This is a genomic window from Gemmata sp. SH-PL17 (assembly GCF_001610855.1).
Taxonomy (GTDB): domain Bacteria; phylum Planctomycetota; class Planctomycetia; order Gemmatales; family Gemmataceae; genus Gemmata; species Gemmata massiliana.
This window is the reverse complement of record NZ_CP011271.1, coordinates 7,994,305-8,109,647: the sequence shown is the minus strand read 5'-3', so window position 1 is coordinate 8,109,647 and position 115,343 is coordinate 7,994,305. Positions and strand designations below refer to the sequence as shown.

99 protein-coding genes and 1 tRNA gene (2 of these 100 only partly in view) are annotated in these 115,343 nt (G+C 64.0%); 50 read left to right on the top strand and 50 right to left on the bottom strand.

From position 1 onward, the window contains the following. The 11 genes from VT84_RS33785 to VT84_RS33735 all read right to left on the bottom strand — a co-directional run. Window positions 1-182: the 5' portion of a BatD family protein gene (locus VT84_RS33785; RefSeq protein WP_052550860.1), read on the bottom strand. The gene continues 1,105 nt to the left of window position 1, outside the view; the window shows 182 of its 1,287 coding nt (coding positions 1-182); the start codon lies at window positions 180-182; its stop codon lies beyond the left edge, outside the window. Beyond that, window positions 179-808 carry a tetratricopeptide repeat protein gene (locus VT84_RS33780; RefSeq protein ID WP_239465550.1) on the bottom strand — a complete coding sequence of 210 codons (630 nt, stop codon included), beginning with the start codon at window positions 806-808 and terminating at the stop codon, window positions 179-181. The genes VT84_RS33785 and VT84_RS33780 overlap by 4 nt, the downstream gene beginning before the upstream one ends. Then, window positions 805-1,731: a VWA domain-containing protein gene (locus tag VT84_RS33775; RefSeq protein ID WP_082842636.1), complete on the bottom strand. Its 927-nt coding sequence runs from the start codon at window positions 1,729-1,731 to the stop codon at window positions 805-807. The genes VT84_RS33780 and VT84_RS33775 overlap by 4 nt, the downstream gene beginning before the upstream one ends. After that, entirely contained in the window at window positions 1,731-2,747 is a 1,017-nt protein-coding gene (locus tag VT84_RS33770; protein ID WP_052550864.1) for a vWA domain-containing protein, read from the bottom strand. The genes VT84_RS33775 and VT84_RS33770 overlap by 1 nt, the downstream gene beginning before the upstream one ends. Further along, window positions 2,741-3,220 carry a DUF4381 domain-containing protein gene (locus VT84_RS33765; RefSeq protein WP_082842635.1) on the bottom strand — a complete coding sequence of 160 codons (480 nt, stop codon included), beginning with the start codon at window positions 3,218-3,220 and terminating at the stop codon, window positions 2,741-2,743. The genes VT84_RS33770 and VT84_RS33765 overlap by 7 nt, the downstream gene beginning before the upstream one ends. After that, the gene (locus VT84_RS33760; protein ID WP_239465549.1) at window positions 3,213-4,160 is read right to left on the bottom strand and encodes a DUF58 domain-containing protein; all 948 of its coding nucleotides are present in this window, start codon (window positions 4,158-4,160) and stop codon (window positions 3,213-3,215) included. Before VT84_RS33760 ends, VT84_RS33765 begins: the two co-directional genes overlap by 8 nt. After that, window positions 4,157-5,122 carry an AAA family ATPase gene (locus VT84_RS33755; RefSeq protein ID WP_082842633.1) on the bottom strand — a complete coding sequence of 322 codons (966 nt, stop codon included), beginning with the start codon at window positions 5,120-5,122 and terminating at the stop codon, window positions 4,157-4,159. The genes VT84_RS33760 and VT84_RS33755 overlap by 4 nt, the downstream gene beginning before the upstream one ends. Window positions 5,123-5,351: 229 nt before the next feature. Further along, window positions 5,352-6,380, bottom strand: a complete 1,029-nt coding sequence (locus tag VT84_RS33750; protein WP_082842632.1) for a DUF1254 domain-containing protein — start codon at window positions 6,378-6,380, stop codon at window positions 5,352-5,354. A gap of 69 nt (window positions 6,381-6,449) precedes the next feature. After that, on the bottom strand, window positions 6,450-8,156 hold the full coding sequence (locus VT84_RS33745) for an arylsulfatase (protein WP_157470144.1): 1,707 nt from the start codon (window positions 8,154-8,156) through the stop codon (window positions 6,450-6,452). A gap of 70 nt (window positions 8,157-8,226) precedes the next feature. Beyond that, a complete protein-coding gene (locus VT84_RS33740) occupies window positions 8,227-9,951 on the bottom strand; it encodes an arylsulfatase (protein ID WP_204249679.1) in 1,725 nt (574 codons plus the stop codon). A 90-nt stretch (window positions 9,952-10,041) separates the two neighbouring features. Beyond that, entirely contained in the window at window positions 10,042-11,049 is a 1,008-nt protein-coding gene (locus tag VT84_RS33735) for an HAD family hydrolase (protein ID WP_082842631.1), read from the bottom strand. A 436-nt stretch (window positions 11,050-11,485) separates the two neighbouring features. Between VT84_RS33735 and VT84_RS33730 the strand changes: the two genes are divergently transcribed. The 3 genes from VT84_RS33730 to VT84_RS33720 all read left to right on the top strand — a co-directional run bounded on the left by VT84_RS33730 (window position 11,486) and on the right by VT84_RS33720 (window position 14,602). Beyond that, window positions 11,486-12,736 carry a hypothetical protein gene (locus tag VT84_RS33730; protein WP_082842630.1) on the top strand — a complete coding sequence of 417 codons (1,251 nt, stop codon included), beginning with the start codon at window positions 11,486-11,488 and terminating at the stop codon, window positions 12,734-12,736. A gap of 370 nt (window positions 12,737-13,106) precedes the next feature. Next, window positions 13,107-14,063, top strand: coding sequence for a DUF1559 domain-containing protein (locus VT84_RS33725; protein ID WP_082842629.1), 957 nt, complete (start codon window positions 13,107-13,109; stop codon window positions 14,061-14,063). Between the two features lie 107 nt (window positions 14,064-14,170). Next, complete coding sequence (locus VT84_RS33720; RefSeq protein WP_052550879.1) at window positions 14,171-14,602, top strand: hypothetical protein; 432 nt, start codon at window positions 14,171-14,173, stop codon at window positions 14,600-14,602. A 148-nt stretch (window positions 14,603-14,750) separates the two neighbouring features. Here VT84_RS33720 and VT84_RS33715 read toward each other — a convergent pair whose 3' ends face one another. Next, window positions 14,751-18,170, bottom strand: a complete 3,420-nt coding sequence (locus VT84_RS33715; RefSeq protein ID WP_082842628.1) for a sigma-70 family RNA polymerase sigma factor — start codon at window positions 18,168-18,170, stop codon at window positions 14,751-14,753. A gap of 174 nt (window positions 18,171-18,344) precedes the next feature. Between VT84_RS33715 and VT84_RS33710 the strand changes: the two genes are divergently transcribed. Further along, window positions 18,345-18,995, top strand: a complete 651-nt coding sequence (locus VT84_RS33710; protein ID WP_157470142.1) for a hypothetical protein — start codon at window positions 18,345-18,347, stop codon at window positions 18,993-18,995. Window positions 18,996-19,495: 500 nt separating this feature from the next. Here VT84_RS33710 and VT84_RS33705 read toward each other — a convergent pair whose 3' ends face one another. After that, window positions 19,496-20,899 carry an RNA polymerase sigma factor gene (locus tag VT84_RS33705; protein ID WP_052550884.1) on the bottom strand — a complete coding sequence of 468 codons (1,404 nt, stop codon included), beginning with the start codon at window positions 20,897-20,899 and terminating at the stop codon, window positions 19,496-19,498. Between the two features lie 180 nt (window positions 20,900-21,079). On the opposite strand from VT84_RS33705, the gene trpA reads away from it, so the two are divergent. Continuing rightward, the gene (gene trpA / locus VT84_RS33700) at window positions 21,080-21,883 is read left to right on the top strand and encodes a tryptophan synthase subunit alpha (protein WP_052550885.1); all 804 of its coding nucleotides are present in this window, start codon (window positions 21,080-21,082) and stop codon (window positions 21,881-21,883) included. A 68-nt stretch (window positions 21,884-21,951) separates the two neighbouring features. Here the strand turns inward: trpA and VT84_RS33695 are convergent, their stop codons facing one another. Further along, window positions 21,952-22,830, bottom strand: coding sequence for a hypothetical protein (locus VT84_RS33695; protein ID WP_082842626.1), 879 nt, complete (start codon window positions 22,828-22,830; stop codon window positions 21,952-21,954). Between the two features lie 16 nt (window positions 22,831-22,846). Next, window positions 22,847-23,278 (bottom strand): universal stress protein, encoded by a 432-nt coding sequence (locus VT84_RS33690; RefSeq protein WP_052550888.1) that lies wholly within the window; start codon window positions 23,276-23,278, stop codon window positions 22,847-22,849. Window positions 23,279-23,875: 597 nt separating this feature from the next. On the opposite strand from VT84_RS33690, the gene VT84_RS33685 reads away from it, so the two are divergent. The 11 genes from VT84_RS33685 (at window position 23,876) to VT84_RS33640 (ending at window position 34,977) form a co-directional block, all read left to right on the top strand. Further along, on the top strand, window positions 23,876-25,024 hold the full coding sequence (locus tag VT84_RS33685) for a BBP7 family outer membrane beta-barrel protein (RefSeq protein WP_162271941.1): 1,149 nt from the start codon (window positions 23,876-23,878) through the stop codon (window positions 25,022-25,024). 131 nt (window positions 25,025-25,155) lie between these two features. Continuing rightward, window positions 25,156-25,677 carry a DUF1579 domain-containing protein gene (locus tag VT84_RS33680; RefSeq protein WP_082842624.1) on the top strand — a complete coding sequence of 174 codons (522 nt, stop codon included), beginning with the start codon at window positions 25,156-25,158 and terminating at the stop codon, window positions 25,675-25,677. A 114-nt stretch (window positions 25,678-25,791) separates the two neighbouring features. Then, on the top strand, window positions 25,792-26,088 hold the full coding sequence (locus VT84_RS33675) for a hypothetical protein (protein WP_082842623.1): 297 nt from the start codon (window positions 25,792-25,794) through the stop codon (window positions 26,086-26,088). Window positions 26,089-26,131: 43 nt separating this feature from the next. After that, entirely contained in the window at window positions 26,132-26,875 is a 744-nt protein-coding gene (locus VT84_RS41480; protein ID WP_239465546.1) for a hypothetical protein, read from the top strand. Window positions 26,876-27,028: 153 nt separating this feature from the next. After that, entirely contained in the window at window positions 27,029-27,301 is a 273-nt protein-coding gene (locus tag VT84_RS33665; RefSeq protein ID WP_157470140.1) for a hypothetical protein, read from the top strand. An 86-nt stretch (window positions 27,302-27,387) separates the two neighbouring features. Next, entirely contained in the window at window positions 27,388-27,534 is a 147-nt protein-coding gene (locus VT84_RS39225) for a DUF3168 domain-containing protein (RefSeq protein WP_157470138.1), read from the top strand. Between the two features lie 385 nt (window positions 27,535-27,919). Next, window positions 27,920-29,023, top strand: coding sequence for a sigma-54 interaction domain-containing protein (locus tag VT84_RS33660; RefSeq protein WP_052550893.1), 1,104 nt, complete (start codon window positions 27,920-27,922; stop codon window positions 29,021-29,023). A 3-nt stretch (window positions 29,024-29,026) separates the two neighbouring features. Then, window positions 29,027-29,626, top strand: a complete 600-nt coding sequence (locus tag VT84_RS33655; protein WP_082842621.1) for a bifunctional precorrin-2 dehydrogenase/sirohydrochlorin ferrochelatase — start codon at window positions 29,027-29,029, stop codon at window positions 29,624-29,626. Between the two features lie 431 nt (window positions 29,627-30,057). After that, window positions 30,058-32,136, top strand: a complete 2,079-nt coding sequence (locus VT84_RS33650; RefSeq protein ID WP_082842620.1) for a YfaP family protein — start codon at window positions 30,058-30,060, stop codon at window positions 32,134-32,136. A 77-nt stretch (window positions 32,137-32,213) separates the two neighbouring features. Further along, window positions 32,214-33,110 (top strand): vWA domain-containing protein, encoded by an 897-nt coding sequence (locus VT84_RS33645; RefSeq protein ID WP_052550898.1) that lies wholly within the window; start codon window positions 32,214-32,216, stop codon window positions 33,108-33,110. Between the two features lie 106 nt (window positions 33,111-33,216). Then, window positions 33,217-34,977: a hypothetical protein gene (locus tag VT84_RS33640; protein ID WP_082842619.1), complete on the top strand. Its 1,761-nt coding sequence runs from the start codon at window positions 33,217-33,219 to the stop codon at window positions 34,975-34,977. A gap of 43 nt (window positions 34,978-35,020) precedes the next feature. Here the strand turns inward: VT84_RS33640 and VT84_RS33635 are convergent, their stop codons facing one another. Continuing rightward, entirely contained in the window at window positions 35,021-36,280 is a 1,260-nt protein-coding gene (locus VT84_RS33635; RefSeq protein WP_239465544.1) for a Gfo/Idh/MocA family protein, read from the bottom strand. An 87-nt stretch (window positions 36,281-36,367) separates the two neighbouring features. Between VT84_RS33635 and VT84_RS33630 the strand changes: the two genes are divergently transcribed. From VT84_RS33630 to VT84_RS41855, 5 genes are read left to right on the top strand one after another with little or no spacing between them, the layout of a single operon-like run. Next, entirely contained in the window at window positions 36,368-38,380 is a 2,013-nt protein-coding gene (locus tag VT84_RS33630; protein WP_162271940.1) for a glycoside hydrolase family 32 protein, read from the top strand. Continuing rightward, window positions 38,332-38,505, top strand: a complete 174-nt coding sequence (locus tag VT84_RS41475; protein WP_315850291.1) for a GH32 C-terminal domain-containing protein — start codon at window positions 38,332-38,334, stop codon at window positions 38,503-38,505. Before VT84_RS33630 ends, VT84_RS41475 begins: the two co-directional genes overlap by 49 nt. Before the next feature lie 23 nt (window positions 38,506-38,528). Then, on the top strand, window positions 38,529-38,789 hold the full coding sequence (locus VT84_RS39815) for a hypothetical protein (protein ID WP_204249678.1): 261 nt from the start codon (window positions 38,529-38,531) through the stop codon (window positions 38,787-38,789). After that, entirely contained in the window at window positions 38,722-39,330 is a 609-nt protein-coding gene (locus VT84_RS33625) for a hypothetical protein (RefSeq protein WP_162271938.1), read from the top strand. Before VT84_RS39815 ends, VT84_RS33625 begins: the two co-directional genes overlap by 68 nt. Then, window positions 39,315-39,449: a hypothetical protein gene (locus tag VT84_RS41855; RefSeq protein WP_255359521.1), complete on the top strand. Its 135-nt coding sequence runs from the start codon at window positions 39,315-39,317 to the stop codon at window positions 39,447-39,449. The genes VT84_RS33625 and VT84_RS41855 overlap by 16 nt, the downstream gene beginning before the upstream one ends. A gap of 10 nt (window positions 39,450-39,459) precedes the next feature. Here the strand turns inward: VT84_RS41855 and VT84_RS33620 are convergent, their stop codons facing one another. From VT84_RS33620 to VT84_RS33610, 3 genes are all read right to left on the bottom strand, one after another. Further along, entirely contained in the window at window positions 39,460-40,425 is a 966-nt protein-coding gene (locus tag VT84_RS33620; protein WP_082842615.1) for a plasmid pRiA4b ORF-3 family protein, read from the bottom strand. Window positions 40,426-40,444: 19 nt separating this feature from the next. Continuing rightward, on the bottom strand, window positions 40,445-41,539 hold the full coding sequence (locus VT84_RS33615) for a sialidase family protein (RefSeq protein WP_082842614.1): 1,095 nt from the start codon (window positions 41,537-41,539) through the stop codon (window positions 40,445-40,447). 74 nt (window positions 41,540-41,613) lie between these two features. Beyond that, window positions 41,614-43,221, bottom strand: coding sequence for a sulfatase (locus VT84_RS33610; RefSeq protein WP_082842613.1), 1,608 nt, complete (start codon window positions 43,219-43,221; stop codon window positions 41,614-41,616). Between the two features lie 113 nt (window positions 43,222-43,334). On the opposite strand from VT84_RS33610, the gene VT84_RS33605 reads away from it, so the two are divergent. Then, on the top strand, window positions 43,335-44,717 hold the full coding sequence (locus VT84_RS33605) for a PQQ-binding-like beta-propeller repeat protein (RefSeq protein ID WP_052550910.1): 1,383 nt from the start codon (window positions 43,335-43,337) through the stop codon (window positions 44,715-44,717). Between the two features lie 81 nt (window positions 44,718-44,798). Here the strand turns inward: VT84_RS33605 and VT84_RS33600 are convergent, their stop codons facing one another. Continuing rightward, window positions 44,799-45,182, bottom strand: coding sequence for a hypothetical protein (locus VT84_RS33600; protein ID WP_082842612.1), 384 nt, complete (start codon window positions 45,180-45,182; stop codon window positions 44,799-44,801). Window positions 45,183-45,315: 133 nt separating this feature from the next. Between VT84_RS33600 and VT84_RS33595 the strand changes: the two genes are divergently transcribed. Next, on the top strand, window positions 45,316-46,230 hold the full coding sequence (locus VT84_RS33595; protein WP_082842611.1) for a dihydroorotate dehydrogenase: 915 nt from the start codon (window positions 45,316-45,318) through the stop codon (window positions 46,228-46,230). 95 nt (window positions 46,231-46,325) lie between these two features. On the opposite strand, the gene VT84_RS33590 is transcribed toward VT84_RS33595, so the two are convergent. Beyond that, entirely contained in the window at window positions 46,326-47,648 is a 1,323-nt protein-coding gene (locus tag VT84_RS33590) for a hypothetical protein (protein ID WP_082842610.1), read from the bottom strand. A 199-nt stretch (window positions 47,649-47,847) separates the two neighbouring features. Further along, window positions 47,848-48,177, bottom strand: a complete 330-nt coding sequence (locus VT84_RS33585; RefSeq protein ID WP_052550918.1) for a thioredoxin family protein — start codon at window positions 48,175-48,177, stop codon at window positions 47,848-47,850. 268 nt (window positions 48,178-48,445) lie between these two features. On the opposite strand from VT84_RS33585, the gene VT84_RS33580 reads away from it, so the two are divergent. From VT84_RS33580 to VT84_RS33570, 3 genes are all read left to right on the top strand, one after another. Beyond that, window positions 48,446-48,518 (top strand) — tRNA-Glu (locus VT84_RS33580). Between the two features lie 104 nt (window positions 48,519-48,622). After that, on the top strand, window positions 48,623-49,264 hold the full coding sequence (locus VT84_RS33575) for a hypothetical protein (RefSeq protein WP_052550920.1): 642 nt from the start codon (window positions 48,623-48,625) through the stop codon (window positions 49,262-49,264). Continuing rightward, window positions 49,261-49,707: a hypothetical protein gene (locus VT84_RS33570; RefSeq protein ID WP_052550922.1), complete on the top strand. Its 447-nt coding sequence runs from the start codon at window positions 49,261-49,263 to the stop codon at window positions 49,705-49,707. The genes VT84_RS33575 and VT84_RS33570 overlap by 4 nt, the downstream gene beginning before the upstream one ends. Before the next feature lie 99 nt (window positions 49,708-49,806). Here the strand turns inward: VT84_RS33570 and VT84_RS33565 are convergent, their stop codons facing one another. The 3 genes from VT84_RS33565 to VT84_RS33555 all read right to left on the bottom strand — a co-directional run bounded on the left by VT84_RS33565 (window position 49,807) and on the right by VT84_RS33555 (window position 55,352). Beyond that, on the bottom strand, window positions 49,807-50,790 hold the full coding sequence (locus VT84_RS33565; RefSeq protein WP_052550924.1) for a hypothetical protein: 984 nt from the start codon (window positions 50,788-50,790) through the stop codon (window positions 49,807-49,809). Window positions 50,791-50,961: 171 nt separating this feature from the next. Continuing rightward, complete coding sequence (gene glnE, locus VT84_RS33560; protein ID WP_082842609.1) at window positions 50,962-54,228, bottom strand: bifunctional [glutamate--ammonia ligase]-adenylyl-L-tyrosine phosphorylase/[glutamate--ammonia-ligase] adenylyltransferase; 3,267 nt, start codon at window positions 54,226-54,228, stop codon at window positions 50,962-50,964. A gap of 125 nt (window positions 54,229-54,353) precedes the next feature. Next, window positions 54,354-55,352, bottom strand: a complete 999-nt coding sequence (locus tag VT84_RS33555) for a hypothetical protein (RefSeq protein WP_082842608.1) — start codon at window positions 55,350-55,352, stop codon at window positions 54,354-54,356. Between the two features lie 590 nt (window positions 55,353-55,942). Here VT84_RS33555 and VT84_RS33550 point away from each other — a divergent pair. Continuing rightward, a complete protein-coding gene (locus tag VT84_RS33550) occupies window positions 55,943-57,028 on the top strand; it encodes a hypothetical protein (RefSeq protein WP_082842607.1) in 1,086 nt (361 codons plus the stop codon). Between the two features lie 37 nt (window positions 57,029-57,065). Here the strand turns inward: VT84_RS33550 and VT84_RS33545 are convergent, their stop codons facing one another. From VT84_RS33545 to VT84_RS33535, 3 genes are all read right to left on the bottom strand, one after another. Further along, entirely contained in the window at window positions 57,066-58,622 is a 1,557-nt protein-coding gene (locus VT84_RS33545; protein WP_082842606.1) for a VWA domain-containing protein, read from the bottom strand. A gap of 14 nt (window positions 58,623-58,636) precedes the next feature. After that, window positions 58,637-59,875 carry a hypothetical protein gene (locus VT84_RS33540; protein ID WP_082842605.1) on the bottom strand — a complete coding sequence of 413 codons (1,239 nt, stop codon included), beginning with the start codon at window positions 59,873-59,875 and terminating at the stop codon, window positions 58,637-58,639. Window positions 59,876-59,940: 65 nt separating this feature from the next. Continuing rightward, window positions 59,941-60,738: a MotA/TolQ/ExbB proton channel family protein gene (locus VT84_RS33535; protein WP_052550938.1), complete on the bottom strand. Its 798-nt coding sequence runs from the start codon at window positions 60,736-60,738 to the stop codon at window positions 59,941-59,943. Window positions 60,739-60,898: 160 nt separating this feature from the next. On the opposite strand from VT84_RS33535, the gene VT84_RS33530 reads away from it, so the two are divergent. After that, window positions 60,899-62,158: an FG-GAP repeat domain-containing protein gene (locus VT84_RS33530; protein WP_082842604.1), complete on the top strand. Its 1,260-nt coding sequence runs from the start codon at window positions 60,899-60,901 to the stop codon at window positions 62,156-62,158. A gap of 48 nt (window positions 62,159-62,206) precedes the next feature. On the opposite strand, the gene VT84_RS33525 is transcribed toward VT84_RS33530, so the two are convergent. After that, window positions 62,207-62,608, bottom strand: coding sequence for a ribosome-binding factor A (locus tag VT84_RS33525; protein ID WP_052550942.1), 402 nt, complete (start codon window positions 62,606-62,608; stop codon window positions 62,207-62,209). A gap of 282 nt (window positions 62,609-62,890) precedes the next feature. Continuing rightward, window positions 62,891-63,829, bottom strand: a complete 939-nt coding sequence (locus tag VT84_RS33520) for a DUF1559 domain-containing protein (RefSeq protein ID WP_052550943.1) — start codon at window positions 63,827-63,829, stop codon at window positions 62,891-62,893. A gap of 754 nt (window positions 63,830-64,583) precedes the next feature. On the opposite strand from VT84_RS33520, the gene VT84_RS33515 reads away from it, so the two are divergent. From VT84_RS33515 to VT84_RS40355, 5 genes are all read left to right on the top strand, one after another. Beyond that, complete coding sequence (locus tag VT84_RS33515; RefSeq protein WP_052550945.1) at window positions 64,584-65,720, top strand: pyridoxal-phosphate-dependent aminotransferase family protein; 1,137 nt, start codon at window positions 64,584-64,586, stop codon at window positions 65,718-65,720. 61 nt (window positions 65,721-65,781) lie between these two features. Further along, window positions 65,782-66,033 (top strand): hypothetical protein, encoded by a 252-nt coding sequence (locus tag VT84_RS33510; protein WP_052550947.1) that lies wholly within the window; start codon window positions 65,782-65,784, stop codon window positions 66,031-66,033. A 53-nt stretch (window positions 66,034-66,086) separates the two neighbouring features. Next, a complete protein-coding gene (locus tag VT84_RS33505; RefSeq protein ID WP_157470132.1) occupies window positions 66,087-66,308 on the top strand; it encodes a hypothetical protein in 222 nt (73 codons plus the stop codon). Window positions 66,309-66,340: 32 nt separating this feature from the next. Continuing rightward, entirely contained in the window at window positions 66,341-67,000 is a 660-nt protein-coding gene (locus tag VT84_RS33500) for a DUF4291 domain-containing protein (protein ID WP_082842602.1), read from the top strand. Between the two features lie 349 nt (window positions 67,001-67,349). Then, complete coding sequence (locus tag VT84_RS40355; RefSeq protein WP_197909454.1) at window positions 67,350-67,556, top strand: hypothetical protein; 207 nt, start codon at window positions 67,350-67,352, stop codon at window positions 67,554-67,556. A 49-nt stretch (window positions 67,557-67,605) separates the two neighbouring features. Here the strand turns inward: VT84_RS40355 and VT84_RS33490 are convergent, their stop codons facing one another. Both VT84_RS33490 and VT84_RS33485 read right to left on the bottom strand, forming a co-directional pair. Then, window positions 67,606-68,289 (bottom strand): PepSY-associated TM helix domain-containing protein, encoded by a 684-nt coding sequence (locus VT84_RS33490; RefSeq protein ID WP_082842600.1) that lies wholly within the window; start codon window positions 68,287-68,289, stop codon window positions 67,606-67,608. Continuing rightward, the gene (locus VT84_RS33485) at window positions 68,289-69,821 is read right to left on the bottom strand and encodes a DUF2271 domain-containing protein (protein ID WP_082842599.1); all 1,533 of its coding nucleotides are present in this window, start codon (window positions 69,819-69,821) and stop codon (window positions 68,289-68,291) included. The genes VT84_RS33490 and VT84_RS33485 overlap by 1 nt, the downstream gene beginning before the upstream one ends. 372 nt (window positions 69,822-70,193) lie before the next feature. Here VT84_RS33485 and VT84_RS33480 point away from each other — a divergent pair, with 372 nt between their 5' ends. From VT84_RS33480 to VT84_RS33445, 10 genes are all read left to right on the top strand, one after another. After that, window positions 70,194-71,255: a hypothetical protein gene (locus VT84_RS33480; protein WP_052550961.1), complete on the top strand. Its 1,062-nt coding sequence runs from the start codon at window positions 70,194-70,196 to the stop codon at window positions 71,253-71,255. Window positions 71,256-71,508: 253 nt separating this feature from the next. Beyond that, window positions 71,509-73,758 (top strand): DUF4139 domain-containing protein, encoded by a 2,250-nt coding sequence (locus VT84_RS33475; RefSeq protein ID WP_082843483.1) that lies wholly within the window; start codon window positions 71,509-71,511, stop codon window positions 73,756-73,758. A 242-nt stretch (window positions 73,759-74,000) separates the two neighbouring features. Further along, window positions 74,001-74,222, top strand: a complete 222-nt coding sequence (locus tag VT84_RS39215) for a hypothetical protein (protein WP_157470130.1) — start codon at window positions 74,001-74,003, stop codon at window positions 74,220-74,222. Between the two features lie 177 nt (window positions 74,223-74,399). Continuing rightward, window positions 74,400-75,920, top strand: a complete 1,521-nt coding sequence (gene miaB / locus VT84_RS33465; protein ID WP_410000410.1) for a tRNA (N6-isopentenyl adenosine(37)-C2)-methylthiotransferase MiaB — start codon at window positions 74,400-74,402, stop codon at window positions 75,918-75,920. Between the two features lie 604 nt (window positions 75,921-76,524). Further along, the gene (locus VT84_RS33460; protein ID WP_162271937.1) at window positions 76,525-77,424 is read left to right on the top strand and encodes a DUF1559 domain-containing protein; all 900 of its coding nucleotides are present in this window, start codon (window positions 76,525-76,527) and stop codon (window positions 77,422-77,424) included. 96 nt (window positions 77,425-77,520) lie between these two features. Next, the gene (locus VT84_RS39210) at window positions 77,521-77,685 is read left to right on the top strand and encodes a hypothetical protein (RefSeq protein WP_157470128.1); all 165 of its coding nucleotides are present in this window, start codon (window positions 77,521-77,523) and stop codon (window positions 77,683-77,685) included. 28 nt (window positions 77,686-77,713) lie between these two features. Beyond that, window positions 77,714-77,866 carry a hypothetical protein gene (locus VT84_RS39205; RefSeq protein WP_157470126.1) on the top strand — a complete coding sequence of 51 codons (153 nt, stop codon included), beginning with the start codon at window positions 77,714-77,716 and terminating at the stop codon, window positions 77,864-77,866. Window positions 77,867-77,999: 133 nt separating this feature from the next. Beyond that, a complete protein-coding gene (pgsA, locus tag VT84_RS33455; RefSeq protein ID WP_082842596.1) occupies window positions 78,000-78,584 on the top strand; it encodes a CDP-diacylglycerol--glycerol-3-phosphate 3-phosphatidyltransferase in 585 nt (194 codons plus the stop codon). 137 nt (window positions 78,585-78,721) lie between these two features. Continuing rightward, window positions 78,722-79,603 (top strand): hypothetical protein, encoded by an 882-nt coding sequence (locus tag VT84_RS33450; RefSeq protein WP_082842595.1) that lies wholly within the window; start codon window positions 78,722-78,724, stop codon window positions 79,601-79,603. 252 nt (window positions 79,604-79,855) lie between these two features. Continuing rightward, window positions 79,856-80,542: an FHA domain-containing protein gene (locus VT84_RS33445; RefSeq protein ID WP_082842594.1), complete on the top strand. Its 687-nt coding sequence runs from the start codon at window positions 79,856-79,858 to the stop codon at window positions 80,540-80,542. Window positions 80,543-80,803: 261 nt separating this feature from the next. Here VT84_RS33445 and dnaE read toward each other — a convergent pair whose 3' ends face one another. From dnaE to VT84_RS33405, 8 genes are all read right to left on the bottom strand, one after another. Then, complete coding sequence (gene dnaE / locus VT84_RS33440; RefSeq protein ID WP_082842593.1) at window positions 80,804-85,651, bottom strand: DNA polymerase III subunit alpha; 4,848 nt, start codon at window positions 85,649-85,651, stop codon at window positions 80,804-80,806. A 167-nt stretch (window positions 85,652-85,818) separates the two neighbouring features. Further along, entirely contained in the window at window positions 85,819-86,403 is a 585-nt protein-coding gene (thpR, locus tag VT84_RS33435; protein WP_157470124.1) for an RNA 2',3'-cyclic phosphodiesterase, read from the bottom strand. Between the two features lie 23 nt (window positions 86,404-86,426). After that, window positions 86,427-87,413 carry an adenosine kinase gene (locus VT84_RS33430; protein ID WP_082842591.1) on the bottom strand — a complete coding sequence of 329 codons (987 nt, stop codon included), beginning with the start codon at window positions 87,411-87,413 and terminating at the stop codon, window positions 86,427-86,429. After that, the gene (locus VT84_RS33425) at window positions 87,410-87,814 is read right to left on the bottom strand and encodes a type II toxin-antitoxin system PemK/MazF family toxin (RefSeq protein WP_052550980.1); all 405 of its coding nucleotides are present in this window, start codon (window positions 87,812-87,814) and stop codon (window positions 87,410-87,412) included. The genes VT84_RS33430 and VT84_RS33425 overlap by 4 nt, the downstream gene beginning before the upstream one ends. A 6-nt stretch (window positions 87,815-87,820) precedes the next feature. After that, window positions 87,821-88,297 carry a hypothetical protein gene (locus VT84_RS33420; RefSeq protein WP_052550983.1) on the bottom strand — a complete coding sequence of 159 codons (477 nt, stop codon included), beginning with the start codon at window positions 88,295-88,297 and terminating at the stop codon, window positions 87,821-87,823. Between the two features lie 29 nt (window positions 88,298-88,326). Next, window positions 88,327-89,892, bottom strand: coding sequence for a glutamate--tRNA ligase (locus VT84_RS33415; protein WP_082842590.1), 1,566 nt, complete (start codon window positions 89,890-89,892; stop codon window positions 88,327-88,329). Between the two features lie 119 nt (window positions 89,893-90,011). After that, complete coding sequence (locus VT84_RS33410) at window positions 90,012-90,527, bottom strand: MaoC/PaaZ C-terminal domain-containing protein (protein WP_082842589.1); 516 nt, start codon at window positions 90,525-90,527, stop codon at window positions 90,012-90,014. Between the two features lie 133 nt (window positions 90,528-90,660). Continuing rightward, window positions 90,661-91,068, bottom strand: coding sequence for an acyl-CoA thioesterase (locus VT84_RS33405; RefSeq protein WP_082842588.1), 408 nt, complete (start codon window positions 91,066-91,068; stop codon window positions 90,661-90,663). A 71-nt stretch (window positions 91,069-91,139) separates the two neighbouring features. Here VT84_RS33405 and VT84_RS33400 point away from each other — a divergent pair, with 71 nt between their 5' ends. Further along, window positions 91,140-91,526, top strand: coding sequence for an immunity protein YezG family protein (locus VT84_RS33400; RefSeq protein ID WP_082842587.1), 387 nt, complete (start codon window positions 91,140-91,142; stop codon window positions 91,524-91,526). Between the two features lie 60 nt (window positions 91,527-91,586). Beyond that, window positions 91,587-92,036, top strand: a complete 450-nt coding sequence (locus VT84_RS33395; protein WP_082842586.1) for a hypothetical protein — start codon at window positions 91,587-91,589, stop codon at window positions 92,034-92,036. Between the two features lie 8 nt (window positions 92,037-92,044). Here VT84_RS33395 and VT84_RS33390 read toward each other — a convergent pair whose 3' ends face one another. From VT84_RS33390 to VT84_RS33365, 6 genes are all read right to left on the bottom strand, one after another. Further along, a complete protein-coding gene (locus VT84_RS33390; RefSeq protein WP_082842585.1) occupies window positions 92,045-94,441 on the bottom strand; it encodes a PAS domain-containing sensor histidine kinase in 2,397 nt (798 codons plus the stop codon). Window positions 94,442-94,645: 204 nt separating this feature from the next. Beyond that, a complete protein-coding gene (locus VT84_RS33385; RefSeq protein WP_082842584.1) occupies window positions 94,646-95,377 on the bottom strand; it encodes a DUF1080 domain-containing protein in 732 nt (243 codons plus the stop codon). Between the two features lie 115 nt (window positions 95,378-95,492). Further along, window positions 95,493-95,747: a hypothetical protein gene (locus tag VT84_RS33380; RefSeq protein WP_082842583.1), complete on the bottom strand. Its 255-nt coding sequence runs from the start codon at window positions 95,745-95,747 to the stop codon at window positions 95,493-95,495. A gap of 24 nt (window positions 95,748-95,771) precedes the next feature. Then, window positions 95,772-97,721, bottom strand: coding sequence for a PAS domain-containing sensor histidine kinase (locus tag VT84_RS33375; RefSeq protein WP_162271936.1), 1,950 nt, complete (start codon window positions 97,719-97,721; stop codon window positions 95,772-95,774). Window positions 97,722-97,888: 167 nt separating this feature from the next. After that, the gene (locus VT84_RS33370; protein WP_082842581.1) at window positions 97,889-99,370 is read right to left on the bottom strand and encodes an alpha/beta hydrolase-fold protein; all 1,482 of its coding nucleotides are present in this window, start codon (window positions 99,368-99,370) and stop codon (window positions 97,889-97,891) included. Window positions 99,371-99,491: 121 nt separating this feature from the next. After that, complete coding sequence (locus VT84_RS33365; protein ID WP_239465541.1) at window positions 99,492-101,957, bottom strand: DUF1549 and DUF1553 domain-containing protein; 2,466 nt, start codon at window positions 101,955-101,957, stop codon at window positions 99,492-99,494. A gap of 569 nt (window positions 101,958-102,526) precedes the next feature. Here VT84_RS33365 and VT84_RS33360 point away from each other — a divergent pair. After that, the gene (locus VT84_RS33360; protein WP_082842579.1) at window positions 102,527-103,888 is read left to right on the top strand and encodes a serine/threonine-protein kinase; all 1,362 of its coding nucleotides are present in this window, start codon (window positions 102,527-102,529) and stop codon (window positions 103,886-103,888) included. On the opposite strand, the gene VT84_RS33355 is transcribed toward VT84_RS33360, so the two are convergent. Next, on the bottom strand, window positions 103,869-105,236 hold the full coding sequence (locus tag VT84_RS33355; RefSeq protein WP_082842578.1) for an MFS transporter: 1,368 nt from the start codon (window positions 105,234-105,236) through the stop codon (window positions 103,869-103,871). The genes VT84_RS33360 and VT84_RS33355 overlap by 20 nt on opposite strands. Window positions 105,237-105,441: 205 nt before the next feature. Here VT84_RS33355 and VT84_RS33350 point away from each other — a divergent pair, with 205 nt between their 5' ends. Continuing rightward, window positions 105,442-105,918 (top strand): DinB family protein, encoded by a 477-nt coding sequence (locus VT84_RS33350; RefSeq protein WP_082842577.1) that lies wholly within the window; start codon window positions 105,442-105,444, stop codon window positions 105,916-105,918. Window positions 105,919-106,122: 204 nt separating this feature from the next. Here VT84_RS33350 and VT84_RS33345 read toward each other — a convergent pair whose 3' ends face one another. Together VT84_RS33345 and VT84_RS33340 are read right to left on the bottom strand one after the other, a co-directional pair. Continuing rightward, window positions 106,123-109,281 (bottom strand): YCF48-related protein, encoded by a 3,159-nt coding sequence (locus VT84_RS33345; protein WP_082842576.1) that lies wholly within the window; start codon window positions 109,279-109,281, stop codon window positions 106,123-106,125. 233 nt (window positions 109,282-109,514) lie between these two features. Then, a complete protein-coding gene (locus VT84_RS33340; RefSeq protein WP_082842575.1) occupies window positions 109,515-110,408 on the bottom strand; it encodes a glycosyltransferase family 2 protein in 894 nt (297 codons plus the stop codon). Window positions 110,409-110,539: 131 nt separating this feature from the next. Between VT84_RS33340 and VT84_RS33335 the strand changes: the two genes are divergently transcribed. Both VT84_RS33335 and VT84_RS33330 read left to right on the top strand, forming a co-directional pair. After that, the gene (locus tag VT84_RS33335; RefSeq protein WP_052551015.1) at window positions 110,540-111,715 is read left to right on the top strand and encodes a DegT/DnrJ/EryC1/StrS family aminotransferase; all 1,176 of its coding nucleotides are present in this window, start codon (window positions 110,540-110,542) and stop codon (window positions 111,713-111,715) included. Window positions 111,716-111,991: 276 nt separating this feature from the next. Beyond that, window positions 111,992-113,413, top strand: coding sequence for a CpaF family protein (locus VT84_RS33330; protein ID WP_082842574.1), 1,422 nt, complete (start codon window positions 111,992-111,994; stop codon window positions 113,411-113,413). Window positions 113,414-113,517: 104 nt separating this feature from the next. Here the strand turns inward: VT84_RS33330 and VT84_RS33325 are convergent, their stop codons facing one another. After that, window positions 113,518-114,702 carry a CpaE family protein gene (locus VT84_RS33325; RefSeq protein WP_157470122.1) on the bottom strand — a complete coding sequence of 395 codons (1,185 nt, stop codon included), beginning with the start codon at window positions 114,700-114,702 and terminating at the stop codon, window positions 113,518-113,520. A gap of 185 nt (window positions 114,703-114,887) precedes the next feature. Here VT84_RS33325 and VT84_RS33320 point away from each other — a divergent pair, with 185 nt between their 5' ends. Further along, on the top strand, window positions 114,888-115,343 hold the beginning of the coding sequence (locus tag VT84_RS33320) for a DNA repair helicase XPB (protein ID WP_162666341.1). Its footprint extends 1,311 nt past the window's final position; the window shows 456 of its 1,767 coding nt (coding positions 1-456); it begins with the start codon at window positions 114,888-114,890; its stop codon lies beyond the right edge, outside the window.

Here is a 115,343-nt window from a genome sequence, read left to right as displayed (position 1 = left end):
GGCGGCATATCGAACGAAGGTACGCCGGCAAACAGATCGGGGGTGTAGAGCGTGATCGCCAGCGTGACTCGCTGACCGACCCATACGCCGTCCTTTGGTGCCAGTTCTACCTTTGCGCGCGGAGGCGGATCGGCGGCCGTTACGGGCGCGGCGAAGAACAGGAGCGGGACGATGAACCTCACGGCGCCTTCTCCCCCGATTGCGCCTGGAACGCGAACTTCGCGCGCAAGAAGTCCGCCGGTTTTGTCTGCACGCGCCGTAACCACAGCCCGCGCAATTGCTCATCGTTCAGAGGCTCATCGCCCGCGACCTCGGTTTTCTGTCCGCGGTTCGCGTTCTTCCCCTTCTCAAAAACGATTTTGTCGGCCTTCACCTGCCCCCCGGTCTCGTCCCCGCCGGTGAGCTTCAACCGATCGCGCCGTACCACCGCAACCGCACGGTTTTTCAGGCACTCGGGCCAGTTGGCGCGCAGATTCAGCGCGCGATCGTAACTCGCAATCGCGGCATCGTACTTACCGAGCATCACGAGGCTGTTTCCGCGATCGAACGCGGCTTCCGGTGTGCTCACCGTGGCGAACGCGGACGCGGCGTCCTTGAAATTGCCCGCGCGATAGAGCGCGACACCGCGCCGGTACGGGTCGACGTAAACTTGCGCTGCGCCTTCAAACTGTCCCGCTCGAAACAGGCGATCGGCGCGCTGATCCGGTGAGGACCAGAGGTCCGGGTTGCGCTCGGATGCCAGTGCGAGTGCGGCCCCCGCGATCACCAGGGCACCCGCAAATAACATGAACGGTCGGCGCGTGCTCATGCTTCGCCCCCCGTGGATCGCACCATCCACCCGCGCCGAAACGACAACAGCGCCACGAGCGCGAGCGGGAAAACGAGCCAGTAGCCGAAGTCCTTCCAGCGCGCCCCGCCGGCTTGCTCCGAAACGGCCGAGAACCGCGTGTTGCGGCCGAGGCGCTGCACGTCCGCGTCGTCCGGCGACACGCGCACCACTGGCGCGTCGAGTACGGAAGCCGCTTGTCTGAGCGATTCCAGTTCCGGCCCTTCGCCGGCCACCGCCAGCACGCTCACCGGCGCGCGCCCCTCGGTGCTGTACTTCTCCAGCGCCTTTTGTTCGTCCGGAGAAGCACCATCCGCGATCCACAGCACCCACCCGGCCCGACCGGACTTCTTCACTGTTTCGTCGGCCGCGGTCAGGGCGGCGCCGGCGCTGGCCCCTTCAACGGGCATCACATCTGGTGACAGTTCCGCGGCGAATGCGGTAACGATTCCTGCATCAGACGTGAGCGGCATGACGCGGTGTGCGCTGCCGGCATAAGCGAAGAGCGCGGTCTGCGTGCCTGGACGCAGTTTGAGCAGGTCGCGCATTTTCTCTGTCGCGCGGGCGAGCCGGTTCGGTTGCACGTCCTCAGACTTCATCGAGGGCGTGACCTTCACGACGATCACGAGCACCGCGGTGTCCTCCGCGAACGGCGCAGGTTCGCGTTCCCACGTTGGCCCGGCCAGAGCGACTGTCCCGAGCAACCACCCGATGAGGAGCGCGGTTACCGGTCGGAACCAGCCGCGCTCTTCGTGCCCGGTAAGCAGGTGCGGGAGCAGGTGTGGTGCGACGATTTTCCGCCACGCGCGACCTGCGTCCTCAGTCGCCCACAATCGCCATGCCAGCACACCGGCCGGAACGACCGCGAGCAGCCACCACGGACGGAGGAAATGGAACTCCGTCATCACACCCTCGCGACTTGGGCAGGTGAGCGCGCCCTCGATGGCGTCCGTAAACGGTTCGCCAGTACCCCAACGACCGCTGGTACGAAGCTCAGCACGAATCCCGCCGCGAGCGGCCAGTGAAACAGGTCGCGCCGCGGGCGGTGTGAGATCGTTTGGGCCTCGCGTGTGGGCAGTTCGTCGAGCCGCTTGTAGATCGCGTCCAGTTCGGCCCGGTTACCGGCGTGCGAATACGTTCCGCCGGTGGTGCCCGCGACCCGCTTGAGTGCCTCTTCGTCGAGCTTGTCCTCGCCCGCTGATTTGGGATCACCGACCGCGACCGTGTAAATGACGATCCCCTTATCCTTCGCGACCGCGGCGGCCTTTTCGGGCGGCACCTGGCTACCGGTGTCGTTGCCGTCGGTCAGAACGATCAGCACCTTTTCGGGCACGTCGCTCCGGTCGAAGACCGTGATCGCCAGCCCGATCGCGTCGCCGAGTGCCGTTTTTGGCCCGGCCATGCCGACGCGCGTTTCGGCGAGCAGTTCGTGGCACACGTCGAGGTCTTGCGTGAACGGCGCCTGAACGAACGGCGCGTTCCCGAACACGATCAGCCCCACGCGGTCGCCCTTGCGCCGCGTCAAAAAATCATCGAGCACCTGCTTCACCGCGGTGAGCCGGTCCGTGGTCTTTCCGGCCGAATCGGTGAAGTCGCGCGTCTCCATCGAGCCGGACAGATCCACCGCGAGCATCATGTCGCGGACCGGTACGGTTCGACTGATCGGCGGTTCGAGCCACTGTGGGCGCACGAGCGCAGACACAATGCACAGCCAGCCGCCGATGAGCACGAACCCGCGCACCCACCCGCCGCGCAGCACGACAGCGCCGGTCGTCGGCTCCTGACCGGTGAGGCGCGCGAGGCGCGGGAGGAACGGTACCCGGAGCGCTTCGCGGTGCTCGCGGTATGCAGGTGCCGCCCACCGCACCAAGAGGGGTAGCGGTAGCACAGCGAGCAGCCAGGGATAGGCGAGTGTCAGCATCGGTGGTGCGTGATCCAGTGCCGAACGACGGCCACGAGCTTCGGAACATCGGGCGCTGTGCCCGGTTCCGCGCGCTGGTAAATCGCGTCTCCCAAGAGTCGCCCGTCGCCGCTCGTGAAAGCGCCTGTTCCACCGGTCGCGTCGAGGAACCCGAGCCACGCCGCGCCCGTGAGTGACGCGACGCGCTCGCGCGGGAACGCCGCGAGCGCCGTCCGCTTCAACAGTTCCGCCATCTCAATCACGGCCGTGGACACTTGTGCGCGGTGCTCGATCAGGTCGAGTTCCCGCAGTGCGTCGCGCCGGTATCGGTTGCGGCGCCAGCGATCCACCGCGGCCCACACACTGACGCCGAGCAATACCAGCGCAACCCCCGCGATCACGTACCACCCCGGTGCGAGGGGCCACCACGACACCGGAGGGGGAACGGCGATGTCGTGTAGTCGATCGAGACTACCTGGATCGGTGTCAGCCACGGCGCCCCCCCGGTCGGGCGCCGAGCGCGCGCAGAACCTGGTCGGTCACGTCCGCGTCTGTGCGAACCGGCAGTACGGGAACCTCGCGCGTCAGCAGGAACTTCTTCGCCGCTGCGAACCGCTCATCGAACTCCCGGCGGAACCCGCTTTGCACGGAGGCGCTGCCGGTATCGACTTCCATTTGCCGCGTGCCGTCTGAAACGACCAGATTCCCCGCGGCGGGCAGATCCGTTTCAAGTGGGTCGAACACGAACGCGATCAGGACGTCGTTGTGCCGCGCGATCGTCGTGAGCAATTGTCGCGTATCCGGGTTCGCCCCGGCCGCGTCGGAGATCAGCACCACGAGGAAATCGTGTGTCGCCACTCGCACCGCGCGCCGTAGGGCCTCGTTCAGCATCTCGGGACCGGGCTTGGCGGGCGAGTTCGCCCGAAGCTCGTGGTTCCGCTGTGCGATCGTGCCCAACAGGTGCATCACGGTGGACCGCGTGCGCTGCGGGCGGATCTCCGTGATTTCGGAATCGTTAAACACAATTGCGCCGACGCGGTCCTTCACCGCAACCGTGCGCCACGCGGCGAGCGCGGCGAGTTCGGCCGCCGCGACCGACTTCATCGCCTTCACGCTACCGAAGAACATCCCGATCCGCTGATCGACCAAGAGCAGCACCGGGCGCTCACGCTCTTCGGTGAACACGCGGCTGTGCGGTGATCGCATGCGCGCGGTCACCTTCCAGTCGATCGTGCGGGGGTCGTCCCCGGGCAGGTACTTGCGGATCTCCTCGAAATCCAGTCCGCGCCCGCGCAGTTTTGAAGTGTGCCCGCCCGCGAGTAGACTCGTCACCGGCTGGCGCGGCAGGAGGCTGAACCCCCGCGCCTTGTGCCGGAGGGCCGCGAGTTGCTCCAGGGTGACGTACACCCCGGCACTGGCATCGGGAGGGTTCACGGTACGGCCACCTTCTTGATAACTTCGGCCACCACCTGATCGGGCGTGGTGCCGTCCGCGGCGGCCTCGTAACTCAGGATGAGCCGGTGCCGCAGGCATTCCGGTGCGATCGCCCGCACGTCGTCCGGGGTCACGTGGTCGCGCCCCTGGAGCCAGGCGTAGGCTCGTGAACAGCGGTCGAGCGCGAGCGTCCCGCGCGGGCTGGCCCCGACCTGAATCCACTTCTTGAGATCGGCCGAGAAGTCTCCTGGCCGCCGCGTCGCAGCGATCACGCTGACGATGTACTTTTCCAGCGCCTCAGACACGAACACTTTGTGAACTTCCGCCCGTGCATCGGTCACTACCTGTTGGGGTAGTTTCGCGGTCTCGGGCGGCTTGGACGAGCCCTCTTCGCCGCGCACGAGTCGGAGGATCTGGCGCTCCTCGTCGTCCGTGCCGTACCCGAGGATGACTTTCATCAGGAAGCGATCCGTTTGCGCTTCGGGCAGCGGGTACGTCCCCTCCTGCTCGATGGGGTTCTGCGTCGCCATGACGAGGAACAGCGGCGGCAGTGCGTGCGTCGTACCGGCGACGGTCACCTGCCGCTCCTCCATCGCTTCGAGGAGCGCGGCCTGGGCCTTAGCAGGTGCGCGGTTGATCTCGTCGGCGAGGACGAGGTTGCCGAAGATCGGTCCCGGTTGGAACTTGAACGTCCCCTTCCCGCCCTCGTCGTAGTACACCTCCGAGCCGGTCACGTCGGCCGGGAGCAGGTCCGGGGTGAACTGAATGCGGCGGAACTCGCTTTCGAGGTTCTTGGCCAGCGTTTTGATGGTGCGCGTCTTCGCCAGCCCGGGCAACCCCTCCATCAACACGTGCCCGTCGGCCAGGAGCGCGACGAGCAGTCGATCGATCGCGGCCTGCTGACCGATGATCGACGTGCCGATGCGCTTTTTCAGTTCCAGGATCGAGTCGCGTGCGGACATTCAGATCCCCGTAATGTAGTTCAGGTAGCCTTCCATCCGGATGGTTGTGATTGAGCGCGAATAACGGGCGGAGCAAGCCGGTCGCTCCGGTCGGTTCTCCCTCCACAGTGCTCGTGATCGAATCTCTGGGGCGCGGGCGGTTCGGAAGCGCCGACCGGGTGCCCTAGAACCGCCCGCCCAACTGCACCGAAAAATCGAGCACGAATTGCGCGCCGCGACTCGCCCGGACTCACTTCACGTGCTGGGCGTCGGGAACCTTCCAGGTGCCGTCCAGGATCTCTTTGCGCGGGCGGTACATGCGGAACACGTAGTTCCACCCCGGTGTAACGGGCAGGCAGTTCGGCGTGCCCTCGTCGCCGCCGAACTGGATCGTTACCGAGCCGTCCGCGTCCCGCTTCGCGGTGACGTTGTTCAGCGTGTAAGCGTTCTTCTCGTTCTTCTCGAAGAAGCCGTCTTTGTTGTAAACGCTGACGGACCAGAACCCGTCCACCGGGACGTCCTTGACCGTGAGCCGGTACACCGTTTTCCCGTCGTTGAACTTCGGTACGGCACCCGCGTAGAGCGCGGCGGTGCGCGGGTTCCCGCCCCAGCCCGCGGCCGTGCCGATCAGGTGCTGAACCGGATCGACCTCACTTTTGCGCCCGAACATGCGAGACGAGTCCAGCCCGCCGTTAGCTGCAGCGAGTGCGAGCAGCGCGTCGCGAACCTTCTTGAGTGACGGCTGGTCCCAGTTCGGCACCTTGAACTTGCCTGGCGCCTTTTGCTCCGCCTTGATCGCGTCCTGTAAGGCGTGGACCGCTTTGACATCCTCCGCGGAGTCCGGGATCACAAAGGTCCGGACCGCCAGACACACGTAGCGCGTGCCGACTTGTTCCTGCGTGAAAGTGTGCGCGCCCGGCTTGTAGATCACGTCGAGCGCGTAATGGTCCTCGTTGATGACCTGCACCGCCAGGTACCGTTTCCCGGCGTCCGGGAGCGTGATCGTGACCGGCCCGGCCTCCAAGTCGAACACGCCGAACGAGTACAGCGTGTCCCGGTTCAGGCGAATCACCGTCTGTTTGTCGATGGGGGCCAGTTCGCGCTCGTGGTGGAACTTGCCGAACCCGCCCTCTGTCACGAACCGGGTGAAGTACGTATCGCTCTCGGCGCGGACGAAGTTGTCCACCGTCACCCGCACGGGCGGGGAATCGTTCGCGGATGCGGTGGTCAACCAACCGGCCGCAACGAGCGCGGCCGAGATCAGGAATCGCGAGTGCATGGGTCGCTCTGGTTCTGAGTGGCAGTCGGCGCGGGCCGGGACAGATTCCCGGCCCGTACCGTATCGATGTTACTTGCCCTTGAGACCGGATTCGAGCTTCTCGATGACCTGATCGATCGAGAAACTGGCCGGTCGCTGGCGCGTCGGGAAATCCTTGTACGTCTTGAGGTACGCGCCGACCTTCTCGACCGAAGGGAGCAGCAGGTAGGCGTGGTCGATCAGCCAGCCGTGGTAGTAGGCCGAGGCGTCGATGGAGTACTCGTAAGGGTCGCTCTTCAGATCGATGACCTGCGGCGTCCGCAGTACCGTGAAGGGTTGGACCCAGACCTCCACGCCCTTCGCGTTCTGTGTCTGGTACGTGTACTTGAAGCGGTCGTCGCGGTAGGCCACGAGGGCGCCGTCGTCGCTGAAGTAGAAGAACTCGTGCCGGGCGCCCTTGTCGGTTTTGCCGGTGAGGTAGTCGAGCTGGTTGTAGCCGTCCAAGTGGACCTTGAACTTTTTGTCGCCGGCCTGGACGCCCTTGGTCGCGCTCTCGCGCAGGTTCGGGTCGCCGCCGGCCGCGGCGACGAGCGTCACCAGCCAGTCTTCGGCCGAGAACAGTTCCGTGAAGTTCGAGCCGGGTTTGATGTGGCCCGGCCAGCGGACCAGTGCCGGCACGCGGAACGCGCCGTCCCAGTTCGTGTCCTTCTCGGACCGGAACGGGGACGCCCCGCCGTCCGGCCACATGCTCTTCATCGCGCCGTTGTCGGTGGTGTAGACCACGATCGTGTTGTCCGCGATCTTCAGGTCGTCGAGCTGCTTCAGCAGTTCGCCCACCATCCCGTCGTGTTCGGTCATACCGTCCGCTTGAGTCCCGAGCCCGGTTTTGCCCTTCGACGCGGGCTTGAGGTGCGTGAAGATGTGCATGCGGGTGCTGTTGAACCAGCAGAAGAACGGCTTGTCGGCCTTGTGGCTGCGGTCGATGAAGTCCTTCGCCGCGGCCAGGAACTCCTCGTCCACCGTCTCCATCCGCTTCTTCGTGAGTGGTCCCGTATCCGTGATTTTCCCGTCGGAGGTACACTTCAGCACCCCGCGCGGGCCGAACTTCTTCTTGAATTCTGGGTCTTTGGGATAGTCCTCGTTCTCCGGTTCCTGTTCGGCGTTGAGGTGGTACAAGTTGCCGAAGAACTCGTCGAACCCGTGCGCGGTGGGCAGGAATTCGTCGCGGTCGCCGAGGTGGTTCTTCCCGAACTGGCCGGTCGCATAGCCGAGCGGCTTGAGGAACTCGGCGATCGTCGGGTCTTCCTTCTGGAGGCCCACCTTTGCGCCGGGCATTCCGACCTTCGTCAGCCCCGTGCGGAACGGGCATTGCCCGAGGATGAACGCCGCGCGCCCCGCGGTGCAGGATTGTTGACCGTAGTAGTTAACGAACACCCCGCCTTCTGCGCCGATGCGATCGATGTTCGGCGTGGTGAAGCCCATCAACCCGCGGCTGTAGGCGCTGACGTTCGACTGGCCGATATCGTCGCCGAAGATGACGAGGATATTGGGCTTCTTACCGTCCTTCTGCGCGTTCGCGCTCACCTTCGCGTTGTGCGCGTTGATCGCAGTGAGTGCCGCGGTCTTGTCCGGGCTCGCACAGCACGCTCCATCGGCACACGGGGTAGAATCCGCCGCGGTCGTGGCCTGTTGCTCGGCGCGCAACAGTGCGTCGAACTTGCCGCTGGCCCCGGCCCACCCGCCCGCGGCGCCGATCGTCAGCGCGATCATCACGGGAATGTTCGCTACCCGAAACATGAAGTCACTCCTCCGGTGAGAGTGCGAGGCGCCCACACGAGCGCCTCGCAGAGAGATCGGCGATCGCCGGTTAGCGCGGCTTCAGCCCTTCCACCTCTTTAAGCCGCTTCAGCGCGTCCTGCTGTCGAAGCATCCCGTAATTGATGCCGCCGGCGTTGAGCGAGCTGCCGGACTGGTACGGGAACTTGTCGAAGTCCGAGAAGAACTCCTTGATCTTTCCCTGAACGGGGACGATGAGCCACATGTTCTGGGCGAGGAACTTGACGGCCCCGCCGCCCTCTTCCATCCCGCGCTCGTAGGGGTCCATGCGCAGGTTCGCGATGAGCGCCCAGGCCGACACCTCACGGGTGCCGGTCGCGATGTTCCCCTTCGTCGAGGCGAAGCTCAGCTTCCAGTCGTTCCACCGGAGCGCGTTGAGGTTGCCGCCCTGGTCGAAGTACATGATCGAGTCGCGCGGGCCGGCCTTCTCCTTGCCCTCGAAGTAGGGCATGAAGTTGTGCCCATCGAGGTGGACCTTGAACTTCTTGCCGTTCGCTTCCGTCCCCGCGGCCATCTTCTCCTTGATGTCCGGCGCGCCCGCGGCGGCGCAGAGCGTCGGGAACCAGTCGATCAGCGAGATGACGTCGTTGTAAACCGTGCCCGGTTTGACGACGCCCGGCCAGCGCACCATCATCGGGATGCGGAACCCGCCCTCCCACGTCGTGCCCTTTTCGCCGTGGAACATGGTCATCGCGCCGTCCGGCCACAGCGCGATTTCCGCGCCGTTGTCGGTGGTGTAGAGCACGATCGTGTCGTCCGCGATCTTCAGGTCGTCGAGCTGTTTCAGCAGTTCGCCGACCATGCCGTCGTGCTCCACCATCCCGTCCGCGTGGATGCCCTTACCCGTCTTGCCCAGCGACTCCTTCTTGAGGTGCGTGAAGACGTGCATGCGCGTGGAGTTGAACCAGCAGAAGAACGGCTTGTTGGCCTTGTGCTGGCGGTCGATGAAGTCCTTCGCCGCGGCCAGGAGCTCCTCGTCCACCGTCGGCATGCGCTTGGTGTTGAGTGGTCCGGTGTCGGTGATCTTGCCATCGGACGTACACTTCAACACCCCACGCGGGCCGAACTTCTTCTTGAACTCCGGATCTTTCGGATAGAAGTACCCCTCCGGTTCTTCCTCGGCGTTGAGGTGGTACAGGTTGCCGAAGAACTCGTCGAACCCGTGGTTGGTCGGGAGGTGCTTGTCCTGGTCGCCGAGGTGGTTCTTCCCGAACTGTCCGGTCGCGTAACCCTGGGCCTTCAGCGCGTCCGCGATGGTGGGCATCCAGTCTTGGATACCGTGCGGGTCACCGGGCATGCCAATCGTCAGCAACCCGGTGCGGAACGGTTCCTGGCCGAGAATGAATGACGCGCGGCCCGCGGTGCAGCTCTGCTGACCGTAGGAGTCGGTGAAGAGTGCGCCTTCCTTCGCGATGCGGTCGATGTTCGGCGTCCGGTAACCCATCAACCCCTGTGTGTAGGCGCTGATTTGCGGGATACCGATGTCGTCGCCGAAGATGACGAGGATGTTGGGCTTCTTGCCGTCCTTCTGGAGGTTCGCGCTCACTTTCGCGTTGTGCGCGTTGATCGCGGTGAGCGCCGCGGCCTTGTCCACGCCCGCGCAGCACCCACCCTCGGCACACACTTCAGTCGGCGCGTTTGTCGTTTTCGGCTCAGCACGCAGCAGGGAATCGAACTTCCCGCTAGCCCCGGCCCACCCACTCACCGCCCCGACCGCCAGTGCGATCACGAGAGCGAAGTTCGACGTTCGGAACATGGTGCCCCTCTCTGTTGAGTACGGGAACTCGGGCGCCCGCAACTCGCGGGCGCCACTCCACGGTCAACGCTCTTGGTGCTTCGGCGAACCCTATTTCTTTGTTGGGAAGACCGTCTTCCAGTCGTCCTTGATGCTCGTGACCACCCACCCGCGTTTCGCGGCTTCGTCCAGTCCGCGGTCGAGCTTCCCGACGGGCGATTTGCGGTCGTAAGCGAACTCGCGTGCGGCGTCGGTGTGGTGAACGAGCAGCCCGAACCGCGATCCTTTGGCCGTCGTGGTGTATTCGAGCATCTCGAAATCACCGTCCGAGTTGCCGAACGCCATGAGCGGTCGGCGCCCGATTGCGCGGGCGATCCCGACTGGCTTTCCCGCGTGGTCGTCGATCAGATCGATGTTCGGTTCGATGACGACGGCCGATTTGCCGTCCTTCGCGGTGTACTTCGTCTTGAACGTGGTGCCGACGACCTGCTCGGGCGGCACGCCGTAGACCTTCTCGGCCCACGGGCGCATGGAATCGACCGTTCCGCCGGACACGATGAACGTCTTGAACCCGTTCGCCCGCAGGTACGCGAGCACTTCGAGCATCGGCTGGTAGACGCACTCGGTGTACGGCCGCTCGTACTTCGGGTGCCGCGCGGTGGCGAGCCAGTCGGTTACCGTGGTTTCAAACTCCTCGATCGTCATCCCCGTGTGCGTGGCGATCAGGATCGCGGCCAACCCCTTCTCGCCGGACGCGGCGAGCGTCTTGTGGTCGCCTTCCAGCACTGCCTTGAACGGTTGCTGGTCCTTCCACTCCGGGTGCTTGTCGGCGAGCGCCTTGACCCGATCGATCGCGAACGCGAACTGGACGTAGATCGGCTGCTCGCACCAGAGCGTGCCGTCGTTGTCGAACACCGCGACGCGCTCGGCGGGCGGGACGAAGTCCGGGGAACCGTCCTTCGTGACTTTTGCGACGAACGCCGTGAGCGCCTTCTTCGGGGCCGTATCGTTCCACGACGGGAGCGGATCTGCGGGCGCAGCCCGGGCGCCCCCGGACGGAGCGGGAAGTAACGTTCCCCCTGCCACGAGCAGGAGGGGGACGAAGATCGCGGACTGCATGGCCACGCCCTGAAAACCGGACAACGGTACTAGCGGTCGGCCGGTTACCGTCCGCGAGCGGCCCTAAATCCTTGGGCTTCGTGGGCGATCCGTTCGGGAAGTGCGTGGTAGATGATGCGCCGATCGACCGAGTGTGACAAGCAGAAAGCCGACGGGAAATTCAAATTCAATTTCAACCAGAATCTTGAGGCGCACCGATACGACGACAAATGGCGCTGAGTACACGGTCAGAGTGCGACCGGTGACTGCTGGTTTCGTAAATATTCAGATCGATCATTCTGATCAAAAAATGCCCTTGGGCTCACAACAGAAAATTGGTCCGGTAACACTCCGCGCGGTTTCCCGCTCCCCTACCTGAGCGGGCGAGGGAACGGTGAGGGTGCCGCCCCGGGGTCCGCCTCTAGATCCGTGCGGCGGACCGCCGCGGGAGTGTCCCGTGAAGAAATTGCTTGCCAAGGTTTTTGGTGGTGAGGCCCGGCCCCAGCCGACGCGCCCGACCTCGGGGTTCCGACCGTCGATGGAGGTGCTCGAAGGGCGCGCGCTGATGTCGGTCGTCGGCCCGGAACTGCACGTGAACACGATCACGTCGCTGTACCAGGACCAGGTCGCCGTCTCCAGTTCCCCGGCCTCGAACGGTGGGTCAGTTGTAGCCTGGAGGCACCAGTACAACACGAGCGGCACCGACACCGACATCCACATCCAGCGGTACGACCAGTTCGGGAACCGGCTCGGCGGCGAGATCACCGTTGCGGCGGGCATCTTCCGGGAGAGTCAGCCGTCCGTGGCGATGGACGGGGCCGGTAACTTCGTCGTCGTTTGGGTGGACGACGTCAACAACTCCGGGAACACGAACATCCTGGCCCAGCGGTTCTTCGCCAACGGCAACCGCAACGGCGGCGTGATTACCGTGGCCAACGACGCCCGGGCCGAGTACGACCCGGACGTCGCGATGGACTGGGCCGGGAACTTCGCGGTGAGTTACACGCTCCAGTACTCGGCCAACGACCGCGACGTGTACGTCCGCCGGTTCGCCGCCAACGGCACCGCGATCGGGTCGAACGTGGTGGCCGGCAGCGGGCTGAACGAGTACTCGGCCAGCATCGCCCGGACCGCGGACGGTCGGTTCGCCGTCGCGTACCAGATCGACCGGCCGAGCGGCAATTCGATCGATAGCGACATTCTCCTCAATCGGTACACCGCCGCCGGCGCGCTCCAGACCTCGCAAGCCGTCGCCAACACGGGCCGGAACGAGTACTCCCCGGACATCGCGATGGACGCATTCGGGAACACGACGCTGGTTTACGAGGAAGCGTATGCGAACCTCGACCACGACATCCGGGCGCGCCGGATCTCGAACACCGGCGCGCTGAGCGCGACGATGTACGTGGACGGCAGCACCGACTACGAGTTCGCCCCGGCGGTCGCGGTGAACCCGAGCACGGGCAAGTTCGTGGTCGCGTACCAGCGCCTGCACAGCAACGGCTCGCAGCTCAGCGGCCCGAACCAACAGATCGTCCGCGAAATGACTGCGGACGGGTTGATCTTGAACACGGTGAACCTGGGCGACCGGTTCACCGCCTCGATCGGGATGAACGGGTCCGGTACCTACTTCATCGGGGACGTCGGGTACAACGTCCCCGGCGACCAGGGTCTCGGGATCTTCGCCCGCCGCGGCGTCCTGGTTTGATCGATTGTCTACCGCGAAGCTGTAACTAGTTTCGCGGCGAGATCGCCCCGCTGCCGCCCGATCCCTTATCAAAATGGATCGGGCGGTACTTATTTTTACAGGCGTTCTTCCGCGCGCTTGAAATGCCCCAAATCACTTGAATCGATGAGTACGGTCACCAGGCGCATTGTGTAGATTTCCCACGTGGCGGAGCGTCCCGTGTGCGACTTCTCACTCGGCCCATCACATTGCGAACCGAGTCAATCCCAAAGTAATAAGAACTGACGATTCTCGTGTTGCCGGTGTCGCGTGACGGGCGATAATATCCCATGTCTCCCAAACTCGCAGGGGGACTCATGTCACGTCAGTTTCTGTGCATTTCGAGGCTCTTATGTACTCTCCCCGTCGCGGTCCGCGTGGGTTCACGCTGATCGAGCTATTGGTCGTGATCGCGATCATCGCGATTCTCATCGGGCTACTCTTGCCCGCGGTTCAAAAAGTGCGGGACGCCGCCGCCCGCATTCAGTCGGCGAACAATCTGAAGCAACTCGGCATCGCCTGTCACTCGGTCAACGACGTCAGCGGCACCCTTCCGCTGGTATGGAACCCGTGGTGGGGCAACGCATCGCCGTTTCTCCAACCGTGGCCCGCGGACAACACCGGGCACCTGATCCTGCTCCCGTTCATCGAGCAGGACAACCTCCAGAAGCAGGAGAAGCAGTACGGCCCCTGGCGCGAGACCGGCACCCTCCCAACCGGTACCGTGGCCGTGTGCGAAACGGTGGTGAAGACCTACCAGGCCCCCGCCGGCGGACTCACCGGCGTTCAGACGTTCGGAGGCAACTACGGGAACGGCAGCGGGGCGTGGTACTCGTGGATGAAGACCAACACGTTCTCCACCACGAATTACGTGCTGAACATCCAGGTCTTCGGGAACCCGTCGAACGTGGCGGGCGACGTGTGGGACGGGTGGAACCTCAATAAGACCACGCGCCCGCTCGCGGTGCAGAGGATCTCCGACGGCAGCTCGAACACGGTGATGTTGGCCGAAAAACTGTCGAGTTGCCCGCTGAGCTGGATGGCCGGCGGGAAGAGCTACGTTACGTTCGCCGGGGCGAGCTACGAGTACCCCAACGCGCCGGTGTTCCACGGCGGCCAAGGGGCGCCCCAATTCGGCGCCACCATCGCGAACTGCGACCCGGCCCGCGTTCACGCGCTGTCCACCGGTGTGATGCTCACCGGTATGGCTGATGGCAGCGTCCGTAACGTGTCGGCCGGAGTCTCGGCCAGCACCTGGGCCATCGCCTGTGGCCCGCAGGACGGCGCGGTGTTGCCGTCCGACTGGTAACTGTTGTCACCGGTTCCTAAACGTGGAACCGTTCCCGTTCACCGTTCCCCCGCCCCAGCACAAAGCCAGGGCGGGCGCGGGGCCGCACCACCATACACACAGACATCATGCTGAATTTTCACTCGGGCCGGTCCCGCGCGACCGGGCTTTGTCTCGCGTTTCTCGCCGGTCTCGGCGTCCTCGGCTGCGGGTCAAAGACACCCACCGGCGAGGTGTACGGAACCGTCACCTACAAGAACGCTCCCGTATCCGCGGGCACGGTCAAGTTCATCCCGGAGAAGGGAGAGCCGGTGTCCGCCGATCTGGGACCGGACGGTACTTACCGAGCCACGGGCGTACCGGCCGGGAAAGCCAAGATCGCGATCGAAACGATCCGCTTCAAGAACCTGACGCCACCCCCGGCGGGAATGGCCAAGATGATGGGCGGACCGAAGATGCACTACGTGCCGATCCCGGACAAGTACGAGAAAGCCGAAACCACGGATTTGTCCGTCGACGTGATCGACGGGAAGAAAGAGTGGAAGATCACTCTGGAGTAAGCAAACCGCGTCCCTACGCAAGCTCAAACTCGCGTGGGGGCGCTCTCCGTCCGCATCTACAAAGCGTTTCCTTGTCTGATCCGCGTTATCCGCGTCATCCGCGGCTCTTTATCTTCTTCTCACACGAGTGCCCTGCTCCAATATGCGGTCAGCGGCCGGGCACTTGTCCCGCAGCTTTGGTCAGTGGGGCGTGCGGGTCGCCTTTGGCCCATTTTGCGAGCAGCGCACGCGACGAGTCGGTGCCGATCCACTGGAGTGCTTGAACGGCACGCACCTCGCGGTTTTCGGCTGCGGTCAGAGATCGTGCTTCGACGGCCTTGAGCAGGTTCCCTGCGCGCTGGCGCGATTCCGGGGACGTGCTCGTCCGCACCTCGTCTCGCAAATACGGTTCGGCCTGAGCGCCCAGCGCACGCAGTTCTTTTTCGGCCTTCTCGCGTGCGTCGAACTGCGGAGAACTCAGATCGGCAATCAGTCCTTTCATTCGCGCCGCATCCAGGGCCTTTTTCGCCGTAATCTTCTCACCCAGTAGGGAAACGGCTTTATCCCCGGCGGCACTCAGTATGCGGGCCGCGCGCAGGCCGGTCGTCGCGTCCTTGGCGAGATCGTCCCATCCCGGCGCCAGGTCGGTCGGTACCGTTCGCGCGAGACGCTCGGCGAGTTGCTTCTGCCAGGGCGCTGTGTCCCACACCACGACCGAGGTGTCGGACAGCGAAACGGCTACTCGGTTGCCGTCCGGGGAGAACTCGAACCGCACGGGGCGCGCGGCTGTGGAGATCGTCGCCACTGCCTTCTTGAGTACGAACGGTTCGTACACCTCGAAAGTATTGTCGTCGAGTAGCCGGAGCACGAACCGCGCCTCCGGTCCAAGAACGACCGGGTTCAACCGATCCAGCTCGAAGACGCGCACCTTGTCGCGACCGGTCAATTCCCAGAGATCGTAGGCGTAGGGCGATTGGGGCGTGTAGCGCGAACTGTTCGCCCGCGAGACCCACTTACTGTCGTACCCGACTGTGAGCAGGAAGTTCCCTTGAACCCGGTCCGGGTCGGTACTGGCGAAGTCGGTCCGTAACTCGTGCGCCAGCTTGCCGTCGGCGAGTGAGTAGCACCGGAGGCGAGCCGGGTCCGGTTTGTCATCGGAACGGATGTTCGGGTAACTCTGCACCGTGAAGACGGAGTACGGAGCGTAGTGGCGCGGCGGTTCCGTTCTCCCCGCTCCGACCGCGGTCCACTCGCGGATTTTTCCCTTCCGCACCGTATCCCAGAGTACGGTCGGGTACTTGAATTCCGGCTGTGTGCGGAACTCGGCCGCGCCGCTCACTGCGTAGGCTTGCATCAGCACGGTCGCCCCGTCGTCGGCAACGCTGATCGGGTGCATCCAGCGGAACGTCTCGTCGGGAAGCGGGGCGCCGAGCCGCCTCTTGCACTGTCCAGTGCCCGCGTCAAAGACGAGTAGCTCCTTTGACCCGCTCCGTTCTGTTGATTCGGAATTTTCCAGGCCGGCGACGATCTCTTTACCGCCCCCGATGAAGAACAGATCGGGCAGCATCTTCCAGTTCTCGTTCGCCGCGAACCCGGTCGGCAGAAGGTCGTAGAGCCGCTTACCGGAGCCGGCGTCCCAGGCCGTCCAGGTGCGGTCGTGGTTGACCGCGCGCGTGAAAAGCGTTCGACCGTCCGGAGCCCAGACCAAACCGGTTGGGACCGAAGGCGCGTCGATCGGGTCGCGTTCGGTCCCCGTTTTGGCATCGAGACGCGACAACCCGTGACCGTGACGAACCAGGACCGTGGCCCCGTCCGGCGAGACGTCGCACAACTGTACCCTCACGGTGTGGAGCGTGCGGAACGTCGTCCGCCACTTCTCCTTGCCGCTGGCCACGTCGTAGGCGAGCGGGCGGTGGTCCCACACGAACACGGTTTTGCCGTCCCGGGAGAACAGCGGGCGCGGCTTCTCCCAGGAGCGCCGAAGCACCGGCAACTGTTTGTCCGTGTCCCCGGTGGGAAGGGTCAGGATGCGGATGTCTTCGGTACTGGTGGCGACCAGAATTTTGCCGTCCGGAGAAGCGGCCAAATCGGACGGGATACTAACCTTGTGAGGAAGCGTGCGGACGACCTCGCCCGATTCCAGGTCGAAGACGGTCGGCTCGCGCCCGGATTGCCACAGGATCGCTTGTTTGCTGCCTGGTAGGGGGTGCATGACCGTGCTCCACTCCCCAAAGCTGTCCGGCAAATCGTGAGAGCGGGCCACTTCCAGTTTGTCGTCACGGACGATCAGCTTCCAACCGGTCGGCTTCTCCCACCCGACGTTTGCGCGCTCCAGGAGTTGTTTACCGTCCGGGGTCCAGGCCAGAGATTTGAGCGCGTCACAGCTACTGGTCTTCTCCGCAATGATCTTGCCCGTCTCGATGTCCCAAATTTGGAGATGTGTCTTGTCGTCCCGCGCACCGCCACACGCCACGCGCGATTCCTTCGGGTGCATGGCAAAGGCCAGTTCCTTCTTGCCGTGTTTGGTGGGGTCGTCGAGCAACTCCAGTTTCGTGTCGATCGTGCGGAGGAGCGCGCCGGTGCCGGCATCCCAGACATAAAGCGTGCTACCGGCGTGCCCGACGACGCGCTTCCCGTCCGCACTGTAGCGGGCATCATCGATCGGCCCGGCGGCGCGGAACCGCGGGGAACCGATCCGGCTCACAACAGACGGCTCCGTCACAGCCGTGGGCGACTCGGGCTCCCGCGCGGGCGGCGGTACGTCCGGAGGAGCGACCACCGCGCCCAGTCCAACGACCGCGGCAGTGGCCAGCGCTAGTAGCGTCACCTTCGCGCGTGTTAGCATCGAGTTCACGGTCAGCCCTCGTGCAAGTGCGGCCGCGCGTCCCGTTGAGGAAGCTGCGAGCGCGGTCAGGATGGAATCCGCCAAGCGCGGTGGAGTCGCCGCGACCGCGCTCGCAGTGGCCACCACCAACAGAACCACTCCCAGGTCGCACCCGCGTGCGGTCAGTGCGTCGGCCAGTTTCTTGCGTCCGCGTTTGAGCTGGCTCTTGAGAGTGGCTTCGGGCACGCCCAATCGGATCGCGGCCTCGTCCTGCGTCAGCCCTTCGAGGTAGCACAGCACGAGGGGCGCGCGGTAGTGCGGCGGGAGCCGGTCGAGTTCTTCGTCCAGAAGTGCGGCCAGTTCGCGCCCGCTTACTGCGTCTGCTGGTGGGATCGCTTCGGGCACCGCGGCGCGGGCCTCGCGCCCCCTGCGCCGGTCGGCCGCAACGCGGGCGTTCCGGGCTACGTTCCGGGCCGTCGAGTACAGCCAGTTCGCCACGGACGCCTGCCACCGCGTTCCGGCGGCCTTCTCCGCTAACAGCAGGAACACGGCCTGACAAACGTCTTCCGGATCGTGCCCGCGGGGTAGCGCCCGGCGGCACACGCCGAACACCATCACCGCGTGCCGGTCCACGACTGCCGCGAACGCCCCCTGGTCCCCTTCGGCGACGAAGCGGGCCAAAAGGTCGCGGTCGCTGAGCGCCGAGAATTTGATTTTCGCCGCGGCGCGCGCCACGCGAGTGACCGCGGTCGTGTGCTGTGTCACGCCTCGCCCTCGGAATCGGCCGTCACCCGTATCATGTGCGCCGAACGGCACGGGGGGGCAACCGGGCCAGAATACCGCACGCAGTGCTGGAATCCGAACCTCTGCGCTTCCCGCCCCAATTCGGTGAAACGCCCTCCGCCACTACGTTGACAGCCCGTCTGTGCGGGGTCGATAATGTTCCGGCCTCTCCGCACCGTTACTAAGGTTCCCAACATGTCGCGCCCGGTTTTGTTGCTGATCGCCCTTCTCGGGGCGGGTTGCGAAGAGAGGCCCGGCCCCCCGCCCCCACCGCCACAAGACAGTGGAGCGAACCGCCCGTCGGTGGCGATCGTCTCGCCCGAAGAGCGCACCGAAGGGCGCGGGTACCCGGACCGGGTATCCGCCGGTTTGGGCCGTGTGGTGCGGGGAGACGTTGAGGTGTGTGTCGACCACGCCGGTCACGCCGGCAGTCAATGCATCATCCAAATTTCGGTGAGGAACCGGAGCAAAGACAAACCGCTCGCCTTCACGAACTGGACCAAGCCGGGGCACGCGACCCTCAAGGACGACGAGGGGCGCGCGTACCCGCTGATCCCGATCTCGGCGGAACGGGAGCGGCTCCTGCGCGAGTGGGAGCTGGGGCGCCCCGATCCGGGGTTCGGCACCGGGACGGGTTCGGTTACCCGCGAGCGCCCGCGGGTCGCGTCCTTGTGGTTCGACCCCGCCGCGCTGAGTGGCCTCTACTTGGACCTGGACCTGGAAGGTGCCCCGGTCGGGTTCGCGGACCCAATTCGGTTTCGTATCTCGGGCGAGATGATGGTTACGATTGTACCGGGATCGCCGTAAAATGATCGCCGTAAAATTATTATAGTTAGATGGTTAGATATTTTGCCACGGGTTGACCCGCCACTTGCGGTGAATGAACTGCGCATATTTCCCGTTTTTCGGCGGGGGAGCACGAGGTCCGGTACAAATCGTGGTGTGACCTCTTGCAACCCTTTTCTTCGCTACTGTTATTGCGATCGCTTCTGGCGGCGTGGTACAAATTTCTCTCCCAATTCGCTCATTTGTTGGGGGAGGGAACTGATGCTTTGTCCGCGCTGCTACGGTAAGCACGTCGTTCTCTTGAGCGGCTCGTGGACACCGTGTCCCGAGTGCGCCGGTATCGGGGAACTGCACTGCTGTGACGGGCTGCGCGAACAGGAAGAATGCCGGTACACAGTGGTTTCAGATCGCACGACCACAAGCTTCGGACCGGCACCGGAAGCCATTTCTGCTCCCGAGCCAACGCCGGTCCTTCCATTCCGCATCTGAGGTGCGTTCGTTTTCAAGCACCCGCGGCGTGTCTATTTCTTCGGCGCCGCGAACGTTCTGAGGTCGATCTCGCCGGGGGTAGGACCGAGTGGCACCGTGTAACCGTAATGGCGATATGCATCAAATGAAAAGTTGTACTTAACGGTCGGGTGTTCAATACGACTAAACGTTGCCTTGGTGTAACCGGCCGCTCCACACGCCGCGAATACTGGGTGGAGGTAGTCGCTTGAGTGCTCCTTGTACGCAATAACGCGGAGCTTCTTCGGTCCCTTCGGATCGTTGAACGCGCGGCTCAGGTACTTGGTGAGAGCGTCCAGGTTGGAACAGGTGATCTCGGCAACACGATCGTTTATCACTTCGCGAATGGTGTAAGCCGCCTTCCCCGCATCCCCAACCACAACCGCAACGTCTTTTCCCAATTCGGCTGCGGCGTCTGCTTCGGCTTTTTCGCGCTTCGCGTCTTCGAGTTTCTGCTTTTCGGCCTTTAATTCTTCGAGCGTGGTGTCGAGGAGCTGCTTCTGTTTTTCCAGGTCGGCGAGCCGCTTTTCGAGCCGCTTCATCGTGTCCGGTTCTTCGGGCGCGTTATTCGTTCCGCCCCGGCTGAGCGGCTCGGTTGCCTGAGCAACGCTTTCCGAGCGCCCCGTCAGACCGAGTCCCAATATGCCCGTACCAACGACGAGCACGGCGACTACGGTCGCGGTCATGATCTTCTTCATCCAGAACATGCGAAGCACTCCGTCGGTTAGCCCGGCCACCGCCGGTGACACACCGGTCGCGGCCAGGGTCGAAGTCGAATAAACCGTTGCGGCTCGAATGGTGGCTGTCGCCAACCCGGTTGGCAGAGCCACCGCCGCGCCCACCAGCGCGACCGGAATGCCGTTACCCAAACGTGCCCGAAGCCGCTCGAACGCACGATTGAGGCGTGCGGAGAGTGTTCCTTCGGGGCAGCCGAGGCGCTCGGCCGCTTCGCGCCGCGTTAGCCCCTGTAAGTGGCACAGCACTACAGGTTCGCGATACCGCTCCGGCAGCGCGAGTAGGGCCGCGTCGAGGTCGAGTTTGTTTTCGGCGGTTCCCGTGGTGGGAGCGGGCACCTCGTGTTCCATTGGTCCCGTAACGACCGCTCGGCGCCGGTTCGTTCGGTTCACGTTTCGGGCCGTCATCAGCGCAACGCGGTACAGCCACGGACCGAGCGGCGTGTTACCGTGCAAGCTCTCGGCTCGGCGGAGCAGGACGAGGAACGTCGCCTGGAACGCATCTTCTGCATCCTGCGTGTGGGTGAGTGCCCGCCGGCACGCGCCCCACACGACCGGCCCGTACCGGCGCACGAGTTCCGCGAACGCGGCTTCGTCGCGTGCGGCCAGGAAGCGGTCGAGGAGGTGCCGATCGGTTGTGGCGTCCGCGCGCTGATCGCGGAGAATCATCAGAACCCGGTTCATGCCCCCATACTGTCCGGAAATTGTCCCGCGCGTGCAGAAAAAATGGGGCGAGTCGTAACAACTCGTGGCGGGACGTTTGCCTACCTGTGACCGCGAAAGCCACAACCGCTGTCGCCCAACCGCCGACCTCACTTGCGTTCTGGCGGGACAACGACCCCGGCGAGAGATAAAACCCACCGCATGAACCCCATCGACTCTCTCTTTCAGCGGCTCCGCGCCGCGAAACGCGCCGCGTTCATGCCGTTCGTGACCGCCGGCGACCCGGACATCACTTTTACGCGCGAACTCCTTCCCGCCGTCGCTGAGGCAGGCGCCGATCTCATGGAGATCGGGTTCCCGTTCTCCGACCCGATCGCCGACGGTCCCGTAATCCAGGCGTCGTACACGCGGGCACTGGCGCAGAAGCTGAAACTCGCGGACGTCTTCGCCGCACTGCGTGACACCACCGCGCGCCCGGGTTGGAGCGCGCCACTCGTTTCGATGGCGTCGTACTCGCTGATGTTCAAAATGGGGCCGGCCGCGTTCATTGATGCGGCGAAGGCGGCCGGCGTAAGCGGGGCTGTGGTGCCGGACGTGCCCGTTGAGGAAGCGGAAGAACTCTCGAAGCTCGCCGCGGACCGTGATTTCAAGCTCGTCCTGTTGGTCACGCCCACGACGTCGCCGCAGCGCGCGGAGAAAGTGGTGAAGGCGTGCGGTGGGTTCGTGTACGTCGTGAGCGTGGTGGGTATCACCGGGGCGCGAGAGGCACTACCCTCTGCACTACGCGAGCAGCTCACGCGGCTCCGGACCATGACCGACCTTCCGCTGTGCGTCGGGTTCGGGGTGAGCCGGCCCGAACACGTCCGCGAACTGAAGGACATCGCCGACGGGGTGATTGTCGGCAGCGCCGTAGTGAAGAAGCTGGAAGCCGCCGGGACCGACCGCGCGAAGGCACTGGCCGACGTGAAACAGTTGGTGAGCGAACTACGCGGCGCGCTGAACTAATTCGATTTGGTGCGTTCATCCGGGCCGGTTGTGGCGAGCCTTTGCCACAGAACCGGCGCGGTTCGTACTTACGGGCGCGGGCCTTCCAGTGCCTGAAGTGCTTCGATGAACAGGTCCGGCGGGTCGATGACGGAGTCCCCGTTCTTCAGCGTGATGAACGGGTGCCACATCCCCTGCCACACCCAAAACACGTCGTCGGTGATCGGGTAAGCGTGTTCGCGGAAGTTCTCCGTCGCGAACAGGTGTAGCCCGTGAACGTTCTTGATCGCGGGGAACGACACCGGCCACACGGCCAGTTCCTCGCGGCTCGGGATCGCGACCCAGAACCCCGCGGGCGAGTCCGGCATCAGCTCTTCCAGGAGCAGCGCGCGGGTCGCGTCGTAGCTGTCGCCGGTGTGCCCGATGTAGATGTCGTGTTCCGGTGACGCGCGCTCGAAGAAATCGGCCGGGGTCGCGGTGCGCAGGTTTTCGAGCGCGACATCGAGCAGGTCTTCGCCGCGCTTGCGGCTCCGCTTCAGCATCTCGTCGGTGACGAACGCCATCGTCTGCGGGAAATCGACAACGAGCGTGATTTCGAGCCCCGTACCGGGGAGCGGAATGCCCCACGGGTGTGCGACGGTGCGATCGAACGGACGCCCCAAGCGCGGGCGCAGGCGGTCGAGGATCGTGGTGAGGTCGTTCGGGATGTCCGGCGCGGCGACGGCGCGGGCGAGGCGGTCGAGGAACGAGTGAATCATTTCCGGCCACTCGGCCGGTTCCGCGGCGCGCACGCGACGGTGCAAGTTACTCAGCCCGATGTACTGCTCGTCGCCCCCCTCCGGCGGGCGGACGTTCACGCCGTTCTGTTCCCAGTCGACGATGGTGTACCCGTCACTCGCGAGCCGCGCGCTAACGGCCGCCCGGAAGTCTTCGGGGAAGTGAGAAACGGGTTCGTCGGCAGCGGACACTGAGAGCCTCCTGCGATCAGGCGCGAGCGGCAACCGGCCGCTCCGGACCCGCCGCGCCCTTCGGCAACTTCACCACCATTACGGAGCACGAAGCCTCGCGCATCACGCGCTCGGCCACGCTGCCCATCACGAGCCGGTCGGCCCCGGCGCGCCCGTGCGTGCCGATCACGATCACGTCGATCCCGGCGTCGGCGGCGTACCGGGTGATCTCGGTCGCCGGGTCACCCTCTAATAGTATGTGGCTCACCGGGATCTTCGGGTTCGCGGGGCGCACCTGTTCCAGTTGGTCCCGCCAGTGCGCCGCGGAGTCGGGCGCGCCGGGCGCGTGAACGTACACAATAGTCAGGCTCGCACCGGACGCCTCGGCCAGCCCGACCGCGTGGAAGTACGCCTGGTTCGAGTAGCTCGAAAAGTCGGTCGGGTACAGGATGCGCGTGACGCGGATCATTAGTTGGCCCCGCGAAGTCAGGTGGCCCGGTCAACGACCACCGCTCCTATCGTACCAACGGAACCGGGCGAAGGAAGGCGGGAACTGTGGTTGCTCGTGGCTGGTGAACCCCACCCGCAAGAGTGGTGGGTGGACTCAAAGACAACAGATGTGCTTATCGAGGCGTGGTGTGGACGCGCCCGGCAAGAGGCAACCGACCCACCGCCCTTGCGGGCGGGGTTCACCAATCTGGCACTTTGTGGGAATTGGCGAAGTGGGGGAGATTCGCCTGGGCGTCCGATTGGCTCGCGAAACTCCCTAAGTCGCCGTGCTTTCCACAGCATATAAAGGGCGCGCAAGTCCGTTTAATCCAATCAATCTATCTCTGCCGATTGTAACAGTGTATGTGTGCGTTCCACGATTTGAGGCGCGGACATGCGGTATCGGTTGTGTGTGACTACAGCGACGCTCGTGTTGCTTGTAGTCGGCGCACGCGCCGATGAGCACGCAATACCGGCGTGGGAGTTACCGCCCCCGAATACCGACCCTTTCAGCGCGCCGTTTTTTCAACCGTCGAATTCGTCAGGGCACTCTCGTGACACACCGAACTCGGCCCTCGTGGACGCCGTTATCACGCACGATCCGCGTGCGGTGACGTTGCCCTCCGAGGTCGTTGGGGCGCGCGCCTGTTGTTGCAACCTCACGACGTGGGCCACGATGGAGTTACTGATCGGGCGCACGCGCGGGCCGAGCGTCGCGCCCATCGTGACGACAGGCCCGGTGTCCGCGGGTGCATTTGCCGGCGCGATCGGCCAGCCGACCACGCTTCCATTATTTGGCGGGAAACGGATTCTCGATGACTGGCGCAGCGGGTTGCGCATCGAACTCGGCGCGTGGATGGACAGCAGCCAGCAGAGCGGCATCGGGCTTCGCTTTTACTCACTGTTCACAACCAACGAACAGTTCCGCTCGGCCTCTAACAACCGGATCGTTATCAATGTTCCGCAATCGGTGAGTGCCGGGCCGGTCAGGATTCAAATCCCCGCGTTCGTGAGTTTCCCCGGCGCGAGTACGGGGCGCGTTGCGGCCAGTGCCGAAACGATGTTCGCGGGCGGGGACTTGAACTGGCGCTACCTGATCGATCGGAACGAGTGGGGCCGCGTGGACACGCTCGTGGGCTACCGACAACTGCACCTCGTGGACTCGCTCGGGTCGAATTTCAACGTCGTACCCACCTCACCTGTCAATGAGTCGTTGCTCGTGTCCCCACAATACGCGGGGGTCGACAACGTACACACGCGGAACAATTTCTATGGTCCGCAGCTCGGGCTGTGTGCCTCGGCCGGTGTGGGGCGCTTCTGGATCGAGGGGCACGCCGCGGCCGCGTTGGGGGTGACGGAGAGTTCGCTGGACTTCGCACGTTCACGAACGGGTGTTGTCGCGTCGAACCCGGCCGCGATGCTCGCCACGCTCGGCGCACCGGCCTCTGCCACGAACTCCGTGATGGCCGCGACGACGAACCAGGTGCCGACGATGCAATCGAACGTGGCGAGTCGGTTGTCGTACTTCGGTGTGGTGGGCGAGGGCGGCGTGCGGGTAAACTGGCGCGCCACCGACCATGTTCGCTTCACGGCCGGGTACAGCTTCCTTTACTGGAACAACGTGCGCCGGGCGCAAGAGATGTTCATACTCGGTCCCGTGCTGCGACCGCAAGCGATCGACTTCACCACGCACCTGTTCAGCGTGGGGCTGGATCTGCGTTTCTGATCTCACATTGATAGCAACTCACGTCAGGTTCCACTTCGAGAAAGTTTTGTAACAGCGCTCCTACTGAGCTACCGAACCCGCCGAAGCCCAATTACAACCCTCAAATCGCCCATCATCTCTGGAGAGTGCCGATGAAGACGGTGCGTTGTTTCTGTGCGGTCGCGTTGGTGGCCGCACTGGTAGCTCCCGCAGCGCGCGGGCAGGATGCCCCCAAACCCGGTCCGGAGCACGAGATTCTCAAAAAGCAGGAGGGTAATTGGGATCTCGTGATGAAGTTCGGTGGGGGCGAGTCCAAGGGAACCGTGACATACAAGATGGACCTCGGCGGGCTGTGGCTGTCCGGGGCTTTGGAGAGCGAACTTTTCGGCACGAAGTTCCAGGGCCGGAGCCTCGAAACCTACGACGCTGCCAAGAAGAAATACATCAGCGTGTGGACGGACAGCATGAGCACCCAACCGATGGTGATGGAAGGCACCTACGACAAGGACAAGAAAACGCTGACGCTGACCGGCGAGCACCCCGGACAGGACGGCAAACCGGCGAAGTGGAAGTCGGTGACCACGTTGACGGACGACAACACGATCAACTTCAGCATGTTCGTGGGCGACGACAAAGAACCGATGTTCACGATCGTCTACAAGCGGAAGAAGTAAGTCGGGCGCAACGCACGTGTGGCCCAGGCCCGTTGGCCTGGGTTTTTGTTTTGGTACGCTTCGTTGTGCCCGCCTTATACTGCGGCATCGCTTCACTTCGCTGCAGGTGCTTTCATGTCTGTCACTCGTCGTGAGTTCGTTGCGTCCGCTCTCGCACTTCCGTTCGTCGGTAACGCTCGTGCGGGTGAAGCAAAGCTTCCAGTCGTGGTAGACACGCACCTCCATTGTTTCGCGGGGAAGGACGATCCCAAGTTCCCCTACCACAAAGACGGACCGTACCAGCCTGCGGACCCGGCCACGCCGGAACACCTGCTGAAGTGCATGGCCGACGGCGGCGTTGATTACGCGATCGTTGTTCACCCGGAACCGTATCAGTATGGTGCCGCAAGGGATATACTTACTGCGGCTTGAGGGTTCGGCGTGGTAGACTGACGGGAACGAGCGGGAATAGCCCATGACTGAGCAGGATTGGCTGAACGGCACTGACCCGACGCCGATGCTGGAGTTCCTGAAGGGCAACGCCAGCGAGCGGAAGTTGAGGCTGTTCGCCGTCGCTTGCTGTCGGAGTATATGGCATCTACTAACGGACGAGCGAAGCCGTATAGCGGTAGATGTATTTGAGCGACTTGTTGACGGGCTAGCAACGACCGAGGAAGTGCAAGAGGCAGATAAATTAGCTTGCGCAGTGGAAACTGCACACGTTGAAGCCGCTAAACTTGGCGATGATGCTGATGAACAGGCATGGGACATTGTTCTTGATGGCTGTGCCGCCGCAAATGCGGTTCAGACTTGGAGGGCGTCCGAATATCTGACTGGCTTTTACACTGTGTACGGGTTTGCTCAGACAGCCGTCGCTCATGCAGCTTGCCCACTCCGTTACGAAACAAGCCGTCGGGAACATACACCGGAAAGAACGAAGGCAATAGCCGTCGAAGCCAATGCTCAATCTCGTCTCATTCGGGATATCGTCGGCAACCCCTTCCGCCCCGTCACCGTTGACGCTTCGTGGCTGACTTCCACAGTCGTCGCCCCTGCTGAAGGCATCTACCAAGACCGAGCTTTCGACCGCCTCCCGATCTTGGCCGATGCCCTTCAGGATGCGGGTTGTGACAACCCTGATGTGCTGAACCACTGCCGAGGCGACGGGCCGCACTGCCGTGGCTGCTGGGTCATCGACCTCCTCACGGGCCGCAAGTAAGTGATGATGATCCTGACAGTACAGCCACGCAACGGATACTCACTTGCGGCATGAAGGTTCGGCGTTCTGACCGGCCCGAACTGCTCTTGAACGCCCCGCACGCTCTGAAAGAATTACCAGCAACCGGGGCCGGATCAACAAGAAGGTGCAACCATGCCAAGGTTCGTCTGTCTGCTCGGAGACGTGAAGGAAATGAATCTGGAGCGAACGGGTTCGTTCATCACGACCGACACCAAAGGCCGGAACTGGTACTGCCGTCCGGCGAGCGAAAAAGAGTTCAACGAGTTCGCACCGCCCTCTCTGGTCGCAATGATGCAGGCTCAGCAGGGGGCACACGCTCAGGGGTTCAGTTCGGAAGGGATGAGGCGGGTGAATCTCCTCTGCGAACAGAACGAACTAACCGCCAAGCTCGGGGCCATCGACTGAACGAAGCGACCCGCCCGACAACCCGAAGTACACCGACCCCGGCCTAAACCCCTGGGGCTTTTTCGTCGGCGTGGATACCTACTTCCATGCTGTCGAACACCCTGTACGCCCGCCTCTCCGAAGACGCCAACCTCACGGCTCTGGTCGGCGAACACGTCTACCCGACCGCACCGCAGACCAACGACGCCGATAACCTCCACTGTCGTGTCTCTCCCCTCAAGTATTTACGCTGATCGCGCCTTTGATCGGATGCCGATCCTTGCCGATGCCCTTCAGGACGCCGGGTGCGACAACACGAACATTCTCGCTCACTGTCGTGACACCCACGCGACGCACGCTCGTGGGTGTTGGGTGGTCGACTTGTTGACCGGGCGCGAGTGAACGCTGGCCGCATCTCCCAACAACTCTGCTCGCGCCACACCTCATTCCAAAAGCAGACGAACGTAAACTTCCGCACTGGTGGCGGTGCGGGGCAGATATTTTGTTATCGATTTCCTCTTTGTGCTTACTTCTTGAGCTAATGATGTTGCGGTCGCGAGCACGGCTTGCTACCCTAGCTCTATGCGGAGCGACATTCTCTCGACGCCCGCGGCTTCCTCTCCCGGAAGCGTTTTTTCGATGCCGAAAAGCGAGCAGTTTTTACCGCCGCTACCCGAGATCGTGGGCACCGCGCCGGCCATGCAAGACGTGTTTCGTCTTGTTCGCCTCGCCGCGCCCCGATCGGCGAACGTTCTGCTCATAGGTGAAACCGGCACCGGCAAAGAAGTTATCGCGAAAGCCGTTCACAAACTCAGTCGTCGGTCGGACGGGCCGTTCGTCAAAGTGAATTGCGGCGCGCTGCACGAGAACCTGCTCGAAAGCGAGCTCTTCGGGCACATCAAGGGATCGTTCACCGGAGCCGTCGAGAACAAGACGGGCCGATTTGAAGCCGCACACGGCGGCACCATTTTCTTGGACGAAATCAACAGCACCTCACAGAAACTCCAGGTGAAACTGCTCCGCGTGCTCCAGGAACGCGAGTTCGAGCGCGTCGGCGAGAGCCGAACGATCCGCGTCGATGTGCGGGTGGTCGCGGCGACGAACACGTCGCTGGAACAGGCCGTTGAAGACGGCGAGTTTCGCGAAGACCTCTATTACCGGCTGAACGTCATTCCGATCGCGTTGCCCCCTCTGCGCGAGCGCCGCGATGACATTCCCCTATTGGCTCAGTTCTTCCTCAAGCGGTACGGCGACTTGCACAAGTGCCCCGTACCGGAACTGACCCCGATCGCGCTCGACGCACTCAAAGCCCACGATTGGCCCGGGAACGTGCGGGAACTGGAAAACACCCTGGAGCGCCTCACGGTGTTCGCCGACGGCGGGCCGCTCACGCCGGAACTGCTCCGGTTCGGGCGCCCACGGCCGGTCATTCGCGCTTCGCGTGGCAGTGGGGCACCGACCGATGTACCGTCGCTGATTCACGCTCTGGTTCGTGCCGGGATGCACGCACCGCGCCCGGCGCACATTAAGCTCCACAAGTTCCTCGTTGACGGCGTCGAACGCGAATTGATCGAAGAAGTTTTGCGTGAGTGCGGCGACAACCAAGTGAAGGCCGCCGACAGGCTGGGCATCAACCGCAACACGCTGCACAAGAAGCGGGAAGAGTACCGTAAGGCCGACGCGGGCGGGGTCGACATCCCGTCGAGCGAGCCGCCCGCCGAACCGCCAGCAGCAGCCGGGTGAGTCGTGTTTCCCATCCTCCTCGACTTGCGCGGGAAACTCGTTTGCGTGATCGGGGGAGGCGCGGTCGGTTCGCGCAAAGCGCGGGCAGCCGTTGACGCGGGCGCGAGCGTTCGCGTAGTCGATCCACAAGTCGTGTTTTCACTTCCAGGTCCAATCACTCACATCGCCGAGCTGTATCGCGCAGAACACCTCGAAGGTGCGGCCCTCGTGTTCGCGTGCGCCACTCCCGAAGTCAACACACGAATTGTGACTGACGCGCACCAGCGCGGAATTTGGGTGAACGCAGCTTCGTCGCCGGACGCGGGTGACTTCACATTGCCCGCGGTCGTGCGCCGCGGAGGGTTAACGCTGGCCGTCAGCACTGAAGGCGCATCACCCGCTCTGGCCCGCCGCATTCGCGAAAAGCTCGAATCCGAGTTCGATGAGGTGTTCGCTGAGTGGGTACAAATACTCGCCGAGGTGCGAACCGAAGTGCTTGCGACTGTAACAGATGAAGCCCGCCGGCGCGAGCTGCTCGATTCCTTCGCTGATTGGTCCTGGCTCACGCGGCTGCGCACAGAAGGAGCCGAAGCCGTGCGTCAGGCAATGCGGGCCTCTTTGTGAGAGTACGATCGCCCTCGCGCTCGCGAGGAGTCACCTAGGTATAATCAGCTCGTTCCGTTCGTGTCGCGGAATATGAAGAATCTGCGTTTCACTCGAACAGAGTAAAGTTCCAGCCGCATTCAACTCTGAGCCTGCAACTGTCCGAATACACGAGTTCGACCCACCGGCGGTAAAATCGGCAGAGGCGTTAAAAAACAAGTGCGAGGCACAAACGGACTTGGTAGACCAATTGAGGCTTCGGGGTTCCAGGGGTTGAAACCCCTGGCTATTTCCTGTGACCCCGTTGGGGTCCAAAAGTCATTGGGAACCGGGGATAGAGACTCGGATTAGTCGCCCCAACGGGGCGTCCGGTAATAGCCAGGGGTTTCAACCCCTGGCTCCTGTGAACGCGGGGTTGATGGGTCGGTTTTGATTTCTCGGCAAGGGCGGACATGAACCTGCTCGTGACGTGGAAAAAGGTACTGCTGTTCGGTGCCTTCGGTGCGGTCGGCTGTTTGGCCGGCTGGCTCGTCGGCGAGCCGCTCGTGTGGGCGTCCCGATCGGTCGCGGAAGCGGCCGGGGCCAAGGACGTCCCGTCGCTCATCTCCAAACCGGCGCCCCAATTCGCCGAACCGCCCCCGCTCCCCAACGACTTCCGCGAGCGCGTTGAGAAGGCTGGCGGGAAGTCCGGAGACGTGCAGCTCTCGCTCATCTGGTACAACGCTAACGACCTCGACTTGTACTGCAAAGACCCGAACGGCGACGTCGTTTTCTACAAGAACCCGCGCGTACCCAGCGGCGGCGAATTGGACGTGGACGCGAACGCCGGCACGACGCGCAGCGGCCTCCCCACGGTACTGACCACCGAGCCGGTCGAGAACATTTACTGGCCGAAGGGCGGCGCACCAGCCGGTCGCTATCAGGTGTTCGTCAACTACTTCGCCCACCGCCCGGCGACCGGGGCGCCCAACGCGACCAAGTACAAGGTGAACGTCCTCCACGACGGTCAGCGGTACGAGTTTACAGGAACCATCGAGCACGGCGGCACACAGCGGAACGAGCGCCTGATTTACGAGTTCGAGCTGAAGCCTCGGCTCGAACTGTTGGCCCCCGACGAAGTGAATTTGCTCCCGGCCGCGCCCGCGATCAAACTTCCGGTCGTGATTCGGCGGACGTACTACAAGGGACCGGTCGAGGTGCGAGCCGAGAACCTACCGGAAGGTATAGCCGCGAGCAAACTCACCATTCCCGAAGGCGAGAATGCGGGCGAAATCGAACTCCAGGCCGTTGAAGGCGCGAAGGAAATCAAGAAGGCCACTATCAAGTTTGTCGCTACCGGCGACGGCCTCGATTCGTCGACCAGCGTGCAAGTGGCCACACTCAAGCCGGCCGTCGCGTTCTCTCTTCTCGCAACGCTTTCCACTGGCGCGTGGACGGCACTGCTCGCGATCGGGTTGTGTCTCGCGCTCCTGGCCGGGCAGAACAAGTACCTCGGCAAACCGTTGTTCGCATCGAGCCGCATTCCGCTGTTGGTCGTGATTCTGGGAGCGGGAGCGGCCGGCTTCGTGTCGGGGAGTGTCGGGCAGTTACTCTTTTTTGCGCTGCTCGCGAGCGGTGCCGCGAACCTCGGCTTCCTGGTTGGCTGGGTGCTCCTCGGTGCGCTCCTCGGCTGGGGTATCAGCCGCTTTGTTCCGAACCTAGACGGCGTGAAGGCCGCGCTTGCGGGCTTGGGCGGTGGGTTGCTCGGTGCGGGCGCGTTCCTGCTCCTGTCCGAACTCGCACAGTGGACCGGGCGCTTCGGCGGTGCGGTGATACTCGGGTTCTGTATCGGGCTGATGGTCGCGGTGGTCGAAGCCGCGTTCCGGCGTGCCTGGATCGAGGTGCGCTACGGTGAACGCGAAGTAATTACCGTGAACCTCGGTGCCGAACCGGTGCGGATTGGGGGCGACGCGCAAGCCTGTACCGTTTGGGCACGCGGAGCCGCTCCGATCGCTTTTGAATACTGGATTCGCGACGGGCAGGTACAGTGTGCGGACGTGCCCGCGAAGCAAGAAGCGCCCGTTACGGACGGTGACACGCGGACAGCCGGCAACGTAACCGTGCTCGTGCGCACGAGCAACGCTGTTGCACCAATGGAAGACACGCGGCCAACCGTGGCGCACGCGGCCACGCCTACGGCCCCCGCGACGGTGCCACCGGAACCCGTGGTTACACCACCACCGCCTGCGCCGACCGCTCCGCTCGATTACGACGACGGGCTGCCGATGCCGCTGTCTCCTCCTCCGCCCGCGCGCCCCGCGGTGACGTCCATTCTCGATCTGGACGACGCACCGGCTCAGACGGTGCGATCGGCTAGCGCGGCGCCCGCTCCGTCGAAATCTTCGGCCCCGTCAGCACCCGTCGCGGCCCCGCGCCCAGCTCCGGCGAATACACCCAATTCCAATGCTGCGGACGTGTGCCCGACGTGCGGTCGGAAGGTGCCCGGGCGCACCGGCGCCCGATACTGTGTGGTCTGCGACCGGACGTTTTGAATATTGTGAGTGTGGGCACCACCGAGCGACCGCGAGAAAACTCAGCCTTCCATGAACGAAGACGAGGAGCTTCCGTTATGCCCTACGATATGCAGATCGATCGCTCGAATCCCGGGTGCATTGTGTTCCTGGTGGACCTGTCCAACTCGATGCTGGACGGGATCGCGGGCACGCAGCGGGCGAAGATGGACACCGTTTCCACCGCCATCAACCGGTTCTTCCAGGAACTCATCACGAGCTGCGAAAAGGGCGAAGAGAAGCCGCGCAACTACTTCGACGTGGGCCTGATCGGGTACACCACCGACGCCAACGGGGTCGCCATCGTCCGCCCGCTGTTCCAGGGCGCGCTGTCCGGGCGCGACCTCGTTTCTATCAGCGAACTGTACGACAACCCGCTCGAAATCGAGCAGCGGCGCAAGAAGGAGTTCGTGGACGACGGCGCCGGCGGGCTCACGGAAATGGAGCGCCAGATCGCGTTCCCGGTCTGGTTCCGCTCGCCGGCCCAGGGTGAGATGTTCGGCACGCCGATGTGTACCGCGCTCGGGTACTGCAAGCAGGTGATCCAGACGTGGATCGACGCCCACTCGGGCAGCTTCCCGCCGATGGTCATCAACCTGACTGACGGCGAGTCCACCGACGGGGTACCGGTGCCGTTCGCCGAAGAACTCAAGGGGCTGGCGACCGCGGACGGTAACGTGTTGCTGTTCAACTGCCACCTGTCCGGGCGCGACGCACAACCCGTGTTCCTCCCACCGACCGAGGGGCAGTTGCCCGACGAGTACGCCCGCGACCTGTTCGGCATGTCCAGCCCGCTGCCGGACAAACTGCGGCACATGGCCGAGGTGAAAGGCATTTCCGCGCCTTTGGGGTGCAAGGCGATGGCGTTCAACGCGGACGCGGTGAGCCTGCTCAAGCTCCTGAACGTCGGCACCCAGGTCGTCGCAGCCGCCACTCTCCCGCCGCACCTGCGGTAACCAACGGTTCCAGGTTCCAAGTCCCAGAGTTCCCGGTTGAAGTCGGAACTTGGTCTTGTGTCCCGTAAACTTGGAACCTGGGAACTCTGGACCTGGAACTCGGATAATGGACCCGATCTCCGCCGATCCGCCCCCCGGCTGTGTCGTACTGCTGCTCAGCCTGTCGGCCGAGATGACCGCGAACGTGGTCACCGAAACCGGCGCTTTGACGGCGGCCGCGGCGGAACGGCGCCTGGCCGCGGGGGTCGTCGAAGGGCTGGTGAGCGCGGTCGCGGCCGGGCACGCGACGGGACCGATCGACGTGGCCGTTCTGGGCTACCGCGCGCACGAGGACGGTGCATTTCAACTGATCTCGCTGCTGCCGGTCGGTGACCCGAAGCCGCAATTTCTCCCGCTCGCACAACTCGCGCGAATGTTCGCGCTCGAACACGCGACGACCGCGGACCAGCCGCGCGAGTGGGTCACGGCACCCGAGTGCGAGGGGGATGCGTGTGCGTCCCCGGCGCTCGCTCGCGTGTATCAGATGGTATCGGTGTGGCTCACCGGCCGGTTCGCGTCGCGTGCGCCGGTTGTGGTTCACTGCACTACCGCGGGCGCGCTCAACGAAACGTACTTTCGGACCGCGCGCTCGCTGCGCCTGCTCGCAACAACCCACGGGTTGCCGCGTTTGCTGCACTACGTGTTCGATCCGGAACCGGAGAGCGAGGTCGTTGAGCGGCTCGCGGACGTTTCGGCCGAACTACCCGCGAAGGAAGGCCCAACGCGGCGCGCGGTGTTCGTCAATTCGTGGGACATCCGCGATCCGCTGAGCGCGATTTTCTCCCACGCCCCACAAAGAGACACGATTCCTTGGCGCCGCGGCCGCGCGGGGTTTCGCACGACCACGACGATGTGGACCCAGAAATTGGGGAACGCGCCGGACCAGTGGGAAGACGCATTCGCGCTGGACGAATTGACCAGCGCGACGGCCGTGTCCGACGGGGCCAGTGCGGGCATCTTTTGTAGCATTTGGGCGCAGCAGTTGAGCCGGCGGTTCCTTTCCGACCGGCCCGACGCGCGCGACCCGGCCGCACTGAACCGGTGGGTGAACGATCTGCGTACCGAGTGGCGCACGGCGATCAACTACGACAACTTGAACTGGTCGAAGCAGGCAAAGGTCGATCAAGTGGGCGCGGCAGCGACTCTATTGGGACTGGAACTCGGCCCCGCGGACGCACAGGGCCGGCGCCCGTGGCGCGCGTGTGCGGTCGGCGACGCGAGTCTCTTTTGGGTCCGCGCCAACCGATTGCTCGCGACGTTTCCGGTGGTCGCGGCCGATCAGTTCGGGTCCGCGCCGCTTTTAGTCCGATCGAATCCGGGGTTCCGAACGCTTGCCCTCGCCGCGGCCGGGGTGTGCGAACCCGACGACCGGTTCGTGCTCGCGACCGATGCCGTTGCCGCGCGCCTGTTCCGGAGCATGGTGGCCGGCTACGACCTGGATTGGGGCCGGTTCGAGGCGCTCGACGAGGTCGACTGGTGCGCGGAGATGGACGCGCTCCGCAAATCGAACGACATGGTGAACGACGACTGCACGCTCATCGTGCTCCGCGTCAACGAATTTACGGGCACGGCCGAGGTGCCCGACTTCGGGGAAGGTGAAGAACAGGAAGACCTTCCGTTTGCTGAAACGGAACCGTTCGCCGAAGACATCGAAGACCCGGAGCCGGCGCACCCGGTCGCTAGCTCTGCGCGTTCGGCCGAAGCGGACCTCACCGCGGACGACATCGACGACTCGATGATCGAGGAGCCTTCCGACCTGCTGGAACCGGGACCAGAAGAACTCCCGCCGACCGACGACTCCCCGAAATCCACGGACCCGAGCAACTGACTGTGGGAGCGCACTTATGTGCCCTCCACCCCGCACAAATCGTTTACACTTTCGGCAACTCGAAGCCCTTGCGGTACTCGCGGCCCAAGAGTTTGTTCGCTTCGGGCGAGTCGGTCGTCTCGGTCTGGACGTCGAACTTCAGCACCTTACCGGTGCGGAACGCGATGTTGCCGAGGTGACACAACCGCGTGCTCTTGTGCCCCTCCTCGATGTCCGCGTTCGGTTGTGCGTCCCCGCGAATCGCGTCGATGAAATTTTTCTGGTGGGCCTTCAGCATGTCGGGGCCGCTCGGCTCCTTCACCTCTTCGCCGTCGCGGACGTGCCAGCCGTTGTTGTCGAAAAGGAGCGTCCCCTTCTCGCCGTGCAGGATCACGCCATACGACATTTTCTCTGGCCCGTTCTTCTCCCATACGCGGTGCTCCCACACCACCGTACAACCGGGGAACTCGAACGTCGCGGTCTGCGTGTCGGGCGTCTCCTGATCGTCGTCGAAGACGTATTTACCACCCATCGAGGAGATCCGCGTGGGTGCGTCGAGACCGAGGACGTTGCGGATCTGGTCCAGTCCGTGGATACCGTTGTTACCGAGTTCGCCGGTGCCGAGTTCCCAGAACCAGTGCCAGTTGTAATGGAACCGGTTCGCGTTGAACGGGCGCGCCGGCGCCGGCCCTAAAAAGAGGTCGTAGTCGACACTCTTCGGCGGCGCGGCTTCGTCCGCTTTCTTGCCGATCGGCTTACGGCTCCCCGCGATCCACGTGCGCGCGAACGGCACCTTCCCGAGCTTGCCGGCTTTGATGAATTCGCGCGCGGCAGCCACGTTGGTGGAACTCCGGCGCTGGGTGCCGGCCTGGATCACCACCTTATACTTGCGCGCGGCCTGCACCATGCGCCGGCCTTCGAGCAGGTCGTGCGAAACGGGCTTCTCGACGTACACGTGCTTCCCGCGCTCCGCGGCCCAGATCGTCGCGAGCGCGTGCCAGTGGTCCGGTGCCGACACGACCACCGCTGTCACCGACTTGTCTTCCAGTACCTTGCGGATGTCGGTTTCGACTTTCGGCGGCGACTCGGGGTTCTTGAGTGCGTCGAGTACGGGCTTCACCATCGCCGGATCGGGATCAACGACGTGCGAAATCTCGACACCGGGCACGGACGCGAAGCCGGGCACGAGCTGCTTGCCGCGCGTGCGCAGGCCCATCACCGCGAGCCGGACCTTTTCGTTCGGCTTGTCCGCGGCGCGGTTGTAGGAAGCCGCGGACAGCGTGAGAGCGGACGTGGCGAGGAACTGACGACGAGTTGCGGACACGGCAGCGCTCCGGGGAGACATCGGGTGCCCGCTATGGTAACTTGTCAGGCAGCGATTACGTACCGGAAACCTCGGCCGGGTGATTTCATGCGATTCCTCTCCGTCTTTGGGTTGCTCGTGGCATCGTCATTTGCCGGCGCCGCTGATCGCGCCGATATCCTCGTCGCGGACTTTGAAAGCGACACTTACGCCGACGGTTGGAAGACCACGGGCACGGCGTTCGGTAAGGGACCAGCGAGAGGGACGCTCCCGAACCAGATGGCGGTAACCGGCTTTCTCGGTAAGGGGCTGGTGAACAGCTTTGCGGGCGGGGACGACAGCACCGGCACGCTCACGTCACCGGAAATCACCATCGACCGCAAGTACATCAATTTCCTCATTGGGGGTGGGAAACACCCGGGAAAAACGTGCATTAACCTGCTCGTTGATGGCAAGGCGGTCCGCACCGCGACCGGACCGAACGGCCAAGCCGGTGGGTCCGAACACCTCGACTGGCACACGTGGGACGTGAGCGACCTCGCGGGCAAGAAGGCGGTCATCGAGATCGTGGACGAGCAGAAGGGCGGGTGGGGGCACATCAACATCGACCACATCGTTCAGAGCGACACGAAGAAGCAGGCCGAACTGAAGTCGCAAGTGCTCGAAATTGGGGAATCGTACCTGCACTTCCCGGTGAAGACCGGCGCCCCGATGCGCCGCGTGAAGTTCCTCGTCGGTCAGGACGTCGTGCGCGAGTTCGACATCGAGTTGGCCGCGCACGGTCAGGCGAGCTTCTGGGCGGCTTCCGACGTGACCGCGTTTAAGGGGAAGAAACTGACCGTCGAAGTCATGCTCCCGGCCGACGCGAAACTCGCGGACCTCATCGTGGCGTCCGACAAATGGCCCGCGGCGGACAAGGTGTACCAGGAAAAGCACCGGCCGCTGTTCCACTTCACCAGTCGCGTCGGGTGGCTGAACGACCCCAACGGGCTGGTGTTCGCGGACGGAGAGTGGCACCTCTTCTACCAGCACAACCCGTTCGGGCGCGAGTGGGGCAACATGCACTGGGGCCACGCGGTCAGCAAAGACCTCGTCCGCTGGAAGGAAGAGGGGATCGCACTGTACCCGAAGAAATACGACGATTTCGCGTTCTCCGGGTCGGCCGTGCTCGACAAGAACAACACCTCCGGTTGGGGCACGAAAGAGAAACCACCGCTCGTGTTGGCGTACACGAGCACCGGGCGCGGTGAGTGCATCGCATACAGCACGGACCACGGGCGCACCTGGAAGGAGCACGACAAGAACCCCGTGGTGAAGCACGCCGGGCGCGACCCGAAGCTGATCTGGCACGAAAAGGCGAAACACTGGGTGATGGCGGTTTACGACGAGACCGACAAGAAGCAGTGGATCGCGTTCTACACGTCACCGGACCTGAAAGAGTGGACGTTCGCGAGCCGCATTGAGGGTTTCTTTGAGTGCCCGGACCTGTTCGAGCTGCCGGTTGAGGGGCAGGAACCCGGCGGTGCGATGAGCCCTTGGGTACTGTACGCGGCCGACTGCAAATACCTGCTCGGCGATTTCGACGGCAAGGAGTTCAAACCCCACTTCAAGGAGAAGAAGCAACTCTGGTACGGCCGGTTCTACGCGGCACAAACGTTCGATAACAGCCCGGCAACGGGCGGCGGACCGCCGCGGCGGGTGCAGATCGGCTGGGCACAGGGCGTCACGTTTCCCGGAACGGCGTTCAATCAACAGATGACGGTGCCGGTCGAACTCCGGTTGGTTTCCACCCGGAACGGACCGTCCCTACGGGCGCGCCCGGTGCGGGAACTGGAATCGCTGCGCGACACAGACAAGCCGATCGCACCGATAAAAGACGTGACCAGGAAGGGGGCAACGACCTTGGCCGACGATCTGGACGCATTCGAGTTACTCCTGACGACCAGTTCCGTCCGTGGATTTGCCCTCGATGTCCGTGGTACGAAACTCGTTTACGACGCGGACAAGAAGACACTGACCTGCAACGGTGTAACCGCATCCGTCAGTCCGCGGCCGGCACCCTCTCTCTCAGAGTGTTCGTGGACCGCGGCTCGATCGAGGTGTTCACCAACGACGGGGTGACTGCGATGTCGATCGCGGCGATTCCCGACGAGAAGAACACGAAGTTGCAGTTCATCCCGGTGACGGACGACACGACCATCGACTCGGCCCAGGTGTACCGTCTGAAGTCCGCGTGGGGGAAGTAACCCGTGCCTGTCATCGTCGTCGATTGCCCGGCTGCCCGGCGAAACTCAGTGCGCCAGAAACGGCCGCGGGGAAACAGATCCGGTGCCCGAAGTGCGGCGCGGTCGCGACCGTGCCCGCGCTCGTTCAGGCCGAAGAAGTGCCGGTGGTGGACGGAACGCTGGCGCCTCCACCACCGAAGCCCCGGCCGAAACCGGTCCTGGTCGATGACGACGACGATGACGAACGCCCCGTGCGCGGGGCGTCGCGCGGAAGAAGACGACGAAGAGGACGAGCGACCGCGTAAGAAAAAGCGCCGACGGGCCGATGGTGACGATGACGACGATCCCCCGCCGCGCAAACGGCGGCGAAAGAGCGGAGGCGCGTCCGCTGGGATCATCGTCCTCGCCGTGGTCGGTGGTTTGTTGCTTGTGTGTGGGATCGGTTTCGGTATTTATGCGCTCACCGGTAAGAACTCGCTCTTCGCAAAGAAAACGCCGGTGCCGGCCGGGTGGAAGGAGTTCAGCTACCCACAGGACGGGTTCAAGGCGTACTTCCCGAGTGAACCGACGACGATGGGGATGAACATGCAGTTCGGTCCGGGTGGGGCACTGCCCGGTGGGGGCGAAATCCCCCAAATGGAATCGATGCGCACGTACACGACCGGTGGGTTCGGCAACAAAGATCGCGTGAACATCACGGTGCAGGTGATGCGGTTCCGCTCATCGCTCCCGCGGGCGGCACGCGACTCGATGAGAAATATCGACGGCCGGTTCGCGGGCGGGTCGGCTCAGCGGGTGCGGTGGTTGGGGGCGACGCCGCCGAAATGGAGTTGGGCGGGACGCTGACGCGAATCGTGTACCTCGACAAGATGGTGGTCATAGTCCGGATCACTGGGCCGAACGGTACGCGGGCGAAGCCGGAGGAAGAGGCTGCCTTCTTCGACAACTTCGAGCTAACGAAGTGACCGATTTCGGTCACTCCTCCTCGTCCCAATCGATGTACTGTGGCGGGCTTTCGCCCACGCGCTTGGTGACGCGCGGGAACTTCCCCTTCGGTACTTTGTCCGCAATTTCGACCACACCGATCTGGTGGTGCCAGTCGTCGCCGAAATCGAACCAGTACCCGAACTGCCGACCGACCTTTAAACCGAGGTCGTCGAGGGTCGTTTCGGTCGTAAAGCCGGCCGGTGCCGGGTCGAGGCCGTCGTTCCCGGCTTCGGGCATGACGTACCGCGGCCCCTTCGGGTCCATCGGGCCTTTGCCGAACTGGAACTCGTACATGTGGGCGTCTTCGCGATCGAAGGCGTCGAAAATCGCTTCGTGTAAGGCGTCGAGCGTCTGGTCGCCGCGGATCTCGATGGTGCGCACTACCGAGCGGTTCTTTTTCGCGAACGCTTTCGTGATCGGCCCGCTGAGCAGCATCACGTCGAGCGTGTAGAGGCGCGGCGGCCCGGCGGACTTGTCGCGTGCTTTTTTCGCCGGGCGCGGGCGCACGGGCACCGGGGCACTCGTCAGTGCCTGCTCGAACGCCGCGAACATCGCGCTGAGCGGGTTGTCCTCTTTCATTTGCCGCAAACTGTAGCGCGGGTCGAACCGGTCGATGTCGAGCGCGGTGCGAATCGCCTTCGCCTTGTTGTGCATGGTCGCGGGCGACACGCCGACACCCCTAGCCATGTCGTCCGGCGCAACGTGGAACTTTTGACTGCGGTCGCCGCCGAGGAAGTTGGCGTAGGCGACCGAGTACACGACCCCAGAAGCCCAGCCCGCGGCCTGTCCGCTCGCGACCGGTACCTGCGCCGCACACGCATCGGCCGCGCACGCGCGACACAGGTCGCGGAGTTCGTTGTTCCAGTGCGCGGCGCAGAACTTGTCCGTCAGCGCAACGATTTCATGGAACCGGACCCGAAGCGCCTTCGGAACGCGGGCCAAGAGCTTGTCCATTGCGTGCTCCCCATCGGGTTCACTTCGGGTCGCCTTCCTTCACCCAGGCTTCAGTGAAGCGGGCGTGTTTCATGCTCTTGCCGTCGGCCACGAAGTAGCTGTACACCGCGTGGATGTCGCCGTCCTTGGACTGAATGATGGCCGGGTAGTGGTACGACCCGGTGTCGTGCTTTTCCAGGTGCCGCGTCCACTTCCAGGTTTTGCCCTCGTCGTCCGAGAGCGACACCGCGAGGCTGCTGCGGCCTCGCGTGGTGTCGTTGTAAATGAGAGCCCAGTTGCCGCTCGCGAGGCGCACGGCGTCCAGTCCGCTGCCGGGATTCGGCAATTCGCTCGATGTGACCGTGCCCCACGATTCGCCCTTATCCTTCGATTCCGCGACGCGGATCTTCTTGAACACGCCGTTCTCGCGCATGTACGCGACCAGCGTGCCGTCCTTGCGCTCCAGGACCGCGGGTTGAATGTTGCCGAACCCCGCGATCGGTTGCGACGCGGCCCACGTCTTTCCGCCGTCGTCGCTGATCGCCATGAGGCCCGCGGAGTACGTGTCCGAGTACAGCGGGAGCAGGATGCGCCCGGAGGCGAGTTGGATCGGCTTGCAGCGCGGTTGCCAGCCCAGGCGCGAGAGCAGTTTGTCGCCGACGCGCTTCTTCACGACGTCGTCGCCGAGCGAAACCGGGAGCTTGGTCGCGTCGCTGATCTGCTTCTTCCAGGTACCGAACTCGCGGAGCATCACCTCCTCGAAGTTCTTCGGCTTGAGCAGGATCGTGTCCTGCCACGTCCATTTCGGCGCGCCGTCCTTCTGGAAGTCCGACGACACGCGGTACTGCGTGATGCACGACTCCCACGAGTTCGCAATAATCACCGGCCAGAACAGCCAGAGTTTGTCGTCCTTGTCGACCCACATGGTCGTGTTGCAATCCGGGAACCCGGGCGTGTCGACCATCAGGAACGCGGCGCCCCATTCGGTTGCCTTCGCTTTCTTCCGGGCGCCGTACACGGCGACGTCGTCGGCGGAGCGCTCGCCGCTCCCGCGGTACCACGACACGAGCAGATCCCCGTTGGGGCACTCGACGACCCCCGGCGCGTGGTTGTGCTGCTTGTGCAACGGGAACACGAGTTCGGATGTGAATTCGGGCTTATCGGTCGCACCTTCTTTCCCTTCAGGGAAAGGGGAAGAACAAAGGCAACCTACCCCCCCGACCCCCTCCCTAAAGGGAAGGGGGGTAAGAACCCCTCCCCAACCCCTCCCCCAAGGGGAGAGGGGCTTAAAACCGTCTCGGATTGTTTCGTGTCTTCTGCATTTGGTTCTGTTCCCCCTTCCTTCTTAGGGAAGGGGGTTAGGGGGTTAGGTTGTCTTTGAGGGTTCGGTTTCTTCTCCTCCGGCACCCGTCCGGGTTCGCGAGTGTTCTTCCCGACGCGCTTGGTGAGCGAATCGCCCAGGTCTTCGCGTGCAGATTCGGCGAACGCGAGTAGGCGCTTCACGATGTCCGGGTTCGCGTCCGCGACGTTCTGCGATTCGCCCGTGTCCGCGTCGAGGTCGTACAGTTCGGGCGCCTCGATCTTCACTTGCTTGTACTTGCCCGGTGTCCCGTCCTTGCCCTGCGGTTGGCCGGCCATCGTGCGGTACGTGTGCGGGAGGATCAGCTTCCATTTGCCGCTGCGGACAGCTTGGAGTTCGTTCGTGTTGTAGTAGTGGAAGTAAGCCTCTTGCGGGGACTTCGCGTTCGGCTCACCGCGGAGCAGCGGGCCAATGTCCTTGCCGTCGATCTTGGTTTTGGGAAGGTCGGCGCCGATGATTTTGGCGACGGTGGGGAGCACGTCGATCGTCATGGCCGGTTCGCGGCACACGGAACCGGCGGGGATCTTTCCCGGCCAGCGCGCGACGAACGGCACCCGCACCCCGCCCTCCCACACAGTACCCTTGCCCTCGCGGAGTTGACCCGCAGCGCCCGCGTGGTTGCCGTAACTGAGCCAGGGGCCGTTGTCGCAGGTGAAGATCACGAGCGTGTTGTCCGCGAGCTTGTGTTCGTCGAGCGCGCTGAGAATCTGTCCCACCGACCAGTCGATCTCCTGGATCACGTCACCGTACAGCCCCTGTTTCGACTTACCTCGGAACGCTTCGCTCGCGAACAGCGGGACGTGCGGCATCGAGTGCGCAACGTACAAAAAGAACGGCTCCGATTTGTGCGCTGTGATGAAGTCCAGCGCGTGTTTGGTATAGCGCTGGGTAAGTTGCGACTGGACCGCCGCGGTCACGTTCGGGTCGACGATCTTCTCGTTCTCGATGAGCGGGAGCGGCGGGTACGTGCCCTTCTTTGCTTCCGGGTGCTCGGGCCACATGTCGTTGGAGTACGGCAACCCGAAGTAGCTATCGAAACCGTGTTTGGTGGGGAGGAATTGCGGGTGGTGGCCGAGGTGCCACTTCCCGACCATTCCGGTCGCGTACCCCCTGCTTTTGCACACTTCCGCGAGCGTCGTCTCGTTCGCGTGAATGCCGTGGCGCGCGTTCGGCCCGAGCGCGCCGTGAATCCCGAGACGGTTCGCGTAGCAGCCCGTTAGCAGCGACGCACGGCTCGCGGAGCAGACCGGTTGCGACACGTGGAAGTCGGTGAACTTCGTGCCCTGTTTCGCGAGCTTGTCGATATTCGGGGTCACGAAGTCTTTCGCGCCGAAGCACCCCACGTCCCCGTACCCCTGATCGTCGGTGAAGACCAGAACGATGTTGGGAGTGTCGGCCGCGCGGAGAGGCGCTGTGAGAAACAGCAGTGCAGCGAGTGCGGGGAGTATGTGTTTCATGGGGCACACGATACCCCGCCCGTGCCGGTTCTGCCAGTGGGCGGGTTGTAAGCCGGGCGCGGGTTTCTGGTATGATCCCCGAAGACGCTCGCACGTCTCATCCCGGAGGGCTCATGTTCCGCTTCACCCTTTTCACCGCCGTTGCCGGCGCTCTTGCGTCAACCGCCACCGTGCGGGCCGACGACTGGCCCCAGTGGATGGGACCGAACCGCGACGACGTGTGGGCCGAAACCGGCATCGTGAAATCGTTCCCGGAGAGCGGACTCAAGCCCCTCTGGAGTATCCCCATCAGCGCGGGGTACGCAGGGCCGGCGGTGGCCAACGGGTACGTGTATGTTCCCAGCCGCGAACTGGCGAAGGGCGCGAAGAACCCGGACGACCCGTTCGACACGAAACAAGAAGTGAAGAGCGTCGAGCGCGTGCAGTGCTTCGATGCGAAAACCGGCAAAGAAATCTGGAAGCACGAGTACGACTGCCCGTACCAGATCAGCTACCCGGCCGGTCCGCGCTGCACGCCCACCGTTCATGAGGGGAAGGTCTACACGCTCGGCGCGATGGGGCACCTGTTCTGCCTCAACGCCGCGGACGGTAAGGTGATTTGGTCGAAGAACTTCATCAAGGACTACAAGGCGAAGGCGCCGACGTGGGGATTCTGCGGGCACCCGCTCGTTTACAAGAACCTGCTCATCTGCTTGGCGGGTGGCGAAAAGGCGACCGCGGTCGCGTTCGATAAGGACACCGGCGCGGAGAAGTGGACGGCGCTTGAGGCCCGTGAACCGGGCTACTGTCCGCCCACGCTCATCAAGGCGGGCGGGGTGGATCAGGTCGTGATCTGGCACGCCGCCGCGCTCAACGGTCTCGATCCGCTGACCGGTAAGGTGTACTGGACCGTCGGGCTGGAACCGATGTACGGCATGTCGATCATGGGACCGCGGCAACACGGCGACCGACTGTTCGCGGGCGGGATCGGCACAAGCACGGTGCTGAAATTGGACAAGGACAAACCGGGCGTGACGGTGCTGTGGAAGGAAGCCGCCGACAAGGGCGGCGCGAAGCTGCCGAAGGACCGCGGGCTGTACCCCGTTAACATGACGCCGTTCGTCGACGCGGGCACGATCTACGGCGCCGACCAACCCGGGATGTTCCGCGCGGTCGAACTGGAAACCGGCAAGAAGCTCTGGTTCTCGTATGTGCCGGTCATCAACAAAGACGAAGCGGAAGACTTTAAGGGAGCCGCTTCGGGCACCGCGTTCGTGGTGAAGAACGGGGACCGCTACTTCCTGTTCGCCGAGACGGGGGATCTCATTATTGCGAAACTCACCCCGAACCCGAATCCAAAGGAAGGGTACAAGGAGTTGAGCCGGACCAAGTTACTCGAACCGACCGGGGCCGCGTTCGGCCGCAAGGTGCTGTGGACGCACCCCGCGTTCGCGAACAAGTGCGTGTTCGTTCGCAACGACAAGGAACTCGCGTGCTTCTCGCTCGCGGAGAAGTAACCACAACTTCGGCCGGCTCCCAGAGTCGGCCGAATAAGTCACGCATCGAGCCGTTCGGTAACCAGCCGGTTGCTGAGCGGCTTATTCTTCGTTGTTCTCGTTGCCCTTATCTTTCTTCCCCTTCCCGAAGCCGCCCTTCCCACCTTTGCCGAACTTCTCTTTGAGTTCCTTGAGCTTCTCCGGATCGATCTTGCTCTTGTCGAACCCACCTTTGCCGAATTTCTCCTTCATCGCTTTCAGCTTTTCCGGGTCGATCTTGCTCTTATCGAAGCCGCCCTTACCGAACTTCCCGCCGGGCCCACCTTTGCCTTCGCCCTTCTTGTCGCCCTTATCACCCTTGTCGCCCTCGCTGTCGCTAACCGAGCCTGGGGTCAGAGTTTCTTCGCCCGTGGCAACGGTGTGAGCGTACAGCGTAATTGTGCAGGCCAGCGCGAACAGCCCGGCGGCAAACAACTTGCGAGACATGGCCACCCCTGGGATTGGAACCGGAAATGTGATCCGTAGTCTCGTAAACACTGCCACGCGGACAGAGTTACGCGCAACAAACTAATAAAATGTCGGAAGTCGTTCGTGGTGCCGAATCGGGAGACCGCTGTTAATGATTGACCTGTCCTGTACGCTCGGCCGGCTCCGGCTCCGCAACCCGGTTCTGGTGGCCAGCGGCACGTTCGGTTACGCGAAGGAAATGGCTCCGTTCGTCGACTTCGCGAAGCTCGGCGGGGTCGTTCCCAAGACCGTGACGCACGCGCCGCGCGCTGGTAACCGCCCGCCACGCACGGTAGAAACCGCGTCCGGGATGCTGAACGCGATCGGCCTCGATAACGACGGCCTCGAACACTTCCTCACGCACCATCTCCCGTACCTTCGCACGCTCCCGACGGCGATCGTCGGCAACATCGCGGGGAAGAGCGAGGACGAGTTCGTGGCGATGGCGGCGCGCGTCCACCAGTCACGGGAGGGGCTGCGCGCGCTGGAACTGAACCTGTCGTGTCCCAACGTGAGTGGCGGGACCGACTTCGCCGTGGACCCGAAACTGACACGGGACATCGTCCGCCGGTGCCGCGACGTGTGCCCGGACCTGCCACTGATTGCGAAGCTCACACCGAACGTGACCGACATCACCGTCATCGCGAAAGCCGCGGCCGACGGTGGCGCTGACGCGGTGAGCGCGGTCAACACGTTCGTGGGGATGGCGGTCGATTGGCGGAAACGAACCCCGATCCTCGGCAACATCACCGGCGGCTTGAGTGGCCCCGCGATCAAGCCACTCGCGCTGCGTGCGGTGTGGCGGATCGCGCAGTTGAAAGCGATTCCGGTAATCGCAGTAGGCGGGATCGCGACCCTTAACGACGTGATGGACTTTCTCGTGGTCGGGGCGTCCGCAGTTCAGATCGGCACCGCGAACTTCTACGATCCGACCGCGAGCGTGAAGATTGTGGACGCGCTTCCCGGCGCGATCGAGTCACTTGGGGCGACTAGCGTGCGCGAGATCATTGGCACGCTGAAGACGTAGGCTATGCACCCACTGTTTGTGGTACAGGCCTCTGGCCTGTGGAATCATTCTTACAGGCCAGAGGCCTGTGCCACAAACGTAAGACCGAATTCGGTTTACGCCGCACGGCGAGTGTACGGGAACACCTCGGCCTCTTCCGATTGGTCCGCGGCCCACGGCAGATCGCCCTCGTGCGGTTCCGGCGGTTCCGGCAGCTCCGCTTCGAGGAGCAGACCGGCCATGCGCTCGACCTCGTTGCGGAGTGCGGACAGTTCCGCCGAGGCCGCTACGGGGCCGGCGTCGTCGGCAACCGGGATAGCGAACGGGATTACGGGCGGGAGTGCGTCCGAGCCGTTTCCACCGGTACCCGACTCGCGGGCGAGGAGTACCTCTTCGCGCCGGGCGAAGTCCGCTTCGAGTTGTTCGCGCTCCGTGTTCCAGCGCATCTCGAACGCGACCAGCTTCGACTGCCACGCTTCGAGCCGCAACCGGAACTGCCACAGGTCGTAAGCGTCCTCGCGCCGGCGAACGTCCGCGGCGCTGATGCGCTGGTCGCGCGAGTCGAGTTCGGACTCGCGCTGCCGGAGCGATTGAGCAAGTTGCTCGATTTCTGCCACGGTCGCGCGCTCGGCGGCCTGCCACCCGGCGCGGGCCGCGGTGAGCTGCGCGAACTGCTCGCTGAGCAACCGGCGCTGGTCTCCGATCCCGGCCTTGTCGCGCGCCAGATCCGCGAACAGGGTCGTGACCGTGGCGCGCTCGACGTTCAGGCGCTCCTCTTTCTTCGCCAGTTCGGTAGCCCACTGTGCGAGGTCGCGATCGGTCGCGCGATCGAGGGCGACCTGCGTGTCGACCGGTGCCACCTCATCTACCGCGACCGGCACGAGCGCCTCGGCCCGCAGTTGCTCGCGCTGCTGTTCGAGTTCCTCGATCACCTGGCGCATGTTGCGCACACGCGATTCGAGGGTCGCGGCCTCTTCTCGCAGCAATGTAACATCGTGCTGGAGCCGGTCCTTCTCTTCGCTCGCGCCCCGCTCGCGTGCGTCGAGGGCCGCGGCGCGTGCGTCGAGGGCCGCGGCCTGGTCCGCCTGGAACCGGCTCGCCTCGTCCCACTCCTCCACCGAGCGCTTCTGGCGGGCGGCGAGGTCGGTCCAGGCTTCACGGAGCCGGGCGCGGTCGGCCGCCATCGTGCTGTTGAAGGTCGATTGTGTTTCATTAAAACGCGCGACCCGTGCTTCGAGCACCATGCGGTCGGCGTCCAGTTGCGCGCGGGCCGAGTCCAGCGTGCGTTCGACGCGGCGCGACAGGCGCCCCGCGATTTTACGGGCGCGGCTCCGCTCGCGCTCGGCGTTGCGGTGCGCGGTTCGGGCCTCCGCGAGCAGGCGCTCCGCCTCCGCGCGGTCCAACGCGATCCGTAGCCGCTCGTCGTTAACGTTTGCCATGTCCGCGCTCCCCGCTCCGTCGGAAGAACCCGCACACTTTATCGGCACGGGGCGGGGGCAATCTTCAAACTTCAAAGCGAGATGGGCGGAGGGGCTAAGTGGGCGAACCGGTGACCGAGCCCGTCACGCGCCCCGATCACCAATACCCGCTCAGCCCCTCCGCCCATCTCTAACGAACTCTGGCGAGTCTGACCCGAAATTAGGCGTACTGGTTGATCAGCTTCGACAGTTCGTCCGGGGACAGGACGCCGCTCTCCGTGTGAACGGGGGTGTCGCTGCCCTTGAAGAACAAGATGCGCGGGATCGTCATCACGTCGTACTTCACGGCGAGATTCGGGTTCTCGTCGACGTTCAGTTTGCCCACCTTCACTTTGCCGGCGAACTGATCGGCGACGGCGTCGATGGTGGACGCGAGCCGGCGGCACGGGCCGCACCACGGCGCCCAGAAGTCGGCCACGATCAGCGTCCCGCTGGTGACGTACTCGCTCCAGTTGCCTTCGGTCAGTTCAACAACGTTCGGGCTGGCCATGTGGGAGTCCTCGGAACAGAGATATGGGTTAGATGGTTCGATACCTGCGAGCGGTTCGTGAACCATTCTACTCGTCCACTCTGGAGATTGTACCACACCAAAGCCCGGCCCTTACGCTCCGGACACGCGCTCCGGGTGCCGGACAACCGGACCGAACCCGGCCCGGGTTCGGCGCTTTTTTAGTGCCCGATCTCCGGTACGCACGTTGCCACGCCCCCCTATTGGCCCTAATAATGTTGTGTCCTCGGCAGCGCCGACTTCAAGACGTGGCCCTATCGTCTAGTGGCCTAGGACACTGCCCTTTCAAGGCAGGAACTGGGGTTCGAATCCCCATAGGGTCACTCTTTTCCAGCGCGGAACGCGGAGTTCGGATCGCGGAGCGAAGACGTGTTCTTCGTTCCGAACTCCGAATTCTGCGTTCCGCGTTCCGCATTTTGGACCATCAATGAACAGCATCCCGTGGTGGGGCTACGTCATTCTCGCAGGACTGGCGTGGGGCACCTACGTGCCGATCATTTTCTTCGGCGGGCAGATGCTCAGCCCGCTCAACGCACAAGGGAACGCGATCGGCGTCGGCGGGCGGCTGGCGTCCATTCTGTCGGTCGGCGTGGCGTACATGGTGATGGCCGTGGTCATCCCGGTTGTACTTATGGCGACCCGCGACGACGCCCAGGCGAACTGGCGCGCGGTGGGCCTCGTGTTCAGCGGGCTGGCGGGTGTGGCGGGCGCGGTCGGCGCGATCTGCGTGATCTTCGCGAGCAAGGCCGCGGTCGATCAGGCGAAGATCGAGGGTGTGAATCCCGCGACGTACCGGATGTACATCGCCCCTCTCATTTTCTGCCTCGCGCCGCTCATCAACACGGTGCTCAGCTCCGTGTGGCACCCGAACGCGAAGACCGGCGAGTGGAGCAACTTCCACTTCGACATGCCGGGCTGGAAACTGTGGGCCGGGATCGTTCTTGTCGCGGTCGGTACGTTCCTGGTGCTGATGTCGAAGGAAGAAGCGGAAGCCTCGAAGGGCAAGCCGGCTTCTCCGCCCCCGGCCGCACCGACCGAGAACCCCAGCCCCGCGCCGGCGCAGCCATGAGCCCCGAAGAGGCCGTCGCACGGTCAAACACGGTCCTCGCACACGCCTGGATGATCCGCACGTTTCTCAAGCACGCGGACGAAGTCCAGGACAACGAGGACATGCTCGACGTTCCCCGGACGCTGTACGACAGCATTCGGGCCGTCGAGCCGGCGTTCCAGCGCGGCGATCACGGTGACTTTTTGCGCCGGTTGAAGGGAAAGCTACCCAAACTCCGCCGCGTTGCGGAGCACTTCCGCGATCACTTCAAAGAGTTCTCCCCGCACACCAACTTCGAGATGGCGTCCGCGAGCTTGTTGGGCGTGGTGCGGCACTTAGACGAGATTTTTGCCGCGGTGAATTGGGACGACGTCGCAACACTCATCAAGGCGAATCAAAGCAAACGAGCCGCCGACAGCCCCGAAAGCGATCCGCTCGACGACATCGAAATCCCCGAAGTGTGAACCGAGACGGCCACGGCTTGCTCACCTCAATTTCGCGCAAAAACAAACACGGACAGCTTTTATGCTGCCCGTGTTTCGTTAATTTCGTAACTCGTGGGTTTAGCCTTCTGGCGTGACCAACTTGCCGATGATCGTGCCGGCCACCTTCCCGGAGAGGGTGACGTTGCTCTTCTTCACGTCGGACTTAACCGTTTTGAGAATCTCGCCGAGTTGTTTGGCCTTCGGCTCGAACGCGACCAGCGCCGGGACGAACCCTTCGATGTCCTTGACGAGTTTCGCGACCGCGTCGCCCATGTCGGAAGCAGCCTCTTCGTCCTTCATCCCGAACGTGACTTCCAGGTTGACGTCCGCCGTGGCGCGGATGACGAAGCTGAGGGTGTTGGTCTTCGGGAGCCCCTTGGCGATCCCGGACAGGTCGATCGGCGACTGCGCGGGCAGGTTCACGTTATCGAGCTTGCCCTTCACCAGCGACGCGACGAACAGCGACGCCTTTTCGTCCTGTTGCTTGACGAGGTCGGTGAGTTCGGCCTTGATCGGAGCCTTTTTCTTCTCTTCGGACTGCTTCAGCGCGTTTGCAATGAGCTTCTTGTCCGTCCCAGCGATGACGGTGGTGTCGTCCACAACGGTACCGTAGACCGGGTTGCCCTGGTCCGGTTGGTACTTGAACATGGTGACGTTGCCGTCCTTCACCATGCTGAACTTGTCGCCGTCCTTCTTGGTGATCGCGGATGCGGCCTTGAACAGCTTTTCCGGATCGAAGGTGCCGTGAATAATCAGGAGAGCCTTCGTGTCGTCCGGGGTCGAGCCGGACATCCCGACCCAAACCTTTTCGACGTCCTTCATCGGGTCGAGGCCGATTTCCTCCAGGAATTTCTTGGCGTCCTGGCCGGCAAGCGCCTGCTTGATCTGGTCCAGGGCGTATTTCTTAACGATGTCGGATTCGAGGATCTGCTTGAAGTTGATGTAAGCGACGGTATCCGCTTCGGCCGGGAGGAGTTTGTCCGGTTCGGCAGCGCGGGCGACGGGGGCGGCCAGGGTCGCGGCGAACAGGGCCGCTAAGCCCAGGCGTGAAAAACGCACCATAAGTTTTGATCCTTTCCGAGAGGAATCGGTCCGGCGCAGTAGTCGGCGGCTTGATTCGGACATCGGCCACACGCATTCTACCCATTCAGACGTTTTCCTGTTTCGCGGATTTCAGAATCGCCCGGCGCTGCGAAATTGGGCGGTTGGGGCCGACATTGCCCGGCGGTCCGACTACGACCGTTCGCGCGCGGTGACGGCGACGTAAGCCGCGCGGATGCCGGCAGTGGCCTGACGGAACGCGGCGAGGAAGTCCGCAGGAGTCGCGAACCCGAGCCGGTGAGCGAGCTTCGCTCGATCGTCGGCCGCTTCGGGGATCTCGGTCAGCGGTCGGTCGGTCACGATGCGCAGGCGCGCTTCCACGAGGCGCAAGAACGAGTACCCGTCTCGCAGGGCCATTGCCTCGTTCGCGGGGAGCACACCGGCCGCGGCTAGGGCATTGAGTGCGTCCCAAATGTTGGGCTTCAGAACGTCCGGGTGCTCACGCCCGTACTTCAACTGAAGCAACTGCACCGCGAACTCGACGTCCGTTAAACCACCCGGTCCGCGCTTCAGGCTCCACTGGCTGGCGGTCGCTTCGAGCTTCTGTCGCATCGCCCGCACTTCATCCACCACGTCTGGGTGCCACGCGGGGCCGAGCATCGCGACGCGGATCGCGGCCGTCGCCTCGTCCGCGAACTGAGCCTCGCCGCGAACGACCCGCGCACGGGCGAGTGCCTGGCGCTCCCAGAGTTGGCACGTCGATCCCGCGAAATACCGGCGGAACTCGGACAGCGGCAGCACGAGGCTCCCGGACTTGCCCGTCGGCCGCAACCGCATGTCCACTTCGTAGAGCCGACCCATCGGCCCCATCCGGCTCGTGGTTTTGATGACGCGCTGCGCCAGTTCTGTGAAGTACAAGCGATTTGCTTCGCCGCGCGACGTAGTGCCATCGACCGCGTACACGAGCAACAGGTCAAGATCACTGTGGTAGCTGATCTCGCGCCCGCCAAGTTTGCCGAGTCCCAAGAGAACGTAGGGGCATTCCGGATGGGCGGGTGGCGCGGGCGAATCAGCGACGCTTTCGTCTACTTCAAGGATCGGATCGCCGAACTTCGCCCGGACCGAAGGTTCGACCAGTTCCACGACCTGATTCAGAATCGTGTCGGCCACATCAGACAGCGCCGCGGTGGTGACGCGCACGTCCGCCTTGCCGAGCAGGTCGCCCACGCCGATGCGCAGGAACTCTTTGTCCTGAAAGCTGTGCAGAATCGGGTCCGGGTCCGTAGCACCTCGGAGGAGTTCCGTCAGTTCTGCGCGCAGTTCATCGGCCGTCCGCGGTTGGTTGAGCACGAGCGAATCGAGCAGTTCGTCCACCATGCCCGGGTTGTTGATGAGCAACCCGGAAAGGTACGGGCTACCGGCGCACAGTTCGACGTACAGTTTCAGACTCGGTGTGCTGATGCTGAACAGTTCCCACAACACGGCTTTTGCGCCGAGCGAGGCGCTGACGCGCTCCAAGTCGGTGAGCGCCGCATCCGGGTCCGGGCTGGCGGCCACGGCGCGCAAGAGTGGCGGCGCGATGCTCGCCAGGAAGTGCCGGCACCGCCGCGCGGACAGGAACGGTACGCTCTCTCGCGCCAACGCGGACAGGTTGGCGAACGCCTTCGGCACGTCGCGGAACGGGTAGCGCCCGAGCACCGCACGCACGGTTTCCGCGTCCGGGTCCGGATCGAGAATGAGATCCGCTTCCGGCTCGGAGCGCCCGTCTTCCCCCTGAAACGACTGGTGGAGCAGGTGGTTCAGGATGGTGCGGTCGATTGACGTTTTGTCCTGCAAGTCTTTCAGGAACCGGTCGAGCGGATCGATGAGCAGGTCGCGCGTGTCGAGCGGCGGCGGGTCGGACTCGTCGAGCGGCGAGCGGCGCTGCGCGGAGAGTGCGGGGCTCGCCACTCGGAGCGCGGAACTCGATGTACCGCTCTCGGGACCGAGTTCTCCGCCCTCTGGGACTTGCGGTGAGTCGTCTTCGTTCCGCGTTCCGCGTTCCGCGTCCGGCGCTACCGTGTACCCCATTCGCCGCGCGAGTTTCCGCAATTCGTCTCCCTCCGCGGGTAGTTTGTGCGTTTGGAGATCGAACAGCAGTTGCAACCGGTGCTCGGTCTTGCGCAGGAACCGGTAGGCGTCCGCGAGAATGTACGTTTCCTGCGAACTTAAGCACCCGGCGATTTCCAGCGCTTCGAGCGCGAGCAGCGTGTTCCGCTGGCGCACGGCGGGGAGGTCGCCGCCGTTGAGCAGTTGGAGGAACTGGACCGTGTACTCGATGTCGCGGATGCCGCCGCGCCCGGTCTTCACGTCGCGCGGGAAGTCCGTTTCGCTCGTCTGCGCGCGCTGGGCCTTCGCTTCCATTTGGCGCTTGAGCGCCTTGACCTCGTTGATCTCCGAAAAGCTGAAATACTTGCGGTACACGAACGGCTCGACGGCCGAGAGGAAATCGCGTGCGAGGGCCGGGTCGCCGCCCACGTGTCGCAGCTTGATGAGCGCCTGGCGCTCCCAGGTGCGGCCCATCGTGTCGTAGTAGCTGAGCGTGCTCGCTAGGCTCCGCGCGAGCGGACCGCGGTTGCCCTCGGGCCGGAGGCGCAGGTCCACCCGGTACGCGAACCCGCGGTCGGTGTGGCTCGACAGCAGGCGCACCACCTCGCTCACGACGCGGCCGAAGAATTCGGCGTTGCTCACGCCCGACCGCCGATTCGTTTCGCCGTCGAAGTCATACACGAACATCAGGTCGATGTCGCTCGAATAGTTCAGTTCATCGCCGCCGAGTTTGCCGAACGCGAGCGCGGTGATACGGGCGGGTTGACCGGTCGGCGCGGTCGGGCTCCCGAACCGCATCGAAACGGTTCGCAGCGCTTGCTGAAGTGCGACTTCAATCGATGTGTCCGCGAGCCGGGAAAGCTCGCGGGTGATCTCTTCGAGCGGCCGGTCGCGGATGACGTCGCCGATGCCGATGCGGAGCGTGTGCCGGTCGCGGAACCGGCGGAGCGCACGCAGCACGCCCGCGTCGTCGCCGGCCGCGTCCACCTCGGCCTTCAACTGCACGATGAGTTCGGGCGTGGAGGGGTTCCGTTTGGGGATGTGGAACACGGTCGCGAGGAACTCGGGGTAGGCCGCGAGCGTGTCCGCGAAGAACTGCGAGGTGGCGAGCAGTTGGAGCGTGGCGTCGAGTTCGCGTGCGCGCGATTCGAGCAGCGCGGGGAGGTGCGTTCGAGCTTCCGGCCGTGCGAACAGGCGCTCCAAGTTATTGAGCGCCATATCCGGGTCGGCGGTTCGCGGGAGTAGCCGACCGAGCGGCGCGAACAGCTCGGCCGCGGACGCACCGAGGTGCCCGGCGAGCGCGGTGAGGTTCCGGCGCCCGCGGTCCGCGTCGCGCACGGTCTTCAGGATGTTGTCTTCGAGAGAGGCCATGCGGAAATGATAGTCAGCGATGTCACTATTCACGCCTCCGAAGACGCGAATAGTGGCATCGCGAATCGCCACCCGTTGAATCACTCTGCGCCCCAGCAAAAGAGCCGGGGCAAAACGGCGACGAGTTAGCGGCGAGAGAACAGGCGGTACGGCCGGTCGAGGTAGCGAATGCGCGACGGTGGGGACTGTGACACGGGGGCGCTGGGGTCACCGGGAACGGCCCCGACGACGGTGGGCACCGGGGGCTGCTGAGTGCCGGTCGGAATCGGATTGACCACGAGCGCGCCACCGGCCCCAGGCCAGGCGGCGGGGGGCTTCGGCCGGTCGCTCCCGCGGAGAGCGGTCCCCGGGATCGGGGTCCACAACTGTGGTTCACTCCACCCCCGCCCGGCGAGCGGCGGGTGCCGGTCGATGTAGGGGTTCCGCGACCGGTCGTAGAAGAGATCCTGCGCGTAGGTCGCTTTGGGGCGCGCGGTCTTCGCGTCGACCAGCCCCGCATGGACCAGAGCTTCCACCACGATTTGCACGCAGACGTACTTGTGGCCGGGACCGACCGGCTTGCCCACGAACCGCGTCACGATCGGGTTGCGAGCGCGAAACAGTGTGAGCTGCGAAGCAAAGCTCGGCAGGTTGTACTTCCCGCCCTCGGCCGTCACCGCGAACTCGGTCAGCCGGCGGTCCTGTTCCGGCGTCAGCGGCGTCTCGCGCTGCCGCACCCAGATGTGGCCCGCGTACAGATTCACGCAGTAGTCCAGCGGCGTCACCCGCGTAAAGGGGGTGAAGCTGAACCCCGATTCGAGTACCCCGGGCCGTCCGTCCGGCATCGTGACGACCAGCGCGCAGTGCCCCGGCTTCCCGCTCCGGGCGAACACGTACAGGACGTTGAATAGGGGATCGGGGTCACTGAGCAGGAGAATGTCGCCTGCTTTCGGCGCATACTTGACCGCGGTCCCACGCGGTATCGGGTTGAGATCGACCGCGGGGCAGTAGAGATACCCGGACGGGGCTTCGGCCGGGACGTAGACGGGCGGGTAGGCTTTCGGCCCGAGCGGTTCGGCCCTGGCCCCGCCGAAAACGTCGACACCCGGAGTGAGAGCCAGAGTAAGAACGAGCGTGGGAACCATCGATCTACTCCAAACGTTCCGTTGAATTGCTCCGGCTTCGAGTCACCTATCAACATTGCACCTACATACCCTGTGGTAAACCACCACCCCTTGTCAGCAAACTCCCGACTAGAGGCCCTCGCCTGCCCGCTCCGAAAAATCGTCACTACGCATCTCGTCGCCGCCGTCCCCGCACTCCAACAGCCAAAGGCTGACTCCGCTACAAGCGATCGGACCATCAAACTCGATTCGTCCGAGGGTGACTGCCCGCAAGAACGTAGGGTGACTCAGGAGGGGCAGTTAATGACTGTTTGCGGAAGTGAAACGAGAGGCCGATTGGGAGAGGGCTCTGGGAAGACGTCCGTCAGATCTGCTCCATGCTTTTGACCGATCAGGCAAAAATTGGAACTCTTTTCATGGACGGGTGCCCCAACAAAGCAAACGGAAGCGTTTATTCGTTTTGCTGACGCTTGTTTGTCTTTCCCGCTGCTTTCCAAGCTCAAAACAACGGGTCATTTCCGCAGACGACACCGTCCGAACCGTCAAGAATTGTGCCCTGTCCTGTTAGGAACGGATTGGCGGGACAGGTTTTTCACCTGAAAGGCGAAACGATGGGAAAGATGCTTGCAGCTCGAATGACGATCCCGCTCGATGACGACGAGAGGCGAAACGGCCACCCAATCATTTTCTACGAGTGGTTACCAGAAACGATCAGCGACGCGCTCGTCTTAGTCACGGACGGGATGACTTGTCGTTACTGGGCGGATCAAGAGTGCGTCCAACTGGTCGCTAGCTCTCGGAAGGTCGAGGGGAGGCAACACAACTTGGAGGTGTGGGTCGGGAAGCTCCAGGTGTTGGTCGAGGGTGTGACGGTTGAGGACGAGGTGGCGGATGTGTTCATCCAACTGAGTAGCGAAACACAGTTCGACCCGAGCCACTTTGCCAGTGCATATGACGCCGGACTACTCAGACAACACCAAGAACTAACCGAGCGGATTCACCGGAACGTCCTGTTTGGATACAACCGAGTTATTGGCCACGTTCGAGCGGAGCGGGGACAATACTGGTTGGAAGAGCGCAAGATGGAGGGGCGAGATATCCATTCTGATTTCGTCCAATTTCGGGCGAGAGTCAGTATCGACGGGTCGGAGTGGATGAGACTGACGGATACGCGCTCCGGGGTCTTCCGTAGTTGGTGGTGTCCCGAGTCGAGACGAGTTGGGAGCGGGGAGTGGAAAACAATTGGGCAGTTGATGGAACGCCGCCCCGATACCGTGGGAGCACTCCTAACCGCGGCAGACGACTACCGCTCTCAAGACCAATCCCGAACAGCAGTGATCGAAGCCGTTTCAGCGTTAGAGATCGCGGTCGGGAATTTTACCGACCGCAGTCGTTCGGTCGATTGGTTTTACCGTTCATCGGAGCGGTTCGGTGTAGCGAACCTGAAGGCACACCGGAGGCATTTGGGGTTCACTGCTACGGTGTCCTACCTGTTCCCGCTTCTCTTCACAGAAGAACAGATGTCAGCAGGAACACTTCGGGATTGTCGGGAAGCTATCGAAGAGCGAAACAACATCGTACACAACGGACAACGAGCGGTGAAACCAGATAAGATGATTCGTTATTTGGAATCGATCCGGAGGCTTTGCGAGTTTCTTCGTTCACATTCTCCAAAAGCCGAAACGGGTGAAGGTTGATCATTTTGGACAATAAAGACTGAGTCCCGAGTTCATCTCAGGGGCGCGACATCCCCACGAAACTGCCGTCGTTGTCGCGGGCTAATGCCCAGAGAAACGCGCCGACTTCGACGCTCTCGAAATAGAACCCGACCGCGTTGATGCGGACCTTTGGTTGGCCCACAGCCGGGCGGTTCCACGAGCGGTCGAGCGTGTCACGCACGTGCTTGCCCAAAATCGTTCCCTGTTCCGTTTCCGAGAGCGGTGGGTTCGCCCGTTCCTGGGCCGGGGTCAGTCCGGGGCCACTCGTCGGGAGGCCGTCGGAAAACAGGTAGATCGTGTCGAGCCCGTTGGGGCGCAGGCTGAACGCTTTCTCGAACGCCGCGAACACGTTCGTGTCGTCCACCGGTTTCACTTTGAGGAGCGCCGTCCGCGCGTCCTCGACTGATCTCTCACCCGCGAACGTCCGCCACTCTCCGTTGTCGAACAGCCACCGCGCCGAACTCGAAAACACGATCACCTGGTACTGCTCCAGTGTGGGGATGCTCCGCATCACCTTGCACACGGTTTCGATCACCAGGGGCCACTTGGTGCTGTCGAGCGTCTGGAGGTCGCGCTTGCCCATGCTCCCGGACATGTCCACGAGAAACACGACCCGTTTGCCGGTCATCGCGACTCCGGCGAATCGCGACTCGGAGTCCTTCTGGAACTTGTTGTACTTGTCGGCCAGCTTCGCCTTGTCGCCTTGAAGGTCAATGATGGTGACGTTCGCGTCGTCGACTTTCCTGGTGAGGTCTTTGATCTGTGCGCGGGCGGTGCCCAGTTCCTCGCCGGCCTTCGCCATGCCCGCCTTCGCCGCGGCCAGCTCCTCGGCCATCCCCTTCGCTGCGGCTCGCGCTTCGTCGAGTTTCGCGTCGAGTGCCTTTTGTGTCGCACGGAGCCGGGCTTCGAGGTCCGTGAGTTCCTTCTGCGCGGTGCTCACGCGGGCTTCCATTGCGAGTCGCTCGTCGTCCTTCGTGCGCACGAGCCGCTGAAGCCCGTCCACTTGCGCCGCGGTCGTGGCGTCCTTCTTCGTCAGCGATTCGATGTCCTTTTGCCGCTTCTTGAGCAACAGGTCCGCGTCGGTCATCTCCGCGCGCGCGGTCGCCAGTTCCTTGGCGGTCGCGCCGGCCTTCTTCTCAATTGCGGCGAGGTCGAGTTGGGTCGCGTCGAGTCGCTCCTGGGCCGCTTTCGCTTCGTCGCGTGCAACGGCGAGCTTGCGCCCGGTTTCCTCTTTCTCGGTGCGGGCCAGTTTGAGTTGGTCCGCGAGCTGCTTCGCCTCGTTCACCAGTTTGAGTCGCACGCCTTCGAGTTCCGTGAGCGCTGCGGCGAGTTTTCCGCGTTCGGCCTGTTCGGACGTGAGTTTCAGTTTGGTCGAATCGAGCGCGGCCAGCGCCGCGGCGAGTTTCTTGTCGGTGTTTTCTAGGTCCAGGAGCGCGGTGCGGTTCGCCTTCGCGCTCTCAGTGGCCATCCGGCTGTTGAGGAGGAACAGGAGCGTGACGCAGCCGAGCGCGCAGCAGAACACGTCCAGCATCCACATGCTGACCAGGGTCGGCTGCTTGTGGCGAACGCGCATAGCTCCTCCGGGTGTCAGCCGCCGGTCCGCGGGGCGGCGGGCTTCTTCGCGGCTTCGGTGAACGCGGTCGAATCCTTCGGCAGCGGGATCACGCTATCCAGGTGCGCGCGAGGTAGGTTCTCGGCGAGCCAGCGCGGGACAAGTGCCGCGGTCGCGGTCGCAATCGCATTCGGAGGTAGGATCTCGACCGCGGTGCCCTCCGGCGTGTTCGCGTGGACCGCGCGCACGAACCCCGGGAGCCGGGCTGCCGCGTCCGTTAGCCACACCGCACGAGGGGGGGCGGCCAGTCCGATACCGGAGACGAAATCGCGGACCGAATCCCCGGTTAGCCGCGCGAGTGCGCTGCAATGTGCTTCGATCTCTTCCGGTTGTTGCAACACGTCCTGGAACCAGTGGGCTGTGCGTACAGTGAGGCTCATGCGCTGCCCAGCGCGAGCGCGATCGAGGGCCTCGTCGAGTTGCTCGAAGAGCGCCTGTTCCGCGTCGGCGGAATCGCGCGGGTCGCGCCGACACAACCGAACGCACCGGTCCGAAATCCCATCCAGGAGCCGGTCCTTCCACGCCTTGACCGATAACCGCGGCCACACGGCCGAACCGACCATGCGAACGAGGTCGCGCTCCACGGAAACGAGCGCCGCGGAACAGGCGAACTCGTCCGCGTCGAGCACGATGACCGCGCCGGGACCGCCGGACGCGGGCCGGAGCGGAACCACCCAGTCCGCGCTCGTGGCTTGAGGCGCGGCCGGTTTCCCGGTCAAAAGCGTAGCGGCTCGGTCCGCGGCCAGGGCCAGGGCGCCCACCGCAGTGCCCTTCAACGGGAATTTGACGCGGACGGCGGTCGCCCCTACGCGCGCAACCTGTGCGGGGCCGAGATACACGGGCAGCGAGAGCACCACCGCTTCGGATTCGTGGGCGACGGGACCGCGCATCCGCTCGAAGACGATGCCGAGCGCGGATTCCGCGTTCAGCGTGTGCCGGCCGAGTTTCCACTCGCGCGTTTGCCCGAGGGACGGGAGGAAGTTCGAGCAAACCGCGTGCGGCGCTTTGCGGCACAGCGCGACGCCCGCGCGCCCGACTTCGGGAGTGCGCCGGTCGCCGGCAATGAACTGTGCGAGTTCCGCGTCCGGCTCGTCGAAAACGAGCGTGCGCGGCTTCCCGCCAACGGCTTCCGCCAGAGCGCGGCTCGCGGTGAGGTCGATACCGACCGACCGCGTGCGATCGTGAACGGGAGCTTGTTTACGAGACCACAGCATTCGGTACACCGTTGTTGGGGTCGTTATCGGCCGTGCCCATCCGCCGGACTGCAACTGTCGCGAATTCAAACCCCCGCGTGTTCCGCGGCCGGGTCGTAGAGCCGCAGTAACAGGTGCTCTTGGCAGTATTGCTGAGCGTCCGTGACGAGCGTCTCTTCGGCCCGCTGCACCATGTGAACGAAGTACATCAGCCCCAAACTCAGCACGAGCGCCACGAGCGTGCAGTCGAACGCGATCTTCAGTTGATCCTTCGCCTGGCGGGTGAACTCCGCGATATCGGGGTCGTTCGCGCCGAACGCGCCGCCGAGCCCGCGGACCGTCCCGACGAACCCGATCGCCGGAATCGCCCACGCGAGGTAATGCACCGTGGACATCCCCGTAATCAACCGCGACAACTCGACATCGGCCTGGTTGCGGACCACTTCGGCCACGTCCGTCGCGGACTTGCTGATCGCGAACTTGCCCAGCCCGAGCCGGATCATGTTGGCGAGTACGAACGGCCGGCCCGCGGTGACTTGTTCCACTTTTCGCGCGAGCGGGCGGGCGTCCTCCGGCAGAATCCGCGCACCCTCTTCGGTGGGTAGTAACTCCAGCCCGAACGCCCGGCGCTGGCGCAACACTTCGCGGTACCGGCTCTGGAGGATGAGAATTGCCCACACCGCGCAGACGTAACAGAGTACCTGCTCGAACCCGAGGAGCAGCCGCCCCAGGCGCTCCGGGGTCCACCGGGCCGCGAGTTCGTCGCGCGATTCGGGGCTGCCCATGATCTGCCACAGCGGGGCGATCACCCCGGCAACGATGAGCAGCGCGATCACGAGCAGCAGCCACTCGCGCGCGGGGCGATGGGACGCGGGTATCGACATCAACCGTCCCTCGAACGCGGAACCGCGCGGCCACCGGACCGCGCGCAATCCCAGAGCGATATTGTCGGTCCCCAACTGTCGGGCCGCAAGCACCTGTGTACCGAACGGGCCGACATGTTAAGCTGAGTGCCCGTTTTCACCTTACGGAGAACGACCCACCGTGCGCTATTTACTCTCCGCGCTCGTCGCACTCGCCGCACCTCCCCTATTCGCGGCGGACCTCCCGAAATTCAAAACTCAGGAAATCGATACGGGCCTGAAAATCGGGTACGCCGTCATCACCGCGGACATTGATGGCGACAAGAAGCTCGACATCGTGGTCGTCGACCAGCACAAGATCGTGTGGTACCAAAACCCCGGTAAACCGGACGAGCAGTGGAAGAAACACGTCATTCTCGACGGCAAAACGCGCCCGGACAACGTGTGCATCGCGCCCATCGACATTGACGGCGACGGGTTGCCGGAACTGGTGGTCGGCGCCGCGTGGAAGCCGTTCGACACCGCGACCGCGGCGCAACTCATCTGGCTCAAGCGCGGGAAGAACGTCACCGACGAGTGGACGATGCACGAACTGCCGTGCGATGAACCCACCGTTCACCGCGTCCGGGTGTTCGACATTGATGGTGACGGCAAACCGGAGATCGTTCACGTCCCGCTGATGGGGCGCGGGTCGAGCGCCAAAGGTAACTGGACCGACGGCAAACCGGTGCGCGTCGTCGCACTCAAGGTGCCCGCGAAAGACCCGGAGAAAAAGGAGAACTGGAAGACGGAGGTGCTCTCGGAAGAACTGAACGTCACCCACAATTTCTGGGCTGAATACCCTCAAGCGACTGGGCGTGAACATCCCACCCCGAACATCTACGTGACCAGTTACGACGGCGTTCACGTTCTGTCGGAAGAGAAGGGGAAGTGGATGACAAACAAGATCGGGGTGGGTAACCAAGCCAACCCAAAGAGCAATCGCGGGGCGAGCGAGATCAAGGTCGGCCGCGTTGGAGGGCGCTTCGGCACCATCGCCACAATTGAGCCGTGGCACGGGAACCAAGTCGTCGTCTACACGGCGCCGGAGAAGGAGGGCGAGAAGTTGTGGGAGCGGCACGTCATTGATGAACAACTCCGCTGGGGCCACGCGGTCTGGTTCGCGGACCTCGACGGTGACAAGGTCGACGAACTCATCATTGGCGTGCGCGATGACCCGAACCCGAAGGCGGGCGACACATTCAAGGAGCGCCGCGGGGCGCGCGTCTACAAATGCACCGACGGTAAAGGGGCGCGCTGGGAGCGGACGATTCTGGACGACGGCGGGGTGGCGGTCGAAGACCTGACCGCAGCCGACCTCGACGGCGACGGCAAGGTGGACATCATCGCGGTGGGTCGGCAAACGGGGAACGCGCGCATTTACTGGAATCAGGGGAAGTAACTTCAATTCAACGGCCCGCCGAAATGCTCCGGCGGGCCGCGTTTCACATCAACTCGGAACGACCTCGAACACCAGCTCCGGCGCGTACCGCCGACTGATGGCTGACGCCACTTCACTACGCAGGAACCCGGCCGCTCGCTCCAGCGCGTCCGCCACGGTTCTGTGGTCGAAATCGGGCGGCACGCTCACCAGAACCCGCAACCGGCCCGAGTGCGGGGCCGGTTCCACTGTAACGACACCCGCCGCTTGAATCGCCGGGTCGCTACATGCCGCGAACGCACTGTGGAGCGCGTCCCGGACCTGTCGGCACAGTTGCTGGGATTTACGACCGGCCTGCTTCGGGGCGTTCCACGGCTTCGCGTGGAACTCCTTGGGATCACTACCATCCTCGGGGCTGATGTCGCCCGCGAGGGTCTTAAACTCGTCCGCTTTCTGCCGCCTCCGGCTCATCGGAGATGCCTCGGATTAGAGAGAATGTCAAAACACACGCCACGCGAACGGTGATCGCAATAGCACGCATGGGGCACCTCCTTCCGGGCGGACGGGATTATCGGGCAACGATTGAGACACGCGCCGGGCGCTGAGGGTTCGCTGATTGTTTCTGCACCTTGCCGAGGTCGCGTAGGTGCTGAAAGGGACTTAAACGTGCGCGCGGTCCGCTCTCCTGCCATCAGAAGAGCGGACCGCGCGTTTAAACTTCTGCGAAATCGACTCACTATCCGATAACCGGAATCAGTCGATGGTCGTGACTTCGCCCCCGGCCCGGGTCGAGAGGGCCGCGAGGATGCCGTTGTTGCTGTAGGTGATGAGGCGCGCGGATCCGTCGGCCATCAGGAACTGGGCGCCGCCGGAGTGGAAGCTCCAGTAGTGGGCGGCGTCGCACCCGACATTCGGGTTACCCGTTTGCAGCCCGATCTTTTGCGCTGCGGTCCCGTTGCACGGGAGGTTCGACCCGGAGGAGTAGTTCGTGATGAAGTAGTTCGCGATCGCCAGGTCGTTGGACGTCATCACGCAGTCGGCGTTACCCTGGCCGTCGTACCCGTAAGCGGAGAACCACCAGCCGAATTCGAGGTTCGAGTTCGGCGGGCGCTCGCCGACCAGCAGCGTGTTGCTGGTCCCGTCCGTGATGTGCGTCAGGTGAACGCGGGACTTCATGTAGAGCACGCCGTCGAACGCGGTCGAGGTGGTCCCGGAGTTACCGAGGTACCCGGTCGTGGCTTGGTCGGCGATCCCGGACGCGGCCCCCGGGTACGCCTGGTTCCCGCGCGAGTCCGCCGGGCACACGTACATCTTCATTTTCAGCGCGCAGGCCGGGTTGCTCCACGAGTACGGGTTGGTCGGCGCGAACGCCTTGGCCTGCTGGAATGCGTTGTCCTGCTCCAGGTAGGGGAGGATGTAGTTCATCCACGACCACGCCCCCTCGTAGGGCGGTGAGTACGCCGTGGCCCACGGGGACTGGCCCTGGGGGAGCGCGTTGTTGGCGTCGTGGAAGGCGTGGAGCGCGAGCCCCTGCTGCTTCAGGTTGTTGATGCACTGGGTCCGGGCCGCGGCGTCGCGGACCTTTTGAACCGCGGGGAGCAGTAACCCGATGAGAATCGCAATAATGGCGATCACGACCAACAATTCGATCAGCGTGAACCCGGGACGGAACCGTTTCTGCGCGCGCCTCATGACACTCCTCGAGAAGGAGGAACGAAAATGGAAAATATTCGCCAACGGTACTTGCGGACTTCGGGCGTGAGGGCAACAAATCCCGTTCAACGAACCAATTGCGAGAGGTAGTCGCGGCCTTACGGAACGAATCCAAGCCGGAGAGAAGGCTATTTAGAAATCTTAAAGATCGAGTTTGGAGAGCGAGTGGGCTGCGAGTGGAATTCAATTTAGACAGGCACTAGATAACAAGCAAGTAGAATACTATGAGAGTGCTGGAGCGAGGTCACAACTCAATCGCTTGGGTACGCTAATTTGACGTGGAAACAGGCAATATCGAGATTAGTCCGGCCCGGGCGATCGCCCGGGATAAATTTCGCATTTCGTAGGAAATAGATTTATGAAATCTCAATGATCCCGAACAGCGTCGCTAATGCAAATTCGCGGTCGGACTGATGGATAATAATTGATTTTGGAAATATATAAATATATTTAAATTATGACAATCGAATGGTGGCGTCTGGAGGGCACACCTCGACTACACCGCTGTCGCGGTTGTACATCGAAGGCGGGCGGGCCGGTGCAGGCGCTGCCGGGGGTGGCGTTCCGGACCCGGTGCCGGTGGAAGGGGCGGGCGCTCGGGGCGGTTGCCGGCGTCGAGGTGAATTGGGGTTCGTAGAGAGACACGAATCGGACCAGTAGGTTCACGCGCGCGACGGAAGCTCGTCCCGTGTATACAACAACTTGCGTTCTGCTCTCCACGAAAGGAAGTGCGATGAAGCCGCGCCTGTTCACCCCCGGACCCACGACCGTCCCCGAAGAGACGCTCCTCGAACTCGCGCGCCCGGTGACCTACCACCGGGCGGCGGAAGCAAAAGCGATCCTCGCGGAAGTCAGCGAAGACCTGAAGTACGTCTTCCAGACCGCGCAACCCGTGTTCACGCTCACGTGTTCCGGGACCGGCGCGATGGAAGCGGCCGTCAGTAACACGCTCGCGGCCGGCGAAAAGGCGATCCTCTGCACCGCGGGGCGCTGGGGCGAGCGCTGGCGCGGCATCCTGAAGGCGTTCGCGACCAACATCGTGCCGGTCGAGGTGCCCTACGGCAAGGCGGTCACGGCCGACATGCTGGCGAAGGCGCTCGCCGACAACCCGGACACGAAGGTGGTGTTCACCACGCTCAGCGAAACGAGCACCGGCGTCGGGCACGACCTGGAAGCGTTCGGCAAGGTCGTCGCCAAGACCGACGCGCTGCTCGCGGTGGACGGGATCAGCGGCGTCGGCGCGATGGAGTGCCGGATGGACGCCTGGGGCCTGGACGTGGTCGTGACCGGCTCGCAGAAGGCCCTCATGATGCCCCCGGGCCTGGCGTTCATCGGCGCGAGCGAGAAGGCGTGGAAGAAGATCGACGCGACCGCGCCGCGCGGGTTCTACCTCGACATCCGGCGCTACAAGAAGTCGCTGGCGGAGAGCGACACGCCGTTCACCCCGGGCAACACGCTCATCAAGGCGCAGCGCGCGAGCCTGAAGCGCATCCGCGCCGAGGGCATCGAGAACCTCTGGGCGCGCCACAACCGGATCGCCGCGGCGTGCCGCGCGGGGGTCGAGGCGATGGGGCTGAAGGTGTACGCGGAGCGCCCCAACAGCGCGCTGACCGTGATCGCGGTCCCGCAAGGCGTGGACGGCACCGCCACCCTGAAGGCGCTCGAAAAGAAGTACGGCTACAAGCTCGCGGACGGCCAGGACACGCTCAAGGGCCACATCTGGCGCTTATCGCACATGGGCTACACCGATTCGTTCGACGTGCTCGGCGCTCTCAGCGCGTTGGAACTGGTGCTCCTCGAAAGCGGCTTCAAACTCGAAGCCGGCGCCGGGGTCGCCGCGTTCCAGAAGACCTACGCGACCGGGAAGTAAAGGGTTGTGGTAAGATGGTTCGGGAGGCATTCCGAACCATCTTCGTTTTCAGGAGGCCGCGATGTCCGACGTCCCGCTGGACAACAAAACACTCGCCGCCCTCATCGCTCAACAACGCCTTGTGGCCGTGACCGACGTGGAGGGGCGGGTCGTCGGGTATTTCGCTCCGGCCCTTTCGCGCGAAGAAATGGCGCGTCGGCACCTGGGGCTTCCCGACCCGGAAGTCGTGCGCGCGCAACGAGAGAAAGCTGAGAAGACGTACACAACCACTGACGTCAAAGCGTATCTCGGTTCCCTGGAGAACCGGGGGTGAGGTGCACCGTCGTTTGGCGGGAAACGGCTCTCCAGCAGCTTGCCGAGATCTGGATGGGAGCCACGGACCGCGAAACTGTGAATCGTGCGGTCGATAACGTGGACGCGGAGTTGCTCGACGACCCGGATCAAAAGGGCGAGGATTATTTCGGCGATCGTTACATCCTCAATTCCGTAATCTGGGCGCTATACCACGTAGTTCCCGGTGATCTGATGGTTCACGTTCTACAGGTCGGGCGCATTGGAATTGATCGACCGCACGAACGCGCACCTTAAACCCACAGCTCGAACGATAGCCGGAATCACTCATGCCGCTCGTTTACGAGCCGTATGCCGAACAGGTCAAGGTTTGGCCCCGGGACGGGCGGCACATTCTCGCGCAGTACGACGACGAAAGCATCGTCGTTTATCAGGCGTACAACCCGACCATCGGGCGGTACGCGAGCGCCCACGGACACTTCGGCGACGGCTTCAGCTTTTCGCGGATGAGTTGGGTGAAGCCGAATTTCCTGTGGATGATGTACCGCTGCGGGTGGGGCACGAAGGAGAACCAGGAAGTCACCCTCGGGCTTCGACTGCGGCGGGGGTTCTTCGACTCACTCCTCGAAAGCGCGGTCCCCTCTACTTGGGACCGCGAGCAATTCGCCACATCCGAAGACTGGTCACACGCGGTGAGGCGGTCGTCCGTGCGGCTGCAATGGGACCCGGATCACCACCCGTCCGGCGCGAAACTCGATCGGCGCGCGATTCAACTCGGCTTGCGCGGTCCGGTTCTCCGGGCGTTCGCCACAACAGAACTACTGGAAGTAATCGACCTGACCGAGTTTGTCGCGGAGCAGCGCGCGGTGCTATCATCACGCGGAACATCCGGCATTCTCACCCCACGCGAGCGGGTGTATGTTCCCGAAAATCCATCAATTGCAAAGCGCCTGCGCCTCGCAATTGATGGAAATGACACGACCGAGTAGTTACGGGACCGGCCTGTGTAGCGCTCCTAAATAGCTCCGATCACTTCCCGCTCCGTCCACCCCCGAAAATACCGAATACGGTCGCGACATGCCCCACGCCGATATGACGCCGATTGGACTCCCACCCATCGGAAGTTCGTCAAGGCTTCTTGCGGTCGGCTGGCTGGAGCCGGGGTACGACTATCGACGGGGAGAAGTTGAGACGGACGTCGTCCGAAAGTTGGTGGATTTACTTGTCAATCCTTGGCAACCCGCATTGACGATGGGGCGTCATGCCTGTGGTTTCTGCCGGTTAACGGGTGGCCCAGCCTCATTTCACTTGGGGAGAGTCAGTGACTCGGCCGTTCTAATGGGCGTGTCGAATCTCTGGCTTCCGGGGGACGGGTTCCTGTTTGTCGCCCCCTCACTCATCTTGCACTACATGGACGCACACGAATACTCACCGCCCGACGAGTTCCAGGAAGCAGTGAGGGCTTGCCCGCCGATGCGATCGATGGCCTACCTGAAAGCACTGCTGAAAAACGGCCCGAAAGAACTATTTCCTGCAACCGGGTGAACTCAAGGAGAAGCGCCTTTGAACAGCCGCTTTACCCGGTCGCCTGCACTCACGGCACGAACCAGTAGTACACTGCGCCCGTGATCACGGTGCCGATCACGAACAGGATCGCGCCCCACTTCCCGCGGCTCTTGAGCGACCACCACATGACCAGCCCGGTCGCGGAGATGATGAGTAGCAGAACGCACGTCCCGTCGATCACGAAGCTCCACGCGCGCCCGGTGCGCTTCACCTCATTACTCATGTTCCCGCGGTTCCCGCGGTGCAGGTCGGTCATCACGATCGCCCACCCCTGGTAGGTAGACGCGACCTCCGTTGTCGCGCTCTCTGCGTCGATCGTCGCGATCGTTTCGCCGCCGGCGCGCTTGAACTCTACTTTGATTTGCGGTCGGTCGTTGTCGTCCTTTACGAACACGAAGGAGCTCAATTCGCCGCGCACGTCGAACTCCTTACGCAGCGCCTCCACCACCGCGAGTTTCTCTTCTCCCGTCGCCTCACCGGAGGACTCGGACGGCACCGGGAGCTTCCCGCCGGGCATTTTGTCCAGCGGGAGCGGGCGCGACTTCCGCCGCGTTTGGGCTTCGAGTTTGGCGTCATCGGGAAGAAACCACTCGGTGTGGTTCAGCATGAACCCGGTGACCGCGAAGAACAGGATCAGCGTCAACCCGAACAGCGTGAGGTACACGTGAACCGTTCGGGACGTTTTGAGTATCCAGCGGTGGAGCGGCGACATTACTTCTTCTTCGCCTCCTTGAACTCCACCACCGTCTCGGCCGTCTCCGCGTTCTTTTCGAGCTTCACGTTCGTCGGTTTGTCCTTGCACTCGATCTTGCCGCTCTGTCGCAAGTGTTCGCCGAACTCGCGGTGAACTTCCACGCGGACCGTGTACGTGCCTTGCGGGAGCGCGTTCCCCTTATCGTCCTTGCCGTCCCACGCGAGGTCGTACTTCCCCGGTCCGCGGGTCGCCCGCGTCACGGCTTTCACGAGGTCGTTGTCGCCCTTCCCGATCTTCCACCAGTCCTTGAGGTCTTTCAGGTACTTGGGTGCGTTACCCCACACCGCCAGCGTGCGGACGGCTTTGCCCTTGTCGTCCTCGATCCAGATCGCGGTGTACGGCCTGCGGTAGCGCTTTGCGTCGATCTTCGGCAGCTCCACCGCGACCGTGACTTGATAGCCTTCCGGCCACGCCGCGCCCTTCGGCTCGTCCTTCTTCTCTTGCGGCGTGAAGATGCGTGTCGGTGCGATCTCGGAAAGTTTGAGCCCCGCGCTCCGGTGTTGCTTGCCGTCCGGTGTGATAATCAGGCACTCCGCTCCAGGAACACTCGCGATCAGCTTCAGGCCGTCTTCGGGCTTCAGCACGCAGAGCGTTGTGGCGAGCGCGTTCGCGGTGACGTTGTCGTTCGCGACCACGGTGGCGCTCGTCGCGCTTTCGGCCGGGTGGCCGGTTCGCGGGTCGAAGATGTGGCCGTATCGCTTCCCGTTGATCGCGTAGAAGCGCTGGTAATCGCCGCTTGTTGCGACCGCTTGATTCTTGAGGCGCAGGGCGGCGATCGGCGCCGCGTTGTCGAAGTGCTGGAACGGGTTCTGGATACCGACCGCCCAACCGGCGCCCGGCGCCGCGCCCCAACCGAGGATGTCGCCCCCAAGATTGATGAGCAGTGCAGTAACGGCAGGGTGCTCTTTTCGCACCGCGTCGACTGCCTTTTGGATGATGTAACCCTTCCCGATGGCGTTCAAGTTCAGCGGTTGATCGGTGAGGCGTTTCACGGCGGTGCCGGTCGCGTCCCATTCCCAGCCCGGTTTCCGGAGGTCGCTCGCAATGCGCTCCAGGGTGAGCGCGTCCGGCACGCGACCGGTTCGTTCTCCTTCCTTCCACACGCGGACCAACTCGCCGACCTGCCCGTTGAACGCCCCGCCACTCTTCCGCTGCCACGATTCGTAAGACCTGAGCACTTCGGCCATTTCCGTGGACACCTTCACTGGCTCGCGCGAGCGGTTCAGTCGGCTGATTTCGCTCCCGACGTCGTAAGTGCTGAAGATCATGCGCAGGCGCTCGATCTCGGTGAGAACGGTTAACTCGGCCTTTTCCGCGACGGATTCGTTCGGCGCCACGACGCACAAGTCCAGCGACGTGCCGATGACATGGTCGTGGTGGAACTGGAACTCGCTCGCTTGAGGGGGGAGCGTTCCAACAGGCTCTGTGGCACTCGCCCCAACGACCCAAGCGAGCGCGAGGACGGTCAGCGGACGCAGGAATCGAAGCATCGGGCACCGGAATTGTTTTGAGATTTGATCTCAACAAGGTTTACCCCGCGCAAAGCGATCGACAAGCCAAAAACGGTGAGATCGCGATGAGGTGAACGCACAAAACGCTTGTAATTCTTACACGCTCCGCGTGTCGGTCGGGACCGGCTGTACTCTTTACACCATTCGTTCGGTGGGTCGATTTCTTCGTCACACTTAGTTCGATCCCGAACTACTGCTCTTATCGCACCTTGCGCCGTGACATTTCCGCACACTCCCGCCACCGAACATTCCCGGCACACCGCTTGCGGTTAGACTTCCGACGCCCCTTGCTTCACAGCACCACGGCCGCACAAAGCGGACCAGGCGTCTCCAACCACGGAGGTCAAGGGAATGACTCTTCGTCGGCACTTCAGCGCGATCGTTGTGGCGCTTTTTGCGCCCGCCTTTGCGCCCGCCGCGAGCTACGACACCGCGAATTTCACCGTCGAAGCGCCGACTGCCAAACTCGCACAAGAGTTCGGCGAATGGGCCGAAACGTACCGCAAAGAAAAAGCACTCGAGTGGACCGGCCGCGAGATGCCCCAGTGGCCGCGCCGGTGCCCGCTCCAGGTCCAGATCACCCAAAACTCCGCGGGCGGAGCGACGACGTTCACGTTCGGTCAGGAAGGCGGGCGCCCGGTCGTCACGAGTCTCCGCATGGAGATCCGCGGCGAGAAGCAGCAGCTCCTCCACAGTGTGCTCCCGCACGAAGTCACTCACACCGTGCTCGCGCACTACTTCGGGCGCCCGGTTCCGCGCTGGGCCGACGAGGGCGGAAGCGTTCTGAGTGAGAACGACGACGAGCGCTACAACCACGACGTGCGGTGCCGCGAGTTGCTGAACGCGGGGCGCGGGATCCGGCTCCGCGTGCTGTTCCGCATGACCGAGTACCCGCGCGACATGATCGTGCTGTACGCACAGGGCTACTCGGTGTCGCACTACCTCGTGCGGAAGGGCGGCGACGGGCGCGAGGGCCGCGGGAAACTGCTCCAGTTCCTCGGAATGGGGATGCAGGGCAACAACGCCGAGAGCTGGAACGCCGCCGCGAACAAGGTGTACGGCTTCGACACGATCGACGCCCTGGAAGAATCCTGGTTGACCGCACTGAAGGCCCCGCCGGATCGCGTGGTCGCCCGCGGTACCCACTCATCTGCTGGCTTGACCAGCGCGAGTGCCGCGCGGACGGAACTGCGGTCGTCGGCCGCCCCCACGGTGCCGCTACTCGAACCGCCGGTGCGAGCCGTTCGCGGGACCGCTCCGGACCGCGATCGCGAGTCGGCCCGCCCGACGTACCTTCCGCCGCCCGACCCGTCCGCGTTCGGGAGCAGCCCGGTTGTGCGTCCGCCTCAACCCGAACCGCCGCCCCCATCCTTGTTGCTCCCGCCGGAACTCCCGCGCCCGGTGAAGCCGTAAGAAATCGGCTACTAAATGCAGAAGCAACGAACGCTCGGAATACCTCCGAGCGTTCGTTGCTTCTATGAGTTTCATTTCCTTGAATCGAACGCGCAATTCATATCGCGCATCTTCGATCCACCAGCGACGAACGGACCGCGTGTAACAACCCGTCGTACCGTTGTTCCCGGGCGCGGGTGCGTGCGGGTATGATCGCGCGGAGTTGCGGTCGGTCGGATACGCCCCTCGGGGCGACACTCACAAAGGGCAGATCATGGCGAGCAAATGGCTACTGGCAGCCCCAGTTGCGGGCGCCCTGGGACTCGGCGCGGGCGTGGGCGCGGACCGGCTCCTGAGCGCGGCCGGCGAAGCGAAACAAGACCTCAAGCCCGCGACCACGCTCCCCGTCACGCGGGTCGTGCTGTTCAACAGCGGCGTGGGGTACTTCTCGCGCTCGGGCGAAGTGGACGGAGACTCGCGCGTCGACCTGACGTTCCCGGAATCGGACGTGAACGACCTGCTCAAGAGCATGGTCCTCGAAGACTTCGGCCAGGGGCGCATTTCTGCCGTGAGCTACGATTCCCGCGAACCCATTGCACGCACCCTCAGTTCGTTCGCGATCAACCTGAACAACAACCCCACATTCGCGGGGATTATTGCCCAACTGCGTGGGGAGCGCATCGAAGTCGCGGTCAGCGCCACGGCCGCGAACCAACCGGGCAAACTCACCGGGACCATCGTCGGCGTCGAGAAGCAGAAAGTACCCGCGGGCACTCAAACGACGGACGCGGAGGTGCTCAACATGTGGTGCGCGGAGGGCATGCGCGCCATCAAGATGAGCGACATCCAGTCCCTCCGGTTCAGCAATCCCCTAATCGAGAGCGAGTTCCGGCGCGCCCTGGAAGTGTTGGCCCTGTCGCACGACAGCCAGAAGAAGGCGGTTCAGTTGCACTTCGCGGGTGAGGGCAAGCGCAAGGTCCAAGTGGGGTACGTGATCGACGCGCCCATCTGGAAGACCAGTTACCGCCTATTGATGAAGGACCAGGACAAGCCCTATTTGCAGGGCTGGGCGATGGTCGAGAACCCGACCGACGAGGACTGGTCCACGGTCAAGATGGCGCTCGTGAGCGGGCGCCCGATCAGCTTCAAGATGGACCTGTACAACCCGCTCTACATCAACCGCCCCACCGTCGAACCCGAACTCTTCGCCTCACTCCGGCCCGTCACCTACCAGGGCAATTTCAACGGGCGCGACGAGCGAGGAGCTGCAGACAACAGGCAAACCTTTAATTTCAGTTTGGGCCTGTACGGTTCTAAAGTCGCAGGTGCTCCGGCTCCAGCGCCCGCGTTCGACGCTCCAGTGCCACCAGGACGTAGCCCAACCGCTCTGGGTGCTTCTGCCCCGGGTATGGGGGAAGGGCTTGGAAAAGCAAAAATGAGGCTCGCGGAGGTAAACGACCCGGTGGCGGAAGCGCAGCGGCGGAAACATGCGGCTGGTACTGCTGCAGAGCTGGCCCAGCGGTTGGGCACCGGGAGCGTCGGTAATGCGGCGACGGCGGGCGCGCTGGGCGACTTCTTCCAGTACACGATCGACCACCCGGTCTCGCTCCCGCGCCAGAAATCGGCCCTGCTCCCCATTGTCGGGAAGAACATCGAGGGGACGCGCGTCTCGATCTACAACGCGGGCGTCCAAGCGAAGCACCCGCTGCTCGGTCTGCGCCTCAAGAACACGAGCGGCGCGCACCTGAATCAAGGGCCGATCACCGTGTTCGAGGGCAGTACCTACGCCGGGGATACGCGCGTTCTGGATGTTCAACCCAACGAAGAGCGCCTCCTGAGCTATGCCATCGACCTGGGTACCGAGGTCGACCCCAAGGCCGGTGCGGGCAAGCAGAAGATCACCAGTATCAAGGCCGTGAAGGGGATCGTGACCACCACAACGAAGGTCACCGAGGAGACGACGTACAAGGCCGTGAATCGCTCCCAGACGGACCGCACGCTGCTCATCGAGCACCCGAACCGGACGAGCCAACAGTTCAAGCTCGTGGACACGGACAAGCCCACCGAGGATACGCCCGAGGTGCTCCGGTTCCAGGTCGCACTTAAGGCCGGGGACACCAAGTCGTTCACCGTTAAGGAGGAGCGCGACGACGTGAGTGCGTTCACTCTCACCAACGGGGGCGAGGACCAGATCCGGTACTTCGTGTCGCTCAACGAGATCAGCGCGGGCCTCAAGAACAAGCTCAACGAGGCGCTCAAACTCAAGGGCGCCTGGGACTACACCGCGCGTGAGCTGAACCACGTGAACGGCGACCTACAACGGTTCACGGTGGACCAGGACCGGATTCGCAAGAACCTGCGCGAGACCCCGAAGGAGTCCGAGGTGTACACGACCTACCTGAAGAAACTCTCGGACCAGGAGAAGGAAATCGACGCGCTCACGGCCAAGCAGAAGGGGCTCACCGCCGACGAGTTCGGCGCCCGCAAGAAGTACGAGGACTTCCTCGCCAACATCTCCGACTGATTTCGCGTAACGGACGCCTCGTAACCAGGGCACGAGGCGTCCGATCTGGGTTGTGTGGGAAGCCGGCACGCGGATACGCTGAGCGACGTTTCGGAATCCGCGTTACCGCACGGCGACCTATGGCGAAATATGTTGTTCCGACTGTTTTGCTATTGGTCGCAGTTGCCGGTTGGGGCGTTTGGCGGTGGACGCCCGCGACATTTGCGATTCGGAACGAATCCGGTAAGCCGATTCGCGTGTTGATGGTCGACGTTGCGGGGAAGACGCTCCAGTACAACGACATTCCGGCCGGTGGAACGGCGGCGGGATCATTTCACGTCAAACAAGAAGAAACGCTCTCCGTGCGGGGTTGGTTCGCGGACGGAACCGCGTTCGAGGAGCATTGCGGGTACGTCGCGTGGGAAGAATTCGCCCCGCACATCAGCGTCGTAGTGCGAAATGACGGATTTATTAGCAGCCCGTAACCACACCTCCAAATCGGCCGGCTTCATTCGCCACGAAAACGCGCCTACGGGGAGCCGCTCGCTCGATACCCAAGTGGGGTTCGCGCGCGCTGCGCGGCCTTTGTGAACCTCGGCCCGTTCAGTATCCTCAACCTGATACTCTTTAATTTTAAGAGGCCGGCCCCGTCTCATAACGGTATCCCGACCATGCCGCAGAAAGTGTACATCGAAACCGTCGGCTGCCAGATGAACGTGCTCGACAGCGAGCTGGTCATCGGCGCACTCCGCAAGCGCGGGTACGACCTCACCGATTCCCCCGCCGACGCGGACGTGCTGCTGTTCAACACGTGCTCCGTGCGCGAGCACGCGGAAGACAAAACGTACTCGGCGCTCGGCCGCGTGCGCCCCATCAAGCGCGACAACCCGGACGCGGTCATCGGCGTGCTGGGCTGCATGGCCCAAAAGGACCAGGACGCGATCCGCAAGCGTGCCCCGTTTGTGGACATGATCGTCGGCACCGGGCAGTTGGGCGCGGTGCCGGACCTGGTCGACAAGGTGCGGGCCACGCGCGAGCCGCAGCTCGCGGTCAGCTTGGGGCGCACGGACGGCGGGCGGAACGAGGTCGAGGCGAGCTTCGTGAGCTACGACCCGGCCCGCGATCCCTCGATGCGCCCGACCCCGTTCCAGGCGTTCGTCCGCATCCAGATCGGGTGCGACAAGTTCTGCACGTACTGCGTGGTGCCGAGCACGCGCGGCCCGGAACAGAGCCGCCCGCCGGAACACATCTGGAACGAGGTGCGCCAGCTCGTCGACCAGGGGTGCAAGGAGGTCACGCTCCTCGGCCAAACCGTAAACAGCTACGTCTACGAGTCGGGCGACACGCGCACGCGGCTGAGCGACCTCATCGCGGGCATGCACGACGTGGCCGGTCTGGAGCGCATCAAGTTCGTCACGAACTACCCGAAGGACATGACGGACGACCTGCTCGACGCGGTGCGCGAGCTGCCCAAAGTGGTGAAGTACCTCCACGTCCCGGTCCAGTCGGGGTGCGACGAAGTATTGAAACGCATGAAGCGGAACTACACCGCCGCGTACTACATGGAGATGCTCGCGCGGTGCCGCGAACTGGTCCCCGGCGTGTCGGTGAGTTCGGACTTCATCGTCGGGTTCTGTGGCGAGACGGAGGAGAGCTTCCAGAAGTCGATGGACCTGGTCCGTGCCGCACGGTTCAAGAACTCGTTCATTTTCAAGTACAGCGAGCGCGCGGGTACGAAGGCCGCGGACCGGTACCCGGACGACGTGCCCGAGGACGTAAAGAAGCGCCGGAACAACGACCTGCTCACCGTACAGAACGAGAACAGCCGGATCGATCACCGGGCGCAAGTCGGTAAGGTGGTCGAAGTGCTGGTCGAAGGCCCGAGCCGGCGCGAACAGCGCGCGAGCCGCGATCGCGAGGCCCCCGGGCACGTCACCCAGCTCACCGGCCGCAGTATGGCCGATCACATCGTGGTGTTCGACGGTACCGAGCGGCTCGTCGGCCACACGGTCCGCATCGCGGTCACCGACGCCAGTCCGTTCACGCTGTACGGCAATGTGCTCACGGACGAGATCGTGGGTGTGGAGGCGACCGATCGCGAACCCAGTCGAGAACCGAGCACCAGTTCCACCAACCACGACGCGGGACCGCGCCCCGATCGTTTTTCGCTCCCTTTGGTTTGATCCAATGATGTGTCGCGCGGTTATTTGTGCGGCGAGTGATGTGACCTCCCAGGCAATTTCGCCCTCACGATTTCGTTGGGGCAGGTGACAAAGTGAGCCGGCCGACTTCCGTTCGGGCATTGGAGGGCCGGCTCCACTTCGGACGCACATTTCGAGAATTGGCCGCGTTGAGATTTGCCATAAGTACATGTGAATTCAAGGCTTCGCGACAGGATTGATTCGTCGCGTTCGTCCCGGAAATGATCCGGTGAAGGCCTTAATGCAACTGTGCTTTACAGATATTTAGAAAACATTAGCTCCCACGTAGGATTTTCACTTGCGTGTGAGTCAAGCCCTGGTTACAACTAATTCCACTCGCGGTTCACTCGCTCCCCGAACCGATTATTCACAGTTTTTTGGTTGCTCTTTCGGAAGCTCGGTTCGGGCTCGTAAGATCGCGGCTACCTCTCATTTGTTTGTTCGTTTGACGGTGTTGGTCGCAGTTATTCACAATTGCACCAAGACTCGCAAGGGCCGTTGACGAATATTCTCCATTTTTTTGTTCCTCCTTCTCGAGGAGTGCCTCATGAGGCGCGCGCAGAAACGCTCACGTCACGCGTTTACGTTGATCGAACTGTTGGTGGTGATCGCGATCATCGCGATCCTGATCGGGCTGCTCCTGCCCGCGGTGCAGAAGGTCCGCGAGGCCGCGGCCCGCACCCAGTGTATCAACAACCTGAAGCAGCAGGGGCTCGCACTCCACGCCTTCCACGACGCCAACAATGCACTGCCGAAGGGCTACTCGCGGTACACGTCCGCCGCCCCGTATGAAGGGGCGTGGTCGTTTATGGCGTTCATCCTCCCCTACCTCGAACAGGACAACGCTTACAAGTTGGCCAAGACGTTCGCGAACAGCGGCGGGACGAACTGGTACGCCTGGTACAACCCGGCGTGCGCGCTACAGATGAAGGCGTTTACGTGCCCCGCGGACTCGCGCGGGAGCCAGCAGTACCCCGGCGAACCGGGCATCCGCAACCAGACACTGACCACCTATCTGGGTAACGCCGGCACCACCTCGACCTCGATGGACGGCGTGCTGTACTACGACTCCAAGGTCCATCTGACGCACATCACGGACGGGACCAGCAACACGCTGCTGGTCGGCGAGCGCCCGCCGAACTCGAACCTCGAATACGGGTGGTATTTTGCGGCTTACGGGTACGACGGTCGGGGCACCGGCGACTGCGTGATGACGTCCAACGACCTGGCGATCGCGAACTACTTCATCGCGAACTACAACTCGTCCCCGAACCAGCCGTGCAACGGGACCGCGGCCCAGAAAATCGGGCTGCAAACGGGTAACCCGAACGTCGGGTGCGACGCCGCACACTACTGGAGCTTCCACGGGGCCGGCTCGCAGTTCCTGATGGCCGACGGCTCCTGCCGCCTCATCACCTACAGCAACAACGGCGTCATCGCGGCCCTCTCGACCCGGGCCGGGGGCGAAGTCGCCAACACCAACTGATTGGTCCTACCGTTTAACACTTTTGGTTGCGCCGGCGAGGTTTGCCGGCGCAACCAGTCCGCGTTTTATGTCACGTTCTGTTCTCGAGATTCCCCTATGAAATCGGTACTGTTTGCCATCGTGTTGGCCATCGGAACCGCGGTCCTGGTCGGGTGCTCGTCGTCCAATTCGACTCCGGCCGGCGGGGCCGGAAGCGCCCCACCTCAAGATTCCGGTGCGGGAGCCAAGAAGGGTTCTCGAATCCCGGCCCCCACAAAGTAAGCGGTCACGCTTAGCTCGGATCACCATTATGAAAAAACTGTTGCTGGGCCTCGTTCTGAGTGCCGGGCTCGTCGGGTGCGAACCGTCGAAGCCGAAGCCCCCGAACGACCCGCCCCCGCCGCCCCAGGACTCCGGCGCGGACAAGAACCCCCAGGAACCGAAACCGGTCCCCCCGAAGTAAGCGCTCGGCTCATCGGGTGTGCTCTGTTGTTCGCTCGTACCGGGCGCGGGTTATTCCCGCGCCCGGTGTCGTTTTTGCTCCCGTTCGCGACAATGATCCCGCGCCCGTCGCTCCGGCCGTCAAAGGGAATCACATGTCCGCGCCCGCCGCACCCGAATCGCTCCTGAACGTTCCCAATCTTCTTTCGTTCGCTCGTATCCCGTTGGCGGTGGGACTGTTCGTGTGCATCGTGCAGGGCGCGTGGCTCGCGGGGCTTATCATTTTTCTCGTCGCGACCGCGACCGACTGGCTCGACGGCTGGTGGGCGCGCAAGTACGGCCCACTGACCCTCGTGGGGCGCAACCTCGACCCGTTGGCCGACAAGATTCTCGTGTGCGGCACGTTCATCTATCTGATTCCTGTAACGGCCGCAGGTATCGATCCCTGGATGGTCACGGTTGTGGTGTGTCGCGAACTGCTGGTGACCGGCATCCGCGGAATGGTGGAGGCTACGGGTAAGAAGTTCGGCGCGGACTGGTTCGGCAAGTTGAAGATGGCGCTCCAGTGCGCCGTACTGATCGGCGTGCTCCTCATTCGTTGGCTCGATACGCTTTCGGGCACCTCGGACGCGCTCGCGGTTCTGAACCCGGTGCAACTGGTGCTGCTCTGGGCGATGCTCGTGGCGACCATCGGGAGCGGCGCGCATTATGTCGTGAAGGCCGCGAAGCTCTTGAGCTGATCGCTGGGACAAATCGGAATTTCGCGCGCGAAGAACCGATCGGACCGCGGCCCTCGTCGTAAGAGTGGGCGCTGTGCCCGCGCTTCGCAGGGCGAGCGAATGTTGGGCATCGTTTTTACCGGGTGACGGGGCTGCGCATGTTCGTTCCGGTCCATTGCACCAGTTGTAGTAAACCGTTCCAGGTGCCCGACGACGCACTCGGCAAGCCGACCTTGTGTCCGTGGTGTCAGGCGGTTGTTACCGCACTTCCTGTGGCCTCGGTCGCCGAGGTGCCACACACACAATCGACCCCCGCGCCGGAACTGCCCGCACCCGTTATCCCGGCCGCGAAGCGGATCGACCCGCGCCCGCTTTCACTCGACGAAGACGCTCCACCGAAACCGCGGGCCGCTCGCGCTGCGCGGCGCGAGAACACGGAACCGCGTGCCGTTCTGGTTGTGACCGTAATTGGTGCGGTGCTGACGACCGTGATTCTGGTTATGGGAGTAACGCTTACCGTTCTCCGATACGGGTCCGGAACTATCCGGGAACGCGGCTGGACGGAGTACACGCCGCCGGACGGATCGTGTTCCGTTTTGCTCCCGGGCTCGCCCATTGAAGAAGAAGTGGAGCCCAACGCCGCTGGATCAGCGACCGGAGGGAAACGGTACGGCTACAGCGGGTGGTACACGCGGACGAGTGCGTGGCTCGCGTGGAACGACCTGGAGCCGGGGTTCGTCGCGTCGCTCGCGAACGACAAGGAGAAGGTCTTTACCGCGTCCGCGATTCAGGCCGAACTGAGCCGCGAGAAGGCGCGGCTCCAGGGCACCGTCACGAAGGAGGCCGAGATCCGGTTCAAGAGCGCGTGGGGCGTCGAGGTTCACATGGATTCGCCGGGCGGAAAGGTGATTGAATGGCTGGTGCTCGTGGCCGAGGGCGGGCGCCCGCGGCTTTATGTGTACGGCGTCCGCGCGAAGAACATTGCTCACGATAGCGCTGTCGTGCGCAGAATGTTCACATCGTTTAAAGTAAATGATTAGGTCGCTCGTTAGCGACCGCCCCGGGTGATCCGCAATTCCGGCGAGTGCGGCCTTGTTTTCTCAAGGCACGTGGGTTGAAATGGCTGTGCCCACGGTGAAATTGACACACCCGCCTGAAACGCGGACAATAACCCGTAGGGATAAAACATCCCATCAGTGGTTTTTACGCCCGACCCGAATTGGTTGTGCTATACCACATCCATCGGGCCTCCCGCTTCCAATCGGGTCCGGGCGCCGGCACAGGACTTTTCAATGCGCACCGTTACCTTCCTGGTTCTCGAAGGGGTCGATAAGGGCCGGGTCTACAAAGATCTGCCCATCCCCGTTACGATCGGCCGGGAAGAGGGCAACGGCCTCCGTCTTAACGACGAGCGCGTCAGCCGGTTCCACGCCAAGGTCCAGGTCGAAGACAACGACATCATCCTGACGGACCTCGACAGCACGAACGGTACCCGGGTGAACGGCACCGCGGTCCAGATCCGGCGCCTGCGCCCCGGCGATCAGGTGTCGATCGGCCGCAGCATGTTGCTGTTCGGGACGATGGAAGAGATCGCGGCGCGCAAGGCCGCGGTGCCCGCCAACAACGCGGGCGGCCAAGTACAAACGATCCGGGCCGACGAGCTCCAGGCCGCGTCCGGGCGCGTCTCGGTGGCCGACAGCCAGCGCACGGTGGCCCCGTCCCCGCCCCCGGCCGGGGGGTGGACCGCGTTCGACGACGACGTCCCGCCCCTCCCGCAGAAGCTCACCCCGTCGCAAGCCGCCCGTCTCGCCGAAATCCTGGACTACCTGCACAAGGGACTGACCACGGCCGTCGAGAACATCGACGCGAACGAGGACGGCACCGAGGTGCGGATCGGGTTCGCCGAGTGGCAAACGATCCAGGCCGTGCAGATGCTCCTCGCGCGCTACGCGCGCAGCATCTCCGAACCGACAGTGTAAGTATTTGTTTCTATTCGCTTGACCGTGCGGGCGTCGATCGCGTCGCCCGCACTGCGCTTAGCACGCACAAACAGTGACCGTCCCTTCTGCCATACCCACCGCCAATAAGCTCCCGTCCGGCGATACCGCCAAGCACGTTGGGTGCCCCGTAACGGGGACGCCCAAACGTGATTCCGCCCAGTTCTGCGCGTGCGTGATCTGCGCGCTCGTCGTGTGCTCTCGCAACACCGCTGCCCGACCTCGCACGCGCCGCGGACCGCGTCAGCGCGAGAAGATGATCGCGCCCTGTCCTAACAGCATTTCGAGTTCTTCGAGCTTGATCGACGCCGGGTTGATCCGGAAATCGTCGTTGAACTTCAACTGCACCTGTTTGCCGTTCGGGTCGCGGACGCTCATGTACACCGGGCACTGCCCCCGGTTGCGCTTCAGGATGAGGCTCACCGCTTCGAGCTTCCGCAGCGTCTCGTCGTCCTCGGTGTAGGCGAGCTTCAGCACCATGCTCTTGGTGAACTCGGCCCGGGCCTCGTCGAGCGTGATGATCTTCTTGATGGCGAAGTCCGGCTCCGCCCGATCGGGCGCCCAGTTCAACACGCCCTCGAAGATCGCGACCGTGTCCGAGTTGATCTGCTCCCGGAACCGCGAGTACTCGTCGGACCACAGGATGCACCGCACGGAATCGGTGAAGTCCTCGATGCGGAACATGGCGTACTTCTTGCCGATGTTGCGGCCCTTGTTCGCGGTGCGCACGTCGAGGTTCGTAATCATCCCGCCGATGCGGGCCTCGGTGCCGTTCTTCGCGCCCTTCGTGAGCATGACGCAGTCGTGCGTGCGGAACCGGCGCAACTGCTCGTCGTGCTGTGCGAGCGGGTGGCTCGAGATGTAGAACCCGAGCACCTCCTTTTCGCGCTTCAGGCGCTCGGTTTCGGACCACTCGTCCGTGTCGAGAAGGCCCTGCGCGGCGGGTCCGCTGTTGGCCTCCTCTTCCACGTCGTCGAACAGCCCGGTCTGGCCCTTGCGCTTCTCGGCGGCGCGCTGGTCCGCCACCGCGTAGGCCTTCGCAACGGAGGCGAACTGTGCGGACCGCTTCCCGAACACGTCGAACGCCCCGGCTTGAATCATGCACTCGGCCGCGGCCTTGGCGAGGATGCGCCGGTCGACCCGCTCGCAGAAGTCGAACAGATCCTTGAACTTGCCGCCCTCGGTACGCGCGCGCACGACCTCAAGGGCGGCGCCGCGCCCGACCCCCTTGATCGCCGTCAGCCCGAAGATGATGCGGTTGTGCTGCACGTCGAAATCGGCCATCCCGCGGTTCACGTCGGGCGGGAGCACGTCGATGCCGAGCTTGCGGGCGTCGGAGATGTGGTCGATGAACACGTCGCGCTTGTTACCGTCGTCGATCTCGGACGACAGCAGCGCGGCCATGTACTCGGCGGTGTAGTGCGTCTTCAGGTACGCGGTCTGGAAGCCGATCTGCGCGTACGCAGCGGTGTGCGAGTTGTGGACGATCAGCCCGTCGGCGACGAAGTTGTGGTCGCGGTCAACGGTCAGGTCGTAGGTGTCCCGCACGCCCACGAACTCGACAGAAACGACGCGGTCCCAGAACACGTCCGAGTCGGCAACGGCCGCGAGCCGGGCGGACCCGAAGAACGCGGCGAGTTTGGCGATGGTCGGGCGCCGGTATCCCTTCTTCCCGGCCGCGGGCGTCCCATAGAAATCTTGGACGGAGACATCGGCCTGTTGTTCCAGTTGCTCCCAGGTCAGCCCGCGCGCTGTGCGCTCCTCGTCCACCCACTTGCGCACTTCCAGCGGTACGGTGTCCTTGCTCGTTAGCCCCCGGACGGTCCCGGCGACGTGGGCGCGTAAAAGCTCGACGGCGACCTCGCGCCCGAGGCAGTGCGGGGCGATCCGGGCGAGGAACGTTTCGGCCGCCCCATCACCGAGCACGTGGACCGTGAACCCGGGTCTCGTGCCGCCCCGGTACTTGAACTGCTTCTCGTGAATGCGCCCCACGATCCCCAGGCGCAATAGCAGGTGCTGAACGTCTTCCGCCAGCCGGCGCGACGACGTCGCGTAGAACGGCACCCGGAGGGCGTCGTTCGCGATGAACCCGTCGCCGGCCCAGAGCCGCCCGAGGAACAGTTCGATGTCCGCGTCGCACAGCCGGAACACGGCGGGGGGGACGAACTTCTCCGTTGCTTTCTTGCCGAGGATGCCGAGGCGCTGCGCCCAGACGAACGCGCCCGACCGCGCGGGCGCGTCCAGCAGCGCGAGCGCGCTTTCCCGTTCCGCTTTCGATTTGAGGCGCGTATCGCGCCCCGTGTTCGCTCGCACTTCCAGGTTCCGGCGGTTCGGGCGCGCGTACACTTTCGCAACGGTGTCCGGGAACTGGCCGATCGCGTGCGCGAAGTCGTCGATCATTTTTTGATCGTTGCCGTAGAAGTACAGCGTCGTCGGGTGGCAGGTGTTGCCCTCGGAGAGTAACCCGGCGAGGGCGACGATTTCGTGCGCGGGCCACGACTCGGTGGTCGGTACCGCGAGCCGGCGCGGGGCGGCGATGCGGTCCCCGGGCTCGAGGTCGCCCAAGTTCGTCCACCCGCCGAGCGTCCGGAACGGGTGGTTCGCGGTCGCGGTGATCCGCTTACCGAGTTCCGTGGTGAGGCGGTACACGCGCTTTCGGCCGTTCCACACCACGTCCGTTACGGGGCGCGAAACGAGCTTCTCACCGGCCCCGAGCGCGTGAACCGTGAACGGGCGCTTCTGGGCGAACAGTTCACCGACCGTTGCCACCTCCCCCGACTCGGCATCAGTAACCCGGGCGTCAGGCGCCAGGCACTTGTTAAAACCATACCCGCCGAATTTGACGATAAGGTCAAAAATCTCTTCGGCCTTCTCCGCGCTCATCTCCCGCTGGGTCGCGCCCGCAACGAAGTCGGCCTTCCGCGCGTTGATGATCTCGAAGTTCTTCTTGCTGATCGCCTTGATGCACGCATACGCTTTGGCCAGCTCGATCCCGCCCATGCGGTTCAGCATCCGCATGATCTGTTCCTGGTACACCATCACGCCGTAGGTCTCGGTCAGCACTTCCTCGACGATCGGGTGCGGGTACTCCGGCTTCTTGCGGCCGTTCTTGCACTCGACGTACTCGTCCACCATGCCGCCCTCGATCGGCCCCGGCCGGTACAGCGCGAGGACGGCGATCAGGTCGCGGATGTTGTCGGGCTTCATCCGCTTGAGCAGCTCGCGAATGCCCTCACTTTCGAGCTGGAACACGCCCTTCGCGTCGCCGCGCTGGAGCAGCTTGTACGTGTCCGGGTCGGTGAGCGGGAACTTCGTCGGCTCGACGGTCACCTTGCGGGTCTTTTGGATCAGCTTCACGCAGTTGTCGAGCACCGTCAGGTTGCGGAGCCCCAGGAAGTCCATCTTCAGCAACCCGACCTTCTCGAGGATGCCCATCTCCCACTGGGTGGTCATCGTGGTCGTGTCGCCGGAGTTGTCGTCCCCCTTCTTGGGCGGGCGCTGGACCGGCACGTAGTTGGTGACCGGGCCGTTCGCGATCACCACCCCGGCCGCGTGCGTGCCCACGTTCCGGTTCGCGCCCTCCAGCTTCAGCGCGATGTCCACCACCTGTTTGATGGCGGGATCCTGGTCGTACTCGCGCTTGAAGTCCGGCGACTCGTCGAGCGCCTCCTGGAGGCTCTTCGCGATCGCCCCCTTCATCGGGACGAGCTTGCACAGCGCGTTCATGCGCTCCGGGGCCTGCCCCAGCACGCGGCCCACGTCCTTGAGCGCGGCCTTCGCCGCGAGCGTCCCGAACGTCCCGATCTGCGCCACCGATTCGGTGCCGTACTTGCGCTTCACGTAGTCGATGACGAGCTCGCGGCGCTCCTGGCAGAAGTCGATATCGATGTCGGGCGCTTCCGAGCGGTTCGGGTCGAGGAACCGCTCGAACAGCAGGTCGTACTCGATCGGGCACACGTGGCTCATGTACAGCAGGTAGCAGACGATCGCGCCGCACCCGGAGCCACGGGCCGTGCAGGGGATGCCCTCCTCGCGCGCGAACCGCACGAAGTCCCACACCACGAGGAAGTAGGTGGAGAACCCCATCTTGTTGATGATGCCGAGTTCGTGGTCCAGGCGCTTGCGCACCGCCTCGCTCGGCTCGGCCCCGTACCGCTCGTACATGCCCCGCTCGCACAGCTCGCGCAGGTACGCGTCGGGCGTCTTCTCGTCGGGCGTGACGAACACCGGGAAGTAACGCTTCTTGAAGTCGATGTCGATGTTGACCTTGTCCGCGATCTCCTGGCTGCGCGCGACGGCGTCCTGGTGGTTGGGGAAGAGCCGGTACATGTCCTCCGGGCTGCGGACGAAGTACGGGTTCGCCATCCGCTCTTCGGGGTACTTCTTCTTCCGCGGGTCGTGCATCTGGCGCGTGTTGATGCAGAACAGCACGTCGTGCGCTTGCGCGTCCTCGGAGCACAGGTAGTGCGCGTCGGCCGTGGCCACGAGCGGCACGCCGAGCTTGTTGGCAATGTCCGCGGCCACGGGCGTACACTGATCCTGGAGCCCGATGCCGTTATTCTGGATCTCGATGTAGAAGTCTTCGCCGAACACCTTCCGGAACCACTTCGCGGTCTTCTCGGCCTCGTGGGGCTTGTCCTTGATGATGTACTGGTTGAACTCACCCGCCAGGCACCCGCTCAGGCACATGATGCCCTCGTGGTACTGCTCGAGGATCTCTTTGTCGATGCGCGGGTTGCGGTAGAACCCTTCCAGGTACGCGATGCTCGACAGCTTGATGAGGTTCTTGAGCCCGGCTTCGTTTTTGGCGAGCAAGGTGAGGTGCGTGGAGAACCCGAGTTCGCCCTTGCTGTCGCGCTCCAGGCGCGAGCCCGGCGCCAGATACGCTTCGTACCCGATGATGGGCTTGATGCCGCCCTTCTTGCACTCCATGTAGAATTCGATGGCGCCGTACAGGTTCCCGTGGTCGGTGATCGCGACCGCGTTCATGCCCAGCTCTTTCGTCTGCTTCACCAGCGGCTGGATGCGGTTGAACCCGTCCAGCATGCTGTAGTGGGTGTGCAGGTGCAGGTGGCAGAAGCAACGGGCCATTCGTGGCGCCCCGGTGGGTCGTAGTGGACGGGCGGATAAGCGAGGTCACTTGTCGTTATACCGCGGTCGCGCCGGGAGCGGAAGGTGAACCGGGCACCCGCGGCGCTGGGAACCAGCGCCGGTGGCAGACGTGATGTGTGTGCGGATTGCGTGTGCCAGTCGGAAGGTCACGAACGCGCTTTGCCGGTCAGAGGGGCGCGCCCCAGGACCGTGTACGCCGGGCCGTCGCGGTCCATTTCGCTGCAATACACCACGACTTCTTCAACCGCGACGCGCCCGCCCTGCCACGCCATCCGCTTGGGAATTTCGGTCGCGAGTGCGAACCCGTCTTCGGGGCTATTGATGCGACCGAGTGTAAGGTGCGGCGTGTACCCGCGCTCCTCGGTGCGGTAGCAGCCGAGTTCCAGCATTTCTTCTTCGAGGTCCGTGTACAGCCGCTGGAGCGATTCCGCGCCGTCGGTGACGCCGCCCCACAGCACTTTCGGGCGCCGTGGGGTCGGGAACGCGCCTACGCCAGAAACCCGGAGGGAGAACGGCGGTTCGCTCGCGGCGACCGCTTTAACGGCTTTGCACACCGCGTGCAGTTCTCGGTCGTCCACTTCGCCTAGGAACAGCAGTGTGACGTGCATGTTCTCGGGCGTCACCCATTTCACGCCCGTTGCGATTTTCGCCAGTTCCCGTTGGAGCGCGGTCGCGCTCCCGCGAATCGCGGCGCCGACATCGACACCAATAAACGTTCTCGTTCGTTTCATGTTTTCTGTGATTAGTGCGATTTCTAAACGCACGCCTCGCGCCAGTAGTCACGCACCCCGTGGTGGAGCCGCGCGCCGATTTGGGTAATGACCTTCATTGCCAGGAAGTTCGCGGCCCGGGCCGCTTTTTCCGCGGCGATCCCGTGCGTGATACCGTAGAGGAACGCCCCCGCGAACATGTCGCCCGCGCCGGTCAGGTCGGCCGGCTTGCACTCGAACGCCGGGATGTGGTGCTCCGCGTCGTGGTAGCGGAGGAACGCGCCGTTCGGGCCGTCGGTGACGACGACGTTCGGAACGACGCTTTTCAGTTTCGCGAACGCTTCCTCGGCCGTACTCGTCCCCGCAACCGCCATTGCCTCGGTTGCGTTACAGAAGAGCAGGTCGCTCTGCTTGAGTGCTTCGTGGAACGCTTCGCCGAACACTTGCGGGATGAAGGCGTCGGAGCACGTCAGAGCGATCTTCGTGCCGCTCGCTTTCGCCGCTTTGAGCGATTCACGGATCGCGAGCTGGCCGGTCGCGGGGTTCGCGAAGATATACCCCTCCACGAACAGCCACTCGCTCGCGGCGATCTTCTCGGCGGGCACGTGGCGCGCCGCGAGGTGGCTCGACACCGCGAGGCACGTGCGCATCGTGCGCTCGGCGTCGGGCGTGATGATGCTCACGCAGGTACCGGTCGTTTCGCCCACGAGCGGGGCGTTTGTGAAGTCGATGTCCAGTTCGCGGAACTCTTCGGTGTAGTGCAGGCCGTAGCGGTCGTCGCCCACGCACCCGATGAACGCCCCCTTACCGCCGAGCTGCGAGCACGCGATGACGGAGTTCGCCACGCTCCCGCCGCTCACGAGGCGCGGTTCGCGCCCGTGGAACGCGGTGAGCAGCTTCTGCTGCTCCTCGCGCTCGGTGAGGCGCATCGTCCCCTTCTCGAACGCGAGCGGCCCGAACTCTGCGTCGTTTAGTTCGAGGAGGATATCGACCAGCGAGTTACCGAGGCCGATGAGGTGGAATTCTTTCATGAATTCGGTTCTGTTTCTGGTGGTACGGGGTCCGCGGGGGCACTTCGCAGCGCGCGAACAATCTCCAGAATACGAGCCATCTCCGCAAACGGCACAACTCCGCCCACATCACCAGGGCTGATTGCGGCGACCGACACCGTGATCAACCACGAGCACACCACAACGTTGCGCCGGTTCAACTTGGTCCGCGGGTGCCCGTCGCGGTGCCAGGGGACTTCGACCGATACGTTCGGCGGCGACTGATCGATTTGGGTGCTCATCGCCGCAACGACAATTTCTCCTTCGGCAGTGATTTCGACCGTAGGAGTCAAAACAACCGCCGGTCGCCGTTTTGGGTTCCGGCCCTGTGGATCGAGCACCTCGATCCACACGATCCGTCCTTGTTGGAGGGGCGAACTCACGGCGGGCTACTCCGGCGTCGCGAGTGTGTCGTCGGCTTCATCGAACCACGCTTGCGGTGGCGGGTTCTTCGCGGCCAACTCCTTGAGTTGATCGTTCGAGAGCGAAACACGTTCCAGTAGGATTGTTTCGAGGTCTTCGAGCACTTGCCAGCGCGGGAAGAGTGAATCGTAGTGCTTCTGGAGCTGATCGCGCAGACGCGGGAGGCGGTTCACAAGTTCCGGGTGCGGGTACTCACCCGAGAACCGGTTCGCCAGCACAGAATAACCGTCGAGAACCTTGATGTGCCCCGTGAGTACCGCCTGATAGTCGTCCCGAGCGGCGTGCAACTCCTCGACCGAGCCGCTCTGAATTGCCTGATGACAAGCGCGGTCCCAGGCATCGACCAAGTGCCGAACCCCGCGTTCGTAGGGGAACCCCGGCTCCTCGAACCAAAAGAAGGGCGGAAACGGTCCCGCGAGTTCGCGTAACATCGGCGTGACCATTTTCGCCCTCCGCTGCACCAGCCCCTATTTTACGTCATCTTGATGGCGTTCTCAATCCGGGCGAGCACCTTGTCGCGGCCGAGGAGCACGAGCGTTTCCGGCAAGCCGAAGCCGGTCGTCTCACCGGTCACCGCGACGCGAAGTGGGCCGTCGAGATCCCGGGGCTTCACGCCCACCTTGGTCGCGTAGCCCATGAACGCCGCCAGGATCGTCGGCGCGTCGAACGGCTCTAGGACACGAAGCTCGTCCGCGAATCCGCGGAGCCGGTCCGCGATGCCGGGCTTCGCGAGCTTGTCGGCGACCGCCTTCGGGTTGTAGTCCGGCACGTCCTTCAGGAGAGGGGCCGCGTAAAACACGAAGTCGGACAGCAATTTGATGCGCTCCGCCGAAGCCTCTGCGATCTTCAGGAGGAGCGCGTGGGTCGCTTCCGGGATCGGATCGCTCACGAGCTTCGCGCGCCGGAGATATGGGAGCGAGCGCTCCAGCTTCTCCGCGGGCGAGAGCAACTTCATGTACTCGCCTTGCAGCCAGTTCAACTTCTTTTCGTCGAAGTTGCCGGACGCTTTCGTGACGCGGTCCAAACTGAAGTTCTTCAACACGACATCAAGCGGGATGAACTCATCGGTCTCATTGAGTGACCAACCGAGTCGCACAAGGTAATTAAGCAATGCGCCGGGGAGGTACCCCAACTCACGGTAATAAGCGACAGTAGCAATGTTCAGATCGTCGCGCCCCTTGATCTCGTCGTCGGTCCACCCGCACGCCTTAAGTTTGGTGATCTCGTCGGCAGAGAGTGCGGGCAGCCGCCGTTTGCTCATCTTCTCGCTCTTGTAATTAACAAGAGGAATGTGCGCGAACTCCGGCACTTTCGCACCGAGCGCTTTGTAGATGAGCACCTGCACCGGCGTGTTGGAGAGGTGCTCCTCCGCGCGAATCACGTGCGTGATGCCGAAATCGACCTCATCGACGACCGTCGCGAAGGCGTACAGCGCGCCGCACACGCCCGCCTCGTTCGGCGCACGCAGCAGGGCCGGGTCGCGGATCGTGTCGGTGCTCACCTCGACGCGGCCGCGGACGTGGTCCTCGAACACCACCGTCTCGCCGACCGGGACTTTCAGCAGAACCGGCGCGGGCTTCTCTTTGTAGAGGCGCAGGTTCTCCTCGGGGGCAGCGTCGCGGTTGCTCCCGCGGTGGACGTAGGCTTTCTTGAGCCGCGCCGCGAGGTCGCGCCGGCTGTCCTGCTCGGCCTGCGTGGTGTAGTCCGGGTACGCCTTGCCCTCGGCCATCAGCTTCATGGCGGCGGCGACGTACTTGTCGTTGCGCTGGCCCTGGAAGTACGGCTTGTGCGGGCCGAAGCTGTCGCCGCTGGCGTCCTTCGTCGGCCCCTCGTCCCAGTCCATGCCGAGCCAGTCGAAGCCGTCGAGAATGGGCTTCACGGCCTCGGCGCGGTTACGGGCCGCGTCGGTGTCGTCGATGCGGAGGACGAACTGCCCCTCGTGGCGCCGGGCGTAGAGCCAGTTGAAGAGAGCGGTGCGAACGCCCCCGATGTGCAGGTAGCCCGTCGGGCTGGGCGCGAAACGTGTGCGAACTGTCATGGCGGTGCGGCCGTCGGAACTCGGAACGGAACCAAAGCAAGGATACGAGAAGCGCGCGGAAGGTTCGAGCGTCAGCTCCCCCGTTCCGCGCGCTGGAGTTCCACACTCTTGGGCCGTAGTTACATCGGCCGGGTGTTCGACGCGGGAGCGGGGGCCGTCTCTTGGGCCGCGGCTTCGCGGGCCGGCGTCCGGCACTCGACGAGCGTAATCACCTCGCCGTCCTGCACCACCTTACCGTCCTGGTTGATGATGGACCGCTGCCAGAGGATCTCCCCGCGGCGCCCGCGCCCGCGGAGCGTTTTCTCTTTCACGCGGCTCACGTTGTGGACGGTGTCGCCGATGAAGACCGGCAGGTGGAAGTTCCACACGCAGACCCGGAGCATCGCGATCGTGCGGACCGGCGGCGCGATGATGCCCAGACCGCTGGCGATGCAGAAGATCGCGAACCCGTGCGCGATGGGCCGGCGGAACGGGGTGCCCTTGGCGAACTCGTGGTCGATGTGGATCGGGTTGAAGTCGCCGCTGAATCCGGCAAAGTTCACGATGTCCGCGTCCGTAACCGTGCGCCCACCGGACGTCCACTCCTGGCCCAGTTCCAGGTCGTCGAAGTAGAGGTGGAACGAGGAAAAACTCATTGTGCGGCCCCGTATTTCGGCAGTGCGCGGACAACAGTTTGTATACGTGTCTCAAGCGCCGGAACAAGGTGAACCCGGCCGCCGCGGGCGGTAGGGGCGGCTCGCGTGCCCCCACCGCTTTTGCGAGCAGGATTTACGCCTTCGGGAACAGTTCCACCGGCTTGCGCTCGGGCGTAGACAGGTCCACGCCGACGAACACGCCCTCCGCGGAGGTCACGTGAATCGTGTCCGCGCCGCGCTCGGCGTAAACCTCGATGTGAACAGTCATTGACGTGCGCCCGACTCGAACCACGGACGTCTCGAACCGCACCACGTCTCCGACGAGCACCGGCTTCTTGAACTCGACGCGGTTGATCGCGACCGTGACGAACGACGCCTTCGGGTTCCCGCCGCGGAGCTGCAATTCGCGCTGGGCGGTGATCGCCCCGGCCAAGTCGATGTACGACAGCAGCACGCCGCCGAAGATGGTCCCGTGCCGGTTCGTGTCGCGGGGCATCATCGGGACTTGGACGGCGATATAGGGTGGCGTCGGCTCGGACATGCGGACTCCTGGTTCGGGCGCGGTGATGGTAAACTGCGGAACCGACCGCGCCGGGACCAGAGGACCGAACCATGATCGATGGACTCGAACCACTGTTCCAGCAAATTGCAGGCTCCATGCAGGCGGCGATCCCAGAGGATTGGGATGCGGCACAATTTGAAGCGATTTTCTACGCTGATGGGAGCACTTACGAGGCGGAGTACACTCGCAAAGCGGACGGCAAAGCGAAGTCTTTTCAGCCCTCTGCCGGTGGAAGTCGTGCCTTCCGGCAACTTCGAGAACGATTTAGAGAGACGGGGCAACCGGTGTGGGGGCGAGTCAGTTTTGAGTTGCGTTCGGATGGTACTTTCAATGTGAATTGGGATTACGACAATTGCGACGAAAACGGCAATAAGCGGTTCGATGAAGAGGGAGAACTTCGACGACACGAATCACGCCGCAATCGTCTGTCATCCTGATCTGCTAGACGGCAATCTGGCCAAATATTGGGATCAACGCCGAGAAATGTGAGGTGACTCATGGCCGAACGGATAATTTGGCGCCCAAACAGCATTTCCCCGGAAGAATGGGGGAAATTGAGTCAGGACGAGCAGATCAAGTGGTGGAATGAATACCAACCAAAACCGGTGCTGACACAGCACCCGCTGCATTTGTTGAAGTGGTACACCAGGGGAATATTTACCGGCCCGGAGCTCGCGTCGCGTGTCTGGGAACAACTCACGGAAGAGAACATCGGTGAGTTCCTGGACGGGTGCCCGGAAGAGTGCCTGCTGGTCCTTCAAGAAGACAGTGACCGCTTACCCGCTGACGGTGATGATCAAGGCTGGCAGAAATTAATTACAATCCGAGGTGGTTGTTATTCACGTTGGGTGTCCAAAGAAGAAAGCGAACAAGCTCTGAAGAAGGAAAGACAAGCATTTCGTGAGGGGTTACGTGTCTTCCGCAAGGTAACAAAGACCAGACGGTAAGAATCGCTTCAGCCGCTCCCGTCGAGAACGGCCCGCACCTTGTGCGCCAGGGATTGCGGGGTGAACGGCTTCTGGAGGAAGGCGTCGGTCGCTTCGACGATCCCGTGCCGGACGACCGCGTCGTCCGTGTACCCACTCATGAACAGCACCTTCAAGTACTGGCGCTGTGCCCGGATCGCTTCGGCCGCCTTGCGCCCGTTCGTCCCCGGCATCACCACGTCCGTTACCAGCATGTGAATCGGCCCCGTATAGGCAGCCGCCACCGCGATCGCCTCCGCCCCGTTCGCTGCTTCCAGCACCCGGTACCCCTGGCTCTCCAGGGTCAACCGGGCGAGCCGCCGGACCCCGTCCTCGTCTTCCGCAATCAGCACCGTCTCCGTGCCCCGCTTGACCGGCGCCCGGTCGTCCACGCGACTTCTGGGCTCGGTTTCGGTTGTTGCCGGGAGCAGGATCTTGAACGTGGTCCCCACACCCAGCTCGCTGTACACGTCGACGTACCCGCCGTGGGTCTGAACGACGCCGTACACCATCGCCAGTCCCAAGCCGGTTCCCCGGCCCGGGGCCTTCGTGGTGAAGAACGGCTCGAACATGCGCGCCTTCACCTCGTCCGTCATTCCTTCGCCGGTGTCGGACACGGCCAATTGAACGTACCGCCCGGGAGCGAGGTCCGGGTACGTCTCCTCGTCCCCCTCGTCCAAACGCACGTTCCGCGTCTCGATCGTGAGGCGCCCGCCCTTGGGCATTGCGTCCCGGGCGTTCACGGCCAGGTTCATGACGACCTGCTCGATCTGACTCGGGTCCGCACGCACGGGCGCGAGATCCTGGGCCGGCGCGGTGGACAGGACCACGTCCGCCCCGATCAGTCGGTCGAGCAGCTTCACCGATCGGGTAACAACCTCATTCAAATCTAGCACTTGCGGCTCGGTGATCGCTTTGCGGCTGAACGTCAGCAGTTGTCGCGTGAGGGCCGCGGCCCGGTCTCCGGCGTCGCGGATCGCTTCTGCCGCGGTGCGGTCCGCGTTCGTGTAAGTTCGGGCTGCGAGGAGCACCTCGCAATACCCGTTGATGATGGTGAGCAGGTTGTTGAAGTCGTGTGCCACCCCGCCCGCGAGCCGACCCACGGCTTCCATCTTCTGAGCCTGACGGAACTGCTCTTCGAGCTTCTTGCGCCCGGTCGCGTCGCGCACCACAACGGTGAAATGGGCCGCGTCCCCCAATCGGAATGCGGCCACCGAGAGTTCGGCGGGGAACGTCGCCCCGTCGCGCCGCCGGCCCTGGACCTCGCGCCCGATACCATTCGTGGGGCGCTTTATCGCTGACGGAACATCGGCGAGTTCCGCGCCGAGCGGTTCCGCGACCAGTTCCCGCATCGGGTGCCCAACAAGTTCGCCCTCCGGGTACCCGAACGCGCGGTCCGCGGCCGGGTTCGCGGACCGGATGATGCCGCGATCGTCCATTGTGACGACCGCGTCGGGGACGCTCCCCATTACCGCACGGAGCACCTCGGCCCGTTGACGGGCTTCCTCCTCGGCGTCCCGCAACCGCAGATCCAGGGCGTGAACGGTTAACCCGGTCCAGACCACGAGGGCCGTGAACAGGGCCGTAGCCGATACCACCATCAGCGCCAGACCGAATGTAGTGTCGTAATACCCGGCCCGCTCACCGGCCAATCGTACCCAACCGAGCGCGAACAGACCCACCGCGGCGAGCGGCAGTTGCCGGCGGATCACCAACCCGCCCGCCGTCCCACTCGCGATGACGCCCACAATTCCCCGGCTGGGACGGGCCGCCAGGGTACCCAGAGCCAACAAGAAAAGTGCGCAGGCCGCAGGTGCGGACACGGCAGAAAATGGCCAGACTTCGTGCAGAGACGCGACCCCGTAGATGTACCCCGCCAGGACGATCAGAGCGATGGCGGCGACCAACAGGGCCAGTACGTGAGCGGGAGCCCGTCCCCGAATGGCGGGGGCATCCAGGAGCAGCAGGGCCAGCCCGATCAGGATGAAACTCGTGGCTGTGGCCGGCGCCATCCGCCCCGGGTGGGGGGACGCGGGGTAACCGGGACCGACCGGGGCAATGAGCTGATCGATCCCTAATTCGAGTTCAGCGAGGTACTGCGAAAGTGTGAGAAGCCCAATGGTTATGGCAAGCGCGGCCGCTGACCGCCCCACCCATTTCAATCGCGTGCCCGAGACAGAGAGAAACAGCGCGACCCCAGATGCCAGGAACCCGCTGGCGGTGTTCGCTTTCATGACCCCGAGTTCGGGGCTGGGGCTGGTGAGTACGGAAACGTTGAACGCCCACCCGACCAAAACGACCGCCCCGACCGAGCCGACGACGAGGGCAACGGCCCGGCTGAAGCGGTGGAACCGGACGTCGGAAACGGCGAGCGGGGGAGCTGTCATAATGGACGACAGTAGGGCGATCCCGATCGCCGGGCGGAGGCAGCGACGTGAAGAGGGACGATCGGGTCTCGTGTTATTAAGAGTATCACAGGTTTCAGTGGTTGCAAAACGTGAACCCGAAAGAACATCGGGCGCCACGGATGTTCCCGTGATTGATATACACCCTTCCGAGGATTCGTTCAACCCGGATAGAACGTCCCCGGGTCATTTGACGGTGAGTAGCTTGTCTTCCTTCGGGAACGTTTCCAGCACCAGCCCCTTAAACTGAACCTCTTGCGGTACCGTGTTCGAGTGCAACTGGAGGCCGATCGGGGCTTCCTTGATGCGGTCCGGGAGCGGGTCGCGCCAGTCCACGACCGCGGTCCCGTTGACCGCGACGCGGACGCGGTTGCCCTGGGCCAAAATTTCGATGTCGTTCCAGTCGTGCTGCTTGCCGACCTTCTTCGCCGGTCCACCGTCCACCGGGAGGCCGTTGCGCCCGAACAGGTCGTACATTCCGTACCCGGACGGGAACATGACGAGGTGCCCTGCGTAGGTGTGTTTCGTGCGATCCTTTTCCGGTTCCTTGCTCACCTCCGGCTTCACAATGCCCCAGAAACACACACCGGAGTGCATCTCGGACGTGACCAGCTTCGACGCGAACGTGAGCCGGAAGTCGGTGTACTTGTTCTTGGTCAGCAGGTACGTGCTGAACTTCAGCGGGTCCGTGTTCTTCGCGACGATGACGCCGTCCTTGACCGACCACAGGTCGGTGTAGCCCTCCCAGCCGTCGAGGGTTTTGCCGTCGAAGAGCTTGATCGTCTCACTCTTCCCCTCGCGGGGCTTCACGACCGGCGCCTCTTTGGGCGCACCAGACTTCTGATCACCGGATTTCTTGTCCTGACCGAGAGCCACACCGGGGGCGAGCACGAGTAGCAGTGGAACAAAGCAGCGCATGTGGATGCGTCCCTGATAGATGGAGAGGGCCGGGTGTTAGTACCCGCCGGATGATACCACTTGCGTTGGGGAGGGTGTGGGCGAATCGCGAAATGTGTATTAGCAGACGGTCCGGTTATTCGCCGGTAAAGCCGTACTCGGTTTTCATGCGGGCGCTCACGTCGGCCGGCGGATCGGTGCCGTAGCCGGACGCGATGACGCGCCCGTAAGCGTTCAGTTCGAGTTCGCCGGAAGACGCGCGCTGGAACGCGGTCCGCTTCGCCGGGTCCACCAGCAGGAAGTACCACGCCGCGCGGCCGGTCGAATCGTTCCCGCGCACGAGGAACACGTTGGTCGCCCGCTCGCGCCGGACCCGGTCGGCGAAACTCATAACCACCCTCCGCCCGCCGAAAAGCTACGGCCCAACAGTATCAATTACGATCTTTAATAGTTCATCGGCCCGAAACGGCTTGCGCAGGAAACCGGCCAACCCTTTTCCCTCGAACCCGGACGTCGCTTCTTGCGCCGCGAACCCGCTGGTGAGGACGACGCGGACGTCCCCCCGCAAGCGCCGCATCTCGCGGTACGCCTCCGCGCCGCCGAGCCGCGGCATGGTCAGGTCGAGGAGCACGAGAGCGAACTCGCCCGGTTCGACGGCGAACGCCTCGACCCCCGCCCGCCCGTCGCGGGCCACGGTGACCACGAACCCGACGAGTTCGAGGATCTTCCGGGTGAACACCTGCACGTCTTCCTCGTCGTCCACCACGAGCACCCGGCGCCCGCGCCCGGCCATCGTCGGCACCGCGGGCACCGGCACGCTCGTTTCGCTGGGCCGGTCGAGTGCCGGGAGCAACACCTTGAACGTGGTTCCCTTGCCCACCTGCGAGTACACCTTGATCGCGCCCCGGTGGGCGCGGACGATCCCCTGCACCGCGGCCAACCCCAGCCCGCGCCCGGTGAACTTCGTGGTGAAGAACGGGTCGAAGATCTTCGACTGTACGTCCTCCGTCATCCCGCTGCCGGTGTCCGACACTTCGAGGTACACGTACCGGCCGGGCGCGAGTTCCGCGGCGGCCTGGATCTCGGACAGGTAGCGCGCGTCCGCGTCGATGAGCCCGGTCGTCAGGGTGATGACCCCGCTCCGCGGTTCGATCGCGTCCGAGGCGTTGGTGATGAGGTTCATCACGATTTGCCGGAGTTGCGTCGGGTCGGCCTGAACCGAGGGGAGCCCGATCGTCAGGTTGTACTTGAGAACGGCCCGCTTCGAGAGGGCCGTGGCCAGGAGCTGGCTCATCTCCTGGGTGAGCACGTTCAGGTCGACCGGGTGAACGACGAACTGCCCGCGCCCCGCGTAGGCGAGCATCTGCTGGCACAGTTCGGCCGCGCGCTGGGCCGCGGACTCGATCCGCTTTAAGTCCTCGCTGATCGGGTCGTTCGGCGGGAGCCGCATCCGGCTCAGCGAGGCGTACCCGAGCATCGCGGTGAGCAGGTTGTTGAAGTCGTGCGCGATCCCGCCCGCCAGCACCCCGAGACTTTCTAATTTCTGCGACTGGAGCAACTGGCGATCGTATTTCTGTTGTTGCTCGCGCGCACGCAGATCGGCTTCCAGTTCGCGCCGGGCGTCCTCCGCGGCCCGGCGGTCGGTCACGTCCCGGCCGACCGCTTGCACCTCGACCAACTCGCCGCTCGGCACGTAGAACCCGCGGTTCACGAACTCCATCCAGCGCATCCGCCCGGCCCCGTCCGTCAAACGGTTCTCGATCCGGACCACCGGTTTGGTCGGTGCCATCGTCGCGAGTTCGGACTCGATGTGCGCGCGGTCGTCCGGGTGAACGAGCGGTTGCCACGAGTGCCCGATCAACTCTTCGACGCGCTTCCCGAACATGCGGCAGTACACGTCGTTGACGAACGTGATGGTCCCGTCCGGGCGGAACCGGCACACGACCTCCGTTTGGTCCTCGACGACCTTGCGGTACCGCTCCTCGCTCTCGCGCAGGGCGATTTCGGCGTGAGATTGGGCGGTGATGTTGGTCGCGGTGGCGAGCACCCCGGCGCCCTCGGGGAGCGCGGTGAGGTTCACGAGGAGGGTGACGGGGCCGATCGCGGCCGGGAACCGCAGCGTGTGCGCGAGCGGCTCGCCCGAGGTGCAGACGCGCTCCAGGTTCGCACTGATCTCGGCCGCGACCTCTTGCGGCAGCCCGACCTCCGTGACCTTGAGACCGAGCAACTGGTCCAGGGGGCGCCCGACCATGCGGCACCCGGCCGGGTTCACGAACGTGTGGCGCCCGTCCCGGTCGAAGCCGACTACGGGGGTGGGGAGCAGATCGAAGATCGCTCGGAAGGTATCGTTCGGTGAGTCGGGCACAGTTGGGCCTGGGAACACGGGGGAGCGACCGCGTTACTGCCGGATTGTAACCGCGTGGGACCGACGACAAAATCGCAACCGTATCGAACAGACGATACGGTTGCAATTGGATCGAAATCCCCTCACTATTCAAGGAGACGCAGGCGAACGGAAACAGAGCCGCCCGATTAGCGCGTGGCTTTCTCGGTCTTACGGCACGAAGAGGCCATTTCCTCGTTCATCCGCTTCCGGAGCACCGGGTCAACGAGGTTCCCGTGGTTCCGCTTCGGGAACAGTTCCACCACGGCGTCGCTCTTGAGGTCCGCGAGCGATTGTTTGAGCAGCCGCGTCGCGCCTTCGAGGTAGAACGTGTCCTCGTCGCCCATGTATACGTGAATCTTGCCACCGAGCTTTGGTCCGAGCGTCTTCCAGTTGCGCTCCAGGACGAGCCGAATGTCGTACTTCTCCCACGTCTTCGCGACCTTCGGGTCGACGGCCCCCGTCGCGCGGTTCCACAAATGTTGGGGGTGGCCGTCGGCCCCACGGGGGCTGAAGACCGCTTCAAACGAACCGAGTTGCCCGCCGCGAGTCATGTACTCTTCCATGTCGGAGAACGGCTTGAAGAACAACATCGGTTTGCCGTTCGCGCGGCCGAGCGGGCGCGGCTTCCCGTCCGCATCGGTGAACGTGTTCACGCCCTTCGCGTAGAGATCGATCAGTTGGAAGTCGCGGAAGTCGACCGGGTCCGGCGCTGTGGACCAGCACCCGGCAAACGTGTCCGGGTGCGCGACCTGGAGCCACAAGCTACTCCACCCGCCGGACGAATGTCCGGTCGCAAATCGCGTTCCGTTCCCGCGATAAATTTTCTCCAGGTGTGGAATCAGTTCCTCCACCAGCGCCCGACCGACCGGCCCATTGTTTTCCGAGTCCGCGAACACGTGGTGCCCGAGCCGGCAGTTCGGGTCGAGCACCACCCAGATCATCTCCGTGCCGTTCACGTCCCACGCTTTGCGCGCTGCGGCGCCCGCGGCTGCGAAGTGGTTCCCACCGAACCCGGGCACCTCGTACACGACCGGGTACTTGCGGTTCGGTTCCTTTGCGAAGGACGGCGGGAGCACGACGCCCCCACGCAGACTCATCGGCTTACCGTGGAACTTGCTCAGCAGCTTGCTTTCGACCTCGACGAGCTTGACCGTGTCGGTGTCTTTGAACTCGCGGGCCTTGACCACCTGATCGAGCTTGAGTTCGATGGTGCCGGACGTTTTGGGGTCGAGATCGAGTTGTTTCGTCTTCGCGTAGACGTTGCCGGGCGAAGCGAGGAAGTCGATCCCGCCCAGGTCGCGGTCCATCACCGCGCTGACGTGATACTCCCCGGGTTTGAGGTCCGCGAGCGGTGCGGGATAGGCGACGGCCTTCGCATTGAGCACGAGCGGTTCGCCGGGCTTCCAGTTCTTGACGTCCTTGGCGAGCCCCGGTTCGGGTTTGAACCAGTTCATGCCGACCGGGGGAGAGGCCCCGTTCGAGCGGATCGTCACGTACACGCGCCCGCTGAACGGCACGTCGCACGCGGCCTTATCGAACGTGAGTTTGAATTCCAGTGACTTCGGATCAGCCGCGTGCGCGCCGGGCGCGAGCGCGAGAAGAGCAAGGGCGATGAGGGCGGAGCGCATGGTATTGGGACCAAACCAATAATGAAAAGAACCGACCGGGTTCAACAAGATTAGCAGGAGCGGTGGGTCCGTTCCCGTTAATCTTGTTAAACCCGGCCGGTTTCTTCTTTCGCGTGCGCGCTTAGTGCCGGAAGAGGAACTCGCGGGTGTTCACGAGCGCCCAAACCAGGTCTTCCCACGCCTTGCGTTTGTCGTCGCGCTTCGCAACGTGGTCCAGCGCGATCTGTTTCTCGTCCGCGAACGGGGCGCGCCCGAGCGCGGCGAAGTACAGTTCGTTCAGGATCTCGTCGTCCTTCATCTTCGCGGCGAGCAGCTTACCGAGCCGGTTGTTCGCCCCGCGGACCTTCTCGTTCACGGTCGGCCCGTTGATGAGCTGCAGGGCTTGCGCGAGGTTCCCGTCGCTCTCGCGCTCGCACTCGCACGCCAGTTCGCGGGCCGGTTGACCGAACGCCTTCAGGAACGGGTGGTTCACCTCGCCGTCGGGGAGCTGGATTGCCCGGGTGCCCACCGGCAGGCCCGCGAACTTCTCGGGCATCGCGGTGAAGTCGCAGATCGCGTCCAGCAGTTGCTCGGCCGTGAGCAGCTTCGTCACCGCGTGCGAGAAGTACTTGTTGTCGTCCCGGTTCGAGTCGTTCGGCTGCGCGGAGAGCTGGTACGTCCGCGACTTCATGATGGTCTTCACCAGCACCTTCATGTCGAACTTGTTCTTGGCGAAGTCCTTCGCGAGCGCGTCGAGCAACTCGTCGTTGCACGACGGGTTGGAGTCGCGGAAATCGTCCACCGGGTCCACGATCCCCTTGCCCATCAGGTGGAACCACACGCGGTTCGCAACCGACTTGCTGAAGAAGGCGTTCTCCGACGAGGTGAGCCACGCGGCCAGCACCGCGCGCCGGTCCTCGCTCGGCTTCACGTCCGCGTCGCCCGTGCCGATGTAGCGCGGCTTCATCTGCTTGCCGGTGCGCGGTTGGTTCACCTCGCCGTCGCGCGCGGTGAAGACCACTTCCGCGGTCACTGCCCCGTTCGGCTTGGCCCCGATGGTCGGTTCCGGCTTGGTCCGCACGCGGGCGAACCACGCGGCCATGCCGTAGTAGTCGTCCTGGCTCCAGCGCTCGAACGGGTGGTTGTGGCACTTCGCGCACTGCATCCGCACCCCGAGGAACAGTTGCGCGGTCGTCTCCGCGAGGGCGGTCGGGTCTTTCGCGATGCGGTAGTAGTTCGCGGGCGGGTTCGAGTAGGAGTTCCCGTTGGCGGTGATGACCTCCTGCACGATCTTGTCCATCGGCGTGTTCTTCAGGAAGTGCCCGCGGAGCCACGCCTGCATGCCGTAGCTGCCCTTCACCTGGATCGTCTTGCGGCTCGAGCGCAGCACGTCGGCCCACTTGAGCGCCCAGAAGTCCGCGAACTCCGGCGTGTCGACGAGCGCGTCGATGAGTTTGTCGCGCTTCTTCGCGTCCTTGTCGGCGAGGAAGGCTTTGGCCTCGTCGGTCGTGGGCATCCGGCCGATGCAGTCGAGGTACGCCCGGCGCACGAACTCGTGGTCCTCGCTCAGTTCGGAGGGCGCGATGCTCATCTGCTTGAGCTTGGCGAACGTGTGCGTGTCGACGAAGTTCGTTTCGGTCGGCTTGGGCCACACGAACCCGTCGCGCGGTTCGAGGTACGTGATGCGCACCGCGACCAGTTCTTCGAGGTACCGGCACAGGATCGCGACCTCGCCCGAGCGCTTGAACTCGACCATCCCGGTCGGCGTGACGTCCGCGATGGACGGGTCGCTGCTGCTGAAGTTCGTGAGCCGGGTCACGTCGCGCTGGGAGTCATCGGCGAACGTGGCCACGACGCCCAGTTGCTGCCACTTGCTCGGGGCCTTGAGCAGGCGCGCCGGCGGGGTGACTTCGACCTTCTTCACGGCCGGCAGCGTCGGGGCGTCGTCCTTCAACCCTTCCGCGAGCCACGCCGTTACTACTTCGCCCGGCACGCTGGTCGCGCCGAACCGCTGGCCGCCCTCGTGCGGAACGCGGCCCACGCCCTTGAGCAGCAGGAGGCTCTGTTCCGGGTCGTGTTTCCCGGTGCGCCGGCCGAACTGCTCGCGCGTGAGTTGCAGATAGTCCGCGGCCGGGTCGAACCCGCGGAGCGAGAGCTTGAAGCCGTTCTTACCGCTCGGCGTGCCGTGGCACGCGCCCATGTTGCACCCGCCCACGTTCATTGCGGCAATCACGTCGCGGCGGAAACTGACCGGGGTGACTTTATCCATGCCCGCAACGGTCACTGCCACGCGGACCTCTTTACCGTTCGCGCGAACGGTGACGGTTGCGTTCCCGTTCTTCTTGGGGCGCAGGTACCCGCCTTCTTGCAGATCGACCACGCCGGCCGGCTCGACCTTCAAATCGACCACGCCGGTCAGGTCGCGCACCGATCCGTCGCCGTACTTCCCGTTCACAACGAGCTGGCGTGCGTCTCTTACTCCACTGAGCGTCACGGTTTGCGGGAACGCCTCAATGGTGGCGGGCTGACCGATGACGGCCTTACGTTCTTCCGCCTCAACCGGCGGGGCCGCGAACGCAGGAGCGGTAGTCGCAAGCGCGAATGCCAATCCAAAACCCCGCGCGCAAGCGGAGAGAGAAAATCGCGTTCGAGCGAGATCGAATTGCATGGCGTAGTCCTCGCGAGTGCGGCGAGCCGGACCATCAGCGCCCGGTGGGTGGGTGAGGTAGAACGCGGACTGCGGTAGGCTGGTGCAGGTGTGAACAGCCATTAGCATAAACCGGCCGGCGCCGCCGAGCGAGAGGAAAACACAGAACCTCGCCACGCCGCTTTTTGGTGAGAAATTGGCTGAAATTCCAGCGTTTCGGTTGATCGACTCTTCCTGGATCGTGAGAGAGGGCGAAAATCTTTTCGCGCCCCACGCGAATCATCGTTACCTGATCGTTACCTCAGTACAGCGGTTCTCGATCGTCTAAACGGTAGGTGGCTCCGTGAAGATTCGGACGGTTACACGAATTCGCGCAGAACGGTCGGCGCGAATCGGAAACGTCTCCTACAGTGGAGTGCCCCGTGGTCCGAAGCCCCGAACACGAGCCGGTGGGCACGGAACGGCCGACCGATAACACGACAGGAATCTGCCGCCGGAGCAATAGCAATTGCCGACGCGGTGCGTCGCCCATGCACACCACTCACCCGATTGCGGACCGCGACGCGCTGCTGGAAGCGGCCTGTACCGCCGGGTTGTTCACCACCCCCAATCAAATTCAAAAAGCCGTAGACCGCACGACGCCCGGCCCCGCACGCGCTGCGGCCCGTGCCCTCGTGACGTCCGGGTTGCTCACGCAGTTCCAGGTCGACCGCTTGCTCGCCGGGCGCACCGACGGGTTCCGGATCGGCCCGTACATCGTCCTCGACCAGATCGGGCGCGGGGCGATGAGCTGCGTGTACAAGGCGAAGCACCAGACGATGAACCGGTCGGTCGCGATCAAGGTGTTCGCCGCCGATCTGACGCGGACCGCCGAGGAGCGCCAGGCGTTTCAGAGCGCGGCGCAGGCGGCCGGTAAACTCACGCACACGAACATCGTCACGGCCTTCGACGCGAACGAACTGCACGACCGGTTCTATCTCGTGCTGGAGCTGGTAGACGGCCCGAGCCTGGACGCACTCGTGCGGCAACACGGCCCGCTCCCGGTGGGGGAAGCGTGTGAGTTCGTGCGACAACTCGCGCACGGCTTGAGCCACGCCCACGACCACGGAATGGTTCACCGCGCCCTGGAACCGAGCGGGATTCTCGTCACGCGGGCGACGCCGTCCGCGCGGTCCGCGGCCAAGATCGCGAACTTCGGCGTCCCGCGGTTCGAGATCGGGGCGCCCGACTTCGCCGCGCCGGAACAGTTCCGCGCTCCCGCGACGGTCGATGCCCGCACCGATTTGTACTCACTCGGCTGTGTCTTCTACTTCCTTCTGACCGGGCACGCGCCGTTTACGGGCGGGACCGGGGGAGAGATCACGCGCCGGCAGTTGCTGGAAGACGCCCCGCGTATTGATCGCTTGCGCCCGGACGTGCCGCCCGGAGTGACCGCGATCGTTCACCGACTGTTGATGAAGTTACCCGGCGAGCGATTCGCGTCCGCCGCGGAACTGATTAGCCACCTCGACGCGGTCCACGTGCCGGTTGCGCCCGGGTCCGGGTACATCAGCTTCGATACGCCGGTCGCCATACCGTACCCCTACGACAGCGGCTACCTCACCGGGCACTACGGCCAGCCGGACGGCTCGGGCGCGTACCCGCTGTCCCACTCGGGGTTCGGGCTCCCGGTTGTGGAGCCGTCGCCGTGGGAACAGATCACCGACGAGGCCGTGTGCGAAGTGACCGCGGTGGATTTGAGGAACACCCCTGCCCCACGAAAGGTGCTCAAGCTCAACCCGTCCGTTCACCGCGAGCCGGCGCCGCTCTGGAAGAACGCCGGGTTCCTCGTCGGCGCCGTGCTGCTGGCCTTCATGTGCGCCGGCGCGGTCATCAGGCTGATGGCGAAGTAGGCTTTTCGACGGGCTTCGTCGCATCGAGCATCAGCCCGCAGATGGCCGCGATGACGTAGCACGTCGCACAGATCGCGAACGCGGCCTCCCACCCACCGATCCGTTTCGTTTCGCCCAACAATCGCGGCGAAAGTGCCGCGCCGAAGTTGCCCAGCATGTTCCCGAAGCCGAGCGCGGCCCCGACGCTCTTTCCGCCCACGTCCTGGGCGTAGGCCCACACGGACGGAATCCCCAAGTCCTGACAGAACGCCATCAGCGCCAGCGCCGCGACCGCGAACCACAGCCCCGGTGCCGAACTCAGAACCGCACACATTGCGGCCCCCAGCGCCATCGTCGTCGCGATGGGCGCACTCCGCCCCCAGCGGGCGCCGAGCCGCTGACGGATCGCGTCCGTCACCATCCCGCCGACGATCATGCCCACGCACCCCGCGAGGAGCACGCCGGTTTGAATGGTGCTGCGCTGCGAGATGTCTACGTTCGCGTCTTTCAAATAGGTCGGGAGCAGTGTGACGAGGAACGCCCATGAAATGTTGTTGCAGAACTGGAGCGTGCCGAAGAACCACATGCCCCGGTTACTGGCGAGCGTGATGAGCTGGCGCTTGAACGGTGGAGGTGCGGTGTTCACGAGCAGAGTCGCGTGTTCGCCGATTTCGGGTTCTGCTCCCGGAGGTACGGGCGGAAGTGCGTGCCAATCGGTTCCTGGGCTTTCTTCAGGGACCACGCGAGTCGGTTCCGGGTACGGTTCCGGCGGGTGATCGCGAACAACGAGCCAGAACAAAAGCGCAACGACCAAACCGCACGCACCATACAGGACGAACACGCCGCGCCAGTTCATCCCGGATTCACCCGCCGCGATGCCCGCAATGGCGACGCCCGCGAGGAGCTTGCCGAGCGTCGTGGTGAGCGTCGGTGCGAACGCTCCACCAACTCGCCCGCCCAGCGAAACCACCGAGTTGAAGCGTCCGCGTTCGTGCGGGCGCGCCCAGCGCTTGATGAGACTGGCTGCGGCGGGATACGCGCCCGCTTCGGACAGTCCCAGGAGCAACCGTACCCCGAACAGTGCGCCGAACGACCACGCCAGCCCGGTCAGCGCGGTGACCACCGACCACAGCGCGATCGACACGGTGAGTACGAGGCGCGGGCCGTACCGGTCCGCGAGCGCCCCCACCGGGATCTGGAACAGGGCGTAAGTGAAGAAGAACGCGCCGAGCGCGCTTTCTTTCTGCTCCTCGCTCAGTGCGAGATCTGTCTGAATGGGGTCCGCGAGAATCGAGATGCAAACGCGATCGATGTACAGCAGTAGCGCGGCGAAGGCGGTGATCCCGACGATGAAATAGCGCTGGGGCATGGTGCTCCGGGTGAATCTGCGCGGAACGTGGTCGCGGTGTGTGAGGCGCGCACGTCGGCGCCTGCGGGTGGGATCACCGGAGTGTAGCAACTCGGGCGGGGGGATGCACGGAGAAACGCCGCGGAGCGGTATTGAAAGCTCACCCGTCCCGCGCGGTACAACATCGCGGTACGACTGATTTTTCACCGAACCCGGAACCGGACCGATGGCTTCCCCTCAAGAACTGGCCGATCAGTACCTCGCCGGCGCCGAACAGGTCCGCGCCGCGGTCGCGGGCATGACCCGCGAGCAACTCGCCGCGCGCCCCGTCGCCAACAAGTGGAGCACGCTGGAAGTCGTCTGCCACATCAGCGATTTCGAGTCGGTCCTCGCCGACCGCATGAAACGAATCATCGCGCTGGCCAGCGAGGTGCCACTCCTGATGAGCGCGGACGAAACGCTGTTCGCGCAGGAACTCGGGTACAACCAGCGCGACGCGGAGGAAGAACTGGCGCTGATCGAAGCGACCCGCAGACAAATGGCACGCATCATCCGCGGGCTGACCCCGGAACAGCTCCAGCGCACCGGCAACCACAACAAGCGCGGGCTGCAAACGTTAGAGCGGGTGATTCAACTGGCGATCAACCACATTCCGCACCACCTCACGTTCATCGGCGAGAAGCGCAAAGCCCTGGAAGCGTAGGCTCACTCGAATCTGTGTTCTGTAAGCGGAATGCAGCGTCGAGAGCTTGCGTTTGTGTTCGTGGTACAGGCCTCTGGCCTATGGAATCGTTCGCACAGGCCAGAGGCCTGTACCACGAACCGCAATTAAACGCACCAATCCAATGCAGCACAAACGAAAGAAGGCCCACCGTTCTGGTGGGCCTTCTTGATTGACACTCGACTTTTACTTGTCCGAGCGGAACTGCAACAGCCCCATCCCTTCGGGGCGCGGATCGTTGTCGGTCGGGCCGCTCCACGATTGCACGCCCGCCCCGGGCACGAAGCGCGACACGTTCATCGCCCACGTCTTGCCGTGCGAGGGCTTCTCGCCGGTCAGCTCCGCGAGCGGGATCGCCAGTTCCGCCGTCCACCCGTCGTCGGTCGCCTGGAACGCGACGTGGTACTTCGGGTTCCAGGTCTTATCGCCCCAGCAGTCTTCTGCCAGGCACCCGCGGTGGTCGATCTGGAAGCGGTAGTACGTTTGGTAATCGCGGTCCATGTCGAGCAGGATGTCCACGCGGTCGTGACCGTTCAGGTCCGCGTCGCGGGTGCGCTTCGTCGCCGGTTCAACCTTCTTACCGACCGGGTGGGAGCACTTCACGCCGATGTACAAGTACCGGTCGTCGTAGGTGAACACGCTCTCGGTGCGGTAGCGCTCGCCGAACGCCTTCGCCTCTTCCGGCTTGTCGGGCGTCGTGGCCGCGTTGAGTTTGAGAACCTTCGCGGTCTTCCAGCAGTCGTCGTCCAGTTTACCGTCGAGAATCGGGCGCGTTTCGGAGAGCCGGCACTGCACGAGCGCCTTGGGCGGCGTTGCGATCGCGGTGGGGTTCACGAGCCACAGTTCCGCCGCGAGGCAGTCGCGCCACAAGTCCTGACCGGGGGCCGCGGTCACGGCCGCGGGCGTGTGCTTGAAGTAGTCGCTGATGAACGTGTCCGCGTCGGTGTGGCGCCCGACCTGTTTGCGCGCCGCGAGGAAGCACAACCACGACGCCGGGTCGCGGCTGTACACCGGGCCGAAGGCGTCCAGTTTCGGCTCTAGATCGAGACAGGTCTGGTGCCACTTCAGGATCATGTTCGGGCTGTAGAACTTGTAGTGATCCTCTTCCACGTTCGCGCCGCCTACGGTGGTCGCCGTTCCGCTCGCGGGCTTGATGGTGCCTCCACCTTTGGCCTCGAACGTTACGGTCTTCAGCAGCATCTTTTGCTGGATCTCGGTGCGGCGCCGGGCCTCGGTGCTCGCGTGGTAGCGCGTCAGCCAGCGGAACCCTTCCACCGCGAGCGGGTGGCCCGGGTAGTTGATCGTGAGCACGCCGAACACCTCGCGGGCCTCGATCCACTTCCCCTCACGGGCCAGCCGCGTGCCGACCGCGAACGCGGTCCGCGCCGCGACGTCGTCCGGCATCTTCTTCAGCTCGGTGCTGAGCGACCCCATCAGCTTGTCCACGCCGCCGAAGTCGGAGTCGCTGATGTTGGCGAGCAGCTCGATGTTCCGGCGCGACTGCACGGCCTTTTGCTTCTCGGCCGCGGTCGCCGGGTCGTAGGTCACGGAGACGTTCCGGCGCGCCGTTCCGCCCGGGGCGAGGGTGACGCCGTCCATCAGGTTCGCGTGCCCCTCCGCACCCTGCAACCGGTGCGCGACCAGCACGAAACAGCGGCGATCAACAACCGCGCCATCGCCCGCGAGAACTCGGGTAGCGGTCTCAGCGAAGTCCTTCGGCGAATCGTTGAGTCGGATGTTGAACGCGCCCTGATCGAGCTTCACGGCTGCGGCCTTCGGGTCGAGCGAGAGAGCGTAGAGCTTCTTCGCTTCCCACGGCTTGAGCCCGAGTGCGGTGATCTGTTCCGGGAAGCAGTTCGCGTCGGCCGCTTGCTTGAAGGCTTCCTTCGCGACGTTGAGCGCGAGGGCGTCTGCCGGGGTGGTGTCGGTCGCGTAGAGGTCGCACACGATCACGTCCGGTTGCCACGTGCGGATCGCCAGCACCGCGTGCCGCAGCAGTTGTTCGTTCGCCTTGCCGTTGTGGGCGCGGTCCCAGGTGGCAAGGAGTTCGCGCGGCGGCAGCCCGGTCGCGTGCGCGGAGAGCGGGAACGCCCACGCGCTTTCGGCCGCGGACCCGCCGGCCAGTCGCATCGCGGACCGCGCACGCAGCCCGTCGCTCGCGCGCTTTGAGTCGGCCGTGGCCGGGTCCGCGTTCATCAGGCTCGTCGACGCGCACAAGTAGCCGTCGGCCGCGCCGATGCCGGCCACCACGTCGAGCGGCGTGTTCTTACCGCTGGAGTGCAGGAACAGTGCCGCGGCGCGCTGCCCGCCGGCCCGCTGCACCTTCCACGACTTTCCGCCGTCCACCGTGCCGATGATGCAGCCGAGGTCGCCGACGAGCCAGCCTTCCTTCTCGCTAACGAAGTGCATGCCGTTCACGGGCACGCTCAGTTCGGTCTTCTGCACGTCCCAGGTTTTGCCGAGGTCCGCGCTGTGCAGCACGAACCCGCCCGGCCGCCCCGCAACCCACACGTGTGTGCCGAAGGTCGCAACGCAGCGGAAATCGCACGAGGCCAGCGCCGCGGTCGGCAGCCCGAGGTTCACGAAACCCCACTTGCGCCCGCCGTCGGTGCTCGTGAGAACCGCCCCGCCGTCGCACGCGGCGAACGCCCCGCCGTAGGCCTTCTCGCGCGTGTTGGGCGAGTACGCAACCCCGTGAATGTTGCGCCCGCCGAGCGGGTCGAGTTCGGCTTCGTGGTATTCGCCGCCCTTATTCAGTGCCGGTGTATTGACCCTTCCGATTTTGCCCCACGCGCCCACGACGATTCCGCTGATGCCGCCGGAGAAGAACTCCGCGCCGCGTGAAGACGGTAGCCGCGGGCCTTTCACGGGTTCCCAACTGATCCCGGCGTCGTTCGTGGTGAACATGCCGGTGGGGAACGCATCGGACCCGTCGCCGCACGCGAAGCCGTTCTTTTCGTCCAGGAAGCGGACCGCGTGCAGCCCCGGCATCACGTTGGTGCCGACCTCGGCCCACCTGTTCCCGCTATCGGTGGTCTTCAGCATCACACCAATGGACCCGATGGGCGTATCGAGGCGCCCGACCGCCCAGCCGGTGGACAGGTTCACGAAGTGGATCCCGCGGAGACTGGCCCGCGTGCCGGTTTTCTGGCGCTCCCACTTGTTCCCGCCGTCCATCGTGTGCCAGATGGCGCCGTCGTCACCGCACGCCCAGCCCTCGCTCGCGTCCACGAAGTGAACCGCGTGCAGGCCCGCGTCGTCGAACGCGACCGCCGGCTGTGCGAGCGCGGGGGCCGCGATCACGAGCGCGGACGCCACCGCAAGAAGTAACCGGACGCGAATCATGCTCCGCTCCACTCAAGGAGTGCCTCTCTCACTGCACCGGAGGCTTTGGGGGAGCGGGGTAATAGGCGAACCGAGGAAATGACGCTAGCCGAGTTTGGTGCCCCACCGGTGAACCCCGCCCGCAAGGGCGGTGGGTGGCACCAAAGTGGGGTGGTCAACTGTGTTGCGACCCGTGTGACGTCGTTGTGCACGCGACCCACCGCCCTTGCGGGCGGGGTTCACCCTGCGCGCCATTAGTCCGCGAGCCAGTAGCGGATGATGCAGTAGAGGGCCTGGAACCCGTCCTTCATGCCGATCTTCTTGCCCTCTTCGTAGGTGCGCCCGGAGTAGCTGATCGGCACCTCGAAGATGCGCCACCGCGGCTGCCCCTTGCGCTTGCGGGCGATCTTCGCGGTCACTTCGGGCTCGAACCCGAACCGGTCGCTCTTGAGCGTCATGCCCTGAATGATTTCGCGCTTGAAGACCTTGTAGCACGTCTCCATGTCGGTCAGGTTCAGGTTGGTACACCAGTTCGAGAGTGTGGTGAGCACCTTGTTCCCGACCGAGTGCCAGTAGTACAGCACCCGGTGGCTCTCGCCGATAAACCGTGACCCGATCACCACATCGGCGCGCCCGTCGAGGATCGGCTGGATCAGCTTCGGGTACTCGGCGGGATCGTACTCCCAGTCCGCGTCCTGCACGATCACCAGGTCGCCGGTGCAGTGTTTGAAGCCCTCGCGGAGCGCGGCGCCCTTGCCCATGTTCTTGGGCTGGTGGAACACGCGCACGTTGTCGTACTGCTTTTCCAGTTGGGCGAGGATCGCGGGCGTGCCGTCCTTCGAGAAGTCATTGACCAGGATCAGTTCCTTGGGGATCTCGACGGCCTGCACGCGGCGCACCAGCTCCGCGAGCCAGCGCTCCTCGTTGTACACCGGGATCACCACCGAGAGCTTGAACCCGGGCGGGATCGGGTAGATCCCGATCTGCCGGCACGCATTTACGCCCAGCAACTGCTCCAGCAGCGCGACCCGCGCGTTCGGGTCGGCGGCCATGCGCTCCAGGAGCGGGGCCAGTTCCGGCGCGATCTCGGCCAGCTTCTCCGCGGGCGTCCCGGGCGCGGGGGCTTTCTGCGTCAACGCGGTCGTCATGTGTCCTCGTCCTCCTTGCGGCTGGGCAAGCCGGCTTGACACGCTCACCTCCAGTAACGTAGGGATAGGACGCTTTCGTCAACCCCGGATCGCGACCGAGACCGACTTTCGCGGCGCATGGAGGCGTCTCAGTGAAACCGACTTCTTCCGTTTCAGCCCCCGCACCGGCTCCCGTGCCCTTGTGTGATATCCAGGCCCAGTACACCGCACTGAAGACGGAAATTGACGCCGCCGTGCTGCGCGTGCTCGGCTCCGGGCAAGCCATTCTGGGACCGGAAGTAGCAGCGTTCGAGCAGGAAACGGCCCAGTTCTGCGGGGCACAGTTCGGGATCGGGTGCGGGTCCGGGACCGACGCCCTGGTGCTCGCGCTGCGGGCGCTCGACATCGGCCCGGGCGACGAGGTGATCGTCCCGCCGTTTACCTTCTTTGCTTCTGCGAGCGCGGTCGCTCGGATCGGCGCGACCCCGGTGTTCGTGGACATAGACCCGATCACGTTCAACATCGACCCGGGCCAGATCGAGGCGAAAATCACCTCGCGCACCCGGGCCATCATGCCCGTCCACCTGTTCGGCCAGTGCTGCGATATGGACGCCATCTGGCAGATCGCCGCGGACCGGCAGCTCTACGTGGTCGAGGACGCGGCCCAGTCGTTCGGCAGCGAGTACCGCGGGAAGCGCTGCGGGGCACTCGGGATCGTGGGGTGCATGAGCTTCTACCCCACGAAGAACCTCGGCGCGCTCGGCGACGCGGGGCTCGTGACCACCAACGACCCGGTCATCGACAAGAAGCTCCGCGCCCTCCGCGTCCACGGCTCGGAGGTGAAGTACTACCACAAGTACATCGGCTACAACATGCGGCTCGACGCGGTCCACGCCGCGGTGCTGCGGGTGAAGCTGCCGCACGTCGCGAACTGGCTGACCGCCCGCGAGACCGCCGCGAAGCGCTACGACGGGCTGATCGAGCGCGCGAACCTGCACGGGTTCATGCGGCGCCCCATCGCGATGCCCGACCGCCGGCACACGTACAACCAGTACGTCGTCCGCGTGCCGTCGAACCACCGCGATCCACTCGTGAAGTACCTGAAAGAGAACGGCGTGGGCGTGGAAGTGTACTACCCGCTCAGCCTGCACCAGCAGGAGTGCTTCAAGCACCTGGGCTACCGCACCGGCGACTTCCCGACCAGCGAAGAGGCCGCCGGGGGCGTGTTCGCGCTGCCGATGTTCCCGGAAATCACCGAAGCCCAGCAACAGCGCGTGGTCGAAGTGTGCAGCAGCTACCTGCGCCAAACCGTGCGTCGCGCGGCGTAACTGCCCGTTTTGGGCGAACGGCCGGTGCCGTACTTAGCCGGGATGAACCGGACTCGGAATGCGCACGTGCGGGTTCCGAGTCCGGTTCATCCCGGCTAAGTTTTTCTGCATCACATCGCCGCGCAGTTTTCGCACGCCGTCTGAGTTTTCGGGTGACGTGGGTTTCATTTTTATTGCTTCCCCAGAAACGAAACGCTCGGGCCGATTGATTTGGGGCTTTGTAAGGCCGCTCGCCATCCTACACTTGGACAAACGATTTCCTTTTTAGGTTATCCGATGCCCACGTCGCCCTCTCCCGAAAACCCGACCCTCACTCCGCCCCCGAAAGGCTGGCGAACGGCCGCGGTTCCGGCTCCCGTTCCGGTCGCGCCCCCGGTGCAGCCACCGCCCTCCGGCGAGAGCCTCGCGATACTCGAGCGCTACAAACGCGACCTGCACAACTCACTCGTGAATTCGCTCGACTCGAACCGGCTCAGCGCGCTCCCCGCGGACCGACAGCGCGCGGAACTGTCCGCGCTGATCGCCAAAGCGATCGCGAGCGACCCGCCCCCGGTGGCCCGGGCCGACGAGCGCTTGCTGCGCGAGTTGCTCGACGAGATCCTCGGGTTCGGGCCGCTCGAAATACTCCTGCGGGACCCGACTATCACGGACATCCTGGTGAACGGGCCGAAAGAGGTGTACGTCGAGCGCAACGGGAAATTGGCCCTGTCGGACGTGACGTTCCGCGACGACCAGCAGGTGATGCAGGTTCTCGACCGGATCGTGTCCAAGGTCGGGCGCCGCATCGACGAGAGCAGCCCGATGGTGGACGCGCGGCTCCCGGACGGGTCGCGCGTGAACGCGGTCATCGCCCCCCTGAGCGTCAAGTTCCCCGCGATCAGCATCCGGCGGTTCGGCGGAGGCGCGAAGCACCTGGACGACCTCGTCGGGCTCCACATGCTGGCCCCGGAGATGGCCCTGTTCCTCAAGGCCGCGGTAAAGGCCCGGCTGAACATCATCGTGAGCGGCGGGACCGGGAGCGGGAAGACGACGCTCCTGAACGCGCTGTCCCGGTTCATCCCGGAAACCGAGCGGATCGTCACCATTGAGGACGCCGTCGAGCTCCAGCTCCAGCAGCGGCACGTGGTTACGCTCGAATCGCGCCCGCAGAACGTGGAGGGTAAGGGGCAGGTCACGATCCGCGATTTGGTGCGCAACGCGCTGCGGATGCGCCCGGACCGGATCGTGGTCGGCGAGTGCCGCGGCGCGGAGGCGCTCGACATGCTCCAGGCCATGAACACCGGGCACGACGGGAGCCTGACGACGCTCCACGCGAACACCCCGCGCGACGTGCTGGCCCGGTTGGAGACGATGGTCATGATGGCGGGGTTCGACCTGCCCGTGAAGGCGATCCGCCAACAGGTCGCGAGCGCGGTGAACATTATCGTGCAGACGGCCCGGCTCCAGGGCGGCGCCCGGCGCGTCACCTCGATCACCGAGCTGACCGGCATGGAGGGCGAGACAATTACCCTTCAGGACGTCTTCCGGTACCACCAGAGCGGCGTAAATGGCGCGGGGAAGGCGTTCGGGACGTTCGAGGCCACCGGGATTCGTCCTCACGCGACAGAGCGGATTCAAACGGCCGGGGTGGTGCTCCCGCCCGACGTGTTCCAACAGCGCACGCTCGCGCCGGATGAAGCAGAAAAGGGTATGGCGTAGGTTGGTTCGTATTACACCCGCTCGTTAACGAGCGGGTGGAGTGACACACAAGAACTAAATGACCCGAGCCCACAAAATCGTGGGACTCGGCCCGATCCGGTGGTTTACGCACCAAGGCCGAACTTCTCGCGCACCCATTTCCACATGGTCGGCCGGGTTTCTTGCAGCGGTACCCCGGTGGTGCGGAGCAGTTCGACCGCGACGTGGTGCAAATCCCGGGTCGCGTGACCGGTCGGGTGCACCGCGCCTAACGGTTTCCCCTCGTTGGCGGCGGCCCGGACCCCGCTCGCGTCCGGGTGGACCGCGTAAACACTGTTGGTTCCGAGGCGCTCCCGGATGCGGGCGAGAGTGAACTGATCGCGGCCCGGCTCGTACTCGTTGACGAGGAGCACCGGGTCGGGCAGGTTGCGCTCGCGGAGCCCTTCGATGAGCAATTTCGCGGCCTGGACCGAGGGCACGTCCTGCCGCAGGACGAGGACCAACCGGTCGGCCTCTCTCACGATCTCGAAATATTCGGCGTCGAACGCGGCGGGCATGTCGAGCACCGCGATGCCGGCCACCTGGCGCAGGAGCCGCACGAGTTTCGCCCCGGCGCCCGCCCCGGGGCGGATCGGATCGAGCGACCGGTACGGCCCGACGAGCACCGAGAACCGGTCGTTCACGTGCGCCAGGGCGGATTGCACCGTCACGAGGTCGGGGGCACCGGGACCGGTAAGGACGTCGGCCGTTGTGAGCGGGGGCGCGAGGTTCAGGAGTCCCGAGAGCCGGCCGAGGCCCCGCGCGAACTCAGTCAGCACGCACGGTGCACCGCTCAGTGCCGGGAACTCGGCCGCGAGGTTGATGGCCGTTGTGGTCGCACCGGCCCCCTCAACCACTCCACCGACCGCGATCACGCGGCACTGGGATTTCTGGACCCCGAACTGAACAAGAATTCGTTCTAAGGCAGCCCCGAAGTCGTCCCGGGTAAACGGGACCGGAACCAGTTGGGCGGCCCCGCGCCGGTTCACATGGAACAGGGCCGCGGGGTCGTAGTCGCCCTCGACGAGCGCGAGAACCGGGTTCCCCGGGAACGCGGACCCGACGCGGCTCATCTGTTCGGCCTCGTCGAGCGACCCGACCCGGACCACAAAAATGTGCCGTGCCCCGAACTGGGCGGGCGATTGCGCGAGGAGCGCGTCCGCGGACGGGTGTTCCGCCGCGATCGTTACCGCGTTTTCGGCCAGTCCGGGCCGCAGATCGGGCACCGCGGTCGGGGGGCAATTTACCAGAACTGCGGGGAGCGGATACATTTGCGTGATGGGTTGGGCGCCGGGGAAGAGGGTTTGCTAAACCTACGTAGTGCGCCAATTGGCGCCGCACAACTCGGCAAATCGGCCCCGTGCGACACTTCGCCTTGTCGTTGCCTCGCCCGCGCCGTTAGTATGGGATGTTCGCTCCTGACGGAGTTCAGGGGCACCAAAACCCGACGGTGATCATGCCGCCGAAGATCGTGAAGGCACCGGCGCCTGCCGCGCCCGGTGCGCCCGCTGCGTTGACCTTCGACCCGACGAACCCGTTCATCGTGCAGTCGGACCGGTCCGTCCTGGTGGAAGTGGACAACCCGAAATACACGGAGGCGCGCGACGCGATCGCGCCCTTCGCCGAGCTGGAAAAGAGCCCGGAACACATCCACACGTACCGCATCTCGAACCTCTCGCTCTGGAACGCCGCCGCCGCGGGGTTCAGCGCCCAAGAAGTGGTCGGGGTGCTCCAGAAGTACACCAAGTTCCCGATCCCGCAGAACATCCCGACCGACATCGCGGAGACGGTCGCGCGGTATGGGCGCGTGAAGCTCGAGCGCATCGACGCCGACACGCTGAAACTGGTGTGCTCCGACAAGCCGCTGCTCGCGGAACTGGCGCGCAACAAGAAGGTGAAAGAGTACCTCGGG

Coding starts and splice junctions, on each gene's coding strand:
- VT84_RS33445 (WP_082842594.1), top strand. CDS start 79,856: ATGCGCACCGTTACCTTCCTGGTTCTCGAAGGGGTCGATAAGGGCCGG.
- VT84_RS33750 (WP_082842632.1), bottom strand. CDS start 6,380: ATGCACTCGCGATTCCTGATCTCGGCCGCGCTCGTTGCGGCCGGTTGG.
- VT84_RS33545 (WP_082842606.1), bottom strand. CDS start 58,622: ATGCGCGTTCGCCACAAGCAGCCGACCCTGGTCAGCATGTGGATGCTG.
- VT84_RS33645 (WP_052550898.1), top strand. CDS start 32,214: ATGCCCTACGATATGCAGATCGATCGCTCGAATCCCGGGTGCATTGTG.
- VT84_RS33395 (WP_082842586.1), top strand. CDS start 91,587: ATGGCCGAACGGATAATTTGGCGCCCAAACAGCATTTCCCCGGAAGAA.
- VT84_RS33510 (WP_052550947.1), top strand. CDS start 65,782: ATGTCCGACGTCCCGCTGGACAACAAAACACTCGCCGCCCTCATCGCT.
- VT84_RS33400 (WP_082842587.1), top strand. CDS start 91,140: ATGATCGATGGACTCGAACCACTGTTCCAGCAAATTGCAGGCTCCATG.
- VT84_RS33325 (WP_157470122.1), bottom strand. CDS start 114,702: ATGTATCCGCTCCCCGCAGTTCTGGTAAATTGCCCCCCGACCGCGGTG.
- VT84_RS33520 (WP_052550943.1), bottom strand. CDS start 63,829: ATGAGGCGCGCGCAGAAACGGTTCCGTCCCGGGTTCACGCTGATCGAA.
- trpA (WP_052550885.1), top strand. CDS start 21,080: ATGAACCCCATCGACTCTCTCTTTCAGCGGCTCCGCGCCGCGAAACGC.
- VT84_RS33610 (WP_082842613.1), bottom strand. CDS start 43,221: ATGAAACACATACTCCCCGCACTCGCTGCACTGCTGTTTCTCACAGCG.
- VT84_RS33585 (WP_052550918.1), bottom strand. CDS start 48,177: ATGGCCAGCCCGAACGTTGTTGAACTGACCGAAGGCAACTGGAGCGAG.
- VT84_RS33380 (WP_082842583.1), bottom strand. CDS start 95,747: ATGAGTTTCGCCGACCGGGTCCGGCGCGAGCGGGCGACCAACGTGTTC.
- VT84_RS33625 (WP_162271938.1), top strand. CDS start 38,722: ATGACGAACGCCCCGTGCGCGGGGCGTCGCGCGGAAGAAGACGACGAA.
- VT84_RS33430 (WP_082842591.1), bottom strand. CDS start 87,413: ATGAAAGAATTCCACCTCATCGGCCTCGGTAACTCGCTGGTCGATATC.
- VT84_RS33570 (WP_052550922.1), top strand. CDS start 49,261: ATGAGCCCCGAAGAGGCCGTCGCACGGTCAAACACGGTCCTCGCACAC.
- VT84_RS33600 (WP_082842612.1), bottom strand. CDS start 45,182: ATGTCTCGCAAGTTGTTTGCCGCCGGGCTGTTCGCGCTGGCCTGCACA.
- VT84_RS33640 (WP_082842619.1), top strand. CDS start 33,217: ATGGACCCGATCTCCGCCGATCCGCCCCCCGGCTGTGTCGTACTGCTG.
- VT84_RS33780 (WP_239465550.1), bottom strand. CDS start 808: ATGAGCACGCGCCGACCGTTCATGTTATTTGCGGGTGCCCTGGTGATC.
- dnaE (WP_082842593.1), bottom strand. CDS start 85,651: ATGGCCCGTTGCTTCTGCCACCTGCACCTGCACACCCACTACAGCATG.
- VT84_RS39205 (WP_157470126.1), top strand. CDS start 77,714: ATGAAAAAACTGTTGCTGGGCCTCGTTCTGAGTGCCGGGCTCGTCGGG.
- VT84_RS33340 (WP_082842575.1), bottom strand. CDS start 110,408: ATGACGACCGCGTTGACGCAGAAAGCCCCCGCGCCCGGGACGCCCGCG.
- VT84_RS33480 (WP_052550961.1), top strand. CDS start 70,194: ATGACTCTTCGTCGGCACTTCAGCGCGATCGTTGTGGCGCTTTTTGCG.
- VT84_RS33755 (WP_082842633.1), bottom strand. CDS start 5,122: ATGTCCGCACGCGACTCGATCCTGGAACTGAAAAAGCGCATCGGCACG.
- VT84_RS33525 (WP_052550942.1), bottom strand. CDS start 62,608: ATGAGCCGGAGGCGGCAGAAAGCGGACGAGTTTAAGACCCTCGCGGGC.
- VT84_RS33515 (WP_052550945.1), top strand. CDS start 64,584: ATGAAGCCGCGCCTGTTCACCCCCGGACCCACGACCGTCCCCGAAGAG.
- VT84_RS33595 (WP_082842611.1), top strand. CDS start 45,316: ATGATTGACCTGTCCTGTACGCTCGGCCGGCTCCGGCTCCGCAACCCG.
- VT84_RS33735 (WP_082842631.1), bottom strand. CDS start 11,049: ATGCAGTCCGCGATCTTCGTCCCCCTCCTGCTCGTGGCAGGGGGAACG.
- VT84_RS33410 (WP_082842589.1), bottom strand. CDS start 90,527: ATGAGTTTTTCCTCGTTCCACCTCTACTTCGACGACCTGGAACTGGGC.
- VT84_RS33680 (WP_082842624.1), top strand. CDS start 25,156: ATGAAGACGGTGCGTTGTTTCTGTGCGGTCGCGTTGGTGGCCGCACTG.
- VT84_RS33605 (WP_052550910.1), top strand. CDS start 43,335: ATGTTCCGCTTCACCCTTTTCACCGCCGTTGCCGGCGCTCTTGCGTCA.
- VT84_RS33550 (WP_082842607.1), top strand. CDS start 55,943: ATGGGAAAGATGCTTGCAGCTCGAATGACGATCCCGCTCGATGACGAC.
- glnE (WP_082842609.1), bottom strand. CDS start 54,228: ATGGCCTCTCTCGAAGACAACATCCTGAAGACCGTGCGCGACGCGGAC.
- VT84_RS33620 (WP_082842615.1), bottom strand. CDS start 40,425: ATGGACAAGCTCTTGGCCCGCGTTCCGAAGGCGCTTCGGGTCCGGTTC.
- VT84_RS33330 (WP_082842574.1), top strand. CDS start 111,992: ATGCCCACGTCGCCCTCTCCCGAAAACCCGACCCTCACTCCGCCCCCG.
- VT84_RS33390 (WP_082842585.1), bottom strand. CDS start 94,441: ATGACAGCTCCCCCGCTCGCCGTTTCCGACGTCCGGTTCCACCGCTTC.
- VT84_RS33505 (WP_157470132.1), top strand. CDS start 66,087: ATGGGAGCCACGGACCGCGAAACTGTGAATCGTGCGGTCGATAACGTG.
- VT84_RS33650 (WP_082842620.1), top strand. CDS start 30,058: ATGAACCTGCTCGTGACGTGGAAAAAGGTACTGCTGTTCGGTGCCTTC.
- VT84_RS33345 (WP_082842576.1), bottom strand. CDS start 109,281: ATGATTCGCGTCCGGTTACTTCTTGCGGTGGCGTCCGCGCTCGTGATC.
- VT84_RS33705 (WP_052550884.1), bottom strand. CDS start 20,899: ATGAACCGGGTTCTGATGATTCTCCGCGATCAGCGCGCGGACGCCACA.
- VT84_RS33385 (WP_082842584.1), bottom strand. CDS start 95,377: ATGCGCTGCTTTGTTCCACTGCTACTCGTGCTCGCCCCCGGTGTGGCT.
- VT84_RS33535 (WP_052550938.1), bottom strand. CDS start 60,738: ATGTCGATACCCGCGTCCCATCGCCCCGCGCGCGAGTGGCTGCTGCTC.
- VT84_RS39215 (WP_157470130.1), top strand. CDS start 74,001: ATGGTCGACGTTGCGGGGAAGACGCTCCAGTACAACGACATTCCGGCC.
- pgsA (WP_082842596.1), top strand. CDS start 78,000: ATGTCCGCGCCCGCCGCACCCGAATCGCTCCTGAACGTTCCCAATCTT.
- VT84_RS33660 (WP_052550893.1), top strand. CDS start 27,920: ATGCCGAAAAGCGAGCAGTTTTTACCGCCGCTACCCGAGATCGTGGGC.
- VT84_RS39225 (WP_157470138.1), top strand. CDS start 27,388: ATGCTGTCGAACACCCTGTACGCCCGCCTCTCCGAAGACGCCAACCTC.
- VT84_RS33360 (WP_082842579.1), top strand. CDS start 102,527: ATGCACACCACTCACCCGATTGCGGACCGCGACGCGCTGCTGGAAGCG.
- VT84_RS33370 (WP_082842581.1), bottom strand. CDS start 99,370: ATGCGCTCCGCCCTCATCGCCCTTGCTCTTCTCGCGCTCGCGCCCGGC.
- VT84_RS33475 (WP_082843483.1), top strand. CDS start 71,509: ATGGCGAGCAAATGGCTACTGGCAGCCCCAGTTGCGGGCGCCCTGGGA.
- VT84_RS33420 (WP_052550983.1), bottom strand. CDS start 88,297: ATGGTCACGCCGATGTTACGCGAACTCGCGGGACCGTTTCCGCCCTTC.
- VT84_RS33590 (WP_082842610.1), bottom strand. CDS start 47,648: ATGGCAAACGTTAACGACGAGCGGCTACGGATCGCGTTGGACCGCGCG.
- VT84_RS33710 (WP_157470142.1), top strand. CDS start 18,345: ATGTTCCGGCCTCTCCGCACCGTTACTAAGGTTCCCAACATGTCGCGC.
- VT84_RS33630 (WP_162271940.1), top strand. CDS start 36,368: ATGCGATTCCTCTCCGTCTTTGGGTTGCTCGTGGCATCGTCATTTGCC.
- VT84_RS33485 (WP_082842599.1), bottom strand. CDS start 69,821: ATGCTTCGATTCCTGCGTCCGCTGACCGTCCTCGCGCTCGCTTGGGTC.
- VT84_RS41480 (WP_239465546.1), top strand. CDS start 26,132: ATGACTGAGCAGGATTGGCTGAACGGCACTGACCCGACGCCGATGCTG.
- VT84_RS33540 (WP_082842605.1), bottom strand. CDS start 59,875: ATGCTGTGGTCTCGTAAACAAGCTCCCGTTCACGATCGCACGCGGTCG.
- VT84_RS33770 (WP_052550864.1), bottom strand. CDS start 2,747: ATGCTGACACTCGCCTATCCCTGGCTGCTCGCTGTGCTACCGCTACCC.
- VT84_RS33415 (WP_082842590.1), bottom strand. CDS start 89,892: ATGACAGTTCGCACACGTTTCGCGCCCAGCCCGACGGGCTACCTGCAC.
- VT84_RS33775 (WP_082842636.1), bottom strand. CDS start 1,731: ATGACGGAGTTCCATTTCCTCCGTCCGTGGTGGCTGCTCGCGGTCGTT.
- VT84_RS33355 (WP_082842578.1), bottom strand. CDS start 105,236: ATGCCCCAGCGCTATTTCATCGTCGGGATCACCGCCTTCGCCGCGCTA.
- VT84_RS33745 (WP_157470144.1), bottom strand. CDS start 8,156: ATGTTTCGGGTAGCGAACATTCCCGTGATGATCGCGCTGACGATCGGC.
- VT84_RS33500 (WP_082842602.1), top strand. CDS start 66,341: ATGCCGCTCGTTTACGAGCCGTATGCCGAACAGGTCAAGGTTTGGCCC.
- VT84_RS33575 (WP_052550920.1), top strand. CDS start 48,623: ATGAACAGCATCCCGTGGTGGGGCTACGTCATTCTCGCAGGACTGGCG.
- VT84_RS33450 (WP_082842595.1), top strand. CDS start 78,722: ATGTTCGTTCCGGTCCATTGCACCAGTTGTAGTAAACCGTTCCAGGTG.
- thpR (WP_157470124.1), bottom strand. CDS start 86,403: ATGAAACGAACGAGAACGTTTATTGGTGTCGATGTCGGCGCCGCGATT.
- VT84_RS40355 (WP_197909454.1), top strand. CDS start 67,350: ATGGGCGTGTCGAATCTCTGGCTTCCGGGGGACGGGTTCCTGTTTGTC.
- VT84_RS33665 (WP_157470140.1), top strand. CDS start 27,029: ATGCCAAGGTTCGTCTGTCTGCTCGGAGACGTGAAGGAAATGAATCTG.
- VT84_RS39210 (WP_157470128.1), top strand. CDS start 77,521: ATGAAATCGGTACTGTTTGCCATCGTGTTGGCCATCGGAACCGCGGTC.
- VT84_RS33725 (WP_082842629.1), top strand. CDS start 13,107: ATGTACTCTCCCCGTCGCGGTCCGCGTGGGTTCACGCTGATCGAGCTA.
- VT84_RS33565 (WP_052550924.1), bottom strand. CDS start 50,790: ATGGTGCGTTTTTCACGCCTGGGCTTAGCGGCCCTGTTCGCCGCGACC.
- VT84_RS33490 (WP_082842600.1), bottom strand. CDS start 68,289: ATGTCGCCGCTCCACCGCTGGATACTCAAAACGTCCCGAACGGTTCAC.
- VT84_RS33720 (WP_052550879.1), top strand. CDS start 14,171: ATGCTGAATTTTCACTCGGGCCGGTCCCGCGCGACCGGGCTTTGTCTC.
- VT84_RS33350 (WP_082842577.1), top strand. CDS start 105,442: ATGGCTTCCCCTCAAGAACTGGCCGATCAGTACCTCGCCGGCGCCGAA.
- VT84_RS33405 (WP_082842588.1), bottom strand. CDS start 91,068: ATGTCCGAGCCGACGCCACCCTATATCGCCGTCCAAGTCCCGATGATG.
- VT84_RS33675 (WP_082842623.1), top strand. CDS start 25,792: ATGTCTGTCACTCGTCGTGAGTTCGTTGCGTCCGCTCTCGCACTTCCG.
- VT84_RS33690 (WP_052550888.1), bottom strand. CDS start 23,278: ATGATCCGCGTCACGCGCATCCTGTACCCGACCGACTTTTCGAGCTAC.
- VT84_RS33555 (WP_082842608.1), bottom strand. CDS start 55,352: ATGGTTCCCACGCTCGTTCTTACTCTGGCTCTCACTCCGGGTGTCGAC.
- VT84_RS33740 (WP_204249679.1), bottom strand. CDS start 9,951: ATGTTCCGAACGTCGAACTTCGCTCTCGTGATCGCACTGGCGGTCGGG.